The 113,560-nt window shown below is 63.4% G+C and carries 109 protein-coding genes and 1 pseudogene (2 of these 110 cut by a window edge); 60 read left to right on the plus strand and 50 right to left on the minus strand.

Annotated features, from left to right (window positions below; genetic code table 11):
• The 4 genes from XH92_RS15280 to XH92_RS15295 all read right to left on the minus strand — a co-directional run.
• Positions 1-1,540, minus strand: partial view of a thiamine pyrophosphate-requiring protein gene (locus XH92_RS15280; RefSeq protein WP_194459922.1) — the 5' portion only. 248 nt of this gene lie to the left of the window's left edge; only the first 1,540 of its 1,788 coding nucleotides appear in the window; its start codon is at positions 1,538-1,540; its stop codon lies beyond the left edge, outside the window.
• Positions 1,541-1,617: 77 nt separating this feature from the next.
• Positions 1,618-2,820: an MFS transporter gene (locus XH92_RS15285; protein ID WP_246788441.1), complete on the minus strand. Its 1,203-nt coding sequence runs from the start codon at positions 2,818-2,820 to the stop codon at positions 1,618-1,620.
• 105 nt (positions 2,821-2,925) lie between these two features.
• Positions 2,926-3,462: a DUF4142 domain-containing protein gene (locus XH92_RS15290; protein ID WP_194459923.1), complete on the minus strand. Its 537-nt coding sequence runs from the start codon at positions 3,460-3,462 to the stop codon at positions 2,926-2,928.
• An 11-nt stretch (positions 3,463-3,473) separates the two neighbouring features.
• Positions 3,474-3,962, minus strand: coding sequence for a ferritin-like domain-containing protein (locus tag XH92_RS15295; protein ID WP_194459924.1), 489 nt, complete (start codon positions 3,960-3,962; stop codon positions 3,474-3,476).
• Positions 3,963-4,136: 174 nt separating this feature from the next.
• On the opposite strand from XH92_RS15295, the gene XH92_RS15300 reads away from it, so the two are divergent.
• Positions 4,137-4,340: a CsbD family protein gene (locus XH92_RS15300; RefSeq protein WP_050630357.1), complete on the plus strand. Its 204-nt coding sequence runs from the start codon at positions 4,137-4,139 to the stop codon at positions 4,338-4,340.
• Positions 4,341-4,785: 445 nt separating this feature from the next.
• Positions 4,786-5,049 carry an isochorismatase family protein gene (locus tag XH92_RS43870; protein WP_371818030.1) on the plus strand — a complete coding sequence of 88 codons (264 nt, stop codon included), beginning with the start codon at positions 4,786-4,788 and terminating at the stop codon, positions 5,047-5,049.
• 39 nt (positions 5,050-5,088) lie between these two features.
• Here the strand turns inward: XH92_RS43870 and XH92_RS15310 are convergent, their stop codons facing one another.
• The 5 genes from XH92_RS15310 to XH92_RS15330 are packed head-to-tail and all read right to left on the minus strand — an operon-like array spanning position 5,089 to position 8,934.
• On the minus strand, positions 5,089-5,364 hold the full coding sequence (locus XH92_RS15310) for a cytochrome C oxidase subunit IV family protein (RefSeq protein ID WP_194459925.1): 276 nt from the start codon (positions 5,362-5,364) through the stop codon (positions 5,089-5,091).
• A complete protein-coding gene (locus tag XH92_RS15315) occupies positions 5,361-6,005 on the minus strand; it encodes a cytochrome c oxidase subunit 3 (protein ID WP_194459926.1) in 645 nt (214 codons plus the stop codon). The genes XH92_RS15310 and XH92_RS15315 overlap by 4 nt, the downstream gene beginning before the upstream one ends.
• Positions 5,998-7,605, minus strand: coding sequence for a cytochrome c oxidase subunit I (gene ctaD, locus XH92_RS15320; protein WP_194459927.1), 1,608 nt, complete (start codon positions 7,603-7,605; stop codon positions 5,998-6,000). Before ctaD ends, XH92_RS15315 begins: the two co-directional genes overlap by 8 nt.
• Positions 7,602-8,579 (minus strand): cytochrome c oxidase subunit II, encoded by a 978-nt coding sequence (gene coxB, locus XH92_RS15325; protein ID WP_246788443.1) that lies wholly within the window; start codon positions 8,577-8,579, stop codon positions 7,602-7,604. The genes ctaD and coxB overlap by 4 nt, the downstream gene beginning before the upstream one ends.
• A gap of 1 nt (position 8,580) precedes the next feature.
• A complete protein-coding gene (locus XH92_RS15330) occupies positions 8,581-8,934 on the minus strand; it encodes a hypothetical protein (protein WP_194459928.1) in 354 nt (117 codons plus the stop codon).
• Positions 8,935-9,053: 119 nt separating this feature from the next.
• Here XH92_RS15330 and XH92_RS15335 point away from each other — a divergent pair, with 119 nt between their 5' ends.
• From XH92_RS15335 to XH92_RS15360, 6 genes are read left to right on the plus strand one after another with little or no spacing between them, the layout of a single operon-like run.
• Positions 9,054-9,710 (plus strand): cytochrome c3 family protein, encoded by a 657-nt coding sequence (locus XH92_RS15335; RefSeq protein WP_194461279.1) that lies wholly within the window; start codon positions 9,054-9,056, stop codon positions 9,708-9,710.
• Complete coding sequence (locus XH92_RS15340; protein WP_194459929.1) at positions 9,707-12,601, plus strand: TAT-variant-translocated molybdopterin oxidoreductase; 2,895 nt, start codon at positions 9,707-9,709, stop codon at positions 12,599-12,601. Before XH92_RS15335 ends, XH92_RS15340 begins: the two co-directional genes overlap by 4 nt.
• Positions 12,598-13,944, plus strand: a complete 1,347-nt coding sequence (gene nrfD / locus XH92_RS15345) for an NrfD/PsrC family molybdoenzyme membrane anchor subunit (RefSeq protein ID WP_194459930.1) — start codon at positions 12,598-12,600, stop codon at positions 13,942-13,944. The genes XH92_RS15340 and nrfD overlap by 4 nt, the downstream gene beginning before the upstream one ends.
• 1 nt (position 13,945) lies before the next feature.
• Positions 13,946-14,476: a DUF3341 domain-containing protein gene (locus XH92_RS15350; RefSeq protein ID WP_194459931.1), complete on the plus strand. Its 531-nt coding sequence runs from the start codon at positions 13,946-13,948 to the stop codon at positions 14,474-14,476.
• Positions 14,476-15,003, plus strand: coding sequence for a cytochrome c (locus XH92_RS15355; protein ID WP_210345585.1), 528 nt, complete (start codon positions 14,476-14,478; stop codon positions 15,001-15,003). The genes XH92_RS15350 and XH92_RS15355 overlap by 1 nt, the downstream gene beginning before the upstream one ends.
• Positions 15,000-16,097, plus strand: coding sequence for a hypothetical protein (locus tag XH92_RS15360; protein ID WP_194459933.1), 1,098 nt, complete (start codon positions 15,000-15,002; stop codon positions 16,095-16,097). Before XH92_RS15355 ends, XH92_RS15360 begins: the two co-directional genes overlap by 4 nt.
• Here the strand turns inward: XH92_RS15360 and XH92_RS15365 are convergent.
• Positions 16,039-16,863: an SCO family protein gene (locus XH92_RS15365; protein ID WP_194459934.1), complete on the minus strand. Its 825-nt coding sequence runs from the start codon at positions 16,861-16,863 to the stop codon at positions 16,039-16,041. The two genes, XH92_RS15360 and XH92_RS15365, sit on opposite strands and share 59 nt — an antisense overlap.
• 1,728 nt (positions 16,864-18,591) lie before the next feature.
• Here XH92_RS15365 and XH92_RS15370 point away from each other — a divergent pair.
• Together XH92_RS15370 and XH92_RS15375 are read left to right on the plus strand one after the other, a co-directional pair.
• The gene (locus XH92_RS15370; protein ID WP_194459935.1) at positions 18,592-18,750 is read left to right on the plus strand and encodes a hypothetical protein; all 159 of its coding nucleotides are present in this window, start codon (positions 18,592-18,594) and stop codon (positions 18,748-18,750) included.
• Between the two features lie 189 nt (positions 18,751-18,939).
• Positions 18,940-19,137: a hypothetical protein gene (locus tag XH92_RS15375; RefSeq protein ID WP_194459936.1), complete on the plus strand. Its 198-nt coding sequence runs from the start codon at positions 18,940-18,942 to the stop codon at positions 19,135-19,137.
• Between the two features lie 85 nt (positions 19,138-19,222).
• On the opposite strand, the gene XH92_RS43605 is transcribed toward XH92_RS15375, so the two are convergent.
• Entirely contained in the window at positions 19,223-19,354 is a 132-nt protein-coding gene (locus XH92_RS43605) for a hypothetical protein (protein WP_256437660.1), read from the minus strand.
• 1,121 nt (positions 19,355-20,475) lie between these two features.
• On the opposite strand from XH92_RS43605, the gene XH92_RS15380 reads away from it, so the two are divergent.
• Both XH92_RS15380 and XH92_RS15385 read left to right on the plus strand, forming a co-directional pair.
• Positions 20,476-20,706, plus strand: a complete 231-nt coding sequence (locus XH92_RS15380) for a hypothetical protein (RefSeq protein ID WP_194459937.1) — start codon at positions 20,476-20,478, stop codon at positions 20,704-20,706.
• A gap of 462 nt (positions 20,707-21,168) precedes the next feature.
• Positions 21,169-21,660: a hypothetical protein gene (locus tag XH92_RS15385; RefSeq protein WP_246788444.1), complete on the plus strand. Its 492-nt coding sequence runs from the start codon at positions 21,169-21,171 to the stop codon at positions 21,658-21,660.
• 145 nt (positions 21,661-21,805) lie between these two features.
• On the opposite strand, the gene XH92_RS15390 is transcribed toward XH92_RS15385, so the two are convergent.
• Positions 21,806-23,161 (minus strand): styrene monooxygenase/indole monooxygenase family protein, encoded by a 1,356-nt coding sequence (locus XH92_RS15390; RefSeq protein WP_210345556.1) that lies wholly within the window; start codon positions 23,159-23,161, stop codon positions 21,806-21,808.
• A gap of 94 nt (positions 23,162-23,255) precedes the next feature.
• The gene (locus XH92_RS15395; RefSeq protein ID WP_194459939.1) at positions 23,256-24,479 is read right to left on the minus strand and encodes an acyl-CoA dehydrogenase family protein; all 1,224 of its coding nucleotides are present in this window, start codon (positions 24,477-24,479) and stop codon (positions 23,256-23,258) included.
• Between the two features lie 522 nt (positions 24,480-25,001).
• Between XH92_RS15395 and XH92_RS15400 the strand changes: the two genes are divergently transcribed.
• The 16 genes and pseudogenes from XH92_RS15400 to XH92_RS15475 all read left to right on the plus strand — a co-directional run bounded on the left by XH92_RS15400 (position 25,002) and on the right by XH92_RS15475 (position 41,532).
• Entirely contained in the window at positions 25,002-26,423 is a 1,422-nt protein-coding gene (locus tag XH92_RS15400) for an LLM class flavin-dependent oxidoreductase (RefSeq protein WP_194459940.1), read from the plus strand.
• 6 nt (positions 26,424-26,429) lie between these two features.
• Complete coding sequence (locus XH92_RS15405; protein ID WP_194459941.1) at positions 26,430-27,200, plus strand: ABC transporter ATP-binding protein; 771 nt, start codon at positions 26,430-26,432, stop codon at positions 27,198-27,200.
• A gap of 7 nt (positions 27,201-27,207) precedes the next feature.
• Positions 27,208-28,089, plus strand: a complete 882-nt coding sequence (locus tag XH92_RS15410; RefSeq protein WP_194459942.1) for a branched-chain amino acid ABC transporter permease — start codon at positions 27,208-27,210, stop codon at positions 28,087-28,089.
• 3 nt (positions 28,090-28,092) lie between these two features.
• Positions 28,093-29,151, plus strand: a complete 1,059-nt coding sequence (locus tag XH92_RS15415; RefSeq protein WP_194459943.1) for a branched-chain amino acid ABC transporter permease — start codon at positions 28,093-28,095, stop codon at positions 29,149-29,151.
• Between the two features lie 88 nt (positions 29,152-29,239).
• A complete protein-coding gene (locus XH92_RS15420) occupies positions 29,240-30,568 on the plus strand; it encodes an ABC transporter substrate-binding protein (RefSeq protein ID WP_194459944.1) in 1,329 nt (442 codons plus the stop codon).
• Between the two features lie 18 nt (positions 30,569-30,586).
• Entirely contained in the window at positions 30,587-31,381 is a 795-nt protein-coding gene (locus XH92_RS15425) for an ABC transporter ATP-binding protein (RefSeq protein ID WP_194459945.1), read from the plus strand.
• A gap of 15 nt (positions 31,382-31,396) precedes the next feature.
• Complete coding sequence (gene sfnG, locus XH92_RS15430) at positions 31,397-32,482, plus strand: dimethylsulfone monooxygenase SfnG (RefSeq protein WP_194459946.1); 1,086 nt, start codon at positions 31,397-31,399, stop codon at positions 32,480-32,482.
• A gap of 355 nt (positions 32,483-32,837) precedes the next feature.
• Positions 32,838-33,863, plus strand: a complete 1,026-nt coding sequence (locus XH92_RS15435) for an ABC transporter substrate-binding protein (protein ID WP_194459947.1) — start codon at positions 32,838-32,840, stop codon at positions 33,861-33,863.
• Between the two features lie 88 nt (positions 33,864-33,951).
• Positions 33,952-34,869, plus strand: coding sequence for an ABC transporter permease (locus XH92_RS15440; RefSeq protein WP_246788445.1), 918 nt, complete (start codon positions 33,952-33,954; stop codon positions 34,867-34,869).
• Positions 34,869-35,666: an ABC transporter ATP-binding protein gene (locus XH92_RS15445; RefSeq protein WP_194459949.1), complete on the plus strand. Its 798-nt coding sequence runs from the start codon at positions 34,869-34,871 to the stop codon at positions 35,664-35,666. Before XH92_RS15440 ends, XH92_RS15445 begins: the two co-directional genes overlap by 1 nt.
• A 7-nt stretch (positions 35,667-35,673) precedes the next feature.
• Positions 35,674-35,952 (plus strand): hypothetical protein, encoded by a 279-nt coding sequence (locus tag XH92_RS15450; RefSeq protein ID WP_194459950.1) that lies wholly within the window; start codon positions 35,674-35,676, stop codon positions 35,950-35,952.
• A 923-nt stretch (positions 35,953-36,875) separates the two neighbouring features.
• Positions 36,876-37,139: pseudogene (locus XH92_RS43045) on the plus strand (helix-turn-helix domain-containing protein); the annotation flags it as partial.
• Between the two features lie 257 nt (positions 37,140-37,396).
• The gene (locus XH92_RS15460) at positions 37,397-38,647 is read left to right on the plus strand and encodes an acetyl-CoA C-acetyltransferase (protein WP_194459952.1); all 1,251 of its coding nucleotides are present in this window, start codon (positions 37,397-37,399) and stop codon (positions 38,645-38,647) included.
• Between the two features lie 18 nt (positions 38,648-38,665).
• Positions 38,666-39,448, plus strand: coding sequence for an SDR family NAD(P)-dependent oxidoreductase (locus XH92_RS15465; protein ID WP_028340063.1), 783 nt, complete (start codon positions 38,666-38,668; stop codon positions 39,446-39,448).
• Positions 39,449-39,472: 24 nt separating this feature from the next.
• Entirely contained in the window at positions 39,473-40,240 is a 768-nt protein-coding gene (locus tag XH92_RS15470; RefSeq protein ID WP_194459953.1) for a crotonase/enoyl-CoA hydratase family protein, read from the plus strand.
• Positions 40,241-40,371: 131 nt separating this feature from the next.
• Positions 40,372-41,532, plus strand: a complete 1,161-nt coding sequence (locus XH92_RS15475; protein WP_194461280.1) for an acyl-CoA dehydrogenase family protein — start codon at positions 40,372-40,374, stop codon at positions 41,530-41,532.
• 134 nt (positions 41,533-41,666) lie between these two features.
• On the opposite strand, the gene XH92_RS15480 is transcribed toward XH92_RS15475, so the two are convergent.
• A complete protein-coding gene (locus tag XH92_RS15480) occupies positions 41,667-42,344 on the minus strand; it encodes a GntR family transcriptional regulator (RefSeq protein WP_194459954.1) in 678 nt (225 codons plus the stop codon).
• 143 nt (positions 42,345-42,487) lie between these two features.
• On the opposite strand from XH92_RS15480, the gene XH92_RS15485 reads away from it, so the two are divergent.
• The 3 genes from XH92_RS15485 (at position 42,488) to XH92_RS15495 (ending at position 47,997) form a co-directional block, all read left to right on the plus strand.
• Entirely contained in the window at positions 42,488-45,889 is a 3,402-nt protein-coding gene (locus XH92_RS15485; RefSeq protein ID WP_194459955.1) for a molybdopterin-dependent oxidoreductase, read from the plus strand.
• A 50-nt stretch (positions 45,890-45,939) separates the two neighbouring features.
• Complete coding sequence (locus tag XH92_RS15490) at positions 45,940-47,394, plus strand: short-chain fatty acid transporter (protein ID WP_194459956.1); 1,455 nt, start codon at positions 45,940-45,942, stop codon at positions 47,392-47,394.
• 372 nt (positions 47,395-47,766) lie between these two features.
• The gene (locus tag XH92_RS15495; protein WP_194459957.1) at positions 47,767-47,997 is read left to right on the plus strand and encodes a hypothetical protein; all 231 of its coding nucleotides are present in this window, start codon (positions 47,767-47,769) and stop codon (positions 47,995-47,997) included.
• A 118-nt stretch (positions 47,998-48,115) separates the two neighbouring features.
• Here the strand turns inward: XH92_RS15495 and XH92_RS15500 are convergent, their stop codons facing one another.
• The gene (locus XH92_RS15500) at positions 48,116-48,604 is read right to left on the minus strand and encodes a hypothetical protein (protein WP_194459958.1); all 489 of its coding nucleotides are present in this window, start codon (positions 48,602-48,604) and stop codon (positions 48,116-48,118) included.
• Between the two features lie 293 nt (positions 48,605-48,897).
• On the opposite strand from XH92_RS15500, the gene XH92_RS15505 reads away from it, so the two are divergent.
• The gene (locus tag XH92_RS15505) at positions 48,898-51,963 is read left to right on the plus strand and encodes an AAA family ATPase (RefSeq protein ID WP_194459959.1); all 3,066 of its coding nucleotides are present in this window, start codon (positions 48,898-48,900) and stop codon (positions 51,961-51,963) included.
• On the opposite strand, the gene XH92_RS15510 is transcribed toward XH92_RS15505, so the two are convergent.
• From XH92_RS15510 to XH92_RS15525, 4 genes are all read right to left on the minus strand, one after another.
• Positions 51,960-52,685, minus strand: a complete 726-nt coding sequence (locus XH92_RS15510; RefSeq protein ID WP_194461281.1) for a formyltransferase family protein — start codon at positions 52,683-52,685, stop codon at positions 51,960-51,962. The two genes, XH92_RS15505 and XH92_RS15510, sit on opposite strands and share 4 nt — an antisense overlap.
• Positions 52,686-52,723: 38 nt before the next feature.
• The gene (locus XH92_RS15515) at positions 52,724-54,004 is read right to left on the minus strand and encodes a hypothetical protein (RefSeq protein ID WP_371818031.1); all 1,281 of its coding nucleotides are present in this window, start codon (positions 54,002-54,004) and stop codon (positions 52,724-52,726) included.
• Between the two features lie 136 nt (positions 54,005-54,140).
• Positions 54,141-56,486, minus strand: a complete 2,346-nt coding sequence (locus XH92_RS15520) for a hypothetical protein (protein WP_371818032.1) — start codon at positions 56,484-56,486, stop codon at positions 54,141-54,143.
• Positions 56,487-56,666: 180 nt separating this feature from the next.
• Positions 56,667-56,942, minus strand: a complete 276-nt coding sequence (locus tag XH92_RS15525; protein WP_194459962.1) for a hypothetical protein — start codon at positions 56,940-56,942, stop codon at positions 56,667-56,669.
• Between the two features lie 211 nt (positions 56,943-57,153).
• Here XH92_RS15525 and XH92_RS15530 point away from each other — a divergent pair, with 211 nt between their 5' ends.
• The 11 genes from XH92_RS15530 (at position 57,154) to XH92_RS15580 (ending at position 67,321) form a co-directional block, all read left to right on the plus strand.
• Positions 57,154-57,855, plus strand: coding sequence for an RNA polymerase sigma factor (locus tag XH92_RS15530; RefSeq protein ID WP_194459963.1), 702 nt, complete (start codon positions 57,154-57,156; stop codon positions 57,853-57,855).
• 140 nt (positions 57,856-57,995) lie between these two features.
• Positions 57,996-58,820 carry a flagellin gene (locus tag XH92_RS15535; RefSeq protein ID WP_029080085.1) on the plus strand — a complete coding sequence of 275 codons (825 nt, stop codon included), beginning with the start codon at positions 57,996-57,998 and terminating at the stop codon, positions 58,818-58,820.
• Positions 58,821-58,883: 63 nt separating this feature from the next.
• Positions 58,884-60,590: a flagellar filament capping protein FliD gene (gene fliD / locus XH92_RS15540; RefSeq protein ID WP_194459964.1), complete on the plus strand. Its 1,707-nt coding sequence runs from the start codon at positions 58,884-58,886 to the stop codon at positions 60,588-60,590.
• On the plus strand, positions 60,590-61,033 hold the full coding sequence (gene fliS, locus XH92_RS15545; RefSeq protein ID WP_194459965.1) for a flagellar export chaperone FliS: 444 nt from the start codon (positions 60,590-60,592) through the stop codon (positions 61,031-61,033). Before fliD ends, fliS begins: the two co-directional genes overlap by 1 nt.
• Positions 61,034-61,127: 94 nt before the next feature.
• Positions 61,128-61,664, plus strand: coding sequence for a hypothetical protein (locus tag XH92_RS43875; RefSeq protein WP_371818033.1), 537 nt, complete (start codon positions 61,128-61,130; stop codon positions 61,662-61,664).
• Between the two features lie 236 nt (positions 61,665-61,900).
• A complete protein-coding gene (locus tag XH92_RS15555) occupies positions 61,901-62,560 on the plus strand; it encodes a flagellar hook assembly protein FlgD (protein ID WP_194459966.1) in 660 nt (219 codons plus the stop codon).
• Positions 62,561-62,579: 19 nt separating this feature from the next.
• Positions 62,580-63,869, plus strand: coding sequence for a flagellar hook protein FlgE (gene flgE / locus XH92_RS15560; protein WP_194459967.1), 1,290 nt, complete (start codon positions 62,580-62,582; stop codon positions 63,867-63,869).
• The gene (locus XH92_RS15565; protein ID WP_371818034.1) at positions 63,869-64,120 is read left to right on the plus strand and encodes a hypothetical protein; all 252 of its coding nucleotides are present in this window, start codon (positions 63,869-63,871) and stop codon (positions 64,118-64,120) included. Before flgE ends, XH92_RS15565 begins: the two co-directional genes overlap by 1 nt.
• Positions 64,121-64,139: 19 nt before the next feature.
• Complete coding sequence (locus XH92_RS15570) at positions 64,140-64,595, plus strand: flagellar protein FlgN (RefSeq protein ID WP_194459969.1); 456 nt, start codon at positions 64,140-64,142, stop codon at positions 64,593-64,595.
• A gap of 27 nt (positions 64,596-64,622) precedes the next feature.
• A complete protein-coding gene (gene flgK / locus XH92_RS15575; protein ID WP_194459970.1) occupies positions 64,623-66,395 on the plus strand; it encodes a flagellar hook-associated protein FlgK in 1,773 nt (590 codons plus the stop codon).
• A gap of 17 nt (positions 66,396-66,412) precedes the next feature.
• Positions 66,413-67,321 (plus strand): flagellin, encoded by a 909-nt coding sequence (locus tag XH92_RS15580; protein WP_194459971.1) that lies wholly within the window; start codon positions 66,413-66,415, stop codon positions 67,319-67,321.
• 15 nt (positions 67,322-67,336) lie between these two features.
• On the opposite strand, the gene XH92_RS15585 is transcribed toward XH92_RS15580, so the two are convergent.
• The 4 genes from XH92_RS15585 to XH92_RS15600 form a co-directional block, all read right to left on the minus strand.
• Positions 67,337-68,275 carry an ABC transporter substrate-binding protein gene (locus tag XH92_RS15585; protein ID WP_194459972.1) on the minus strand — a complete coding sequence of 313 codons (939 nt, stop codon included), beginning with the start codon at positions 68,273-68,275 and terminating at the stop codon, positions 67,337-67,339.
• On the minus strand, positions 68,272-68,565 hold the full coding sequence (locus tag XH92_RS15590; protein ID WP_246788558.1) for a cytochrome c: 294 nt from the start codon (positions 68,563-68,565) through the stop codon (positions 68,272-68,274). Before XH92_RS15590 ends, XH92_RS15585 begins: the two co-directional genes overlap by 4 nt.
• 70 nt (positions 68,566-68,635) lie before the next feature.
• Entirely contained in the window at positions 68,636-70,300 is a 1,665-nt protein-coding gene (locus XH92_RS15595) for a methanol/ethanol family PQQ-dependent dehydrogenase (RefSeq protein ID WP_194459973.1), read from the minus strand.
• Between the two features lie 227 nt (positions 70,301-70,527).
• The gene (locus XH92_RS15600; RefSeq protein ID WP_246788447.1) at positions 70,528-70,773 is read right to left on the minus strand and encodes a hypothetical protein; all 246 of its coding nucleotides are present in this window, start codon (positions 70,771-70,773) and stop codon (positions 70,528-70,530) included.
• 401 nt (positions 70,774-71,174) lie between these two features.
• Between XH92_RS15600 and XH92_RS15605 the strand changes: the two genes are divergently transcribed.
• The 3 genes from XH92_RS15605 (at position 71,175) to pqqA (ending at position 73,720) form a co-directional block, all read left to right on the plus strand.
• Entirely contained in the window at positions 71,175-72,677 is a 1,503-nt protein-coding gene (locus tag XH92_RS15605; RefSeq protein ID WP_194459974.1) for an MmgE/PrpD family protein, read from the plus strand.
• 221 nt (positions 72,678-72,898) lie between these two features.
• Positions 72,899-73,297: an EF-hand domain-containing protein gene (locus XH92_RS15610; RefSeq protein ID WP_050419331.1), complete on the plus strand. Its 399-nt coding sequence runs from the start codon at positions 72,899-72,901 to the stop codon at positions 73,295-73,297.
• Positions 73,298-73,639: 342 nt separating this feature from the next.
• On the plus strand, positions 73,640-73,720 hold the full coding sequence (pqqA, locus tag XH92_RS15615; RefSeq protein ID WP_009031067.1) for a pyrroloquinoline quinone precursor peptide PqqA: 81 nt from the start codon (positions 73,640-73,642) through the stop codon (positions 73,718-73,720).
• Positions 73,721-73,957: 237 nt separating this feature from the next.
• Here pqqA and XH92_RS15620 read toward each other — a convergent pair whose 3' ends face one another.
• On the minus strand, positions 73,958-77,104 hold the full coding sequence (locus XH92_RS15620; protein ID WP_194459975.1) for an efflux RND transporter permease subunit: 3,147 nt from the start codon (positions 77,102-77,104) through the stop codon (positions 73,958-73,960).
• The gene (locus XH92_RS15625) at positions 77,097-78,164 is read right to left on the minus strand and encodes an efflux RND transporter periplasmic adaptor subunit (protein ID WP_246788448.1); all 1,068 of its coding nucleotides are present in this window, start codon (positions 78,162-78,164) and stop codon (positions 77,097-77,099) included. The genes XH92_RS15620 and XH92_RS15625 overlap by 8 nt, the downstream gene beginning before the upstream one ends.
• Before the next feature lie 211 nt (positions 78,165-78,375).
• Here XH92_RS15625 and XH92_RS15630 point away from each other — a divergent pair, with 211 nt between their 5' ends.
• Positions 78,376-78,612 (plus strand): hypothetical protein, encoded by a 237-nt coding sequence (locus XH92_RS15630; protein WP_194459976.1) that lies wholly within the window; start codon positions 78,376-78,378, stop codon positions 78,610-78,612.
• 3 nt (positions 78,613-78,615) lie between these two features.
• Here XH92_RS15630 and XH92_RS15635 read toward each other — a convergent pair whose 3' ends face one another.
• The 4 genes from XH92_RS15635 to XH92_RS15650 are packed head-to-tail and all read right to left on the minus strand — an operon-like array spanning position 78,616 to position 81,386.
• Positions 78,616-78,972 (minus strand): hypothetical protein, encoded by a 357-nt coding sequence (locus XH92_RS15635; RefSeq protein WP_194459977.1) that lies wholly within the window; start codon positions 78,970-78,972, stop codon positions 78,616-78,618.
• A 41-nt stretch (positions 78,973-79,013) separates the two neighbouring features.
• Complete coding sequence (locus XH92_RS15640) at positions 79,014-79,724, minus strand: ABC transporter ATP-binding protein (protein WP_194459978.1); 711 nt, start codon at positions 79,722-79,724, stop codon at positions 79,014-79,016.
• Entirely contained in the window at positions 79,714-80,451 is a 738-nt protein-coding gene (locus XH92_RS15645; RefSeq protein ID WP_194459979.1) for an ABC transporter permease, read from the minus strand. Before XH92_RS15645 ends, XH92_RS15640 begins: the two co-directional genes overlap by 11 nt.
• Positions 80,452-80,453: 2 nt before the next feature.
• On the minus strand, positions 80,454-81,386 hold the full coding sequence (locus tag XH92_RS15650) for an ABC transporter substrate-binding protein (RefSeq protein ID WP_371818078.1): 933 nt from the start codon (positions 81,384-81,386) through the stop codon (positions 80,454-80,456).
• 149 nt (positions 81,387-81,535) lie between these two features.
• Between XH92_RS15650 and XH92_RS15655 the strand changes: the two genes are divergently transcribed.
• Positions 81,536-81,892, plus strand: a complete 357-nt coding sequence (locus XH92_RS15655; protein WP_371818036.1) for a hypothetical protein — start codon at positions 81,536-81,538, stop codon at positions 81,890-81,892.
• A 25-nt stretch (positions 81,893-81,917) separates the two neighbouring features.
• Here the strand turns inward: XH92_RS15655 and XH92_RS15660 are convergent, their stop codons facing one another.
• Both XH92_RS15660 and XH92_RS15665 read right to left on the minus strand, forming a co-directional pair.
• A complete protein-coding gene (locus XH92_RS15660) occupies positions 81,918-82,742 on the minus strand; it encodes a quinoprotein dehydrogenase-associated SoxYZ-like carrier (protein ID WP_194459982.1) in 825 nt (274 codons plus the stop codon).
• 43 nt (positions 82,743-82,785) lie between these two features.
• The gene (locus XH92_RS15665; protein WP_371818079.1) at positions 82,786-83,676 is read right to left on the minus strand and encodes a quinoprotein relay system zinc metallohydrolase 2; all 891 of its coding nucleotides are present in this window, start codon (positions 83,674-83,676) and stop codon (positions 82,786-82,788) included.
• A gap of 203 nt (positions 83,677-83,879) precedes the next feature.
• Here XH92_RS15665 and XH92_RS15670 point away from each other — a divergent pair, with 203 nt between their 5' ends.
• Both XH92_RS15670 and XH92_RS15675 read left to right on the plus strand, forming a co-directional pair.
• Entirely contained in the window at positions 83,880-84,761 is an 882-nt protein-coding gene (locus tag XH92_RS15670) for a substrate-binding domain-containing protein (protein ID WP_194459984.1), read from the plus strand.
• A complete protein-coding gene (locus tag XH92_RS15675) occupies positions 84,758-85,312 on the plus strand; it encodes a PQQ-dependent catabolism-associated CXXCW motif protein (protein WP_194459985.1) in 555 nt (184 codons plus the stop codon). The genes XH92_RS15670 and XH92_RS15675 overlap by 4 nt, the downstream gene beginning before the upstream one ends.
• A gap of 37 nt (positions 85,313-85,349) precedes the next feature.
• Here the strand turns inward: XH92_RS15675 and XH92_RS15680 are convergent, their stop codons facing one another.
• The 6 genes from XH92_RS15680 to XH92_RS15705 form a co-directional block, all read right to left on the minus strand.
• Complete coding sequence (locus XH92_RS15680; RefSeq protein WP_194459986.1) at positions 85,350-85,646, minus strand: copper-binding protein; 297 nt, start codon at positions 85,644-85,646, stop codon at positions 85,350-85,352.
• Positions 85,647-85,748: 102 nt separating this feature from the next.
• Positions 85,749-86,327, minus strand: a complete 579-nt coding sequence (locus XH92_RS15685; protein ID WP_194461285.1) for a hypothetical protein — start codon at positions 86,325-86,327, stop codon at positions 85,749-85,751.
• A 38-nt stretch (positions 86,328-86,365) separates the two neighbouring features.
• A complete protein-coding gene (locus tag XH92_RS15690) occupies positions 86,366-87,214 on the minus strand; it encodes an ABC transporter permease (protein WP_194459987.1) in 849 nt (282 codons plus the stop codon).
• On the minus strand, positions 87,211-88,026 hold the full coding sequence (locus XH92_RS15695) for an ABC transporter ATP-binding protein (protein WP_194459988.1): 816 nt from the start codon (positions 88,024-88,026) through the stop codon (positions 87,211-87,213). The genes XH92_RS15690 and XH92_RS15695 overlap by 4 nt, the downstream gene beginning before the upstream one ends.
• Positions 88,023-89,000 carry a YVTN family beta-propeller repeat protein gene (locus tag XH92_RS15700; RefSeq protein WP_194459989.1) on the minus strand — a complete coding sequence of 326 codons (978 nt, stop codon included), beginning with the start codon at positions 88,998-89,000 and terminating at the stop codon, positions 88,023-88,025. Before XH92_RS15700 ends, XH92_RS15695 begins: the two co-directional genes overlap by 4 nt.
• 5 nt (positions 89,001-89,005) lie before the next feature.
• Positions 89,006-90,187 (minus strand): ABC transporter substrate-binding protein, encoded by a 1,182-nt coding sequence (locus tag XH92_RS15705; RefSeq protein ID WP_194459990.1) that lies wholly within the window; start codon positions 90,185-90,187, stop codon positions 89,006-89,008.
• Positions 90,188-90,329: 142 nt separating this feature from the next.
• Here XH92_RS15705 and XH92_RS15710 point away from each other — a divergent pair, with 142 nt between their 5' ends.
• Positions 90,330-90,845, plus strand: coding sequence for a DUF3280 domain-containing protein (locus XH92_RS15710; protein ID WP_246788449.1), 516 nt, complete (start codon positions 90,330-90,332; stop codon positions 90,843-90,845).
• Positions 90,846-90,995: 150 nt separating this feature from the next.
• Here XH92_RS15710 and fghA read toward each other — a convergent pair whose 3' ends face one another.
• Together fghA and XH92_RS15720 are read right to left on the minus strand one after the other, a co-directional pair.
• Entirely contained in the window at positions 90,996-91,841 is an 846-nt protein-coding gene (gene fghA, locus XH92_RS15715) for an S-formylglutathione hydrolase (RefSeq protein WP_194459991.1), read from the minus strand.
• A gap of 24 nt (positions 91,842-91,865) precedes the next feature.
• Positions 91,866-92,486, minus strand: a complete 621-nt coding sequence (locus XH92_RS15720; protein ID WP_194459992.1) for a response regulator transcription factor — start codon at positions 92,484-92,486, stop codon at positions 91,866-91,868.
• Positions 92,487-92,667: 181 nt separating this feature from the next.
• On the opposite strand from XH92_RS15720, the gene XH92_RS15725 reads away from it, so the two are divergent.
• A complete protein-coding gene (locus tag XH92_RS15725) occupies positions 92,668-94,032 on the plus strand; it encodes a histidine kinase (RefSeq protein WP_194459993.1) in 1,365 nt (454 codons plus the stop codon).
• Here XH92_RS15725 and XH92_RS15730 read toward each other — a convergent pair.
• Positions 94,029-94,430 (minus strand): YkvA family protein, encoded by a 402-nt coding sequence (locus XH92_RS15730; protein WP_194459994.1) that lies wholly within the window; start codon positions 94,428-94,430, stop codon positions 94,029-94,031. The two genes, XH92_RS15725 and XH92_RS15730, sit on opposite strands and share 4 nt — an antisense overlap.
• A 30-nt stretch (positions 94,431-94,460) precedes the next feature.
• Positions 94,461-95,435 (minus strand): helix-turn-helix domain-containing protein, encoded by a 975-nt coding sequence (locus tag XH92_RS15735; protein ID WP_194459995.1) that lies wholly within the window; start codon positions 95,433-95,435, stop codon positions 94,461-94,463.
• 421 nt (positions 95,436-95,856) lie between these two features.
• On the opposite strand from XH92_RS15735, the gene xoxF5 reads away from it, so the two are divergent.
• The 7 genes from xoxF5 to XH92_RS15770 all read left to right on the plus strand — a co-directional run bounded on the left by xoxF5 (position 95,857) and on the right by XH92_RS15770 (position 104,103).
• The gene (gene xoxF5, locus XH92_RS15740) at positions 95,857-97,659 is read left to right on the plus strand and encodes a lanthanide-dependent methanol dehydrogenase XoxF5 (RefSeq protein WP_194459996.1); all 1,803 of its coding nucleotides are present in this window, start codon (positions 95,857-95,859) and stop codon (positions 97,657-97,659) included.
• 123 nt (positions 97,660-97,782) lie between these two features.
• On the plus strand, positions 97,783-98,265 hold the full coding sequence (locus XH92_RS15745) for a c-type cytochrome, methanol metabolism-related (RefSeq protein ID WP_194461287.1): 483 nt from the start codon (positions 97,783-97,785) through the stop codon (positions 98,263-98,265).
• A 50-nt stretch (positions 98,266-98,315) separates the two neighbouring features.
• Positions 98,316-99,425, plus strand: coding sequence for an S-(hydroxymethyl)glutathione dehydrogenase/class III alcohol dehydrogenase (locus tag XH92_RS15750; protein WP_097674776.1), 1,110 nt, complete (start codon positions 98,316-98,318; stop codon positions 99,423-99,425).
• Between the two features lie 33 nt (positions 99,426-99,458).
• Entirely contained in the window at positions 99,459-100,022 is a 564-nt protein-coding gene (gene gfa, locus XH92_RS15755; RefSeq protein WP_194459997.1) for an S-(hydroxymethyl)glutathione synthase, read from the plus strand.
• Between the two features lie 140 nt (positions 100,023-100,162).
• Positions 100,163-101,116 carry a hypothetical protein gene (locus XH92_RS15760; protein ID WP_194459998.1) on the plus strand — a complete coding sequence of 318 codons (954 nt, stop codon included), beginning with the start codon at positions 100,163-100,165 and terminating at the stop codon, positions 101,114-101,116.
• Positions 101,117-101,191: 75 nt separating this feature from the next.
• Complete coding sequence (locus XH92_RS15765) at positions 101,192-102,334, plus strand: epoxide hydrolase family protein (RefSeq protein WP_194459999.1); 1,143 nt, start codon at positions 101,192-101,194, stop codon at positions 102,332-102,334.
• Positions 102,335-102,384: 50 nt separating this feature from the next.
• Positions 102,385-104,103: a metallophosphoesterase gene (locus XH92_RS15770; protein ID WP_246788450.1), complete on the plus strand. Its 1,719-nt coding sequence runs from the start codon at positions 102,385-102,387 to the stop codon at positions 104,101-104,103.
• Here the strand turns inward: XH92_RS15770 and XH92_RS15775 are convergent.
• Together XH92_RS15775 and XH92_RS15780 are read right to left on the minus strand one after the other, a co-directional pair.
• Positions 104,100-105,134 (minus strand): AI-2E family transporter, encoded by a 1,035-nt coding sequence (locus XH92_RS15775; protein ID WP_194460001.1) that lies wholly within the window; start codon positions 105,132-105,134, stop codon positions 104,100-104,102. The genes XH92_RS15770 and XH92_RS15775 overlap by 4 nt on opposite strands.
• 37 nt (positions 105,135-105,171) lie before the next feature.
• On the minus strand, positions 105,172-105,636 hold the full coding sequence (locus tag XH92_RS15780) for a GNAT family N-acetyltransferase (RefSeq protein WP_194460002.1): 465 nt from the start codon (positions 105,634-105,636) through the stop codon (positions 105,172-105,174).
• Positions 105,637-105,832: 196 nt separating this feature from the next.
• Here XH92_RS15780 and XH92_RS15785 point away from each other — a divergent pair, with 196 nt between their 5' ends.
• Positions 105,833-106,036: a hypothetical protein gene (locus XH92_RS15785; protein ID WP_194460003.1), complete on the plus strand. Its 204-nt coding sequence runs from the start codon at positions 105,833-105,835 to the stop codon at positions 106,034-106,036.
• Between the two features lie 36 nt (positions 106,037-106,072).
• Here the strand turns inward: XH92_RS15785 and XH92_RS15790 are convergent, their stop codons facing one another.
• The 7 genes from XH92_RS15790 to XH92_RS15820 form a co-directional block, all read right to left on the minus strand.
• Positions 106,073-107,110, minus strand: a complete 1,038-nt coding sequence (locus XH92_RS15790; protein ID WP_194460004.1) for an ABC transporter ATP-binding protein — start codon at positions 107,108-107,110, stop codon at positions 106,073-106,075.
• Positions 107,103-108,083, minus strand: a complete 981-nt coding sequence (locus XH92_RS15795; RefSeq protein WP_194460005.1) for an ABC transporter ATP-binding protein — start codon at positions 108,081-108,083, stop codon at positions 107,103-107,105. Before XH92_RS15795 ends, XH92_RS15790 begins: the two co-directional genes overlap by 8 nt.
• Entirely contained in the window at positions 108,080-108,901 is an 822-nt protein-coding gene (locus XH92_RS15800) for an ABC transporter permease (protein ID WP_194460006.1), read from the minus strand. The genes XH92_RS15795 and XH92_RS15800 overlap by 4 nt, the downstream gene beginning before the upstream one ends.
• A 67-nt stretch (positions 108,902-108,968) precedes the next feature.
• On the minus strand, positions 108,969-109,904 hold the full coding sequence (locus tag XH92_RS15805) for an ABC transporter permease (RefSeq protein ID WP_194460007.1): 936 nt from the start codon (positions 109,902-109,904) through the stop codon (positions 108,969-108,971).
• Positions 109,905-109,964: 60 nt separating this feature from the next.
• On the minus strand, positions 109,965-111,554 hold the full coding sequence (locus XH92_RS15810; protein ID WP_194460008.1) for an ABC transporter substrate-binding protein: 1,590 nt from the start codon (positions 111,552-111,554) through the stop codon (positions 109,965-109,967).
• Positions 111,555-111,962: 408 nt separating this feature from the next.
• Complete coding sequence (locus XH92_RS15815; RefSeq protein WP_194460009.1) at positions 111,963-112,901, minus strand: GAF domain-containing protein; 939 nt, start codon at positions 112,899-112,901, stop codon at positions 111,963-111,965.
• Positions 112,902-113,013: 112 nt separating this feature from the next.
• Positions 113,014-113,560: the 3' portion of a class II aldolase/adducin family protein gene (locus tag XH92_RS15820; RefSeq protein WP_021080321.1), read on the minus strand. It continues 248 nt past the right edge of the window; only the last 547 of its 795 coding nucleotides appear in the window; its start codon lies beyond the right edge, outside the window; its stop codon occupies positions 113,014-113,016.

Consider the following 113,560-nt stretch of genomic DNA (forward strand, 5'->3'; position numbering starts at 1 on the left):
GGCCGATCATCTCGGCGAAATGAGAGTAGGAGACATCGGGGATGCGCTGGGAGGCCTCGAACTTCGGATCGGCATTGATGATCCGTTGCTCCCAGGTCACCTGATTGAGGTCCTCGTTGTTGAATACGCATACGATCCAGCGGTGGTCTTTCCACTGTCGCCAGTATTTCGCGACCGTGATCAATTCGGCCATGTTATTCATCTGCATCGCGCCGTCGCCGACCAGCGCGATCACCGGACGGTCGGGCGCGGCATATTTGGCGGCGATCGCGTAGGGGACCGCGGCTCCCATCGAGGCAAGGCCGCCCGACAGCGAGGCGTTGATCCCGCGCCGCATCTTGACATCGCGCGCGAACCAGTTGGCGCAGGAGCCGGAGTCGCTGGTGATGATGGCGCGATCTGGAATCCGGGGCGACAGCTCCCAGGTGACGCGCTGCGGATTGACCGGCTTGGCGGGCTGCCGCGCGCGATCTTCAAGCGTCGTCCACCATTCGCGGACGTTTCCCTCGATCGACTTGCGCCAGCCGTCCGGGTTCTTTTGCTTCAGCCGAGGCAGCAAGGCGCGCATCGTCTCGGCGGCATCGCCGACAAGGCCGACTTCCATCGGAAAACGGATCGATAGCATGCCGGCATCGATGTCGATCTGAACGCCGCGGGCGCTGCCGTCCTTGGGCAGGAATTCGGAGTAGGGAAAGGCGGAGCCGACCATCAGCAGCGTGTCGCATTCCATCATCAGGTCGTAGCTTGGCTCGGTGCCCAAAAGTCCGATCGAGCCGGTGACCCAGGGAAGATCGTCGGGGAGCACAGCCTTGCCAAGCAGCGCCTTGGCGCAACCCGCTTGCAGCCTCTCCGCAACCGCGATGACCTCGTCGGTGGCGCCGAGTGCGCCGGCGCCGACCAGCATCGCAACCTTCTTTCCGGCATTCAGGATATCGGCGGCGCGGTCGAGCTCGGCCTCAAGCGGGACGACGCGGGGCGGGGCGTAACCGATGCCGGAGCGCAGCGTTCCATGTGCCCGCGGCGGGTCCTGGTAGGCCTCCTCCTGAAGATCGTTCGGAAGGATGACTGCGGTCACGGTGCGCCGGGCCAGCGCGATGCGCGCTGCGCGGTCGATCAGATGGCGAACCTGCGCCGGCGAGGAGGCTTGGGCGACATAGGCGCTGGCGACGTCCTTGAACATCGAGACCAGGTCGAGCTCCTGCTGATATTGGCCGCCAAGCGCGTTGCGCGCCTGCTGGCCGACCAGCGCAAGGACGGGCTGATGATCCAGCAGCGCATCATAGAGGCCGGTCGTGAGATGCGAGGCTCCGGGACCAGACGTCGCAATGCAGACGCCGAGGCGTCCGGAGAATTTTGCATAGGCCGAGGCCATGAACGCCGCCATTTCTTCGTGGCGCGCCTGGATGAACTCGATCCGGCCGTCTGCTCGATTGAGCGCGCCGAACACGCCATTGATGCCGTCGCCGGGGTATCCGAAGATGTGCCGGACGCCCCAATCGTGCAGGCGGTGGACGATGAAATCGCTGACGGTCTGGGGCATGCAAGCCTACCTCTGGACTGACCTTCGGAATTGAACGGCTCCGTCGGCCGGCCGTTCCTATCCGAGAAAGCCCGCCCTCAGCGCCGGTAGACCAGGCCGAAGATCAGCGCGACTACTGCGAAGGCCGCGATCACAGCGGAGAATGCCATGTCGGCAATGGTCGTGTTGGTGAGGCTCGACAACACGCCGACGCCAATCACCGGAAGCGCGTTGCCGATGAAGCAGCACACGAAATAGGTCGATACCACCGCGGCGCGCTCGTCCGCGGGCGCGATCTGGTTGACCACCTGAAGGCTGCCGCGATAGCCAAGCCCGGCGGATATCGCCACGACGGCGGTGGCCGCCAGCATCACCCACAGCGATGCGGATACCTGCGCGACCACGATCGCCGCAGACGCGGGGATCATCAGCGCAAGCGACCACAGCATCGAGGTCCGGCTGGCGAGGGCCTGCGTCGCCACGATGACCAGCGCGACAACGAGGGCGAGTTCAAACAGCAACGCTCCGCCGGCCGCGCGATTCTCGATGTGAAGGTCGTGCGACAGGATCGACGGCATCAGCGAGGCATAAAAGCCGACCAGCGCCATCAAGCCGAATCCGGTGATTGCAGGGGCCACGAATTGCGCCTGCACCTTGCGCGGCAACGCCAGTTTCGGCCGAAGCTCGATCTGCCGGGGATCGGGATGTTGCACGGTTTCCCGGGTGATCCAGATCAGCATGGCGACGGCGCATGCGACGAGGAGATAGATGATAAACGATAGCTGCAAAGGCCATGGTGCGTATTGCGCAAGCAGGCCCGATAGCAGTGCCGCGACGCCGAGCCCAAGGAAATTGGTGCTGGTGCCGATGATCGCCGCGCGTCCTTTGTCGGCTTCACCGACGAGCTCGGCGAGCCATGCATTGCCGGTGCCGCTGGCAAGACCGATGCCGAGGCCGCTGAGGATCCGGCCGACGTAAAGCCAGGCGATGCCACGGGCGAACAGGAAGATCAAAGCGGCAAGGATCAGGACCGCGATCGCCGACAATGCCGTCATGCGCCGGCCGGCACGGTCGGAAGCGCGGCCGAACAGCAGTGCGGCGATATTGCCGATCGCATAGGCGGCATAGATCAGGGTCAGGGTGATCTGCGAGAAGCCAAAAGTCTTCTGGTAGATCAGGTACAGTGGCGTGATCAGGGTGCTGAGGCCGAAGGCTGTGGCGAGCAGCATCCCCACTGCGGCGAGCGCCGCCGTATGCTGAAGTTCCACTCGTGGGGTGCGCATGGCGTCAAGCTGCGCCATTCGAATTGCCTCATGAAGCCGGAATAGCAAGGCAATCCGTGATGGCACCGTTCGTTCCAGGCGATGCCGCCGGCAGCCAGATCGGCGGCTGCCGGCGATCGGTGACTACTTCCGGTTCTTTTCCAGGTCCTGCGCCATTGCGAGATGATGCTGCAGGGCCGGCAAGGTCTTCCCGGCCCAATCCTTCAGCTTCGGATCGGCGCCGCCCTTGGCGTAGCGTTCGAACAGCGAGACTGCGTCCTTGTGGGCGCTGACCTGCATCGGATCATATTCGCTGGCGAAATCGTCCGGTTTGGTGTTGCTCAGCACGTTGAGCTTCTTCTGCGAGCTGTCGTCGAGGCCGGTCGGCAACGCGGACTTCATCTCGCCGGTGACCATCCCTTTCAGCTCGGTACTGGTCTTGGTATGGTCCGTCACCATCTGGTCGGCGAACTTCTTCTCGGCGGCATTGCCCTTCTGCTGGGCAATCTTGGCCGCTTCGATCTCCAGCATGTCGCTCAAGGCCACTTCTTTGATGAACTCTTCCGTCTTCGGCGCGACGCCGAGCACAGAGTTGACACCGGTCTTCTCGCCGACCGATTGGGCCATGGCGGGCATCGTCAGCCCGCAACCGATGGCAATTGCCAGGATAGTTCGCTTCATCGCGCGTCTCCTCAGGCCGCTTCGGCGTTGATGGCACTGACGGCGAGCTTGGTGAGCGCCTCGTCGGTCTTCTTTTCCTCGGCCAGGGTCTGGTCGATGAGCTTGACGGCGTCCTTCATGTTGAGCCGGCCCGCCCAGGCCTTCAGGGTGCCGTAGCGGGCGATCTCGTAGTGTTCAACGGCCTGGGCCGCGGAGAGCAGACCGGCATCGAGCGCCGGCGTGTCGGCATACTCCTCCATGATCTCCTTGCCTTCGTCGAGGATGCCCTCGATGGCGTCGCATTTCTTGCCGCGCGCCGGCTTGCCCACCAGGTCGAAGATCTGTTCTAGCCGATCGATCTGTCCTTCGGTCTCGTCATGGTGCTTCTCGAAGGCGGCGCGTAACTGGTCGGACCCGGCGGCCTTGGCCATGCGCGGCAGTGCCTTGAGGATCTGTTTCTCGGCGTAATAGATGTCCTTGAGGGTATCGAGGAAGAGGGCGTTGAGGTCTTTCTCCGGCATGCTGGCTCCGTGAGCGTGGGTTGATCCATTCCCACAACAGGCATCCTGCAGCCTCGTTCCTATCTGCCATGGTTCATCCGCGGACGTACGGTTGTGCACTTTGACGCAAGGCACGCAAGGAACGAAGCGTTGGCACATCCGTTGGACGGTCTCATATTTCAACGGAGAACCGCGATGGACTGGAATCGTGTCGAAGGCAACTGGAAGCAGATGAAGGGCAAGGTCAAGGAGCAGTGGGGCAAGCTGACCGATGACGACCTCGACGTGATCGCCGGCAAGCAGGACCAGCTCGAAGGCCGTCTGCAGCAGCGCTACGGCTATGCCAAGGACCAGGCCACGAAAGAAGTGAACGACTGGTACGGTCGCCAGAAGTGGTGAATGGCACCGCGTTCCAGGCCCCGCTTTGGCGGGGCCCCGTTTTTCTTACGCCGCCCCTAAGCCGGATCGTGAGCCGATGTGCGCCGGATAATGGCGGTTCAAGCAGGTCGGAGTGATGGGACAGCTTCTTAGCGCGCCTGGCCCCTCTGCGGTGCGTCTATGCATCGACATGCAGCGGCTGTTCGAGCCCGGTGGGCCGTGGCCACATATCGTCGCCTTGGCACAACATGCACCAGAACGCACAGTGTTCACCCGCTTCATTCCACCGCTCACCGCTCAAAGCATGACGCGCGCGGGACATGGACATGGCGGGCCTACTACGGGAAATGGGAATGCGTGACGCGCGAGCGGCTTGAGCCGGCGCTAGTGGAGCTCGTGCTGGCGCTCGCCGCCTGTGTGCCGCCAGCAGCCATTGTCGACCGCCAGATTTACAACGCATTCGGCAATGGACGCCTGCAAGCTCATCTGGATGCACATGGGGTGGATACGATCATCGTCTCTGGGGGGCGAGACCGACGTCTGTGTGCTCGCCACTGTGCTCGCGGCGATCGATATCGGCTACCGCGTGATCGTAGCGGAGGACGCGCTGTGCAGCTCGTCGGCTCAAAGCCATCACGCGCTGCTGCAACTTTATGCCGAACGGTTCAGCATCCAGATCGAGGTGACACCCACAGCGGACATCCTGCGCGTCTGGACAGTGCAGGACTGATGATGCCGCTAAGCCTTCCCACGCCGGACCGCATTGACTTCAGGCCCGGGTCAGGAAATCCATCAGGCCGAGCCAGAGCAGGATGCCGAGCCAGAACAGGCCGGCTCCGGCAAACACCAGGGTCAACGCGTCCCGACTCCGCAGCTCCATGAAGATCGCGGCGACCAGCGTCGCCTTGATGATGCCGATCCCTATGGCGATGATGGCGTTCACCGCGCCGAGCGGCACATAGGCCGTCGCCACGGTCAGCGCGAGCAGGCCCATCAGGCCGAGCCAGGCGACGACCAGCGGCAGCGAAGGGCGGTGTTGCGTCATGAACTTGACCTTCCCGGCAGATAGATCAACGCGAACAGGAATATCCAGACAATGTCGACGAAGTGCCAGTACAGCGCTGCGCTGTGCAGCGCCGCACGATGCCGGCTCGAAGGGGCATTGCGGCAGAGCAACGCTAGGGCCGCCAAAAGTCCGATACCGATGATCATGTGCAGCGCGTGGATTGCGGTGGCGATGAAGTAAAAGATGAAGAACAGCTGGACGCCATTAGCGAGGTCGCCCTTGAATTCGAAATCGATGCCCGGCACGAGATGCTCCTCGTACTCGCCGTGATATTCGATGCCCTTCAGCGCAATGAAGGCAAGCCCGAGGCAGATCGCGGCGGCGAGCAGCCAAGCTGTCAATTTTCGCGTTTCCGCCGAGAACATCTCCACGGCCCACGCGACAAGGAAACTGGACGTGAGCAGGATCGCCGTGTTGGCCGTTCCGATCACGATCTCAGTGTGGCGGCTCCCGGTCGCAAAGCCCTGCGGATAAGCGTGCCGGTAGACGAAATAGGCGAGCAGCAGCCCGCCGAACAGCAGCACTTCGGTCGCGATGAAGACCCACATGCCGAGCTCGGCGGTCTCATCGCGGTGGCCGACCGAAGCGAATTGAGGGGCGACAGCGGGGAGGTCACGCATTCTGCGGCTCCGCCTCGAAGTTTCGGGAGTATTGATAGGGCGCGCGTGTCACGACGGGCTGGATGTCGAAATTGTGCTCGGGCGGCGGCGACGATGTCTGCCACTCGAGCCCCGGTGCGTCCCAGGGATTGGCAGACGCACGCGCGCCGAAGAACACGGAATAGCCGAGGTAGAACAGCGGCAGCAGGTAGGCGGCAGCCAGTATGGTGGCCCCGCCGGACGACAGCACGTTCCATAGCTGGAACTCAGGCGGATAGACGTGGTAACGCCGTGGCATGCCCTCGGCGCCGAGGATGAATTGCGGGAAGAAGGTGAGGTTGAAGCCGAAGAAGATCAGGACGGCAGCGGTGCGCGCCCAGTACTCCGAATAGAGCCGGCCCGTGATCTTCGGCCACCAGTAATGCAGCCCGCCGAAATAGGCGGTCACCATGCCGCCCACCATGATGTAGTGGAAATGCGCGACCACGAAGTAGGTGTCGGTGGCGTGCACGTCGAAGGCAAGGCAGGCGAGGAACAGGCCGGTGAGGCCGCCGATCGTGAACAGCCCGATGAAGGCCAGCGCGTACAGCATGGGTGCGTCGAACCGCAATGAACCCTTGTGCAATGTCGCAGTCCAGTTGAACACCTTGATCGCGGAAGGGACGGCCACGACAAAGCTCATGAACGAGAACACCAGACTCGCGACCAGCGATTGCCCAGTGACGAACATGTGGTGGCCCCAGACCAGGAAGCCGAGGGCGGCGATCGCCAAGCTCGCCCAGGCGACGAACTTGTAGCCGAACACCTGCTTGCGCGAAAAGCACGAGATCAGCTCGTTGATCACGCCCATGCCGGGCAGGATCATGATGTAGACTGCCGGATGCGAGTAGAACCAGAATAGGTGCTGAAACAGCAGTGGATCGCCGCCGATCCGCGGATCGAAGAAGCCGACGCCGAAACAGCGTTCGACCGCAATGAGTACGAGCGTGATCGCCAGAACCGGCGTCGCGAGCACGAGGATTACAGAGGTCGCATAGAGCGACCAGAGGAACAGTGGCAGCCGGTACCAGGTCAGACCCGGCGCGCGCAGCCGGTGAATGGTGACGATGAAGTTTAATCCCGTTAGGATCGACGAGAATCCGGCAATGAAGACGCCGGCAGCGGCGACCATGACGTAACTATTCGAATAGAGCGTCGAGAACGGCGTGTAGAAGGTCCAGCCGGTATCAATGCCGCCGGCCAGGATCGCAAACAGCGTCACGCTGCCGCCCAGCATGAAGATGTACCAGCTCAGCAGATTGAGCCGCGGGAAGGCGAGGTCGCGCGCGCCGATCATCAGCGGGGCGATGAAGTTGCCGAGCGTGTTGGGGATCGACGGGATCAGGAAGAACCACACCATGATGATGCCATGCATGGTGAACAGGCGGTTGTAGATGTCGTCGCTGACGAGATCGGCCTGCGGCGTGGCCAGTTCGATCCGCATCGCGGTCGCCCCCGCGCCGCCGATGAAGAAGAACAGCGTGAGGCTTGCGAAATACAGGATCGCGATCCGCTTGTGATCGGTGGTGAAGAACCACGAACGCAGCGTGTAATTGGCAGTGAGGTAATTCAGTTCGGTCATGGCTGTCGACCCAGCGATTTGATGTAGAGCACCAGGCGAAGCAGCTGATCCTCGGTGACTTTGCCCTCGAAGGACGGCATCAGCGGCTCGTAACCCGCTGCGATCTGGCTGCGCGGCAGCAGGATGGAGTCGCGGATGTATTTGTCGTCGGCGATCACGGTGGTGCCGTCGGACAGGGGTACGGGACTGCCGTAGATTCCCTCCAGCTGCGGCGCATGGATCTTGCTGCCTGCGCTGTGACAGCCGCCGCAGCCGAGCTGCCGGAACAACGCGCCACCTTCGTCCGCGAGAGAGCTTGTTGGCGCCTGCTGGGTGAGCCAGTTGGCAAAATCCGCTTGCTCCATCACCACGACCTCGCCGATCATTCCCGAATGCGCCGTGCCGCAATATTCGGCGCAGAAGAGGGCGTAATGACCCGTCTTCTGCGCGGTGAGTTCGAGGTCCTGATAGCGGCCGGGCACCACGTCATGCTTTAGCCGAAGCGCCGGAATGAAGAAGCTGTGAATCACGTCCTGCGAGGCCATCACCAGCCGGATCGGACGGTCGACCGGCATGTGCAGTGCATTGATCTCGGACTGACCGCCGGGATGCTGGACCTTCCACATCCACTGCTTGGCGACCACGAAAGCCGTGAGTTCGTCGGGTAGCCTGCGGTAAAGTTCGAGGTAGACGCTCGCGCCCCAGACGAAGAGGGCGAGAAAGCAGAGCAGGGAGGCCGTCGTCCAGCTCACCTCCCAGTGCCAGCTCTTGGCCTCGTGGTTCTCGCGATCCACCTCGTTGCCGGCGCGATAGCGTACGCAAAACAGCGCCAACAGGAAGAACAACAAGCCCAGCACGAGCGCGCTGGCGAGCAGAAGGCCGGCGAACAGCAGATCGACGTCTCCGCCTTCCGGGGACACGCCCGGGTGCCAGAACGGAATCCACTGGCGCCACATGCTCAGGCCACCGCCGGTAACCTGGCGGGGGAATCGCATATCAAGGGGTAGGCCATCCCGGCAGGCCCTTTCGCAGCAGCATTTCGGTGGCGCGCTTGACCGGCACGCGTACGATTCCACGGTCGCGGTCGACCCAGCCGTAGCTGTTCGTGATTTCCGCGTCGCCGCGCCGCGCGCGCTCAAGCTCGTCCGATGGCGTGACCTCTAGAGGCGGAGCATTTGAGCTCAGCGCGGGCCGCGCGACGGGACTGACGTGGCGCATCGACTGCGGAAAGATCAACGGCATTACGAGCGGAACGACCAGCACGAATGTGCCGAGACCCGCGGCGATCCCGGCAATGGCCTTGGTCGCCATGTCCGACCGTTCGTAGTCGAAGCCGGTCGCTTCAGCCATGTTGCTGGATCCTCGGGTGCCCACGGACAATGCGGTCCGGGCGTTTGCGTTCCTCGATTAGGAACCAACCGCCAGAGGCCAGATTGACGGTAAAGTACCCGCCAGCTGGTCGGCCACGGATGGCTCAGCTCTTTTCACCCGCCGCCGATACGTGGATGCGGTTGTTCCTAGTTGGAAGTCTTTCGCTGATGGCCGGTGGCACGGTTGGCATCATCGGTTTTGCGCGGTCCGCTTACATGACCTCGACCGACGTCCGCCCCCAGCAGCCGGTCCCGTTCAGCCATCGTCACCACGCAGGCGAGCTGGGGATCGATTGCCGCTACTGCCACAGCAATGTCGAACGGGGCCCTCAGGCCGGTCTGCCACCGACGGAAACCTGCATGACCTGCCACTCGCAGATCTGGACCAACGCCTCCGTGTTGGAACCGGTCCGGCAAAGCCTCGCGCACCAGACGCCGGTCGAATGGACGCGCGTCGCGAAGCTGCCGGACTACGTCTATTTCCGCCATGACATCCACATCGCCAAAGGCGTCGGGTGCTCAGACTGTCACGGTCGCATCGATAAGATGGCATTGACCTATCGCGCAAAGCCCTTCACCATGGAGTTCTGCCTGGATTGCCATCGCGATCCGGCACCGAGACTGCGGCCGCCGGAGCACGTCACCGATATGGCGTGGACGCCGCCGGCCGACGCCGGCGCCAAAGGCGAGGCGATCGCGGCGCATGAAAGGATCCGCTTCGGCGAGCTCACCCATTGCACGGTGTGTCACCGATGAGGCGCCACCATCAATTCAAAAAGCCGCCCGGGCCCCTTGAAGGCCGGCAACGCCAGTGGTCGGGCATCGAGGAATTGTCCGGCGATCCAGCGTTCCAAGCCTTCGTCGATGCGGAGTATCCAGCCGTACAGCAGTTCTCGCCGACCGCCCGGCGGCAGTTCCTCAAACTGATGGGCGCGTCCTTCGCGCTGGCGGGACTTGCAGGTTGCGAGAAGAGCCCGTTCGTGGCCGCATTGCCCTATGTCGATCAACCCGACGGCGTGACGATCGGAACGCCACGTGGCTACGCCACTGCGGTCGTGTTCGACGGATATGCGCAGCCGGTGATCGCCACGACCTATTCGGGGCGGCCGACCAAGCTGGACGGCAATCTTGATCACCCCGTCACAGGCGGCCGTAGCGACCTTTTCATGCAGAGCGCGGTGCTCGGGCTCTACGACCCCGATCGTGCCAAGGCTCCGACACGCCGCGGCGAACCCGTGAGCTGGAAGGATGTGGTCGCGGCCATCGGCGTATTGCGCGAGGGATGGGCGAAGGATGGAGGAGAGGGGCTGCGGCTGCTGGTTGGTCCGATTACATCGCCGACATTGCTGCGGCAGCTCGATGCGTTACTGAAGCAGTATCCAAAAGCGCGGGTTCATCTCCATGTTCCGGCAGACATGTCTCCGCTGCAGTTCGCGGCGTATGGAAGGCGCCTGAACCTTCACTACGCGTTGGAACAATGCGACATCATTGTCAGCCTCGATGATGACTTTCTCGGCCCCGGCCTCGATCAGCTCCGCAACGCCCGGGGTTGGGCGGCATCCCGACGCCGGTTTTCCGATCGTCCTGGCAATCGCCTGTTCATGGCTGAGAGCGTGCCATCGGCGACCGGCGCGATGGCGAGCAATCGGCTGATTGCGGATGCGTCGCGCATGCCGCTTCTCGCGGAAGCATTGGCGAATGCGCTCGGTGTTTCCGACGCGGCCACTGGTGAACTCACGGAGCGCGAACGCGATTGGATCAAGCGCGCGGCTGATGCCTGCGGGAAGGCGCGCGGCAAGTCCTTGGTCGTCACCGATCTGGCCGGCGGCGAGGCGGCAGCGATTTGGGCCGCCAGGATCAATGATGCCCTTGGCAATGCCGGCCAGACACTGAAATTCACCGATCCGATTGCCGGCCCGGCAGACGTGGGGACACTGGTGGAACTGATCTCTGACATCGACGCGGACAAAGTCCGTTCGATCATCGTGATCGATTGCAATGCGGCCTACAGCTCCCCTGGCGAGCTGATGGCGGCGGAGGCGTTGCAGCGTGTGCGGACATCGCTTCATGTAGGGCTGCAGCGCGACGAATCTGGCGTGCTCTGCGAGTGGCAGCTTCCGCTCGCACATGCGCTGGAGAGCTGGAGCGACGCGCGTGCGGTCGATGGTACGGCGACCATCATCCAGCCCGTCATCGCGCCGTTCTACGACGTGAGGACCGTTCATCAAGTCCTCGCGATGCTGCTCGGCGAGATCGATCCTGCCTGCGATGCCGCCGTGCATGAGACCTGGCGGGCTGTTTTTGGCGACGCATTTTCGACGCACTGGAAGCAGGCGCTGCGCGATGGCTTCGTTCAGGGGGCGGCGCCCTTTGTCGACGCGAAGCCCGTCAGTAGAGCAGTCAGCGCTCCTTTGGCAAGTGAAGGGATCGACATCGTGTTTCGGCCCGACCCGACCATCTGGGACGGCCAGTTCGCCAATGTCGGCTGGCTGCAGGAACTCCCGAAGCCCCTGACCACGGTAACCTGGAGCAACGTCGTTGGGATCGCGCCCGATCTGGCGAGACGCATCGCCGTCACCAACGGCAATCACGTGGAGGTGCGAATTGGCGACCGCAGCATCACCGGCCCGGCCTGGATCATGCCGGGACAGGCCGGCAACACGGTCGCTCTCTATTTGGGTTATGGCCGGATGCGATCTGGGCGGGTTGGAGACGGGCTTGGTTACGATGCCTACCAGGTGCGCCCGGCCGATCGGCCGTGGCTCGCCAAGGGTACCCTGCGCAAGATCGACCAGACCGAAACGCTTGCGGTGACGCAGCTGCATCACCGCATGGAAGGGTTTGATCTCGTCCGCGCGGTGAATCCGGACGAGGTGACAAAGCCGGCATCGTCCGACCAGGCGAGCTCTTATCCAAAATGGGCGTCGTCGGAGAATGCCTGGGGCATGGTGATCGATCTTGATGCCTGCATCGGCTGCAATGCTTGCGTAGCGGCCTGTACGGCCGAGAACAACGTTCCGGTCGTGGGGGCCGACCAGGTCAAGGTCGGCCGCGAAATGCACTGGCTGCGGATCGCCCGCTATTACGACGGCACCATCGAGGAGCCCAGGAGCCATTTCCAGCCGGTGCCCTGCATGCATTGCGAGGACGCGCCCTGCGAGATGGGATGTCCGGTGCATGCGACCACGCACAGCCCGGAAGGGCTCAACCAGATGGTCTATAATCGCTGCATTGGGACCCGGACCTGCTCGAGCTACTGCCCCTACAAGGTGCGGCGCTTCAACTTCTTCGACTATCGCGCGCCTGCCGAGTCCCCGACGCAAGCTGCGCACAATCCGGACGTCACGGTGCGCTCGCGCGGCGTGATGGAGAAGTGCACTTATTGCGTCCAGCGCATCGAGGCGGCCCACGTCACGGCCGACAAGGAGAGCCGTCCGTTGCGCGACGGGGAGGTCGTGACCGCGTGCCAGCAGGCTTGTCCAACCCAGGCGATCGTATTCGGCGACATCAAGGATCCCAATGCCGAGGTAGCGCGGCTGAAGCGCGACGGCCGGCACTACGTCCTGCTGGAAGAACTCGGGACGCGGCCTCGCACCACCTATCTGGCGCGCTGGCGCGATGACGGCTCGGGGAGCGGGCAAGGATGAGCGATCACTCCGAGATCCTGCCGCGGCGTCAGAGCATGGGCGGCATCGCCGACCAGCTCACCGGCATTCCACTGCATTTTCCGGCGGAACGCCGCTGGGTGATCGCAATGGCCTTTGCGAGCGCCTTGCTCCTCCTGCTGATGGTCTCGGTGACCGAGCTGTTCACGCGGGGCGTCGGAATCTGGGGCATCAATATCCCGGTCAATTGGGCATTCGCGATCCACAATTATGTCTGGTGGCTTGGTATCGGCCACGCCGGCACGCTCATCTCGGCACTGCTGCTACTGACCGGCAGCGAATGGCGCAACTCGCTCAACCGCTTCGCCGAGACCATGACGCTGTTCGCCGTCGTCTGCGCCGGAATCTACCCCATCCTGCATCTTGGCCGGCCCTGGTACGTCTATTGGATGTTTCCGTATCCCGCGACGATGGGCGTCTGGCCGCAATTCCGCAGCCCGCTGGAGTGGGACATCTGGGCGGTAATGACCTATCTCACGGTCTCCCTGGCGTTCTGGTACATCGGGTTGATCCCGGACTTGGCCGCGGCGCGTGACCGCGCAACCGGACGTGGCTGGCAGATCTTTTTCGGCATCACCTCGCTCGGCTGGCGCGGCTCCGCCGTGCACTGGCTGCGCTGGTCGCAGGCCTATCGTATGACCGCGGCGCTCGCCGTGCCATTGGTCGTATCCGTCCACAGCGAGGTGTCGTTGCTGTTCGCAGCCGGGCAGATCCCGGGATGGCATTCGACGATCTTCCCGCCGTATTTCGTGCTGGGTGCAGCATTCTCGGGCTTTGCCATGGTCGCGATCATCGCCGTCGTGCTGCGCTGCTGGTTCGGCCTGGGAAACCTGGTCACCGACGACCATCTCGACGTGCTCGGCAAGGTCCTGCTCGCGACCGGGCTGATGACCGGTTACGGCTATGTTTTCGAGGTCTTCGATGCACTCTATTCGGGCGAAGCGCACGAGATGCGGACGCTGCTGGATCGCGTCGCGGGCGTGTACGCATGGATCTATTGGGGCGCCGTGCTGTTCAACTTCGTCCCGCTGCAGGCCCTGTGGTGGCGGGGCGTGCGGCGCTCCGGCTGGGCGCTCCTCCTGATCTCGATCTCGGTTGCGATCGGGATGTGGCTGGAGCGGGACATGATCCTGGTCACCAGCCTCTATCGCGATTTCCTGGTTTCGTCGTGGAGCAAGTTCACGCCGACGTTCTGGGATTGGTCGACCTATCTCGGCACGATCGGCCTATTCCTGGTGCCGTTCCTGATCGCCGTGCGGCTTATTCCGATGATCTCGATCTTCGAGACCAAGGAGCTCCTCCACGAAGAGAAGGAGGGGGCGTAGCATGGCTGAGCGCGCCTATGGAATGCTCGGCGAGTTTGAAAGCCCTGAGGCACTCTTGGCTGCCGCACGGTACGCGCGCGCCGCCGGCTATCGCGAACTCGACGCGTTCACGCCATTTCCTGTCGAGGGTCTCGCGCAAGTCCTGAAAATTCCACGCCCATGGATCTCCCTGGTCGGCCTGATCGGGACCCTTGCAGGAGCGGGCACGGCGCTCTTGATGCAGATGTTCGTCAGTTACGACTATCCCCTGAATGTTGGCGGCCGGCCAATCTATGCGCTGTCGGCGTTCGCCGTGGTCACATTCGAGCTGACCATCCTGTGCTCGGCACTCGCCATGCTGATCGTCATGCTCTGGCAGAACGGCCTGCCGCGGCTCAACTATCCCGTCTTCGCGGCGCCGCGCTTCCATCTCGCCAGCAAGGATCGCTTCTTCCTCTGCGTCAAAAGCGAAGATCCGATGTTCGATGACCGGGAGATCGCGGCCTTCCTGACCGGCCTGGGTGCCGCGTCGGTGGAGCGCGTACCGTCATGATCAGATTGGCGCTCATCGTCGTACTCGCCTTGTTGCTCGCGGCCTGCGACCAGAACATGGACGTACAGCCGAAATACAGCGAGTACTCCCGCGCGCCGCTGTTCCGCGGCAGCGTGTTGCGGCTTCCGCCGGCCAACACCGTGGCCCGCGACGATCTGGAGTGGGAGAGAGCGGTGACAACCAAGCCTGCACTGTCCGCCGAGCTGCTGGGCCGCGGCCAGCAGCGGTTTGCGATTTTCTGTTTGCCGTGCCACGGCGCAGGCGGCGATGGCGATGGCATCATCGTTCATCGCGGGATGCCGCGTCCGACCAGCTACCATGTCGACCGGTTGGTGACGGCTGACGACCAGCACTTCTTCGATGCAATCACCAACGGCTACGGCGCGATGTATTCCTACGCAGCGCGCATACTCCCCCAGGACCGTTGGGCCATCGTGGCCTACATTCGCGCCTTGCAGCTCAGCCGTCGCGCCTCGATCGAGGACGTGCCGCCGGACGAGCGCGCCAAGCTCAGGGTACAGCCATGAGCAGGCGCCGCGAGATCAAGATCATCGTCCTCCTCGCCGCCGGCCTGGCGCTCGCGGCCGGCTTTATGCTCGATCGCCGTTCCACGGCATCGGCATATCTCGTGGCCTGGGTGACGGCAGCCGCGATCCCGATCGGAGCACTGGCGTTGTGGGCGACGAGCTATCTGGTCCGTCGCGTATGGACCGAGGCGCTGCATGAGCAATTCGTCGCAACAGCGGCAACGTTGCCCGTGATTGCTGTGGCGTCGCTGCCGATCCTATTTTTCACCAAGCAACTCTATCCGGCGGCCGCCGATCCGTCCGCCTTGCCGCCATTTAAGAGCTACTACCTTGCAACCTGGTTCTTCATATTGCGTGGCGGTATCTATTTTGGGCTCTGGATCGGGCTCACCGTTCGGCTACGCCGAGCGTGGCGCAACGATGGCGCCATGGTGCGCGCGGCATCTGCGGGATTGGTCGTCTACGCCTTGACCGTATCGCTGGCCGGTATCGACTGGATGGAATCGCTCGAGCCTGACTTTCATTCCTCGGTCTACGGCCTTCTCTTCCTTAGCTTTACGCTGCTCAGCGGCTTCGCCTTTGTGCTGGGCGTCAGCCTGCTCCCGGGACGTCGGATCGGCCGTAGCGCCGGCTATAGCGGATTGCTGCTTTCGCTGATCCTGCTGTGGGGCTACCTTCATGCGATGCAGTACATCGTGATCTGGTCGGGCAATATCCCCGATGAAGTGACCTGGTATCAGGCACGATCGGAACAGGGGTGGCAGTATCTGCTTGCTGTGCTTTCGCTCGGACAGTTCGTGCTGCCGTTCTTCGCACTGCTGAGCGCGAAGGTTCGATTCGGTCCCCGTGCGCTCCTGATGCTCTGCGGGCTGACCTTGCTGATGCGCTGTTGTGAGGCAGCTCTTTTGATCCTGCCGGCGATCCACCATATCGCGCTGTTGACCACAGCTCTGATGCTCCTTGCCGCCGTGCTATTCTTTGGATCGCTGCTGTGGCTGGCTTTCGACCGGGCGTTGGCCAATGACGGCCGCCTTTTCAGCCTGGCTTGGGGGATGCGCCACTCCGCCGGATCGGAAGCGCCACCAGCGCGATAAGGGCGGCCATCGTGATCACGACAGCACCAGTTAATATTCGCCAGATCGCAAGGGTATAGACGCCTGTTGCCGGATCGAAGCCATAGCAGAACAGGTGGGCCTGATCCGACCATGTGCCGACGTGGCCGCGGCCAGCCTCGACCAATGCGAGCCGCAGGTCACGGGGATCGATGGCGATGCCGGATAGCGCGCGCGAGACGCGGCCCCCTGGCGTGACCACGAATGCCGCGACCGGATGGGCGAACTGGTCGCGCTCGCGGTCATAGCTCGTCCGGATGCCGAACGACGCCAGCAGCTCGTTCACGCTGGCGGAAGTTCCCCGCAAGAATGTCGCGTGATCTGCGACTTCGCCGCGGGTGGTGACCTGCTTGGCTTTCATGGTCTGGGCGTCGCCAGCCGTGTCCTTTGGATCAAGCCCGAGCACCACCAGCCGAAAATCGATTCCAGCCCGCAAACCGGTATCTGCCAGCGCGTTCGAGACGATCGACAGCAGCGGACCGCAAAGCGTCGCGCAGGTGTAATCTGCATTGATCCAAACGGTGGGAGTCGCTTGCAGCCACGCCTGAAGAGGCCGCGTCTGATTCAGCTCATTCGCGAGGGGCACGTCGAGCGGCAATTGCCTGCTCAAGGTGGAGGTCGTCTCGACTCGTTCCAATTGATCCCGTTCGAGCGCGGCATGCGCACAAGGCATTGTGCTCACGAGAGCAACCAGCAGTCCTATCCAGATTGAGAAGACAGAGGGGTTAGTTTGCGGAACGTGCGTCATGGCTGAACCGGTGACATCCGCAAGGCAAGTGCGGTGCGCTGACGATGGTTCCTGAGACATTCGCTTCGTTAATGGTCGCGGTCCGGCGTTCCGCGTCCGCCCGCCGCGTGTCCTCTCGCGATGGCTGCCGTTTTGCACTGTTCCGTTCGTAACTTAGGTTGTGGTTGCAATCCTCGTCACTCCGTGAGCTGCCTTGTGCTGGTGACGCGGACGCTTCCGCTTCCAACCGAAGCACGACATAAAGAAATCTCGATACTGATCCAAGCAAACCACGACGCTTCGACAGCTCTCGGCCTTCAAGGACGATGTCCTTCGGCAAGCATCAAACCTGAAAGGGGGCCGAGCGCGAGGACGCCATGCAAAGAGTTCGCTCTGCTGAACTTGCTGTGAAGATCCGACGACTGGGCTCTGACCCACGGAATGGGGCATGGAGTTGCTCTCTTCCGGCTCCTGAGCCCCTAAGGGCCTCCGCTGGGAAGCGGGGCCCCTTCATCTTACTGGACATCCGGGCCGATCGTGGTCGATCGTTCGGGGCATTCTCTTTGGCGCGTTGCATCTCTTTAGCTACGCCGTCGCAAAGCCTTGCAGGCGGCTTTCGAGCGCCACGGCTCTCCATCGGCGGTCAATCAGCTCGATTCGCAGCGGCTTGTTTCGAACTGGAACTGCAGCAGCAAGTCGGATCAGCAAATATTGCGCTGGCAGCCGCAATGTCGGTTTGCAGACATTCTCCGCGGTCGTTTCTGATTCTTTAGTGTTCAGGTAACGACCGACGACTGAGGCTTCAGTTCTCCCAAATCCTTGCCACGCGGATCGACGTCAGCCCGTTTTCGCCCAGCTCAAGCAGTCGTCGCTCGTGTTCCGCGGTCCACGGCTTTGGCATCGTTCGCTGGTTTTCCTGAAGGCGTCTGATTGTGCCGGTTCGCTGATCGATCCATCGCAATCCACGTGTGCTGATGGCACCGGGGCGATACGGGAAATCATCTCGTCATGGGAATAGACCGATGCGGCCAAATGGATTCATAGAAACGGCCTCAGCACTTCTGGGGGCCGGAGGCCAGTGCTGAAGCCGTTGCCTGAACATCCGGGAGTGAGTCGCTGGAGACAGGCAACAATATGATGTCGACGCCCAAAGTTCCCGCATTTGCATATGTGAATGAGCGCCCCGGCTTACCACAGTCGTGGTTCGGACCAAGCAGATGGCGAGCGGTCCCGCGTTCAGTGCCCGAGCCCTAGCAGGAGCCGAAAGCCAAAATAAGCGCCCGTAACGACAGCCGCGGTGACTACAAATGAGAACAGGATGCGCCAAAGGTCGGCTTGCTTGAGCTTGAAAATGGGTTCGTTGCTCCCAAGCAAAAGTCGCGTCATCCCGGAAGGCAGGATTACCTCTCACGATAGTCTGGGGGAGCTGGCCGCCGCCTTAACATGGGTGAAGCAGAAAGATGATTTCCGGCGAGCCGATATCGGTCGCGGGGTGCTGGTCTTTGCCACTACCGCGGCGGATGCGGTGACTGTGCAAGCAAGGCCCCGAGGGGTTAGACGGGTGTGAGGCCTCGCTCTGGAGAATCTGCAGACCGGCGGATGCATCCGGCGATCTGATCTCCGTCCGATGATGTCGCTTACGGTGCTAATGCGAGGCGGAAGGCCCGGCTTTTCATTTTCATGTCGTTGGCGGTCGCGCCCCGGATACGCTGAGCCTGGGCTGCTGCTCGCATCTTCGGCCGCTTGCATTTGGCCGCCGAGACCATCGAGAAGCTGACACTGCGCGTCGTCGGCTGCCCGGCCGGAGCCGCGACCGAGATTGCGGCCATCGTCTTTTTTGACGCTGCATCTCATCTCGATCGGAGCGCTTATGGTGGTCATTTTCACCGGCGCAAAGGCGCACCCTAGGAGCCAAAAAATTGGCCGTTATGAACTCGGCCCGGTTTGCGTCCCTTGCTCGAGAGGGAGAGCGGAGAGAGCCGCTCATTGTGGACCTCACGAGCTACGCGAGCACGTCTTTGCCGATATCCGCGAACTTGTATTAGGGGCTGCGCAGGAACGATGTCCTGTACGGCGCGTAGCCGTTCATGAGTGCGGATGCTTATCTCGAAATGGCAGAGCATTGTCGGCGAGGCCAAGGAATGGACACGGGATGCTTTCACGCGCCGATACTTGGAGCATATGGAGCGCAGCTACCGCGTCTTAGCCCGCAGCGAGGCCATGCTGGAAGATTCCGAGAAGGCGCAGGCGAAGCTGGACAATAGCAAGCGAGGAAAGGCGCCCGGCGTCATCTGATGCGAAGAGAGGCCGCCAACTGAGACGGCGTCTCTTCGCAGGTCGGGATGCGAGGCCTGTGAGATCGCAATTTGCGTGCGCCAATCTATAGCTCAACAGCCTGCCCGATAGCGAGCTTCCGCGCCTTGTCCTTCGCGGCTTCGTCGTCGCACACCAAGTCCACGCGGTCGATGATATGGCCATCGTCCCCCGGGACATACGCCTTGTAGTTCCGCATTGCCTGGAGCGCTCCCGAAGAACGTAGAATGGTTCCAGGTCTGCGGTCTACGGAATGCGGGAAGTCGACCGAGGCGGCCTTATTTGTCGTCCTCGCGAGGCGGATCGAATTTGTTGCCTAGGAAAATGTTGGGGACAGGGAGACGGAGCATTTCCAGTGTGCGGGCGCAAATCTGTCGCGTCCGTTCGATCTCTTCGGCTATTCGTGCGGTTTCAATGGCAAGGTTCTTCTTGGAATCTGATAGCACAGCGGCGCTCCCTGTTATGCAGGCGGGAGCGCTTTTGGTCTCTCAGCCACCGACGCCTACGGGCAGAGCCTCGGCCGGTGATAGCCGTACTATGCGCCAGCTTCGCAAATGTTGCTATAGGAACTCCGTTCACCGACGGAGGACCATGGAAGCCGCCGAAGCGGCCCCAGCAACCTTTGGGGGCCCTGATGAAGGGGGCTAGTTGCTGGGGCCATCTACCGGCCCGATGCGCCGAGCCAGGTTCGCTTTTCAGGTAAGCAGGGCAAGGGCGACTATCGCGATGGGGCACAGTCCGAACGTGACGACGCCGATCCGGATTAGAAATTCGGCCATGGCACGAACTCCAAACGCTCTACTAAGTTAAGTCCGGAGCTTTCGCGTGCAAAGTGCAGTTTGTGCCTGCCGCGCGCTGACGTTCGGCGGCAGAGAACACATAGCGTCCGATAAAAAATGATGAGGCCAGAACATTTACCAATGCGTCTCGGTAGTCCTGCAACTTCCGTTCACCTCATCAGGGCCTTAGCCTGTATAACGGATAGCGCGGTGGTTCTGTGATGCATGTGCCCGCTGACGACACTCGGCATGGCACGTCATAGTGCAACCTGCCGCCGGAGTTATTGGCTCGCACCTTTGGCATTGTGGGATCAGTTGGCGCGGTAGCGTGCCGCTCAGGCGGCTCTCCAGCGGCGCTGAGGTTGTTCGTGGCGAAAAGGCTCGCCCCCGCGAGAGCCAGCAAAAGAGATTTCGTTATAATGATCCGACGTCCCCGTATGGCCGCGTGACAACAGCATATTAGCAGGAAACCAGGTTAGCGTCTGGACTCTGCGTTCTATATCTGTTCTTGTGATTCACATCAAGCGCAGAACCAAGAGCCATGCCGGACCTCGATACTGTTCGACGAGACATTCAGTACATGCGCGTCCAGGTCGGGCGCCAAAGAAGGGAAATGCTGACGCTCCGGGAGGCAGGTATCTCGACAGGCTCGGCCGAAGCGCTGCTGGGGCGGATGCTCGACAAGGTCGATGGTCTCTGCGCTCAGCGGGACCGGCTCAAGAGGGATCTGCCCCAGGCCAGGCCGAAGGTGTTGGGAGGCCGGAGCTGGTGAGGTACTTCGATGACGAGAAGGAGCTGCCACCGTTTTTGGCGGCGCTCAATGAAAGTTCGGCATCGTGCGACGCGGGAAGGGCTATCCATGATCGCGGCACCGAAAATTGCGCTCGCGTTGGATTTTCGCGACAGACTTGCTTTCGCCCGACCGGTGGCGTCAACATCCCTGCATGAACGTAAAGGTCCGCTCGCCCAAGGCTCGCGAACAGCCTACGCGTAAGATTGGATGCGATATCGTAGGTCTGGCTGGTGTGGGGAAAAGCGGTAGCGCTCCACGGACTCGAATCCCCGCGACGCTTCATCCTTTGGTTCGTTCGGGCGCCCCAATCTGGTATCGCGCGCCAATCTTGCCAAATCAAAACATTCAATCGGCGGATCATAGCCGAAGCGTCTCTCTTGCCGGTCAGCGCGCGCCTCAGCCTTTCGGGCTTGACCCGCTCCGCGAAGGCAATTTGGCCATTTGGAAACGTGGACCATCTCGCGTTCGTTACCGGCGCTGGCGTTGCACGACGAGCTCTATGGTCTGTCCCATCCGGAGGCCGGACTCTCGACATTGTCCTATGATCTCGGCGTCGATCTCTCGCTGTTTCCACAGGATCAGGTCTTGCCGGAGAATCTCAGTGTCCCCGGCGTCGAGGGCCATTATCGCGAGGTCTCCGAGTTGACCCGTCGCTCCGGTCTCAGCCTGGTCGAACTGGGGCAGCGGTACGGCGCGGGTCGTACGACCAGCGGCTTCACCGGGACGCCCGGCGCGGTCGCCGACCGCATGCAGGAGTGGTTCGAAGCCGGCGCCTGCGACGGCTTCATGTTGCAGATCCCCTACCTCCCGGGCCGGATCGAGGACGTAGTACATCAATTGGTGCCGGAGCTGCAGCGCCGCGGTCTCTTCCGAACCGAGTATGAAGGCGCGACTCTACGCGACTCGTTTGGATTGGTCCGACCGCCGAACTGACTGAAGAGCGCGGATCTGACGGCTGCTTGTCGTCATCCCTTCACGATCAGCAGATGTCGGCATCGGTGGTTGCGCCTCCTCGCAACCAAGGTGATGAATAACCCAGCAATCCTGAATGGATTGCTGGGTTATCTTTTGTGCGAAATCAACCGACCCTTCCCGCAGCGCGTGCAAATTGCTCCGGCGCCTTGAACCTTGCCAGGACAGCTTCCGCCGGCTCGGCCGCCAGATCAGCGATCAGCTTGTTTACCTCTTCTCGGCTCTGGATACCCAGCAACGGTTGCGGTTCTGAGAGAAAATCGAAGAACGCGCTTCCGATCTTCGGATTGACCGCCGCAGCCGGAAACAGAAGTTCGGCATGCGCCGCGTACTTTGCGTCGCCGAGAAACAGCCGTGTAACTTCCGTTGCCGCTGCGGCACGATGGTCCCAGTGCTTGCCGAACTGACCCTGCAGCCACTCGTACGTGATCTTGCCTTTGTACTCCCTGAGAGCCCGAATCAGCAGTGCAGACTGAACGACTGCATTTTGCGCGCCCTGGCCGCCGATCGGATCAAAGGAGACCGCGGCGTCGCCAATCGCAGCAACAGGGTGCCCGCTTGTCGTGATGGCGACGGCACGACGAACAGTGGGCGTGACAGCGCCCAGGAACCAGGAATGCGGGTCCTCATGCAGGGGCTCGAGCTGTTCGATCAATGCCAGATCCTCCGGGAAATAGCCCGCAAACAGGCTGACGACGGCGTCGCGAGCGCTCTGCGTATCGATCGCGGATTTGAACAAGTCGATCCACGGGCTACCAGGCTTGGCAAAGCCGATGAACGCCCGTGTGGCGCCGAGATCCTTGTGCAGATAAGGACCAAAGAACGTCTCGCCAAATTCGGCATGAATGGTGAACCAATTATGCCTGGCGCCGTCTGAGCTGCGATAGGCGAATTGCTGATCGGCCCGATCCAACTCCTTGAAGGTCGCAAGCAGCAGGTGCCGCTGCGGCTCTGCGTAGACCGTGCGATCCGGGTCAACCGGGAAAAACGAGGACAAGCCACCCTTGCCCGTCGCGACGAGGGTGAGGTCGACGTCCGCGGCAATCGCGTCCAGGTCTTCTGTCGTGACGGCGCGCACGATAAACTTGCCACCTCGCGCCAGGAAGCAACCGAGGCGATCGTCGGCACGGAGCCGGGTGTCCACCGCCTGTGCTCGATAGTTGAATGGCCGGTCGAATTCGATGACCGGGGTTCGGGCTTCACCGGTACCGGAGACAATCCGGACGCTCATGCCGGTGCTGTTTCCGATCTCGTAGAGATTCTCGATGATCTCGGCATCGTAGTCGAGCGACTTGCCGAAATAGACGGCCGTGCCGGTGGGAGGCACATCGTTGCGCAGCGACCTGCGGTCTCGGTCGCTGTAGATCGTGACGTCAAATCCCGCGTTGACGAGGCCCAACCCTATCGTCGTTCCAGCAAGGCCGGCTCCGACGATGGCGACTCTACGTTTGGTGTTGGTCACCTGACTCTCCTGAAAGAACAATGGGCCGGTCCGAATGAGGGGGCGCAGCGCGGCTGCACCCAAGGCAATACATGAAGCCGCCAAAAAGGCGGTGCTAGCTGCTCTGTTGTCGTGCCGGACGGACGCCTGCGCTCCATGCGTATGGCAGGGCTTCGTCATTCAATTCATGTGCGCCGATGGCGCGAAGCTTGAAGTTCACGGGGTTGTGGGACGCGACGGTGCGCGCGTTGCGCCAATGCCGGTCGATCGCGAGCCTTTCCGAGCTGAGAGAGGCTCCGCCCACCTCGAACAGCTCGGTCGTCGCGTCGAGCACGAGCTTGATGACCACCACTTGCGCCTGTGCTGCCGCGAGCTCGGAGGCATCAAGCTGCTGAGGATCTTGATGGCGACCGTCGAGTGTTCTCGCGAGCTCGTCGACGGCGGCAAGAACGGCCGCCCGGGCACCAAAAGCGGCGGCCGAGAGCCTGCCGATGACCTGCTGCACCAATGGATCGTTCCGCGGCAGGTCTGCAGTCGCGTGGGTGAAAGTACGGGTTCGTTGTCTGATCCAGTCAGCTGTGTCGGCCCCCGCGCGCCGCGCAATGCCAGCGAGGGTTGCAAGCAGGACCAGTTGAACGTGAGCCGTTCCAAACACCCGGCCTTCCGTTCCGTACCCGGGACCGAGAATTCGGTCACCGGGGATCTCCACATTCCGAAACTCTGCTGTGCCGCTCGCGGTGAGTCTCTGGCCGAAGCCATCCCAGTCGTCCCGGACGCTGACGCCGGATTGGTTGGCGTCGATGAGGACGGAAACTCGTTTGCCGTTCTGGTCGGCTGCCACGATCAAGTGATCGGCGTAGAGAGTGCCAGTCGTGTAATATTTCGTGCCATTGAGCCGCAGGTCGGCTCCCTCCGAGGTCACCGCGGTCCGGTAGCGATCGACAGCGCCGACGCCCAACTCTGTAACTGCGACGCCGATCAACGCGCCGTCCGCGATGGCTCTGAGCCAGCGCGATCTGACCGTCTCATCCTTGTTCAGGCGCAGGTCTTCGACAAGGTTGAAATGTGCCCGCAGCGCCTGTGGCAGATTGGAGTCCGCGGCCGCAAGTGCGATGAGCAGGTCGAAGGTCTGGCGGAGCGATGCGCCGAGCCCCCCGAGCTCGACTGGCACGCGCAAAGCTCCAAAGCCGGTCTCTTTCAGCAGTTTGATCTCTTCTAAAGGGAGCGTGCGGTTTCGTTCGCGTTCCACTGCACCGGCCGCGATCTTCTTGAACACCGGGGCGAAGCGCCCTTCGAGTTCTTCGTCGTTGATGGCCCGATTGACGAGGTGAATGGTCATCGCTTTGCTTCTCTTTGTCCAACGCAGTAGATCGAAATCGATCGCGTTCGAAAGAATAGCCAGCCGTCGCTGGAGGGCCAGACTGTATTTCTCGAAGTTCCAAGGCGATCGTTCGGAGCGGCGCGCCGTTCAAAGAAAAATCTGCTGCGTAATGCGATAGCCGAAAGCACCGCGCGGCCGGCGCGCGCGTTGGCCCATCGGCCGGACAATGCGCGACGAGTGCCGGCACATTCATCTCGAGAAAGGCATTCTTCACAATGCCGGGCAGCGCGGAGAGTTATATCGACGTTCGATTGGGACGAAGTGGTTTTCTTGCCATCAGCGTAGAGTGTGCCGCCCAGTTTTGTCGGCGCCGGCATTCGATTGCGGAAACTCGAGAGAGAGTTTCTCTTGTCAGGCAGAGCATTGAAGAAACGTGCGCGTTGAAAAACGCGGATAAAAGCGATGGACCACCGATCGTCTGCTGTGGCGAGATACCAGCGAGAAGACAGAGTGAAGCTGGCGGCGCGGAAGGACACATCGATGGTACGGCAAATTCGTTTCAATGCGTTCGACATGAATTGTGTCGGCCATCAATCGCCTGGCGTTTGGGCGCATCCGCGAGATCGGTCCTATAAGTACAAGGACCTCGATTATTGGCAGGATTTGGGGCGAACGCTCGAGCGCGGAATCTTCGACGGCATCTTCATTGCGGATGTCATCGGCTATTATGACGTCTACAAGAATTCGCTGTTCCATGCGCTCGAGCAGGCAGCGCAAATCCCTGTCAACGATCCGTTGCAGCTCGTGGCTCCGATCGCGCTCGCAACAGAACATCTCGGAATCGGCATTACCGCATCGACGTCGTTCGAGCACCCGTATACGTTCGCGCGCCGGCTCTCGACGGCGGATCACCACACCAAGGGTCGCGTCGGCTGGAACATCGTGACCTCGTACCTCGAAAGCGGGGCGAAGAATATCGGGCAGGGTGGGTTGCGCCGCCATGACAATCGGTACGAGGTGGCGAACGAATATGTCGAGGTGCTTTACAAGTTGTTTGAGGGAAGCTGGGAGGAAGGGGCCGTTCTGCGCGATGCCGACAAGCGGATTTTTACGGATCCCTCGAAGGTTCACGAGATCGCGCATAAGGGAAAATACTTCGATGTGCCCGGCTATCATCTGTGCGAGCCGTCGCCGCAGCGAACGCCGTTGCTCTATCAGGCCGGCGCCTCAGGCGCCGGCAAGGCCTTTGCGGCCGGGCACGCTGAGTGTGTCTTCGTCGCGGCTCCGATCAAGCCGGTTCTGAAATCCTACGTTGCCGAGGTGCGGCGGCAGGCGGCGGAGGCCGGTCGCGATCCCCGAAAGATACTGACCTATAATCTGGTCACGGTGATCGTCGACGAAACCGACGCCGAGGCACAGGCGAAGTTTAGGGAGTATCAGCAGTATGCTTCCTATGACGGCGCTCTGGTGTTCATGTCGGGCTGGAGCGGCATCGACTTCGGACGGTACGCGCCGACCGATCTGGTCAAGAAGGTAGACACCAACGCCATCGTCTCGGTCGTCGAGCACCTCGCCAGCGGCAGCAAGTCCTGGTCGATTGAGGAATTGGCGCGCTGGGGCGGCATTGGCGGGCTCGGCCCGGTGTTCGTCGGCTCGCCGTCGACGGTGGCCGATATCCTGCAGGAGTGGGTGGAGGAGACCGATGTCGACGGGTTCAATCTGGCCTACGCCGTAACTCCGGAAACCTTCGAGGATGTGGTCAATCTGCTCGTCCCCGAACTGCAGCGGCGCGGTGTCTATCCGACCGCCTATCGTCCCGGGACCCTGCGCGAGAAGCTGTTCGGCGAGGGGCCATATTTGCCATCGAGCCATCCGGCCGCGGCCTACCGTGACATCGAGGCGGTGAAGCGGCGCGCCAGCCAGGCGGCCGGTGCGCCGGAGCGGCAGACGGTCGAGGCCTGACGCACGATGTCCGGAGCGATTCTGCAGCTGCGCGACGTGTCCCTGTCGTTCAAGGGAATCAAGGCGCTCAATGCGCTGAGTTTCGAGGTCGCACGGGGCGAGATCTGTGCGCTGATCGGTCCGAACGGGGCCGGCAAGAGCTCGCTGTTGAACATCATCAATGGAGTCTATCGGGCCGACAGCGGCAGCGTTGTCTTCGACGGCCAGCAGTTCGTTCGCATCCGCCCCGCCCGTGCCGCGCACCTGGGCGTTGGCCGGACCTTCCAGCACAACGCGCTGTTCAGGCAACTCAGCGTTCTCGACAACGTGCTGGCGGGGCTCATCCGGCGCAGCCGGACGACGCTCATCGAGCACGCCTTTGGCGTTGGCCGCGACCGCAGCGAGACGCACGAGTTCAGCCGCCGGGCGGACGAGATCATCGATTTTCTGGATCTCACCAGGCACCGGGACACGGTGGCGTCGACCCTTCCTTACGGCGTTCAGAAGCGGGTCGATCTCGCACGAGCGCTGGTCGGCCGTCCGAGCCTGCTGCTGCTCGACGAGCCAATGGCCGGGATGAACCAGGACGAGAAGCATGAGATGAGCCGATTCATCCTGGAGGCCAACCGCACGCTGGGCACCACGATTGTGCTCATCGAGCACGACATGAACGTCGTCATGGGACTCTCGCATCACGTCGTCGTGCTCGACTACGGCCGCAAGGTCGGTGACGGCACCCCTGAGGAGGTACGCAAGAACCCCGACGTGATCGCGGCCTATCTGGGCACGGTGCATTGAGGTCCAGATGAGCTTCTTCATCGAAACGCTGGTCGGCGGCTTGCTTGCGGGCGTCATGTACTCCCTGGTTGCGATCGGATTCGTGCTGGTTTTCAAGGCCTCCGGCGTCTTCAATTTCGCGCAGGGGGCGATGGTGTTGTGCGCCGCGCTCACCTTCGTGACCCTGCGTGACAAGGGGCTCGATTTCTGGCTCGCCGCGCCGATCACGCTTTTGATCATGGTGGCGATCGGTATCGTGGTGGAGCGCGTCGTCTTGCGGCCGCTGGTCAATCGACCGCAGATCACGCTGTTCATGGCAACCCTCGGCGTATCCTTTGTGATCGAGGGACTTGCGCAGATCGCGATGGGGGCGAGCGTGCACGAGCTCGATCTCGGCATCGTCGACACGCCGATCTCGATCGGCGGAGTCCAAATCAGTCAGTTCGACCTTGTTGCCGCCGGCACGGCCGGCGTTCTCGTGGTCGCACTGTCGATCTTCTTCAACACGACCCGGGTCGGAATCGCGCTGCGCGCGATCGCAGACGATCCGCAGGCTGCGCTCTCGATCGGGATCCGGCTGCAGACCCTGTGGCAGATCGTGTGGGGCGTCGCGGGTTTTGTCTCGCTGGTCGCTGGTCTGCTCTGGGGCGCGCGCCAGGGCGTTCAGTTCGCGCTCACCCTCGTCGTGCTCAAGGCGCTTCCGGTGCTGATCATCGGGGGATTCACCTCAATATCCGGTGCGATCGTCGGTGGCCTGATCGTAGGTGCCGGTGACAGCCTCGCAGAGATCTATCTTGGGAACATGTTGGGCGGCAGCGTATCGACCTGGTTCTCCTATGTTCTGGCAGTCGCTTTTCTGTTGGTCCGGCCGGCCGGTCTGTTCGGCGAAGCGCCGATTGAAAGGATCTGAAGCATGTCGGCGATCGGCACGGAAACAATCGAGACATTCAGCCCGCCTGGCGTCACAGCGCACGACCGGTTGCACCTCGCCTCTGCCGTCGCGCTGCTCGCCGTGCTTGCCGGCATTCCGCTCGTGGCGAACGACTACTGGCTCAATGCCGTCTTGATCCCGTTTCTGATCATGTCGCTCGCGGCTTTGGGGCTGAACCTGCTGATGGGCTATGCGGGCCAGGCCTCGCTTGGCAGCGGCGGGTTCATGTCTGTCGGAGCATATGCGACCTACAATCTGCTGCTGCGGCTGCCGGAGCTACCGTTACCCGTCAGTCTGCTGCTCGGAGGGATCGTTGCCGGGCTCGTGGGGGTCATTGCGGGCCTGCCAAGCCTGCGGATCAAGGGATTTTATCTCGTCGCATCGACGCTGGCCGCCCAGTTCCTGCTCGAATGGCTGTTCAATCAATATGGCTGGTTCTCGAACTACTCGACCTCGAGTTCGATCTCGGCGCCGCGGCTCGCGCTTCTTGGTCATGATCTCTCGAGCCCGGCCGGCCGCTATCTGTTGACCCTGGCCACCGTCGCGGCCGTGACGGTGATCTCGATCCGTCTGGTTCGTAGCCAGACCGGCCTGACCTGGATGGCGATCCGCGACATGGACACAGCGGCTTCGGTGATCGGCATTCCCGTGTCGGCCGGAAAGCTGAAGGCCTTCTTCGTCAGCTCGCTGGTGATCGGCATTGCGGGTGCGCTTTGGGGCTTCGCCTATCTCGGCACGGTCGACGCGCGCAGCTTTAACCTCGACCGCTCGTTCGAGGTGATGTTTGCGATCATCATCGGTGGCATGGGCAGCATCAGCGGCGGCTATCTTGGCGCCGCTTTCATGATCTTGCTGCCGATCCTGCTCGATCATGTCGGGGGCCGGCTGTTCGCAGGCGCGGTCGACGCCGGGCAACTCGAGAACTTTCAGAAGGCGCTCTTCGGCGCGCTCATCGTCTGGTTCCTGATCAAGGAGCCGAGGGGGCTCGCGGCGTTGCTGTCGCGGGTATGGACGCAACTGGTTTCGCGGTTGGCCCGCTAGTGTCGCGTACCACGTGCGAGGATCAAACGTAAGTTCTGTAGTCATATGGAGGGGTAAGCAGATGTCTTTGCGAAAACAAGAGATGCGGATGCGGGTCGTGAGCAAGGTGTTGGGGCTGGCGGCACTCGGTCTGTCGGTCGTTGGCACCGCCGCCTCGGCGGAAGATGCGAAAACGCAATATTTCCCGCTCGCGACCTTTCGCGTCGGAGCCTATGCCTCGAGCGGCATTCCGGTCTGGGCCGGCGAGATCGACTATTTCCGCTACATCAACGAGGTGGAGGGCGGCATCAATGGGATCAAGCTGGTCTGGGACGAATGCGAGACCAATTGGGAAGTCGAGAAGGGCGTCGAGTGCTACGAACGGGTAAAGGCGGGTAAGAATGGGTCGGCCGTTCCGATCTTCCTGCCGCATGGCGATCCGATCTCGAAGGCGCTGACCGAGAAATCGGTGGCCGACAAGATTCCGCTGGTGACCATCGCCTACGGTCGCACCGAAGCGATCGATGGGCGGGTCTTTCCTTACAGCTTCCCCGTCGTTTTCAGCTTCTGGAGCGAAGCGTCCTCGGCGGTCAATTTCATCGCGGAAAAGGTCGGCGGCAAGGACAAGCTGAAAGGTCTCAAGATCGCGACCGTCTATCACGACTCGCCGTACGGCAAGGAGACCCAGGTTCCGCTCGCCCACCTTGCCAAGACCTACGGCTTTGAGGACATCCAGATTCCGGTGCCGCATCCGGGCAATGAACAATCGGCGCAGTGGGCCAAGATCCGTCAGCTCAAGCCTGACTGGGTGTTCCTGCGCGGCTGGGGCGTGATGACACCGGTTGCGATTAAGACCGCGGCCAAGGTGGGCTTCCCGGTCGATCATATCATTGGTGGCATCTGGTCGGGCTCGGAAGAAGATGTCCGTCCGGCGGGTACCGTCGCCAAGGGCTACCTTGCAATCACGCCATTTCCGGCTGGCGCCAATTTCGAGATCCACCAGAAGCTCAAGAAGTACGTTCTCGACAAAGGTCTGAGCGATCTCAAGGATCCGAAGAGCTTCGGCTCGGTCTACTACAATTCCGGTGTCGACGAGGCGATCGTTGCGGTCGAGGCAATTCGCACCGCCCAAGCGCATTTCGGCGTGCGGCCGATCAATGGTGAGGAAGCGCAGTGGGGCCTCGAGCACCTTGACCTCTCCGAGAAGCGGCTCGCGGAAATCGGCGCGACCGGCCTCCAGCAGCCCCTGAAGTTGTCGGCCAAGGACCACGAGGGCGGTGGCGCCGGCAAGGTGCTGCAGTGGGATGGCGAGAAGTGGAATGTGGTGTCGGACGGCTGGGTGAAATCCGATCGTGATCTGTTGCTGCCGCTGATCTATGAGCGCGCTGCCGCCTACGCCAAGGAGAAGGGCATCACGCCGCGCGATGCCACCAACTGAGGTGGCCGAGGGATCGCCATGACCACGTCTCAATTTCTCGACGTCGACAACATCGAGGTTCTATACGGTCACGCGATCCTGGCCTTGCGCGGTGTATCGCTCAGGGTCGAACAAGGGTCGATCGTTGCTCTTCTCGGCGCCAATGGCGCCGGGAAGACGACGACGCTGAAGGCGATCTCGAACCTGCTCGCGTCCGAGCGCGGCCACTTGAGCCGTGGCGCGATCACCTGGCGCGGCGAGGTGACCAACCGTCTCGATCCGGCCGATCTTGTGGCCAGGGGCGTCGTCCAGGTTCTCGAAGGCCGCCACGTCTTTCCTCAGCTTACGGTCGAGGAGAATCTGCTCAGTGGCGGCTTTGTGCGCCGGCCGAGCCGTCGTGCGCTCGCCGAGGATCTCGATCGTATCTACGGCTGGTTTCCGCGCCTGAAGCAGCGCCGCAGGGCTCGTTGTGGCCTGACCTCGGGCGGCGAGCAGCAGATGGTCGCGATCGGGCGAGCACTGATGACGCGCCCGACGCTCGTGCTGCTCGATGAGCCCTCGATGGGGCTGGCGCCGATTATCGTGGAAGAGATCTTCCAGATCATCCGCGACCTCAATCGGAACGAGGGCGTCAGCTTCCTCCTGGCTGAGCAGAACGCGCATCTCGTCCTGCGGTTTGCCGACCACGGCTATGTCCTCGAGAACGGACGGGTGGCCGCATCAGGCACGGCGGCCGAACTCGCAGAACGCGACGATGTCGCCGAATTCTATCTGGGTGGTGCGGCAACCGGAATGGTGGCTGCCGCAGAGCCTGTCCAAACGGCAATCAGTTAGTGGGAGCAGCGCGTCATGGCAATTCGCTTCGGATACTGGATGCCGCTCGGCAGTGGCGGCTTTGTCATCAGCAACGTTCCGCAGCGGACTGATTGGACCCTCGACTACAACGCCGGGCTCGCGCGCGAGGCCGAGGATCTCGGCTTCGAATACGGGCTGGCGCCGGCGCGCTTCATTGCGAGCCACGGCTGGGAGCTGCAGCAGGAGGCCATCACCTGCACCGCGGTGCTTTCGGCCCAGACCAGCCGGCTGAAGCTCATCAGCGCGATCCACACCGGCTTCTGGCATCCCGCCATGATCGCGAAGGTGGGAGCCACCATCGATGTCTATTCCAAGGGGCGGTTTGCAATCAACATCCTGACCGGCTGGTTCAAGGACGAATTTCGCGCGTTCGGCGAGCCCTGGCTGGAGCACGACGAACGCTACCGCCGCTCGGAAGAGTTCATCCAGGTGCTCAAGGGCCTGTGGACTCGGGATCGTTTCACCTTCAAGGGCGACTTCTACAGCATCAATGACGCATGGTTGAAGCCGAGGCCGATCTCGCAACCGTATCCGGAGATCTTCCAGGGCGGCAATTCCAAGGCAGCGCGCCGGATGGCGGCGAAATATTCGGATTGGTATTTTCTCAACGGCACCACCGTGGAAGGCGCCAAGCAGCAGATCGACGAGGTCCGTGCGCTCGCCAAGGCGAAGGGCCGCACGGTGAAGTTCGGGCTCAACGGCTTCGTCATCCAGCGGCCGACCGAGCAGGAAGCGCTCGACCAGCTCGAAGCGATCATCGCAGGCGCCGACCCGGAGATCGTTAAGGCCTTCGCGGAGCAGGTGAAGCAGGCGGGCGCATCGACCGCCGACAAGATCGGGATGTGGGCCGATTCGAACCATGCTAACCTGGTGCAGCCCAATGACGGCTTCAAGACCCGTCTCTTCGGTCCTCCCGAGCTGATCGCCGAGCGCATCCGTGCCTATGAAGCTATCGGCGTCGACATGATCCTGTGTGCCTTCCTGAACTTCACCGACGAATTGCCGGCCTCCGGCCGCGAGGTCATCCCGCTGCTGAAACCGGCAAAGGCCGATCGGGCGTATGAGCCCGAGCGTGCTTGATGCAGCGTGTGAGCGGGGTGAACGCAATGCCGCTGCGTCGCGAGCTGATTGGATGATTGGGTGGAGCGGTTCGCTTGGTGCGCAGAGTGAGTTCACCGCGCCAGTCATCGCGCGGAAGAATCGGACTGCAATCAACACCGGCTTGGAAACAAACCAAATGCGGATGAAGCGTGCGGCAGCGTATGCATCGTAATTTCGTTCGACGGCTCGACACTCGCGAAATCGAACAGCATCATTCTCGTACAGAACCGTTCACCCATGAGTGGCCTGCGAAATCGCTGCGTGCTCTTGGGATGTTCGGAATAGCACCCTTCTACCAACCGGCAGCCGGGCACTTTTGGAGCGGAGCTTTGTCATGACGAAATCGAGAGATCGTAATTTTTCTCGCCGAACGGTTCTCAAGGCAGCCGGGGTAACCGGACTGGCGGCATCGAGCGGATTCGTAGCGAGCAACGTCTATTCGCCCGCGGTTGCTGGACCGGCGCCGAAGATACGGCTGGCCTGGACCGAGGTTGCGGCGTGTCATTCACCGCTCGGCTTCGGAGTCGAGAAGGGGATCTACGCCAAGCACAATCTCGACGTCGAGTTGTTCTACCAGGGCGCCAGCGGCCAGACGCTGATCCAGGCGCTTGCGACCGGCAAGGCCGATGCCGGAGCCGGCTTGATCGGCGACTGGCTGAAGCCGCTGGAGCAGGGCTTTGATGTCAAGCTTTTCGTCGGTTCGCATGGTGGGTGTCAGCGCCTGCTGGCGTCACAGAAGTCCGGCATCAAGGATATCGCCGGAATCAAGGGCAAGACGATTGCAAGCTATGATGTGGTGTCGCCGCCGAAGGTGGCCTTCCAGGTCACGCTCGCCAAGGCCGGCATCGATCCAGAGACTGACGTCACTTGGAAGGTCGTGCCGTTCGATCTGGTGGGCGAGGCCGTGAACAGGGGGGAAGCGGATATCGCCGCGCATCTCGATCCCTGGGCATACTCGATCGAGAAGAAGTTCAACTTCGTCAAGCTGGCCGATACCCAGACCGGGGTCTATGAGGGCCACACATGTTGCGTCCTCGGCGCCAACGGCCCGTTTTTCAGCGCCAACAAGGATGCGCTGCGACGCCTCGCGGAAGCGAATATCGAGGTGCATGAATACACCGCCAACCATCCGGACGAGGTGGCGAAGTGGTACTTCGAGACGCTCAAGCCGGCGGGACTTACTCAGGCGGAGTTGGCGGAGATCCTGGGTTCGCTGACCTACCACAATCACCCGATCGGGCAGCCCTTGGTGGACCAGATCCAGAAGACGGCCGAGGACCTCAAACTCGTCAAGGTGCTGGATTCGACCACCGATCCCAAGGCGTTCGCCGAACGTGTCACGGTCAATCTACTGGCGTGAGGCGTTTGCTGTGACCGAGACGACGCACGCGATCGGCGGATCGCTTTCAGGTCAGCTGCCCTCGTTTCGCCGCATCTGGTGGGAAGGTGTGTTCGCCGCGGCATCCTGGGCGACCGCGGCGGCGATCACGGTGGGACTGCCCGATGTCGTTCCTTGGGGCAGCGCGGGTCTTTTCGCCGGGATCACTGGCGCGATTGCGATTGCATTTCTGGTGCTGTCTGCCGTAGCGCATCGTCTTGGACGCATCAGCGAGAGTCTGATCCATTATGGACCGTGGTTTGTCGCCATCGGAGTCTGGCTCGCATTGTGGGAGCTGACCACCGCGAAGTTCGGATGGCTCCCGAAGCCCTTCTTCTCGCCGCCGCACGGGCTTCTGAACGTCTATGTAACCGATGGCCAGCGTCTCCTGATCTGCATCGGCTACACGCTGCGCCTGTGGTCGCTGGGCTTCGTGTCCGGCGTCATCGTCGGCTACGCTGCTGGCGTGGCGCTTGGCTGGTCGAAACGCTTCAGCTACTGGGGCATGCCGTTCCTGAAGCTGATCGGCCCCGTTCCGGCGACGGCCTGGATACCCTGCACGTTCTATTTCTTTCCCACAACCTTCGGCGCCAGCATATTCATCGTGGCGCTGGCCTCCGGCATTCCGGTCGCGATCCTTACCGCATCGGGCGTGGGTGCAGTCAACCGTGCCTTCTATGATGTCGGTCGAATTCTCGGTGCGGACAGCTGGTACCTGATCCGCAGGATCGCGATCCCGGCCTCGACGCCGCATGTGTTCGTCGGGCTCTTCATGGCGCTTTACTACTCGTTCGCCGTTCTGGTCGTCGCGGAAATGCTCGGCGCCAAATATGGGCTTGGTTGGTATATCCAGTTCCAGACAGCATATTCGGGCTATGCGAACGTCTACGCCGCGTTGATCATCATGGCTTTGCTGTGCGCCGGGATCGTCCGCCTGCTGTTCGTCGTGCGCGATCGTCTCCTGAGCTGGCAGGAAGGATTTATCTGATGGCCGATGCAGCGTTTGCGGCGGTCGAGCCGGGGGGCGCACGGCATGGCAGCACGGCCGTCGATGTCCATGCCGTCAGCCATCAGTTCAATCTGTCCGGCGCGAGGTTGCCTGTGATTGAGGCGATCGATTTTGCGATCGGGCGTGGGGAGTTCGTGGCGCTGCTCGGTCCGTCGGGGTGCGGCAAGTCGACGCTGTTACGGTTGATCGCGGGACTTGAGCTGCCGAGCAGTGGCAGCATCCTGGCCGATGGCCGGCCGATCAATCGTCCGGATCCCTCGCGCATCCTGGTTTTTCAGGATCCGACGCTGTTTCCCTGGGCCACCGTCTGGCGCAATGTCGCGACCGGATTGGAAGCACGCAAGGTGCTGAAGGAGTCGCGCGGGCGCGTCGACGCCGCGCTCGACCTTGTCGGACTCGCTGCTTTTGCCGACGCCTATCCCCACCAGCTATCGGGCGGCATGGCGCAGCGCGCCTCGCTGGCACGTGCCCTTGTTAACGATCCGACGCTCTTGTTGCTCGACGAACCGCTGGGAAAGCTCGATTCACTGACGCGACTGACCCTGCAGGCTGAACTCGTGAGGCTGTGGCAGCGCAACGGTTTCACGGCTCTCCTTGTCACGCACGACGTGGAGGAAGCGCTGCTGCTCTCGTCACGCGTCATCGTGCTCAGCGAGCGCCCGGCGCGGATCAAGGCCGAGTTCCGTTTCGAGAAACCGTACCCACGGCACCGGGACGATCCCGAACTCGTGACTCTCCGCCGAAGCATCCTTGCAACGCTAGGGCTTTCGACCTGAGGCGAAGATGGCGCGGGTCTCTACGCATCTCCTGTCGGTCGGCATCCTGATCGTCATGCTCGCCGTCATCTGGTGGTGGGTCACGTACCGCGACGTGATCCTTTATGCCTATCTTTCGACGAAGGAGGCGGGGCTCTGTCTCCTCGGGCGTTCGGACATCTGTGATCTCGCCCGCACGCTGTGCCGAGGTACACCCGCTCTCATCAACTACTGGTGGGGAACGTTCTGGATCGGCGTCGCCCTCGTGTCGGCAAGTCTGGCGATACATGGCCCGCGCCGGGCGTAATTCTTGCTTCGACCGCAGAATTCATCATGCTGCGGGTTTCCGGCGCGCGATATCCTCTCGAATGTTGGAGCAGCAGGAACTCGACCCCACGGTGCCCAGTTTTGCGGCCAACGCAGCTGCGACGTGATGAGCGGGATTGGCTGCCGCTCGAGCCGGGCGACGAATGCCCATCCTCGGCCGGATAGGTCCAGGTGTGCGAAAGGCAAGTCATTGATTTTTCTCAGGCTGTGGCTGACTCTTAATCAGCGGGTCCCAGGTTCGAGCCCTGGTGCGCCCACCAAGCTTTCATAGCTTAGGTTTAGCCCTCGTAACGGCCATCGCAGCCGCCGGTCGCGTCTAGTCAGGCAACCCGGCCGTTGTTGTTCGCGCCTCACGACATTTCCTGATCTGCGATCTCATCGCCCGGCGTGTTGGTCTCGCCGTGTCCGGCCTCACCGTGTGGCTCGCGATTCAGCGACCGCTTTTGCGTCATGCTTCAGGTCCACGCGTTCTCGTGTCGCGCGTACCGTCCGGCTCCGGCCCGAAGCTCGTCATGACAGGCCGCAGCTGCTGTTCCGAAAGATGAGCGATGCGCGAGGTGCTATCGGAGCGCGGGGCGCTCTGCGGCGAGGGCGGTTGACAGGGCGGAGCGCCCACTTTAATCACCTGACTAATTAATCAATTAATTAAGGTCTGAATCCTAGGGAAAGAATCCGCCTGATGCTGGCCGGCCACAGATATCCGAAGCTGCTTGACCCGCTTGGTTGCGGCTTCATTGGGCTGGAAGCGAAGGCGCCCGCCGTCAGATCCTACATGCAGGTCCGCTCGCGCGTGCGCCGCCCGGCGTCGCTCGCCCGTCAGCGATGTCGCGGACCGGCGCGTCCTGCCCGAACCCGGGCGGGCTTCATTCACCCGAACGCAAACTGAGGAGTGAGGCGTAAACGATGGGACGTCGATCTGAAGTACTGATGGCGCAAGACACCGCCGGCACGGACAACCGGCGCGTGATACAGGTGGTATCGCGCGCATTCGACATCGTGCGTTGCTTCGAGGGTCGAAGCATACGCCTCGGCAATCGCGAAATCGCCGATCGCTGCGGTCTTCCGCGATCGACGGTCTCGCGCCTCACGCTCACCCTCACCCAGATCGGCCAACTGATCTACCTGCCGCAAGAGCAGAAATACGCGCTCGGTCCTCACGCCGCCGCGCCCGGCGCACCGTTGTTTGCGCAGAGTCCGGACAAGCCCGCCTGCGCCGACGAGCGCGAGCGCGATACGGCGCAACCGTCCGTGCTGATCAACGCGCGCTATTTCGAAGATCAGCGCAGCCCAATTGCCGCGCCGCTTGCGGTGACGCCACACCGCTGAAGTCTCCGGCCGTTCCGGGGTAAAAGACGCAGCGGAAGCGGCCGGTACCGATCGGCACGAGCCCACAGTCAATAAACATCCAAAGCAGAGGGAAACGCATGTCTGAAGCATACATCATCGACGCGGTCCGCACGCCGCGCGGCATCGGCAAGCCGGGCAAGGGAGCGCTGTCGCACCTGCACCCGCAGCAGCTGGCGGCAACCGTGCTCGGCGCGATCAAGGAGCGCAACAAGCTCGATACCTCGACCGTCGACGACATCATCTGGTCGACCTCGACCCAGGAAGGCAAGCAGGGCGGCGATCTCGGACGCATGTCGGCGCTCGCGGCGGGATACGACATCAACGCCAGCGGCACGACGCTGGATCGCTTCTGCGGCGGCGGCATCACCTCGGTGAACCTCGCGGCAGCATCGGTGATGTCGGGGATGGAAGATTGCGTCATCGCCGGCGGCACCGAGATGATGAGCTATCAGCAGACCCTCGCAGCCGAACGCTCCAAGGCGGGGCAGCCGGCGCGCATGATGGGTTCGGGCAATCCGGCGCTTGACGAAATTCACCCGCAGTCGCACCAGGGCGTGTGCGGCGACGCCATCGCCACGCGTGAGGGCATCAGCCGCGAAGCCTGCGATGCGCTGGCGCTGGTCAGCCAGCAGCGCGCCAAGCGGGCAATAGATGAAGGCCGTTTCGCCAAGTCGGTAATCCCCGTGCTCAACGACGACGGCAGCGTCGCCCTCGGTCGTGAGGAATTCCCGCGCCCCGAGACCACGGCCGAAGGCCTTGCTTCGCTGAAGCCGAGCTTCGAGCAGCTTGCCGATTTCGATCTCGGCAACGGCGTGACCTTCAAGAAGCAGATCCAGCGCCGCTACCCGGGTCTCGAGTGGAAGGGCGTGCATCATGCCGGCAACAGCTCGGGCGTGGTGGACGGCGCCGCCGCGGTGCTGATCACGTCGAAGGAATATGCCGAGAAGCACGGCCTCAAGCCGCGCGGCCGCATCGTGGCCTATGCCAATCAGGGCGATGATCCGACACTGATGCTCAATGCGCCGGTCCCGGCGGCGAAGAAGGTTCTCGCCAAGGCCGGCCTGACCAAGGACGACATCGACGTCTGGGAGATCAACGAGGCCTTCGCGGTGGTCGCCGAGAAGTTCATCCGCGATCTCGAGCTGGATCGCGAGAAGGTCAACATCAATGGCGGCTCGATCGCGCTCGGCCATCCGATCGGCGCCACCGGATCGATCCTGATCGGTACCGCGCTCGACGAGCTCGAGCGGAGCGGCGGACGTTATGGCTTGGTTACCATGTGCGCCGCCGGCGGCATGGCGCCGGCCATCATCATCGAACGCATCTGATCGCGAAAGGATAGTGCCATGAAACTCGATTCATCGGTCGCCGCCGTCGTCACCGGCGGCGCGTCCGGCCTCGGCGCAGCCACCTCGCGGGCGCTCGCCGCACAGGGTGTGAAGGTCGCGATCTTCGACTTCAACGAAGAGAAGGGCGAGGCCATCGCCAAGGAGATCGGCGGCGTGTTCTGCAAAGTCGATGTCACTTCCGACGAGCAGGTCGATGCGGGCTTCGCCAAGGCCCGCGCGGCACACGGCCAGGAGCGCATCCTGGTGAATTGCGCAGGCACCGGCAACGCGGTGAAGACCGCCGGCCGGGACAAGAAGACCGGCGAACCCACGCACTTCCCGATCGACGCCTTCAACCGCATCATCCAGATCAACCTCGTCGGCACCTTCCGCTGCATCGCCAAGTCGGCGCAGGGCATGCTGTCGCTGTCCCCGCTGGAGCACGGCGAGCGCGGCGCGGTCGTCAACACGGCCTCGGTCGCGGCCGAGGACGGCCAGATGGGGCAGGCTGCCTATTCGGCTTCGAAGGCCGGCGTCGTCGGCATGACCCTGCCGATCGCGCGCGACCTGATGGCCGAAGGCATCCGCGTCAACACCATCCTGCCGGGCATCTTCAACACGCCGCTGCTGCAGGGGGCGCCTGAGAACGTCAAGGCCGCGCTCAGCGCGTCGGTGCCGTTCCCAAAGCGTCTCGGCATGCCGGAGGAATACGCGCAGCTGGCGCTGACCATGATCACCAACGGCTACTTCAATGGTGAAGACGTCCGTCTCGACGGCGCGATCCGCATGGCCCCGCGCTAACCCAACCCGCAGGAGACCATAGCGATGTCCGAAGAAACTCCGGTCCTCACTGAAGTCCGCGGACCTATTCTGATCATCACGCTGAACCGGCCGGAAGCCAAGAACGCCGCCAACCTCGCCCTCTCCAAGGGCGTGGCCGCGGCGATCGACCGGCTCGACGCCGACGATGCCCTGAGCGTCGGCATCATCACCGGCGCCGGCGGCACGTTCTGCTCGGGCATGGATCTCAAGGGGTTCCTGAAGGGCGAGCGGCCGTCGATCCCCGGCCGTGGCTTCGCCGGCCTCACCGAGGCGCCGCCGAAGAAGCCGCTGATCGCGGCCGTCGACGGCTACGCGCTCGCCGGCGGGATGGAGATCGCGCTGTCGTGCGACATGATCGTCGCCAACCGCAACGCCAAGTTCGGCATCCCCGAGGTGAAACGCGGGCTGGCAGCCGCAGCCGGCGGGCTGATCCGCATGCCGCGCCAGATGCCGTTCCGCGTGGCGATGGAGTTCGCTTTGACGGGCGAGTTCTTCGGCGCACAGCGCGCCTATGAGCTCGGCATCATCAACCGCGTGACCGATGGGCCGGCGCTCGATGCCGCGCTCGAGCTCGCGGCCGCGATCGGCGCCAATGGCCCGCTCGCGGTCAAGGCATCCAAGCAGGTGATCGTCGAATCCCGGCTCTGGCCGGAAGACCAGATGTGGAAGAAGCAGCAGGAAATCGTCGGTCCTGTCTTCGTCTCCGAGGATGCCCGCGAGGGCGCGGCTGCCTTCGCGGAAAAACGCGCGCCGAACTGGAAGGGCAAGTAAGGCAGCGACTGTCTCGACAACGGAGCGCCGGTTTTGATTGCAGCAGAACCGGCGCTCCGATTTTTTTGTGAAGGCCGTGCCTGCTACACCGGCCGGTTTCCAGATCGATTGAGAGCGCTATTGGGTGAATGATGCGCAGCTTTACCGAAGACCAGGTCATCTTCCGCGACTCCTACCGCAAGTTCCTCGCCAGCGAGATCGCGCCTTACATGGAGGAGTGGCGGGAGGCCGGCATCGTCGACCGCAGCGCGTTCAAGAAGGCCGGCGACCTCGGCTTCCTGATGATCTGGCCAGAAGAGAAATATGGCGGGATGGGCGACGAGGACTTCCGCTATGAGCAGATCATCATCGAGGAGACCGCGCGCTCCGGCTGCAAGGGCTGGTTCAACACGCTGCACAGCCGCCTGGTCGGCTCCTATTTCAAGCGCTTCGGCACCGAGGAGCAGCGCGACCGCTTCCTGCCCAAATGCGTCAGCGGCGAGACGATCCTGGCGATCGCGATGACCGAGCCCGGCGCGGGCTCGGACCTCGCGGGCATGCGGACGACAGCGGAAGACAAGGGCGATCATTTCCTGCTCAACGGCTCGAAGACCTACATCTCCAACGGAATCAATTCCGACGTGGTGATCGTGGCCGCCAGGCTTGCAGGCGCCGAGAAGAAGCACGCCATGGTGCTCTTGATCGTCGAGCGCGGCATGGAGGGCTTCGAGCGCGGCCGCAATCTCAAGAAGATGGGCATGCCGGCGCAGGACACCGCCGAACTGTTCTTCCAGAACGTGAAGGTGCCCAAGGCCAACGTGCTCGGAGAACCGGGCAGGGGCTTCTACTATCTCATGGAGGGCCTTGCCGAGGAGCGGCTGATTTCCGCGGTCGGATCGATCGCCAATGGCCGCAAGGCGTTCGACATCACGCGCGCTTACGTGATGGATCGCAAGCTGTTTGGAAAGCCGCTCGCCGAACAGCAGAACACCCAGTTCCGCATGGCGGAGATGGATGCCGAAATCGACCTCGTGCAGGTCTATGTCGATCACTGCGTGGCCGAGCACAATGCCGGACGCCTGACCAGCAATATGGGCGCCAAGGCCAAGATGATGTCGTCGGAAGTCGAGTGGAAGATGCTCGACCTCGGCGTACAGCTGCACGGCGGCGCGGGCTATATGGATGAATATCCGATCAGCCGGATGTTCACCGACGCGCGCGTCAACCGGATCCTGGCGGGAAGCTCAGAAGTGATGCGGCTGATCATCGGCCGCGATGTCTTCTCGGAGCACTACAAGAGCATTCTGGACTAGAGCGTTTTCGAGCGAAGTGGAGACCGGTTCGCGTGAAGAAAACGCGTCAAACAAGAATCTAGAGCTTGGTTCTGATTTAATCAGAACCAAAGCGCTAGCCGGTCAGAGCGACGAGCTCGCTGCTTCGCTCCGCTTCAGCCGCGCGCCTGCCGCAGCGGCTCGCGCGCATGCTCCTTCGAGCGCATCAACGCGTCGACGAAGATCGGCTCCCAGGAGCGGATGTGACCGCGCAGCAGGGTCGGCAGTGCCTCGGTCTCGCCGGCCAGCGCGAGCTCGATCAGCCGGTAGTGCTCGGGCACCGAGGCCTGCTGCCGTTCGAGGCCGGCGCGTGAGCTGATGCCGTAGAGCCGCATCTTGTCGCGCAGGCCCATCACCATCTCGGTCAAGAGTTCGTTGCCGGCGGCTGCGACGAATTCGCGGTGATAGTTGCGATCGGCTTCCAGATAGAGCTGGACGTCGTCGGTCTCGACGGCCCTGGCGATCTGGTCGGCCCAGTCGCGCACGACGGCTAGATCCTTTGGCGGATTGGCGGCGACCAGTACTGCGGCGTGCAGCTCCAGCACCTCGCGCATGTCGAACAGGTTGCGCAACTCGGTCAGTGACGGCTCCACCACCTTGAAGCCACGGTTGCGCATCGGCTCGACCAGGCCGCCGCGGCTGAGCTCGAGCAGTGCTTCGCGCACCGGCGTCGAGGAGACGCCGAGGCTCGCCGCAAGACTCGGCACCGAATACATCGTGCCGGGAAGGCTCTGCCCGGAAATGATCTCGGCGCGCACCCGCTGCAGCACCTGTTCGCGCAAATTCTGGTCCATGGGTGGTCGCGCCGCCTCTCGTTGGGAACCCCGATTCGTCCCCTGATTATTACTTAGCCTTGACGGGACCGGTAGCGTATGACGTAAATGTGTAACGCATTACATGAACGCGTCACAAGGGCTGACTTGATGGTGAGACGGCGGTGAAACAGCGGCTCCCCGGCTATTGCACGCTTTGTCGCTCGCGCTGCGGTTCTGTCACCGTGGTCGAGGACGGGCGTCTTGTCGGCGTAGAGGTATTGAATAACCACCCGACCGGCGGCGCACTTTGCGCCAAGGGCCGGGCCGCCCCCGAAATCGTCGCGAGCCCGCGCCGTCTGACCGTTCCGTTGAAGCGGACCCGGCCGCGCGATGCCGCCGATCCCGGCTGGGTCGAGGTGTCCTGGGACGAGGCCCTGACCGAGATCGCCGACCGGCTCCGCAGGATCCGCGCCGAGAGCGGCGCCGAGGCGGTGGCGTTCGGCGTCACCACGCCAAGCGGCACGCCGATGGTCGACAGCTTCGAGTGGGTCGAGCGCTTCATCCGCGGCTTCGGCAGTCCCAACCTGATCTACGCGGTCGAGATCTGCGGCTGGCACAAGGACTACGCGCACGCGCTGACCTTCGGCCGCGGTATCGGCTTTCCCGATTACGACAATGCCGATGCGATCATCCTGTGGGGCCACAACCCCGCGCGCACCTGGCTCGCCCAGGCGACGCGGATTGCGGACGCGCGGCGGCGCGGCGCCAAGGTCGTCGTTGTCGATCCCAAGCCGAACGGCTCGGGCCAGCAGGCCGATCTCTGGCTGCGCGTCCGCCCGGGCGCCGATGGCGCACTTGCGATGGGCGCGATCCGTCATCTCATCGCGACCGGCAGCTTCGATGCAGACTTCGTCGACGCATGGACCAATGGATCGCTGCTGGTCGATCGCGCCACCGGGTGCCTCCTGCGCGCCGATGCGTTGTGGCCGGATGGCGCGCCTGAGGCTTTCGTTCGTCTCGATGCGTCGGGCTCGCCCGTGCCTTGCGACACCCGCTACGCGCCGAAGCGCGGCGGCCAGCTTCGCGGCGCGCTCTCGATCCGTGCATGCGACGGCCGGATGATCTCGGCGGCAACCGCGTTCGAATTGCTGGCCGAGCGCGCCGCGCCCTATACGCCGGCGCGCGTCGCGGAGTTGACCTGGCTGCGCATCGAGGACGTCGACGCCTTCAACGCGCTGCTCGCCGCCCGGCCGCGGCTCGCCTATCATTCCTGGACCGGCGTCGGCCAGCACACCAACGCCACTGCGATCGAGCGCGCGATCGCGTCGCTTTATGCGCTGACCGGCGCCTGCGATCGGCCCGGCGGAAACCGCTGGCCGGTGCCGCCGCCGACACGCCCCCTCAACGACTACAATATCCTGCCGCCGGAGCAGCAGGCCAAGGCGCTCGGCATTGCCGAACTGCCGCTCGGCCCGCCGGCGAAGGGCTGGATCACGGCGCGCGATTTCAGCCGGGCCGTGCTCGAGGGCGAGCCTTACCGGGTGCGTGCACTGGTCGCCTTCGGCACCAACTTCGTCGTGTCGCAGGGCCATTCGGCGCGTAACCGCGCGGCGCTGAACGCGCTGGAATTTCAGGTTCATATCGACATGTTCATGAACCCGACCGCGGAGAGCGCCGATTTCGTTCTGCCGGCCAGCACGCCGTGGGAGCGCGACGCGCTGAAGATCGGGTTCGAGATCACGCAGGAGGCTGTCGAGACCGTGCAGTTCCGCCCACGCATGGTCGAGCCGATCGGCGAAGTGAAGGCCGATTACGAGATCGCCGCCGCACTCGCGCTCAAGCTTGGGATGGAGAACTTGTTCTTCGGCGGCGACATCGAGGCCGGCTGGAATTATCAGCTGGCGCCGCTCGGCATCGATGTCGAGGATTTGCGCGACCATCCCGAAGGACGCCGCTTCCCGCAGGTCTTCCGCGATGAAAAATACGCCATGACGCGCGAGGACGGAACGGCGGCGGGCTTTGCGACACCGACACGCCGTGTTGAGATCTATTCGGAGCTGATGCTGGGACACGGGCATGACCCGTTGCCCGATCACGTCGAACCGGTCGGCAGCCCGCTCACGCCGGCGGCGGACGAACGCTTCCCGCTTGTACTCTCTACCGCCAAGAGCGGCTGGTTCGTTCACTCCTCGTGGCGGCATGTCGCCTCGCTACGGCGCAAGTCGCCCGATCCGGCCGTCGAGATCAGCCCGCAACTCGCCGCGCGGCGCGGACTTGTGGAGGGCGACTGGGCCGTGGTGGAAACGCACGGCGGAGCCGTGCGCCTGAAAGTACGCCTCAATGCGGCGCTCGACGACCGCGTCGTCGTCGCCGAATTCGGCTGGTGGGAGGATTGCCCGCCGCTCGGCCGCGAACGTTCGGCGGCGACAGGCGGCCTCACGCGCAACATCAACGCGGTGCTGCACGACGATGCGCGCGATCCGGTCAGCGGCTCAGTCCCGCTGCGCGCGATCGTCTGCAATATCAGGCGGGACGACGTGGCCAGCCGCGGCGTCTGGAGCGGCCGGCGGCGGTTCGTGGTCGGCGAGCGCACCGTCGAGGCGGACAACGTTATCGCCCTCAGCCTGCGGCCGCTTGACGGTGGCCCGCTGCCCGACTTCCTGCCGGGGCAACATGTGATGACCGCGTTGCCTGATGCCGCAGAGGCGCGCGCCTATTCGTTGACCGGATCGGGCGATCAGCCACAAGCGCTATCGATCGCGGTGAAGGGACGTTTCCTGAACGAGGCTCGCAGCGCCGACGCGCCGTTTTTCATGCCGGATCGTCTGCATGGCCTTGCCGTTGGCGACCAGGTTCTGCTGGAGCCGCCGGGCGGCATCTTCACGCCGCCATTGAAGGGGGCCCGGCCGCTGGTCTTCCTCGCCGCCGGCATCGGCATCACGCCGTTCATCAGCCACCTCGAGACGTTGCAACAGGTGGCGCAACAGGATCGCGTTGCCGAAGTCGTGCTGCTGCACGGCTGCCGCAGCAGCCGCGAGCATCCGTTTGCGCGGCGGCTTGCGGAGCTGGAAGTCGGCACGTCGGGGCTAACGCGGATAACGTTCTATTCGGCGCCGCTCGCGCAGGACGCGGTCGCTTCGTCGTCGTTGCGCAAGGGGCGGATCGATCTCGAACAGGTCAAGCCATGGTTGGCGCGCCGCCCGCTGGTCTACATCTGCGGCTCGCCGGATTTCGTTGCGGCGCAGATCGAGGCTGCCGTGGCGCTCGGTATCCCGCGGTTCGACATCTTCGCCGAAAGCTTCGTGTCGCCGCCGCCGGTGCCGAGCGACCTTGCGCCGCGAACCATCCGGCTTGCGGGCAGCAAGCAGAGCTTTGCGTGGGGACCGGAGCAGGGGACGCTGCTCGACGCCGCAAGCGCGGCGGGCATCGCATTGCCGAGCGGCTGCCGTGTCGGGCAGTGCGAAAGCTGCGCCGTCGAGGTGGTCGACGGGGAATTCACCCATCTCGGCCCCGTCGACGGCAGCGACGGGCAGTGCCTCACCTGCCAGGCCGTGCCGCTCACCGATCTCACGCTCGCACTTTGATGACCAACACGATTGAAGGCCAACCGCATCACCGGAAGGGGATCAGATTGATGACGAATGCAACGCACGACCAAACCGTAGACTTACGAAAACCCGTCGCGGATAACATCATGGCGCGCTTTTCGCAGGCCCTGGTGGCGTTCGCCGAGCGCTGGTTTCCGGATGCGTATGTCTTCGTCCTGATCGCCGTGATCGCGGTGGCCGCAGGCGCGATTCTGCATGGCGGCTCGCCGCTCGCCGTCAGCCGCGCATTCGGCGATGGCTTCTGGAACCTGATCCCGTTCACGATGCAGATGGCGTTGGTTGCGATCGGCGGCTACGTTGTAGCGATGTCGCCGCCGGTCGCAGCCGTGCTGGCGCGGCTCGCGAGCGTGCCGAAGACCGGGCGCGGCGCGGTGGTCTTCGTCGGGATGCTGAGCATCTTCCTCTCGCTGCTGAACTGGGGCCTGAGCCTGATCTTCTCCGGCCTGCTGGTACGGGAAATCGCACGGCGTACCGACATCCGGCTCGACTATCGGGCGGCCGGCGCGGCCGGCTATCTCGGGCTCGGTTGCGGCTTCACCCTCGGCATCACGTCCTCCGCCGCACAGCTCCAGGCCAATGCCGGCAGCATTCCGGCATCGCTGCTGCCGATCACCGGCGTGATCGGCTTCTCGGAAACCATCCTGACCTGGCAGAACATGGTCACCGTCGTGATGGTGAGCGTGGTGTCGGCGGCGATCTGCTATTTCACGACACCGGCGGCGGAGCAGGCGAAGACCGCGGAAGACCTCGGCGTTGCGCTCGGCGATGATCGCATCGAGGCGAGGAAGCCGGCCCGTCCGGGCGACTGGCTGGAGTTCAGTCCGCTGCTGACGATCCTGATCGCGCTGCTTGCCGCCGGCTGGCTGTGGCAGACGTTCCAGTCGGGCAACCCGCTGATCACGCTGTCGGGGCTCAACACCTACAATTTCGTCTTCCTCATTCTCGGCATCGTACTGCACTGGCGGCCGCGCAGCCTGATCGAGTCGTTTTCGAAGGCGATGCCGAGCGTCTCCGGCGTGCTGCTGCAGTTTCCGTTCTATGCCGGCATCGCGCAGATCCTGACCAAGGTGCCGAACAGCAGCGGCATCACGCTGTCGGACACGATCGCGCACTGGTTCGTCGGAGCGTCCAGCAATTCCACCGTGTTTTCATTCCTGGTCGGAATCTATTCGGCGCTGCTCGGCTTCTTCGTGCCGTCGGCCGGCGGAAAGTGGATCATCGAGGCGCCCTACATCATGAAGGCGGCCAACGACATCGGCGCGCATCTCGGCTGGACGGTGATGGTCTACAACATCGCCGAGACGCTGCCGAACTTCATCAACCCGTTCTGGATGCTGCCGCTGCTCGGCATCCTCGGCCTGAAGTCGAAAGATCTGATCGGCTACACCTCGGTGCAGTTCTTCATCCACTTCCCGATCGTGATGCTGCTGGCCGCGATCCTGATGGCGACCTTCACCTATCACCCGCCGATCCTGCCCTGAGTGATCGCGGCCGGGCACCAGCACGCACGGTGCCCGGCCAGCGTCCGCCTGGTTGGCGGTCCGTAACCGTGATCGCCAAAACTGTGCTGTTTTCTCTGCCTGCTGCGAATGAGCCATCGCGCCGGGACGTGATCTTTGGTCGGGCATTTCATTGACCGCAGCGCGATTCGGCCGGATATTGATCCGCGCTATCCCGCGTTGTTCAAGGCCGCCGCCATGAGACATGACCACTGCAGCTTGATGTGCGACATGCGAAGCCGCATGCAGCATCGCTGCGTCTCGGCGGCGACCGGCGTCTGTTGTTGATCGCTTCGACGATCCAAAGCACCCGACAATCAGACAGGAGCGCCGTCATCCGGCGATCGAGCACGCATGTCCCAAGCCCAAATGTCACAAGCCTACATCATCGAAGTATCGGATCGCACCGCGGGTATCGTCGTCAGCGACGCCAGAGGCTTCTGCTTTTTCTCGTCGGATCGCGCCTTTGATGGCCTCGATGGTGGTTACTTCGGCTCAGCTCGCGCCGCAGAGCGTGCGGTGAGGGCGCTGTTGCAGCAGCGCCGCCCGGTGCCATCGAGATCGGGGCCGCGCGCCGGCATCTAAGCGAATCGACGTCGCTCATCCCGCCGCACGCGGTCGCGCCAACGTTGTTGCGGCTGCCGCCAGGCAGCCGCGCGGGGTGCAATACCGTCTTGCGGAAAGTACCGCCCGCGATGGGGGATCAGGCGGGGCAGACCATCGTCAGCAGCAGGAGCGTTGGCGGCTGATTGTCGCCGTTGGCGTGTTGCCAGGTCAGCAGAATGTCATGCCGATCGGCATTCGGCGCATTCTTGTCCTTTTCCTTGACATCGATCTGCATCGGGATCGGCGGTTCGGCGTTGAAGCACTTGCGGACGCTGGCATCCAGCAGCGCGCATTTCGTGAGCGGGACAACTCCGGGCTCGTCCTTGGACAGTGGCGCTGTATTCGCCTGGCGGGCGAGGTCAAGGCGCGCCTTGCCCATCTCCTTCTGCCACAACTTGCCGCTTCCACCCGGCCACTGGTTCCTGGGCGACAGGATCGGCTGGTACTGACCATATTCCAGCGTCTCGATGTCGATGAGATCCGACGCTTTGAGTATAGCGACGCTCTTGACCATGTTCTGCAAAGGATAGTAGTGCGCGTTGATATGATCTTTGAACTGCTGATTATTGTATACTCTTCCGCCCATAGGATTTCCCTTTCATTACAACTTTGACTTGCTCTGGCTATACGTAAGTTATGCAACGCGGGGACGTCGAACGAAAATAGGTCGTACGGCTCGGGTTGCGCCGTCTGATTTCTCGCGCCTCGACCTACCACTCAAGACTGTATCTCGTCCAGTTTAGCAACCTCTCGGGTTGGCGCGGATGCAGGCGGACTGCACGTCTGGATTGATAAGCAGTTCCCGATAGGTAATCTCTACCCTAAGCTGCTCACCGGGATGCTGAGCTGGCGAGATCGCAGCAGCCTTTGAGAGCAGGAATGCTTTGCTTTGCATGCCAATCGACGATCGGAGCGGACGACAATTGGTGCGCCCAATGCGGTGCAGCTGTAGCTAAGCGCGTCGATCCCGACAGCGAACAGCGATTTGTGACGATCCTTCGCGCCGACGTGGTCGACTCCACGGGGCTCGTAGCGGACCTGGACCCGGAAGAGGCCGTCTCACGTCTGGAGCCGGCTTTGGCCGCCATGCGGGGCGCGGTGCGCCAGTTTGGCGGTATCGTCAGCAAGGAATTGGGCGACGGGCTCGCAGCGGTATTTGGCGCGCCGATCGCTGACGACAACCATGCGCCGCTTGCCTGCCATGCGGCGATCGAGCTCGTTCGACGTATCGGCGGCTTGGGTGATCCGGCGCTCCAGGTCCGGGTCGGGCTCCATTCGGGACGCGTGGTGACCTACATGGTCGCCAGCGAATATTCCAAGGTCTATGAGATCGGAGGGGCGGCGCAGCATCTTGCGGCGCGCCTCGAAGCGGTCGCCGGGCCGAACCAGATCTACGCATCCGAGGCGTGTCAGAGCCTGGCCGATGGCAATGTCCAATTTGACTATCTGGGTCGCAAACAGCTCAAAGGGTTCAGCGAGCCTTTGCCGATCTATCGCGTGACCGGGGCAACCAATGTCTCCAGTTGGCGGGTACGCAGGGCACGAAGCGTAGCACGGTTCGTCAACCGCGTGGACGAGACCGGGTTGCTCAGGCGGCTGGCGCAAAATGCCGGCCCGAGCCGGCAGACCGCGCTCCTGATTGGCGATCCCGGCATCGGAAAGTCGCGGCTGGTGCACGAGTTTGTCGATGAGCTCAAGCGCGAGGACTGGCGGCTGGTCCACGCGGAGTGCAGCCCGAATCTTCAAGGAGCGCCGTTCAGCGCGCTGAAGGCGCTGATGCTGTCGATGCTCGAGGAAACTGCGGCGGACGCCGATATCCTGACCGAGCCTCCGACTGCTCTGATCGGCACTGCACGTTCCGCCATCAATGCGGTGCTGGATCGCCCGATATCGGATCCCGAGTGGGGCGAACTGGAGCCGCACGCGCGTGGCCGCGCGATCAGCGACGCGAGCTGCGCGGTTCTCGAGATGCTGGTCGCTCGCCAGCGCACGGTGATCCTCGTCGAGGATCTGCACTGGATCGATCGCGCCAGCGAAGCCGTTGTCGCCGCGCTCGCGTCGCTACAGATCCCTGGACTTCTGGTGTTGTTGACCAGCAGACCCAACGGAATTCCGGACTGGATCGCGCGTTGCAATGCCGAGATCACCGCGTTGCGGTCGCTCGCCGAGGATGCCGGACGGGAAATGCTTGACGATATCCTGGGGCGGTCCGCGAACATGGCCGATCTGAAGAGCCGCGTCGTTCTTCATACGGCGAGCGTGCCGCTCTTCATTGAAGAAGTCTGCCGAGGACTCAAGGACAGCGGGATTCTGCGAGGGCATTGGGGTGACCTGGCGCTGGTGCGTCCGGTCGGCGAGCTCGGTATCCCGAGCAGTATCCAGGGAGTCATCGCGGCGCGTCTGGATCGGGTGTCGAGGGAGGAGCGCTCCCTGTTGCAGATCGCGGCAGCGCTAGGCCCACGCTCGACGGAAGTTATCCTGCGCGAGGTGTCCGGCCTCCCCGAGCCGGTGCTGCAGCGCTGCCTGGCGGTTCTCGACCGCTCGGAGTTTCTGGTGAAGATCGATATCGAGCCGGACCGATTGCTCGAGTTTCCGCACGAAATGATCCGCCAGGTCGTCTACGACTCGATGGTCGAAAAAGTGCGTGAAGGCGTCCACGCGCGCATTCTTGCGACGTTGGAGAGCAATGGAAGCTCGCACGATGAGCCCAGCAAGCTCTGCTATCACGCAATGCGAGCCAAGGATTGGCAGAAAGCCTTCGCCTACGGCAGAACTGCCGCGCGGAAGAGCCTGGCACGATCGGCATTTGCCGACGCTGCCAACTACTTCGAGATAGCGATGACCGCGCTCGACAAGACGCCATTCGCTCGCTCGCGCGAAGCGGATGCGGTCGACCTCCGCATCGAGGCGCGCACGGCCTTCATGAGCGCAGGCAAGGTCGCCGAATGGTTCGATCTCGGAAGAGACGCCGAGGGACGCGCCAACGCAATTGACGATATCGGGCGGAAGGTTGCGGCGATGGCGGTCAGGTCGGGCGCGCAGAACTTCTATGGCACGCCGATCGAAGCCATCGAAACCGGCGAGGAGGTTGCTCGCCTGGCGGGAGAGTGGGGCAATCCCGGTTGGCTCAACCTTGCTCAATACAGCCTTGGCCAAGCCTATTTCATTGCCGGGCGCTATCGCGACGCAGAGCAGATGCTGGGACAGGCTTGCCTCCGCCTGTCGGGTCCGGATGCCAGCGCGCCGCCCGGGACGACGCCTAAAACCCTGGAGCTGCTGTGCTGCATGATGAAGAGCGTGACCCACACGACCTTGGGAGAGATTGATACGGGGGCCGAGTTTCATCAACGCGCGTCAGCGATCGCCACCGAGAGCAACAGGCCGTTCGATCGTGTTGGCGCCGGCTATAGCGGCGGTTGTCTGGCGCTCGGTCGGGGCAATCCCGGCGAAGCAGCGGCGATCCTGGAGGACGCTTTTGCCATTACACAAAAGTATGGAATTCGCCTCTTTGTGCCGGTCATCACCTGCCATCTCGGTATTGCCTATCTGGAACAGGGGCGTCTTGCCGACGCGCGGGTGACGCTCGTCGAAGCTCGAGAGGAAGCCAGATCGGTGGGCTATACCTCGATCGTGCTGCGTACCTCGATCTATCTGGCACTGGCTCTCAGTCGGCTCGGTGATGTACAGGCTGCGCAGAACATGCTGCGAGAGGCCCGGAATACCGCCCGTCAGCAAGGATTCTCCGGCCTGGAAGCGGAGGCGTTGTTCGGAGAGGCGGCGGTATCGCCGGCGTCAAATGAGAACGACAGGACTTCCGTTCTCCACCAGTTGCGCGCGGCGATCGCGATTGCGTCGAGCAGTGGCACGAAGCCGCTGCTGCATCGCGCCGAAGCGTTGCTGAACGGAATGCTCGCCGATCCCCAGGGAAGCGTCTGGCGCCACTAGGATGCGGCCGCGAGCGGCGGCGAGACCACCTGCGGCGCCTCGGGGGCCTGCGTGGCGGTCGTTGCCAGCTGGAAGCGGATGCCGTGCACGGAGACGGTCAGCGGGATGGCACGGAAGTCGTCGTGGAAGGCGCGGATCCGGCGGGCCAGTTCGCCGGCGCTGATGCCGGCGGGAAGCTCGCACATCTCGCGGTACATTTGCCGTGTGCTCTTGATACCGCACCAGGCGATTTCCAGCTCCTGCAGCGGCGAGGGATCGCGGGCGAGGTCGCGCGACATCCGCCAAAACAGATGGGCAAGCCGCACATAGGCGATCTGCTCGAGCCCACGCACGCTGATCTTGTCGGGAATGATGAAGGGCTCGACCCCGACGATGGGGCCGGAATCGACGCGCGCGGCCATCACGTGGGCCGTCGCGCCGAACGTGCGGGCGCCGTCATAGAACGCGAAATGGGCCGGCGCCCAGCCGGGATACTGAGGCGGGCCGGGGTGGAAATTGTAGGCGCCATGGCCGAGCGCCGCGAGGATGCTCTCAGGCACGATGACGCTGGTGGTGAACGCTAGCAGCCGCGCCTCGCGCAACACTTCGGGCTCGATCGCCGCGAGGTCCTCGGCCGTCACCGCGCAGCGGAACGACAGCGCCGGATTGTGCGCCTTCAACAGCTCGGTGAGTGCGAATTGCTGGCTGGCGACGCCGGTGAGAAGGATGATGGTCTTCATGATGTCGATGTCCTTCTCTTGGCTGGTCATTACACGGTTGATCAGCCGCGCTGCCCGGCCATGACGACGACGCTGCCGGCGTTGCGGGATTGCCCCACGGTGCGGAACAGATCGGCCGGCAATGCCTGCCAGGGCGCGATCTCGATGATCCGGTTGTTCGCACTCCTGGCTGCCGATTTCGCCGCGCGAATATCGTCCTGCCAGGGGCACAGCGCGAGCTCGAGCCGGCCGAACCCGCCGCAATCGGCGACGAACGCTCCGGTGACTGCCTCGATGCTGGCAGCCATTTCGCGTGCGTCGCTGGTTGCGATATCGCGCATGATCACCGTGATCGCGTCATTCGAGGCCGCTTGCGACCTGATCACGATCATGGCGTCCCGGCCGCCGCTGCGGCTCGCGCGCCGCGCGGCTCGCATCGCGATGCCGAATTCGGCATCGGGTCCCAGGTCGCTGTTGTCGGTCGGCAGATTGTGGACGATCGTGGTGTGGCGGGGCGTGCCGGCATCTTCGGCAGGCGCATGGTACGAGCGCGGCAGCCAGGCCGTGTCGAGCGCCATCTGCGACGAGGTCAAGCTCCAGGCCTGATCGAGCAGGTAGCCCTCCCAGACCGCGGGATAAGCGGTCGCGATGTGATGCCAGTTGCGCAGCAGCGCTTCGGCGGCAGGGGTGCGACCGAAATAGAGCGTGCGTGCCGACATCTCCCACCGGTTCCATTTGTGGAGCGCGACGTCGCATGCGAGCGACGACGGTAGCAGTGGCGGCTCGCTGAGCGTCGCATCGGCCTCGATGAACAGCAGCGGCTCGCGATGCTCCTGCCACATCCGCAGCATGAAGCCAGTCTTCTCGGACGCGCGCATGCGCTCACCGTCAGCGGTGTCGATCGGCACGATGTCGCAGGCGATCTCGAATTCGGCCAGCTTCTCGCGGAGCACGCGGGCATGATCGTCGCCGAAGGCGCGGGGATAGCAGGAGACCACGCGCAGCGCGGTCTCGGATCGGGCGCCTTCCGCGGGCGCGATCGGGCGCCAGTTGAGACCGCCCCACCACATCTCGTGCGGACCATCGAAGCTCGGCCCGATGGTTCCGAAATCGGTCAGCTTGGACTTCAGGAAATCGAACGCGGGATTTTCGCCGAAGGGCACTACCACCGCACAGTCGGTGCGAAGCGACCGGTAGAGGATTTCGGCGGCGGGGCCGCTCGGCGGCTCGACGAGGATGATCACGCCGTGCTCCCGCTCCGGCAAAGAGCCGGCCTGATGAACGGTTGCACGTCCGAGCCGTTCAGACAGCCATGCGACCCGGCGGCGCTGTACAGCGCTCATCCGGATACCGTTCGCCGCCAGTAATTGGTCGAAATTCGTCTGCAAGCCGTCCGCTTGCGCCGTGTCAGCCGAAATCATGCCCGCGCTACCCCTCGTTAACCTTCTACGAGCGGGGCGGCCAGATCAGGCGGACAAATCAGGCGCCGTTGGTTGCCTGCGCAGCATTGGCGCTGCGCCAGGTCAGCGTGGCCGAGGGGGCCCGGTTACCGTCCCGGTCCTCGACGGCAAGGATGCGGTCATGGTCGAGGGCGGTGAGCGCGACGGTGTAGATCGCAACATCGTCGTCGAAGCCGTCGACCGGGATCAGCAGCATGCCGTCCTCGGTCGTGGCGCGGAATTGGCGGCCGCTCCTCTCGAGGCCGGCATCGATCAGGCGTGCCTCGGCGATCGCCGTCACGTTCGAGCTCTCCGCAGCCATCGCTGCGCTCTCGCCGTGCTGGACCGTGACGCCGTGGAGCATCCCGGCGCGGCTGAGCTTTGCCAGCGGCAGCGCGATGGTCGCAACCGCCATGCGGCGCGACACTGGAATCCGCAGGCGGAGGTCGCCGAGCCCGGTATGATAGACGCTGACGGCTTCCAGCGACGCCTGGCCGTCCGGCCCGAACAGGCCGACCTGCAGCGTCCCGCATTGCGCCTCGCCGAACACGTTCGCGGGCAGGCGATTGGCGCCGAACAATGTGTAGAGGTAGGCGTGCGACGGCGACAGCGCGGCAAAGCTGCCGGCCAGCCACATCGGCGGCGCCTGCGCCGTGCAGGCGGTCAAGAGGCCGCGGGCGACGATGCAATCATTGATGAAGCTGGCGTCGAGCAGCGGCGCGAGCGCCTGCGTGCCGAGGTTGACGTCATGCTTGATGCCGCCGAGCAGCACGAGTTCATCATCGTCGGGCAGCAGCAGGAGGCGACCGAGCACGGCGGCGGCCCAGCGTGCCGCAACGATGGGGTCCGCGTCGGGCTGCAATGTATAGCGAGGTGCCAGCTCGCGGGCGCGCGACACATAGGCCAGCGTCCCGGATTGGACCTCGTTAGCCAGCGCGAGCTGAGCGGCGGGGCGCTGGTCGCCCTCGCGCAGCACCTCACCGCCGCGATAATCGCGCGCTGATCCTTCGTCGGAGCAGCACAGTTGCTCCAGCAACGCGACGTTGCGGATCAGCATGCGCTTAACGTGCGGCGTGACGATGCGATCGGAGATCAGGCCTTCCGCGGTGTCGTCATCGGCGATGTCGTCGAACGCATCGTCGAGCGTCAGCAGGTAGGCGCCATGCAGGCGGATGCGGATGCCCTCGCGATCGAAGATCCGCCGCAACGACTTCTGCACGCTTGCGGAATAGCCGAGGTCGACGAGAATGAGGTCGGTGCAGCCGTCGAAATCCGCGACCTTCGCCCGAAGATAGGCGAGCAGGCGCGTACGGACGCCGGCAGCGATGTCGGTGATCTCGCGCGGGTCCATCAGATCGGGCAGGGCGTCGGCGAGTTCACGGCCGCTCGCAATGCCGTCGGGATACTGCGCGAAGAACTTCATCACGGCGGGAGGCTGCACCTTGACGATATCGACAAAGGTCGCCGCGTCGATCTTGACGACCCGGCTCAATAGCTCACTGAGAGGTTCGAGCGTATCGGCGGAGCCGACCAGGCTGACGCGACGGTTGATCTCGACATAGGCACCGGTGTCGCCACGGCTTGCTTGCCAGACGCGATACGGCAGCAGACCGTCGCGGCCGAGGAATCCGATCGCAACCCGCGCGCCCTCGCGAGCCAGCGCAACACGCCGCGCTTCGATGAAGGCGTCGAACGCCGCCATCACCGGGCCGAGCACGGTCGCACCGAGACTGAAAGCGGGAGAATGATCGGCGCTGCGTGCGGTCACCGCGCGCCGCAGCGTGCGGGCACCATAATCGAGCCGCGACGGCTGATCGGGACACAGCAGTTCGAACATCGATGTTTCGCGCTGAAACTTCGATGCCAGTGCCGCGCTGGCCTGCGGATAGTAGCGCGGGCGGATGCCGTGACGGCGGGCACCCTTGATATCGGCGTTGTGATTGTCGCCGACGTGGAACGAGCTTGCCGCATCGATGCCCTGCTCGGCGAGGTACGCCTCGAACAGCGCTTCGCTCTTGCTGCTCGCGTGATCGCAGGATGCGTAGAGGAAATCCCAGGTCAGTCCCGGGCTGCAGGAGCGCAGCAGCTGCGCGAGCTGGTCGGTGCTCCAATAGGTGTCGGAGATGAAGCCAGTGCGAAAGCCGCCGCGCTTCATGTCCAGATATTGCTCGAGCATTTCCGGGTTGGCGCGACACAGCTCGAGCTCGGCTTCGAATTCGATTCGAGCGAGATCATCCAGCGCATCGCGGCTCAGGCCGAACAGCCTGAACGGAAAGAATTTATAGATGTCGGCGATGCGCACTTCGGTGGAGCCGCTCCGCTCCAGCGCCAGCTTGCGCGCACGCGCCTCCGCCTGGATTCGATGCTGAACGAAACCGGTGGACATATCTGGAAATTTTTCAGCAATGCGCGAGAGCTGAAAAACCCTTTCAAATACGCCATCCGGCGTCGTGCAGGCGCGCAACAGAAATGTATCGAAAACATCGAACGAGCATGCAGAAACATTCTGCGCTCGACGCGACGCGTCGACCGTCATGATCGTCATGCGCAAAATTCCCGCCAGTCCTCATGCGTTGAACGCCTGCGTGAGACAAATCAGGCGCGATGATTCAAAAAAGTTGATGCGGGATTCGAAAACGCGCGCTTCGCGACTGACAGATTCAAAAAATCCGATAACGTCGAAATGGTGATTCGGAAAAAATTGCCTAGTCGCATTCGTCGAATGCAAGATGGCGACCAACGGCAATGGATCACTCGCATGCTCTGCGCATGCATGTGTTCGCGTGGCGTTAGTTGAAGTGACAACGGCGTTTTCCGGCGCGACGAACTTTTCCGCAGGCATGCGAGGCAATGCTGAACGACTGCTCCAGACTCCGTAGAATTGCTGGCTGCGCCTTCGCGCGGCGGCAGCTTTTGCCGGGCGGTCGGCAAAAATATCCAGCTAAGCATTTGAAAAATAACGAAAAAAGTTCGCCTGGTTTGCCTGGCCCCTCCGTTCAACGCTCAGAAGCCGCATGGGATGTGTGCGTGCGGCGTTGGTTGGAGAGCGGCGGATGAGTTACGCGCTTGATGTGATGGCAGCGGTCGAGGTGGAGGCCACGGCGACCGCGGCTGCGCCGGTCGAAGCGACTGCTCCGTGGAGCAACGTTCCCACGGTTGCCGATGCGGGCCCGCTCGACACCGTCGAGATCCAGGACGAAGACAAGGAGCTGCTCGACCGCCTCGCTGCCGGCGACGAGGCGGCGTTTCGTGCGCTCGTCGAACGCCACGTCGATCGCGCGTATGCGATCGCGCTGCGTATCGTCGGCAACGCCGCAGATGCCGAAGACGTGGTGCAGGACACGATGCTGAAGGTGTGGACGCATCGCGGCCGCTGGCAGCACGGCCGCGCCAAGTTCTCGACCTGGCTCTATCGCGTCGTCAGCAACCGCTGCATCGATCTGCGCCGCAAGCCGCGCACCGAGAATGTCGATGTCGTGCCCGAGGTCGCCGACACCCAGCTCGACGCCTCGACCGTGATCGAGCGCAGCGAGATCGGTAATCTTCTGGAGCTCGCGATGCAGCGGCTGCCCGAGCAGCAGCGCGTCGCGGTGATCCTCTCCTACCACGAGAACATGAGCAACGGCGAGATCGCCGAGGTGATGGACACGACCGTGGCCGCGGTCGAGTCGCTGCTGAAGCGCGGGCGGCAACAGCTGCGCGAAATGCTCAAGCGTCACGAGCGCGACCTGCGCGGCGCGTTTACCGACTGCTAACCATAAATTCCGGCTTCTGAAGATTTCGCGCCTGACCACCGGCGGCCGACCCGTTTGATCGGGCGGACGGGGGCTGGATCCGCGTCACTTCACTTTTTCACGATGCGGCATGCCATGCCCCATCAGCACAGGAGCTATTCATGCCGGCAATTTCCACCAACACCGCCGCCAACTCCGCGGTCCGCTACCTCAACATCAACTCGCAGCAGGAAACCAGCGCACTGTCGAAGCTGTCGAGCGGCTCGCGCATCACCTCCGCTTCCGACGACGCCGCCGGTCTCGCGATCTCGACCCGCATCTCCTCGGACATCACGACGCTGCAGCAGGCCGCCACCAACGCGGCGCAGGCGACCTCGATCCTGCAGACCGCCGACGGCGGCGCGTCCAACATCTCGGACATCCTGGCCCGCATGAAGTCGCTGGCCTCCGAGTCCGCTTCCGGCACCGTGGCCGACTCCAGCCGCGCCTACATCAACTCGGAATTCACGCAGCTCAAGGGCGAAATCGACTCCATCGCCTCCGGCACCCGCTACAGCAGCCAGAGCTTGCTCGATGGTTCGAGCGTGTTCTCCTCGGGCGTCTCGGTGCTGGTCGGCTCGACCTCGGCCGACACCATCACGATCACCCTGACCAGCCTGACGGCATCCTCGCTCGGCGTAACCTCGCTCGACGTCTCCAGCCTGTCGAGCGCCACCAGCGCAATGTCGGCCCTCGACAGCGCGATCGACACCGTGTCGTCCGCCCGCGCCGAGATCGGTGCCCAGGAATCGCGCTTCAACTTCTCGGCCGACTCGATCTCGACCCAGACCCAGAACCTGCAGTCCGCCAACTCGGCGATCAAGGACGTCGATATCGCTTCCGAACAGGCGACGCTGTCTTCGGCCGAAGTGAAGACCCAGGCCGCGGTGTCGGCGGAAACGGCCGCCAACCAGATGCCGCAGTACCTGCTGAAGCTGCTCGGCTAATTCGAACGACAGATCGGGCCGGCATGATGCCGGCCCGATTCTCATTACGGCGGAAGTGTCGACATGACGGTCAGCAGCGCTACCTCGAGCACATCAGGCACGACGTCGTCCAGTTCCGCCAGTTCTGCCAGCACGGTCACCACGACCGGAACCACCAATTCGACCAGCATCGACTGGAGTGCCCTGATCGACGCCGAGGTCAACGCCAAGCTCGCGGCGGCGACCTCCGTCACGACGACGATCACCGCGAACCAGGCCAAGATCACGGCCTACCAATCCCTGCAGACCGAGCTGTCGACACTGGCCACCGGCCTGTCGTCGCTCAGCACGTCGATCATCAACTCGATCGCCACCAACGCGTTCGCCACGCGCTCGGCGACGATCTCATCCACCGGCGACGTCAGCGCGTCCTCGGCGCTCAACATGAGCGTCAACAGCGGCTCGGCGACCGGCGATCACACGCTCCAGATCACCCAGCTCGCGACCGCGCAGAAGGTGATCGGCGCTTCGCAGCCGAGCACGTCGACGGCGCTCGGCCTCTCCGGCACGTTTTCGCTGGGCCTTGCCGGCGGCAGCAGCACGGCGATCTCGATCACCAGCGGCATGTCGATGCAGGATATCGTCGACACCATCAACGCCCAGACCTCGAGCACCAATGTCCAGGCCTCCATCGTCCAGGTGTCGAGCGGGTCGTTTGAGATGGTGTTGACAGGGACCAAGGACGCCGCCGACATCACCTATTCGTCGACGTCAGGCGACGACATCCTGAGCAAGCTCGGCGTCACCGACACATCGGGGGCTTTCACCGACGTGCTGCAGAAGTCTCAGTCTGCCGAATTCACCCTCGACGGCATCGCACTGACCCGCAACACCAACGACATTTCCGACGTTCTCTCCGGTGTCACATTCGACCTGCTGCAGCCTACCCCGAGCGGCACCAGCCTGAACATCGGCATCTCGACCGACACCAGCCAGATCACGTCAGCGCTGCAAACCTTCGTCACCAACTACAATGCGTTTCGTGACCAGGTCATCGCGCAGTCCGCGCAGAATTCCGACGGCACGGCCGCATCGAGCGCGGTGCTGTTCGGCGACAGCACGATGCGCGATATCATGACCCAGCTCCAGCAGATGCTCAGCGGGTCGGTCGGCGGCATGACGATGGCGGACCTCGGCCTGTCCTTCAACGAGAACAACGAGCTGCAGCTCGATACCGGCACGCTCTCGACCGTGCTGACGCAGAATCTCGCCGGCGTCACCCAGCTGCTCTCGGCGCAGACGACCACCTCGTCCAGCCAGCTCAACGTGGTCAACACCGGCACGTCGCCGCAATCGTTCACGCTCGACGTGACGGTGGATTCGACCGGCACGCTGACCGGCGCCTCCGTCGGCGGCGACAGTTCCCAGTTCTCCGTGGTCGGCAACTCCATCATCGGCAATTCGGGCACGATCTACGCCGGGATGGCTTTCACCTATACCGGGTCGACCTCGCAATCGATCACCGTGACGTCGACGTCGGGGCTCGCGTCGCAACTCTATCAGCTCGCGCACACCAGCTCCGGGACCAGCGGTCAGCTGCAGACCATGATCACCAACCTGCAGTCGCGCGACACCGATCTGCAGTCCCAGGTCAGTGACATCCAGAGCAATGCGGCGACGTTCAAGGCGCAGCTGCAGGTTCAATACGCCAATTATCAGGCCGCCATCGAAAGCGCGAACAACACGCTGGGCTACCTGAGCGCCCTCCTGAACGCATCATCGAGTAAATAATGACCCAGAATGCCACGGCCTACCTCGCCAACAATGCCTATCGATCCGCTGCGGTGGCGGTTCCGCCGTTGAAGGCGGTGGTGATGCTGTGCGACGGCGCCATCACGTTTCTGCAGAAGGCGCTGGATGCGCACGAGGCGAAGCGCTTCGAGGAAGGGCACGTCCACCTGACGCGGGCGACCGCGATCCTGCGTGGGCTGAGCCACCATCTCGACGTCACCCGCGGCGGGGCGATGGCCGATCGTCTTTTCCGAACCTACAACGCCCTGATCATGGCATGCCTGCGCTCCTATGGCCGGCCGCACGCCAGGGAGAATTTCCGGCGCATCATTGCCAGCCTGACCGAGCTCCGCGACGCCTGGAAGTTCGTCGAGGCAACCGCCGGCAAGGCCGCCAAGGCTAAAACGCTCGACAGGACGCTCGAATCAGCCGCCGGCCGTTGAGCGGGCGAATCGGCCGGCGACCTCATTTCGCCGGGAGGGGGCAGGGCGCTCGGGCGGGTGTCCTGTTGGGGAAAAAGGCCGTCCGGTGAGCACCATGCTGGACCTGACGCACCGGCGGCGGAAATTGATTTCCGCCGTCCCGCGTATGCTTTATGACAGCCTTGGCGACGAGGCGGGATCTGCGCGCGGGATGGATGTTGCGACATTCGAGGACCTGATCGACCGGCTGGGGGAGGATCTGTCCCGCTGGCCCGATGATCAACGCCTTGCCGCGATCCAGTTGCTCGCATCCTCGGCCGAGGCGCGGACGCTCTATGAAGAGGCCAGCGCAGTGCGGCGGGCGCTCGTGGCGCCGCCGGTTCGCGCACCCAAGGGGCTGGTCGACCGCATTGTGACCGCGGCGGCGAAACGGCCCCAAGTGGAACTGCCCCAAGAGGAACTGCCTCGAGAGTCGGCCTCGGAGCCGGCCCGGCCCGAGGAGCAGGCGGACGATGCGCAAGCTCCAGGCGATTCCGCGCAGCAAGGCAAGGTGTTGCCTGCGCTGTTGCTGGCCCTCTGCCTGCTGCCCGCGCTGACGCCGCCGGCCTTGATGCTCGGCGAGCCGGATCTGCCGATCAGCCTTTCGCTCTAAGCCTCCCGCACGCCCATTGCTGCACTCCGCGCCGTTCCGCGGCGGGGCGGTCCGTGCGCGCTTGCGTGCGTCTGGCCACGGCCGATCGGCAAATTCTGCCGATTAATCAAGTGATTCCGGGCGGATGAATCCGCGCCTGAAATCGCCGCGTCATCCGTTTTATCTGCGAACGACTTCACGACCCCAATGTTTCACCGCGTTCCGTCGCCTTAGCCCGCGACGAAGAGAGACTTGTCATGACCGTTTCTTCGGCAACCTCTGCTGCAGCCTCCGCCGCCTCGAGCTCGTCGACCAGCGCGTCGATGGGGATGAGCTCGACCGACTTCCTCAACCTGCTCGTCAGCGAGCTGCAGAACCAGGATCCGCTGAACGCCACCAGCACGACCGACTTCATCAATCAGCTCACCTCCTACGCCAACTTCACCGAGCAGCAGTCGACCAACGCCAGCATGACGTCGCTCGCGAGCTCGTTCTCGAGCCTCGTGACGCTCAACTCGGTGAACTACATCGGCCACACCGTCGAGGCGAAGACCAATACGGCAGAACTGACCAACGGCTCGGCGACCTTCGGCTACTCGTTCACCTCGGCCGCTTCCAACGTCGCGATCGCGATCCAGGACTCCTCAGGCAACACGGTGTGGAGCGGCAAGGGGACCGGCAACGCCGGCTCGAACACCTTCACCTGGAACGGCCAGACCACGAACGGCACCCAGCTCAGCAATGGCGGCCAGTACACGATCCAGGTGACTGCGACCGACTCCGCCGGAAACTCGCTGCTCAGCTACACGACGATGACGGGAACGGTGACCGGGATCGACGCCTCCGGCTCGACACCCTCGCTGCTCGTGAACGGCATCCCCGTCAGCGCCGCCAACATCATCGGCGTCACGTCCTGATTGCTTCCGGAGTATCATCATGAGTCTGACTGGTGCACTTTCCTCGGCGATCTCGGCGCTCAATGCGCAGAGCCAGTCGCTGGCAATGATTTCCGACAACATCTCCAACGCCGACACCACGGGTTACAAGACCACGTCGGCGATGTTCGAGGACCTGGTAACGGCGTCGAACAGTGCCACCTCGTACACGTCCGGCGGCGTCAACGTGTCCGGCCGCGCCAACATCAGCCAGCAGGGATTGCTGGCCGCGACCACCAACGCCACTGACGTTGCGATCCAGGGCAGCGGCTTCTTCGTCACCACCAACGCGACGACCGGCGGCACCACCTCCTATACGCGCAACGGCGCATTCACCACCGACAACGCGGGCTACCTCGTCAACAACGGCAATTACCTCGAAGGCTGGCGCACCGACGCGCAAGGCAACATCATCGGCAATGCCTCTGCCGCGAGCCTCGGGCCGATCAACACGCAGGTCGCCTCGACCAGCGGCAGTGCTACCACCAAGACCACCGTCGCGGCGAACCTGCCGGCCGATGCTGCCATCGGCGCGACCTACAACAGCTCGATGACGGTCTACGATTCGCTTGGTACCGCGAGCACGATCCAGATCGACTGGAAAAAGACCGCCGCCAATACCTGGCAGGCGAGCTTCGAGCAGCCCAAGCTCGCGTCGGATTCGACGACGGCCAGCGCCAACGCGATCACCGATACGGTGGATATCACCTTCAATGCCGACGGTTCGCTTGCCTCGACAAGCCCAAGTCCGCCGACCATCTCGATCTCCGGCTGGAAGGACGGCGCGGCCGACAGCTCCGCCGCCAATGGTACCGCCATCACGCTCAACCTCGGCACGGCCGGCAAAACCGACGGCCTCACGCAATATTCGTCGGGGCAGACCACGCCTTCCGTCGACCTCACGAGCATCACGTCGGACGGTCTTCCCTACGGCAAGCTGAGCAGCATCGCGATCGGAAAGGGCGGCGTGGTCGATGCGACCTACTCCAACGGGCAGACGATCGCGATCTACAAGATTGCGGTCGCGACCTTTAGCGACCCCAACGGATTGAGCGCGGCCAGTGACGGCTTGTACTCGGCGACGGCAGCCTCCGGCAACGCCACGCTGCAGACCTCGGGGGCCAACGGCGCCGGCACGATCTACGGCAGCGAGCTGGAATCGAGCACCACTGACACCAGCGGCCAGTTCTCCAACATGATCTCGGCGCAGCAGGCCTATTCGGCGGCGTCGCAGGTGATCACCACCGTCAACAAGATGTTCGATACGCTGATTTCGGCGGTGTCGCGATGATGACCGATAAAAACAATGACCGCCTGCTGGTCAGGCTTCGGCGGCTGAAGGCGAGGGCCGCCTCGGTGCAGCCGAGCGATCGGGCACGGCTCACTGCGTTGCTCGACGACGTCGGAACGCTGCGTGACCTCCTGATGCGCGAATGCGCGCGGCTCGACCAGGAAATCAACCGGGCCTCGGTCCGGGTAACGGCAATTACCGCGTACGGGCGCAGCGCACAATCGGTTCGCACCCTGCGTCGCGGCCACTAGCTTGAACGGGAGCGATGACATGACACCGGAACGCAACATCAAGATCAATCCCGCGGGCAATGACGAGCGCGCCAGGTCGTTGATCGCGCTGATCGACAATTTGATCACGATCGTGAACGAGGAGAACGTCGAGCTCGCCAAGGGCCTGCCGGCCTCGCGGCTGAAGCAGGTCGACGAGAAGAACCGCCTTGCCAACCTGTTCGAGCAGTGTGTGGCGGAGGCCGTCGGCAAGACCGCCAACCTCAACGTCCAGGATCGCGTGCTGCGCGAGCAGCTGATGGATCGGATCCTGAAGCTCCGGGTCGCGATGGACGAGAACGTGATGCGGCTGCGCGCGGCGATCGATGCCAGCAACCGCAGGATTGAGGCGATCATGCAGGCGATCCGCGAGCAAATCGCCAACGTATCGCCTTATGGGGCCGGCGGCCGTCGCCTCACGTCCGCGATGTCCTATGGCACCAACGTGCGGGCCTGATCGGGCCGTCGCCGGAGGGAGTTGGCCGTGTCGTCGCTCGATATCGCACGAAGCATCGCATTCAGCGGCCTGTCAGCCACGCAGGTGCAGATCAGCGTGGCCTCGGCCAATATCTCCAATGCCGACACCAAGGGCTATACCGAGAAGACCGCCAACCAGAGCAGCAGCGTCACCTCTGGCGTCGGCACCGGCGTCACGATCTCGGGGATCACCAGCACGGTCGACAAGCTGCTCCTGAAGTCGCTGGTCGGGGCCGATTCCGATCTCGGCGCCGCCGACACCAACAACAACTATCTGACCGAGCTCCAGCAGCTCTACGGCAGCACCTCGAGCAGCGACAGCTCCACGACGGGCACCTCGCTGGCCAACACGATCGCGGCATTCGAGTCGGCACTGTCCTCGCTCGCCAGCACGCCGAGCAGCGCGTCGCTGCAAGCGAACGCCGTCAGCGCGCTCGCTGCGGTCACCGATCAGCTGCAGCAGACCTCGAGCGGCCTCCAGAAGCTGCGCTCCAACGCCGACCAGGACATCGCCTCGTCGGTCACCGACATCAACACGGATCTGCAGCAGATCTCCGACCTCAACAAGCAGATCAAGCAGGAAGCGGCCGCGGGTCAATCGACCGCCGATCTCGAGGACCAGCGCACCAGCGCGCTGCAGGACCTCGCGTCGATGATGAATGTGAGCTACTTCACCACGTCAAGCGGTGATCTGCAGGTCTATACCGGCTCCGGGCAGGCGCTGGTTGACAGCACGGCGCACCCTCTGAGCTATACGGCGGCGCCCAGCGTCACGGCGTCGACGACCTATACCGCGGGATCGGCGACGAGCGGCTTCAGCGGCATCACCGTCAACGGGATCGATATCACGTCGCAGATCACCTCCGGCAAGGTCAGCGCCCTGATCACACTGCGTGACCAGACCTTGCCGGCCGCGCAGTCGCAGCTCGACGAGTTGGCCCAGCAGCTGACCGCGAGCGTGAACGCCGTGTCCAACCAGGGCACATCGGTACCGCCGCCGGCCAGCCTGACCGGTACGGCGACTGTCGGCAATTCGACGTCGTTCGCGGGCACCGGCACGGTGCGTATCGCAGTCGCCGACAAGAGCGGCAATCTCGTATCGTATCAGGATATCGATCTATCGGCGTATTCCACGGTCGGGGCTCTTGTCGCCAAGATCAACACCATTCCCGGCGTATCGGCATCAGTCGATGCCAACGGACATTTGTCGATCTCGGCGACCGGGTCGGGCAATGGTATTGCCATCAACCAGATGACGAGTTCGGTCGGTGGTGAAGGATTTTCTCAGTATTTCGGGCTCAACGACCTGATCACGGGGACGAGCGCCTCCAACATCGCGGTGCGCAGCGACATCCTCAACGGCACCGCGGCGCTGCCGACGGCGACGCTCGATGCGTCGTCCACATTGACCGTCGGAAAATCGGTGCTGTCGCCGGGCTCGGCGACCGTGGTGAACGCGCTCTCGAGCGCGCTGACGGGGTCGACCAATTTCGCCATGGCGGGCGGGCTCGGCGCCACCACCGGCTCGTTCACCGACTATGCGGCAGCGGTCGTTGCCAACGTCGCCGGCAAGGCGAGCCAGGCCTCGGCAACCTACACCTCCAAGCAAACCGCGCAGTCGACCTATGCGAGCTCGCTGTCGTCGCAGTCCGGCGTCAACCTTGACCAGGAGAGCGCGAACCTGAGCTCGTTGCAGAACAAATACGCTGCCGCGTCCCAGATCATCACGGCCATCAATGCCATGTTCTCGGCGCTGATGACCGCAATGAGCGCAGCCTGAGTGTTGAGGGCGTTGTCATGATGATGCGTGTTGCCACCTTCGCGCAATCGGAGCAGATGATATCAAGCGCGCTGCGGGTGCAGTCGGTGATGGCCAATGAGCAGGTTCAGGAGTCCTCCGGGCTGCAGTCCGAGGATTTCGGCGGCTACGGTTCCGGCGCCGGGCGCGTGATCAATCTGCAGGTCTCGGTGACGCGCGCCCAGTCCTATATCGATGCCAGCAATCTCGCCGACAACAAGGTGCAGGCGATGTATTCGGCGGTCGGCTCGGTGACCGATATCATCACGCAGCTTCGGACCCAGCTCAGCGCCGCCACGACCGGCAGCAGCACGGCAACGGCATCGGTGATCAACTATGCCCAGCAGGCGATCTCGCAGATGCAGGGGCTGCTCAACACCCAGTATGACGGCGAATACGTCTTCAGCGGCGCCCGCACCGATACCGCCCCGGCAGACCTGTCGACATTCGGGACCGGCACCGGCTCGCTGACGACATCGGATACCAGCTACTACAAGGGCGACAGCGAGATCGCGTCGGTGCGCGTTTCGGATAGCCAGTCGGTTTCCTACGGCGTCACCGCCGACAATCCGGCCTTCGAGCAGGTCATGCGGCTGCTGAAGTATGTCGGCAACAGCACGGCGTTGTCGTCCAGCGACATCTCGCAGGCGCTCGACCTCGCCAGCAATGCGCTGGATGCAACGTCCACGGTGCAGGCAAAGCTTTCGACCGCGGCGGCGCAGATCGAGACCGCCAGCACGGACCAGAGCGACTATCAGAACTTTGCCAAGACCCTGTCGACCAACCTGACCAGCGTCGACGTCGCCGCGGTGACGGCGCAGCTCTCGACCTATCAGGCGCAGCTGACGGCATCCTATTCGGCGATCTCCAAGATCCAGAGCATGAACCTGGCGAGCTACCTGCGATAGCAGTTCTCGCCGGCATCAGCGGTTCAGGATCTTCAGCCAGACATCGCCGAGGATGATCGGCTCGCGCGGGGGCAGCCAGGTGAGGCCTGCCGCCTTGCCAAGCTCGGCGATCGCGCCTTTCGCTTGCAGGTCGGACAGCACCTTGTTGACGGCATCCAGCAGCGCCTTGTCGGTATCGAGCGCGACGTAACCGCGATTGGCACCGATCGGATAGTAATAGCCGGAGGCCGTGATCTTGGTGTCCGGATGATCGGTGCGGTAGGCGTCGAATCGGCGCAGGTCGAGCAGCGTCGCGTCGAATTCACCGCGTTCGAGCTCTCCAAGCAGGTCGCTACGGCCGGGAACGAGGTGGGTGATGTCTTCGATCAGCTTTCCCTTGTCGAAGGTCATCAGAATGGCGTCGCCCAGCGTGCCGCTTTCGATCGTCAGGCGAAGGCCGGCGAGATCGCCGATATCGGAGATCTTGTGGTCCTTGAGCTTGTCCTTGGCCTTGGGACCGAGCACGACGGTCATCGGCGAATAGATGTAGGGCTGGCTTGGCGCCAGCACCCCGATCGGGATCCGCCGGCGGCGATCGTCGCGGGTGGCGCCATCGAAGTCCGGCAGCTTGGCCGTCGCCACGCCCGGCGCCTTCAGCGAATCCGTGGTGAGGGCGTAGCCGCCGACCAGCGAGCAGCGCCCGTCCGACAGCAACGCATTGGCTTCCAGCGCCGGGCTCGAATCCTCATCGAGCTTGCTCTCGAACCACTGGATCTTGAGCGGCCGTCCGAGCCGCTCGGCGATCACTTGCGCGAGCGCGACGTCGAAGCCGGCATCCGGCTTGCCGCGGTGATGTGCCGACAACGGCGGAAGATCCTCGTCGAGGCATACTTTGAGCTGCTCGCCGGCGGCATGCGCTGCCGCCGTCATGGCGAGAAGCAAGGCTGTCGCCGCGCCCGCCAGAAGCGCTCTCATTGGGTTCTCCGGCTCGACAGGAAGGCCCAGACGTCGGCGATCTCCTGCTCGCTCAGGATGTCGGCCCAGGGCGGCATCTTGCCGTTCTTGCCTTGCTTCACGGTGGTCACGAAGCGGGTCTTGTCGCCGGGAAACGCGCGCAAATCCGGCGTGATGGTGCCGGAGTTGACCATGTTGGGCCCATGGCAATGCGAGCAGTTCTTGGCGTAGGTGACCTTGCCCTGGTCGGCCTGACCCTCGAGGTCGATTGCACTGGCTTGCTGTGCGGCTGCCGGGATCAACGAGATCAAGGCCGCCGCGACGGCGGCGAAGATCGCCGCCGTCAACAGGGTTACTCTTTCAGTCACGTGTGCTCCGCGCTCAGTTCTTGACCGCGAAAACCCACAGCGAGCCGCCGGGTGGGACCTTGGCAAGCCGCTCGTCGCCCGAGAACAGCGAATAGACGCCGCCATAGCCCGAGGTGACAGCGACATACTGCACGCCGTCCTGCTGCCAGGTCACGGGTTGTCCTTCGATGCCCGAGCCGGTCTGGAACTGCCAGAGCTTCTTGCCGGTGTCGGCGTCGAACGCCTCGAATTCGCCGGTGAGCTGACCGGAGAACACCACGCCGCCCGCGGTGGAGAGCACGCCGGAGAAGCGCGGAATATCGCTCGGCGCTTCCCACTTCGCCTTGCCGGTCATCGGATCGATCGCCTTGAGATGGCCGCGCGGTCCGGTGCCCCATTCCCAGGGATCGGTGAGGTCCATGCCGAGATACCATTCGCCCTGCTTGAACGTCACCGGTTCGGACTTGTACTTGCCGCCGAAGGCGAGCGTGTTGGCGTAGGCGAGGCCGGTCTGCGGATTGAACGACATCGGCTCCCAGTTCTTGCCGCCGAGGATCGACGGGTAGACCGTGACCTTCTTGCCGTCACGTGCATCCTTGGCGACGTCGGTCTCGATCGGCCGTCCGGTCTTCGGGTCCACTCCGGTGGCCCAGTTGACGTTCACATAGGGATTGGCCGCGAGCAGCTTCCCGTTGGTGCGGTCGAGCACGTAGAAGAAGCCGTTGCGGTTGGCATCCATCAGCACCTTGGTCGGCTTGCCCTCGACGTTCATGTCGGCAAGCACCATTTCGGCCACCGAGTCATAGTCGAACGGATTGTTCGGCGAGAACTGGTAGTGCCACTTGATCTTGCCGGTCTTCGGATCGAGCGCGAGCACCGAGCAGGTGTAGAGGTTGTCGCCCGGGCGCACTGCCGAGTTGAACGGTCCGGGATTGCCGATGCCCCAATACACGGTGTTCAGTTCGGCATCGTAGGAGCCGGTGATCCAGGTCGATCCGCCGCCCAGCTTCCAGGTGTCGCCCTTCCAGGTGTCACCACCGGGCTCGTCGGGAGTGGGGATCGAGTAGGTACGCCAGAGGCGCTTGCCGGTCGCTGGATCCCAGCCGTCGATGAAGCCGCGGGTGCCGAATTCCGCGCCGGAGATGCCGGTGATCACGACGCCGTCGGCAACCAGCGGCGCCACCGTCATCGAGTAGCCTTCCTTGATGTCCGCTGCCTTTTCGCGCCACAGCTCCTTGCCGGTCTTGGCATCGAGCGCGATCACATTGGCGTCGAGCGTGGTGCGGAACAGCTTGCCGTCATACAAAGCCGCGCCGCGATTGATGATGCCGCAGCAGACGATGCGCGGCGTCTCGGCGGGATACTCGACCTTGGTCTTCCAGATCTGCTTGCCGGTCTTGGCGTCGATCGCGATCGTGGCGTTGTGCGTGGTGACGTAAAGGACGCCCTGGTAGACGAGCGGCTGCGATTCCTCGCTGCGGTCGTCGTTCAGGCTGTAATTCCAGACCGGGACCAGGTTCTTGACGGTGTCCTTGTTGATCTGGTTCAGCGTCGAGAAGCGCTGAAGGTTGTAGCCCATTCCGTAGTTGAGAACGTTCGATGTATCAGTCGCACCCTTGACCAACTGCTCGTTGGTCTGAGCGCTTGCACCATAAGATGCAAGAATCACGAGGCTTGCGGCCAGCGCAATGCGTCTCATCATATCCTCCCAATGAACCTTTGCTGCACGCCTATTCCTGACGTTGCGAACGGAACCATCCCCCCGAAACCAAAACGGGTCAATACGAAAACGTGAACGAACCCCAGCCAGCCTCCGAAGCTGGCCGGAAGCCTCTGGTTTTCGCTGATGCGTCCGTAGCTTACCGTAGCGTGGAATACACAACGCCACGTGTGATCCGCCGCTATGCCGCAGCGCGAACGGTTCGATCAGCTTGACGGCACATGCGGACAGGCACTCGGGCGCGGCTTGGTGCCGCGCTTGTCCGGCGGCACATTGCAATTGTCGATGCGCTGCTCGTCGGTCCACTTGCGTCCGAGCCGCTCCTTGCCGGTGAGCGTGCGCTGCTGGACAGGCTCAGCCGACCGGGCAGGGGCCATATTCTGCGCGGACACGGGCGCGGCCAGGCCGAGCGCAACGAGGCAGCCCATTGTGGTCCTGCAAATCTCGCTCATCGGTCACCTCGCTCGTCCTGGTGCAATGCCTTCTGCCGAATGCCACAGATGATCCGCTAGGCAGTCCCTTTCCACCCGAAACCTGACAGGCGGCCCGGCAGGCAGTTGGTGTCCATCACCGCGTGAATGTTGCGCGCGAGGCCTCCTCGCGAGCGACCCACGGCTTGGAGATAGTTGTCCGAGATACAGGCTGGTGCGCGGACGAGGCCTTCACAGCCCGTTGCGAACAACCCAAAGCGGCCATCTTGGGCTTTCGAAAACCGGCGCGCTTGACCATACTGCCGTCTTTCTTAGGCGTGAAAGCCGCGCCTCGCTCTGCATTAGTGCCGTCCGGAAGGCTCCAGAGCGACGACTGTCCCATTGCTGATCGCTGTTGCTGCATTTTAGAGGGGGACGCATCGATGAATCGTCGTGCCTTCTTGGGCCGAACCGCAATGGCCTTTCCCGCAAGTCTCGCTTTGGGCAGCTCCTGGTTCGAGGGCTCTTGTTTGGTGAGTCCGGCGCTTGCTGCCGAAGATGGCGGCGACCAAAGAACGCCGCTCGAGCAGGGATTTGCAGAATTTGCGCTGTCCATCAGATACGACGCGCTCCCACAAGATGTGGTCGCCTCGGCCAAGCGCGTGCTTCTTGACACGCTCGGCTGCGCATTTGGCGCCGTGGGATCGGAGCCCGCAAACATCGCCGAGGCAACCATCCGGAAGACCTTCGGCAATGGCAGCGCTGCAACAATCGTCGGCTACCCGCAGCGGGCGACCGTTGAAGGCACCCTGTTCGTCAATGGAGTGCTCGTCCGCTCTCTCGACATGAACGACACCTATATCGGCACCGAACCGCTTCACCCGAGCGAGTTGCTGCCAACGGCGCTTGCGCTCTGCGAAGAGCAAGCGCGTAGCGGACGCGATCTCATTGAGGCGATGGTTGCCGGCTATGAGGCAAGCATGCGCGTCAACGATGCAATTTCGTTCATCGAACGCGGCTTCCACCCACTGTGCGCCGCCTCGTACGGCATCCCTCTGATCGCGGGCAAGATATGGGGCTTGCCGAAGGAGGCGATTGCAAATGCGGTCGGGATTTCCGGCGCACGAGGTTTCACGAGTTTTGTCGTAAACAGCGGCGCGATCAGCATGATGAAAGCCATGGGACTCGCCGCAACCGCGGCCGACGGCGTCTTCGCGACCCGGCTCGCGGCACAGGGCTTTACGGGCCCCTCCGGCACGCTGGAATGGCTGGCGTCGAAAATGAAGCCTGCCAAGGATGGCTTTGCCGTCGACCTCAAGCTTACTCGCTACCGCCTGCCCCGCGTCGCATTCAAGCGCTTCCCCGTTCAGATCGAGTTGCAGGCTGTGGCGGAGGCTGGCGTGTCATTGAGTGGAACGATCAAAGGCCGAACCGACGACATCCGTTCGATCACGGTCGAAACTTATCCCGGGATCATCGAGCGCGTTGCGGATCCACCGAAATTCCGGCCGCAGACAAAGGGCACCGCCGATCACAGCCTTCCAGTTTGCCTTGCCATGGCTCTTCTCGACGGCGATGTGACAGTCTCGCAATTCGAGAAAGACCGCTGGCGAGAACAGGACGTGGTGGCCTTGGTTGAGAAGACGTCGGTGAAGCCCGCACAGCAACTCATCGCGAAACTACCGAAGGGACGCGGCGTCAGCGTCGAGATTGTCCTCGCGGATGGCCGGTCCCTGCGCGAGACTGTCGAGATTGCCGAAGGGGACGCCGAACGCCCGCTCTCGCGCCCGTCGCTCGAGCGGAAATTCCTGAACTTTGCCGTCCCTGTGGTCGGCAAAGCCGGTGCTGAGCGCGTCATGTCACTTGTCGATGGTCTCGAAGACCTGAGTGATGTCAGGGAATTGACCCGCGCCCTTGAGGGGCCGGGAAAGCAGAACCCGATGTGAACCGATTCGGTCCGGTCGGCAGGATTTCCGAAATTCGCCCGTCGCATCATTTCGCTGCGATGCGGAAGTCGGGGTTAGCGGACCTTGGCAGGCCGCCCGTTCGGTCGATTCAAGGGCGCGGAGCCTATCTGTAGGAAGCCTTGTCGAAGCTGCTATGGTGGGCCTTGATCACAGGGCACGCTCCGCGTCTACGGCGGAACGGCACTCAAGGGAGACGAATGATGATTTCGCGCCGATCGCTTGCTTTGACTTTGGCTGCTGCCGTCCTGTCAGGTCCGGCTCTGGCCGCATCGGGTGGCCGCAGCGCGCTCAAGATGCTCGATCCCGACAATGACGGCACGGTCGATCTTGCCGAAGCCAAGAAGGCTGCCGCCGATCTGTTCGCGAAGCTCGATCCTGATCACGACGGCACGCTCGACGTCCGCGAATTGCGCGGACGGCTGACCGCGAAAGAGCTCAAGATGGCGGATCCGGATCACGACGGCACCCTGACGCTCGACGAATACCTCGCGGTCGTCGAGCAGCGCTTCAAGGCCGCCGATCCCGACAATGACGGAACGCTGGATGCGAAGGAATTGAAGTCGCGCGCCGGCCGGGCGCTGCTGCGCCTGCTCAAATAGGTCCGTGCCCTGCGAATTGTGCCGGGCGAACTCCGGTTATTGCCGCCGGATTCCGCGCATGACAAAAAAAGTTGCGATTTCGCTCTTGGGCAAGACTCGGCCGGCATGATCGGGTCTGCTTATCCGTGCGTCGCCGCCCGGCAGCCGGAAAATGCCTGACAGATCAGCGTCGGGATTTCCCAGCCGTCTCAAGGCCGGGTGGACGTCAGCGAGCCGTCGTCCGTTTCGGCATGTCCAGCAGCGAAGTCGGGTCCTTACCCGGTCGGCTTGCGCCCTGGAACAGCCAGCCCTAGCTTGCCGCGCGGCGCGACGCTTGCGCCAACTTATACTTGGGAGAAGGAAATGGCCTGGAAAACACCGAAGATCGTCGAAGTGCCGGTCGGCATGGAAATCAACATGTACGCCTGCGCAGCGCGCAAGTAAGAACCATCTGACGACCTGCCGCGGCTTCGACGGCAACTACCGTCGAGGCCGTGGCAGTGCCGACGCGCCTTTCGATCGCTGGACGCCTGTCGAATAGATCGATCCGGCTTCGTCGCGCAGAGCCGCATCTCAATCGGCTTCGACAACCCGCCCCAAAATCTGAACCATCCGGGATCGTGCTGCGCCAATGCTTGGTCAGCGCTGCTCCCGCTTGTGAGGCGAGCCCGATTGAGATCGTCACGCGCCTTGCGCGTGCTCAGGGCGGTTCTTGAAACGCGCATATCGAAGCGCGAGGGTAGGCAGCACCAGCAGACTCAGCGCCATCGAAGTGATCAGACCCCCAAGGATGACGATCGCCATCGGGCCCTCGATTTCACGTCCCGGTTCTCCTGCGCCGATCGCGAGCGGCAGCAATCCCAGGCCGGTCACGAGGGACGTCATCAGGATCGGGACGAGACGGTCGGCTGCGCCCTCGATCACGGTATCCAGGCCCCACACGCGACCGTCGACCAGGACGAGGTGCTCGTAGTGCGAGATCATGAGGATGGAGTTGCGCAGCGTGATTCCGAACAGCGTCACGAAGCCGACCATCGACCCGAGCGAAAGCAGGCCACCGGTCAACGCCAAGGCGAACACACCGCCGACAAAGGCGAACGGCAAGTTGATCATGACCAGCAACAGATTTCGCCAGTGCCCAGTAACCATCGCAAGCAGGACGACGATCCCTGTCCCGGCCAGCAAGGTGTTGACGATGAGATCGTGCCGCGAGCGGGCTTGGGCCTCGGCCGCTCCGGAAAATTCCACACGAGCACCCGGCGGCAGCGTGACCTCGCGGGCCAGCTTGCGCTTGGCGGCGGCCACGAAGGATTCGAGATCGCGTCCGCTGACATTCGCCGTTACGGTCTGAACGCGCTGCGCATTCAGGTGCTGGATCTGATAGCGGCCCGAGGTCTCGTAGACGTCGGCGATTTGCTTCAGCAGAATGTAAGCGCCGCTCGGCGTGCGCACCGGTAGGTCACCGATCTGAGTGACTCGGGCGCGCGCGTGCGCATCGAGGATCACGATGACGTTGAAGACGGCGTTGCCTTCATATCCCTGGCCGACGACGTCACCCTGATAGGCGGTGCGGATCAGCTCGAGGACTTCGACCGCATCGAGCCCCCAGCGCTGCAGGTCCGTCGGGCGAAGCGTCACATTGACCTGCGGCATCCCCGGTGGGGATCGTTGCTGCACGTCGACGGCGCCCGCGACCTCATCCAGTTCCCGCGCGACGTCGCGCGCAGCGCGCTCGAGCGAATCGAGATCGGGCCCGTAGATGTTGATGACCACCGCCGCGCTGAAGCCGGAGACGGTCTCCTCGACGCGTTCCGTCAGGTAGGTCTTGCTCGAGAAGGAAACCCCTGGGAAGTCGGCAAGAGCGGCCCTGATGCGGGCTTCCGTTACGGATTGTGCCCGACCCGAGAGCCCCGGCTCCAGGTCGACCTCGAACTCGCTGGAATGCGGACCGACCGTGTCGATGCCGGCCTCGGCCCGGCCTGCATGCTGCGCCACCCGCCGCACACCGGGGATTTGTCGGAGCGTATCGGTCATCAGTTTGCCGATACGAAGCGATTCGTCGAGCGAGGTGCCGGGGATCGCGGAGACGTGCAGAATCAGATGGCCTTCCCGCAGATCCGGCAGGAAGGTCCCGCCGAAGAAAGGCAGCATCGCCGCGCCGGCGATCGTCAAAGCCGCGGCTGCCGTCATCACCAGCTTCGGGTAACGGCCGATACGACGCAGCAAGGCCTGGTAGTGGCGACGAGACCACCGCACCGCGGGTGGCTCTTGCAGGCGCTGTCCGCCGGTTCTTCCGACGAGGAGCAGCATGGAGAGCGCCGGCGTCACCGTAAGGGCAACCGCGAGCGAGGCGAGCACGGCGAAGATGTAGGCGATGCCCAGGGGGCCGAAGAGACGGCCGGCAATGCCGGAGAGCGCCAGGATCGGAAAGAACACCAGCAGCACCGCAAACGTCGCATAGGCAACGGCGGTCCGCACCTCGAGGAATGCCTCGAGCACGACGCGTGCCTCGGATCTCGGCGCCGTTGCCAGACGGTTTTCGCGCAATCGGCGTACGACATTCTCGACGCCGATCACGGCGTCATCGACGACTTCGCCAATCGCGATTGCGAGGCCGCCCAGCGTCATCGTGTTGAGCGTTTCCCCCATCCATTGCAGTGCGAGCACGGCCGCGATCAACGACAGGGGGATGGCGGTGCAACTGATGATCGAGGTGCGCCAGTCGAACAGAAACAGAAACAGCACAACGACCACGAGTGCCCCGCCGATCAACAAGGCGTTGAGCACGTTCTCGGTCGCCGCGTCGATGAAATTGGCGGGGCGGAATATGTCGGCATGGAGCCGAACTCCGTCGGCTTCAAGGCCAGGTCGCAGCTCTTGCAGGGCGGCTTCCGCCCGCGTGGTGACCTCTCGCGTGTTCGCGCCGTATTGCTGGCTCACCATGAGCATGATGCCAGGCACGCCGTCGATGAGGGCGGCCCCGATCGGCGGCTCGGGCGCGGTCACGACGGCGGCGACGTCGCCGAGAACCACGCTTGCGCCGCCTTCGTGCAGAAGGACGGTGCGGGCAAGCTGGTCGGGCGTCAATGACTGGCCCTGGGTCTGCAGCGTGATGCGCTGATTGGCGGTATCGACGAAGCCGGCGCCTCGTACGCCGGTGGCCTTGCGCGCAGCGGTCAAGACATCATTCAGGCCGACCCGGAATCGGACCAGGTCGTCCGGGCGGACCTGGACTTGCAGAGACCTGACGTCTTTGCCGTAAATCGATACTTGCGCCACGCCCGGTACGGCCAGAAGCCGCCTTGCCACGGTCCAGTCCGCAACGGTGCGCAAATCCATCAGCGAGCGCTGGTCGGACGTCAGGCCAATGACCAGCACCGTGCCGGCCAGCGGGGTCAATGGTGTCATCGATGGCGGCTGTACGCCTTGTGGCAGCCGCGCGGCGACGACCGCGAGACGCTCGGTCACCAATTGGCGCGCGCGGTAGATGTCGCTGCCTGGCTGGAACACGACCGTCACCACGGAGAGGCCCTGGATCGACGACGAGCGCAGACTTTCGACGCCGGCCAAGCCGTTGATCGACGTTTCGATCGGTTGCGTGACCAGAATCTCGACGTGCTCCGGGCTGAGGCCGGGCGCTTCGGTCTGGATCGTGACCTGTGGCGGTGCGAATTCGGGGAAGACTCCGTATTTGGCCTCGCCGAGCGAGAACAGGCCGTAGCCCAGCAGCGCGAACGAAAGTGCGAGCACGATGCCGCGGAAGCGGATGGCGAACGCGACGAGAGCGGCTTGCGGCCCAGACCTGTTGGAGCCGATGCCGTCAGTCATTGTCATCGCCGCCCCGAAGCTGGCTCTTGGCCTCCTCGGACAGCAAGACCTGTGCGCCCCGGATCACGATTTCGGATCCCGATGGGATGTCTCGGACGACGTAGTCGTCATCCGAAACCGGCTGATCCGTGCTGATCGGGTACCGTCGGAAGCTGTCGGCGCTCACGCGCAGGTAAATCCACGATCGCCCCTGCCATCGCACAATCGCCGTATCCTCGATGAACACGCCTTCGTAAGTGTTGCCGGACGGCACATAGACGGTGGTGTTCATGCCGGGCAGCAGGCCGCTGTCGCCGGGAGCCGAGAAGAAATAGCTCAAGCCCTGAATACGGGGGTCGGTGCGTGTTGCCGGGGAGATGTACTGGAGATCGATATTGGCATTTCGGGTCGGCGCTTGCGCCAGAGCCGCTCCCGGAGTTCCGGTGACGCTCACGCCGGGCGGCAGCGTCACCTGAACCAGAAACTGATCGCGCTCGATCAGCTTGACCACGGTCGGCGAGCGCTCGACGATTCCGCGGCCGATCACCGGCCCCCACTCCTGCTGCGCCGTCGCCGCGAGGGTCCTGAGCTGCGATTCCGCCGCGGCAAGCGCCGCCTTGTCGGTCCGCAACGTTCCTTCCGCGGTTTCGGCTTCCTTTTTCGGGAGCGCGGCGGACTCGACCAGATTCTTGGTCCGGTCGAATGCGCTCTTCGCGACTTCGAGCTTGGCCTGTGCTGTCTGAAGTTGCGCCTGCGCATTGGCGTAGCTGTTGGTGAGCTCCGTAATGCGGGAGATGTCCAGCACTGCTCCGTATGCGCGGAATTGCTCAGGATGCGGGGCGGCTTCGACAACGGCGGTTTCGAGCCCGACCTGTCCCTGCTGGCCGGGCGTCAGCTTGACCACGGCCTGGTCGCTGTTTGCGGTGCGGGAAGGCTCGGTGCGGCTCGAATCCGGTTTGTCCGGCAACGGCTCCGCCGCTGCGCGCCGGACTTGACCCGTGAGAGGCCAAGCGCCCGCGACGAGCGCCAGCAAGCACACAGCGACCGCGACGCCGCGCCAGGAGGTTTCCGTAAGAGCCATCAGCCTGTTAGCAGTTGTGGGGAACCAGCTTATTGACGAAATGAACTGGCGGCAAGGCACCGGTTTCACTGGTGTCGGCTCGGATCAGGTCGGCGTGCTTGCAGGGCCGTGACCGCCAAGTTCCGCTTGATCTCCCGCGGAATTGAAACTCCCGGCTGCTGCGGGCGTACCGCTTATGTTATCTTTTGACGACGCCCGCGAGGTTTCATGCATGAACCCGATTGATCTGATCGTTACCGTATGTGCCGTGCTGTCGCCCGCCACTTGCGAGGAGCAGCACCTGGTGTTCAACTGGAGCGGTTCGCTGCAGCAATGCGCGATGGCCGCGCCGCCCTACATCGCGCAATGGGTCGGCGAACATCCGAAATGGACTGCGGTGCGATGGCGTTGTGAATATCCGCACACCAACGATCGCGCCGGCACGGACGGCAACGCGCCGGCGGGCTAGCTGTTATTTGTTGCAGTCCTTCAAGTCCTTGTCGGACACCGAAAACACCGCATCGGCCTTGATCTCGATGTCGCGGGCGAAGCACTGCTTGCCCCCGCTGTAGCCGACCTTGGCATCGTAACGACCGGGCTCGACGCCGGTGATGCGCAAGCGCTCGTCGTGATCGACTTCCTTGTCCTTGTCGTTGAGCGTCTGGTTCGGGCCCCACTCGTTCTTGCCGGCCGGCGACAGTTCGAAGCTCGAGATCGTGGCGCTGGTCAGATTCCACAGCCGGATGCCTTTGCCTTTGCTCTGGGCGAGCACTGTGGCCGGCAGGATAAGCAACGCAACACCACCAACAGCGATTAACGCACGCGGCATCCAACATCTCCCTTGCGCTTTCGTCCAAGGATGACGGCGTCTCACATATTTGCAAGGTCCAACTGCGAGAGCTGCCGCTTGATTTCGTCGATCTCCGCCTCGCCGCGTGTCGCGCGCGGCGTGGCGATGGTTTCGACGTGAAGGATTCGAGCAGGTCGCGGCGACAGGAAGAACAGGCGATCGCCGAGGCGGACTGCGTCATCGAGATCGTGGGTGACCAGGAGCGTCATCATCTTGCGGCTCGCCACCAGCGTGGCGACCTGGTCGCGCAGCCGCCCTGCAAGCGCATTGTCGAGCGAGGCCAGCGGCTCGTCGAGGACGAGGAAGTCCGGTTCTATGGCGAAGGCGCGGGCGAGCGCGACGCGGCGGGCGAGGCCGAGCGACAGCTCAGCGGGGAAGTGGTTGCGATGCGCGCTCAAGTCGAGCACCTCGAACAGCGCCGACAGCGTGCCGTCGTCGACGTGCGGGGCGGCAAGCCGCACATTCTCCTCCACGGTGCGCCACGGCAATAGCCGCGGCTCCTGGAACACCATGCCAAGGCGCATGCCGGGCGATCGCGTGACATGGCCCTGGTAGTTGCCGTCGAGGCCGGCGAGAATCCTGAGCAGGGTGCTCTTGCCGCAACCCGACGGTCCGAACAGCACGCCGACCTCGCCGGCGTTCAGTGTGAAGGTGATTTTGTCGAGCACGTCGTGCCGCTTTCCGGCGGCGCTCGCAAAGCTCTTGCCGGTGATATTGACCTCAAGCTGCACGGAGCCGCCACCGCGTTAGCCTGGTTTCAAACGGCTGCACCATCAAGGTCTCGATGACGAGCACGACGCCGGCAAAGCTCAGCGAGTAGGCGAGCAGCAACGGGATGTCGAACAGCTGGAAGGCGACCCCGATCTCGAACCCGACGCCGTTGGGGCGGCCGAGATATTCGGCAACCAGCACGATCTTCCAGACCAGCGACAGTCCGGAGCGCGCGGCGGCCGCAATGTAGGGCGCCAGCTGCGGCAGGATCACGTGCCGGAACGCGCGGCCGCGCGGCAAGGCAAACGCCGTTGCCATCTCGTCGAGCGCCGGGTCGAGCGCGCGGGCCCCCTCGCGCAGGGTGACGACGGCGGTCGGCAGCTTGTTGATGGCGATGGCCGCGATCGCGGCGACCTCGGTCAGCCCGGCCCAGATATAGGCCAGCACGATGACGACGAGCGCCGGCAAATTGAGCAGCAGGATCAGCCAGGGGTCGCCAAGGCGATTGGCAAGCGACACGCGGCCCATCAGGTAGCCGATTGCCGAGCCGAGCGCCATGGCGAGGGTGAAGGCCAGTGCAACCCGCGCCAGCGTTGCGCCGAGATTGACGAACAGCGCGCCCGACCGAGCTTCGGCCACGAGCACCGACAGCACCGCCGGCGGCGCCGGCAGCTTCGCATCGCCGATCAACAGCGAGGCAATCCACCAGGTCGCGATGAACAGCCCGAATGACAGGAGGCGCAGCACCGCTAGTCTCCCGGGATCGCTTGATAGAACGTGCCGGGAGCGAGCTCGGTCGCGGTGCCGACCAGATCGCGGCCGCCGAGCTGCGCCAGCACCCGGTAGAGCACGCGCGCATCCGCCTCTTCGTCAGCGATCGGACGGCGCGGAATACCCTCGCGGTAGCGGTCACGATAGGCATGCAGCGTCGCCGCATCCTGCGCACCGGTCAGCGGCGCAATCGCGTCCCATTCAGCATCTGAGTTCGCCAGAACCTCTTTCGCGGCGCGGGTCACGGCGATGAAGCGGGCCACCAGATCCTTGTTGGCGTTGGCCCAGGCCTCGTCGAACACGTAGCCGATCATCGCGATGCGGCCCTTGCTGCCGAGCCTCTGCAGGATCTCTTCCATGCCGGCGAGTCGGCGAAAGCCCTTGGCTTCGAGCGCGGCGCAGAAATTCCAGTAGTTGAGCGTCGCGTCCATCTCGCCGCCGAGGGTCTTGGCCGCGAGCAGCGGCGGCGCGCCATAGACGATGGTCGCCTGCGACTTCAGGTCGACGCCGTCCTGCCTCGATGCGGCCTGCAGCAGCAGCCAGTTCTTGTCGATCGCACCGCCGGCCACGGCAAGCTTGCGCCCCTTGAGGTCGGCGAGCGTCTTGACCGGCGAGGCGGCCGGGACCATCACGGCGCCCAGCGCGCTTGAATAGGGATAGAACTGGAGCCTGGCGCCGAGCGAACGCTCGCGCGACACCCACGGCCAGTCGGACACCATCACGTCGGCCGTACCCGAGCGCAGCGCGATCTTGCCGGCCTCGGGACTGGCGAGCTCGACGACGTCGATCGACAGATTGGCCTTCTTGTCGAGACCATGGGAGCGAATGACGGCCAGTTCCCAGGCCAGCGTTCCGGTCTTCTGCGCTGCAACGCGGATGGTCTCCGCGCTGCACGAGGTGCCGAACTGCATGACCGCCAGAACTGCCGCAGCCAACACCGTGCGTACAGAGATGATCATCGTTTCTTGAGCCACTTCCCCGAATGTTTTCTTTTCTGATCAACACCCATAGCATAGCTTGCGGTAAGAGAAGAGGAAGCACGACCATGGCAGGAGCTGGCATGCTACGACCGATTGTCGCCGTCCCGGCGGTGCTGCTGGCCGTGCTCGCCGGGACTGCCATGGCCGCGCGGGCCCAGGAGGTCAATGACTATCCGACCTCGGCGCGGGCGGAATATGTGTTCGGCTGCATGAAGGCCAATGGCGAAAGCCGGCAGGCGATCGAGCAATGTTCATGCTCGATCGACGTCGTCGCCTCGATCATCCCCTATGATCGCTACGTCACCGCCGAGACCGTGCTGAGCATGGCGCAGGTGCGCGGCAATCTGGGCGGCCAGTTCCGCTCGTCCGAGCAGGCCGCCAACGCCCTCAGCGACCTCAGGCGTGCCCAGGCCGAAGCCGAAGTCAGGTGCTTCTAGCACCTAGCGTGAAATCGCCGGCGGGTTAGGTCCCGGGATTCTCGACCTTCCATTCGTGCTCGAAGATATGCCCTTCGGTGTCCTTGGCTTCGGCGCGGAAGTGCTTCGCGCCATTCGAGACGTAGGTGAATCGGATATTGGGATCCTCGGAAATCGAGATTCCGCCTTCCATCGCCAGCACCGGACTGTCGTCCTGCCAGATGTGCAGCTCGTTGACGAAGAAGGCCGGGATGTAGAGCTGCGTGACCTGATCCATCTGCAGGCCCGAATTGTTCGGGTGCCCGATCATGATCTGGGCTTCACGTGTGCTTGTCGCCGGGCCTTGTTCGGACTTCGCGAACTGACGGTAGCGCATCTGGCCGAGCCGGTTCTTCGCTTCCTCGACGTTCTTGCCGGCCGGGGCCGAGCAGCCGCCGGATGCTTTCACATAGACCTTGCTGACATAGAGCTTGCCGTCGCTGAGCTCCGCGACGGCGTGCACATTGGTGTAGTTGTTGACGCGGACTCGGGTCGAGATCTCGGTGACATTGGCGTTCGGACCGAGCGTGAACTTCGCGGCCATCGGCGCCGGGTTCTCGTCGATCACAAGCGTGATCGCGACGACGCGGCGGCTGTCGCCAGCCTGTAACTTTGTGCGCAGCGTCACCGGAACGATCGCGGCGTCTTCCGCGCGCGCCGGCATCTCGATGCCGATGACGTCGTTGCCGTCATTCATCGGACGATTGCTGAAGATGTCCTGGACGAGACCCGGCCAGGGATCATAGGTCTCGGCCGCGGGCGCAGCCGGCGTACCCAGCGCGATCGCAAGGAAGCTGGCGATGCAAAGCAGGCGGGCGCTATGTCCAGTCATGTTCGCGAAATCCTATGCAGCCCCGTCACTATAGGGCGAACCGCTACTCCCATTCAATTTCGGAGAATGCTGCAGTTGCGTTGCGGGCGTTGTAATCGTCGAACAATTGCCAGCGCGGCCGCTCGGATGCCGCGGCGTGCTCCGCCGCAGCCGTGATCGGCTTGCCGCTTGCGACCAGTGCGCGGACGTCCGCGGCCAGCTTCTCGAGATAACGCCGCTCGTCGGCGAGCGCCGCAGGCCACGCACTCACGGGTCCGTGACCGGGAACCACACGCTCGGCGGGAATTGCCTGGAGGGCGTCGAGCGCGCGCAGCCAGCCCTTGAGGCTGCCGTCGACCACCGGAATATGTTCGAGGAACACCATATCGCCCGCGAACAGCGTGCCGGTGCGTTCGTCAAGGACGGTGAGGTCGTTGTCGCTGTGGGCGGGCGGCCATGCCTTCAAGGTGAGGCTCCGACCGCCGAGGTCGAGCTTCAGCGTGTCCTCGACCAGCACGGTCGGTGGAATGATCCGGACCTCGTCGATCAATGCATCGCCCATGGTCCGGCGAAAGCCGTCGAGATAGAACTGCCCGCGCGCCGCAAGCGCGCGGGGCAGGGCCTTGTGGCCGACGAAGCTGGTCCCGTCAGCCACGAAGGCCGCGTTGCCGAATCCATGATCCGGATGCGCGTGGGTGTTGATCACGTAGCGGATCGGCTTGTCGCTATGGCTGCGGACCGCGGCGAGCAATTGCCGTCCTTCGCGGACGCTGCCGCCGGTGTCGATGACGGCAACCGCGCTGTCGCCGACCACGAAGCCGACATTGGCGATGGCGCCTTCGTTCTCGCGCGTCATCAAGGAGGTCGCCCCGATGTGAACGAATATTCCGGGGGCGACTTCGCTCACAGGCAATTCCGCCTCCTGTGCCCGCGCTATGGTCGGCGCCCAAAGCATCAGGAGCAGCGCAAGCACCGAACCGCCATGAGCCATGTTTCCGCCTCAGTTTCTCCGGGACGCGCGATCGATGTCGTCGTGCTCCCGTTTGCGCTGCAACAAGCAACGCGGCACCGTCGCTATGATTATCCCTGTTGCACGTCATGCTGCGCCGGGCAATTGGTGGATGACGGCAATCCGTCCGATCGAGAGGAGACCGCGTGATGAGAGTTATCGGATGCCGTCCCGTCCTGTTCGCGCTTGTCGGCTTTATCGCCTGCCTCGCCGGCCGCGACATCGCGCGTGCGCAGGTCAACGAGCAGGGCGAACTCTCGATCGAGCTGGTCGATCCCAAGGTGCTGCGCATCTGCGCCGACCCGCGCAACCTGCCGTTCTCGAATGACAAGGGCGAGGGGTTTGAGAACAAGATCGGCGAGCTGTTCGCCGAGAAGCTGCAGAAGAAGCTCGATTACATGTATTTCCCGCAGGCGACCGGCTTCGTGCGGGTCACGCTCGGCTCGCATCGCTGCGACGTGATCATGGGCTTTCCGCAAGGCGACGACCTCGCGCAAGGGACCAATCCGTATTACCGAACGGCCTATGCGATCGTCGCCAGGCCGGGCAGCGGATTGGATGAGGTCACGACGCTCGAGGATGAGCGGCTCAAGGGCAAGCATATCGGCATCGTGGCGGGAACGCCGCCCGCGACCAACATGGCCATCAACGGCCTGATGACCAATGCGAAGCCTTATCCGCTGATGATCGACACGCGCTACGATTCCTCGGCCGAGGCGATGATGAACGACCTCGAAAAGGGCGAGATCGACGCCGGCATCCTGTGGGGACCGATGGCAGGCTTCTATGCCAAGAAGGCGAACCCGCCGCTGCATGTCACGCCGCTGCTCAAGGAGACTACGGGACCGAAGCTGGTCTATCGCATCGGCATGGGCGTGCGGGCGTCCGATCAGAACTGGAAGCGGCAGCTCAATCGCCTGATTCAGGAGAACCAGCCGGCGATCAACAAGATCCTGCTCGACTTCGGCGTTCCGCTACTCGACGAGAACGACCGTCCGATCGGGCCGGAGACCGCGACCAAATCGCCATGATCAGGCTCGCGGCCATGCTGGCGGTGATATTGCTCGCCGCTTCGCCCGTCCGCGCGCAGGACCCGCCTGCAGAGCCCGAGGGCTACCGAACCGAGGATTATCGCGCGCCCGTGCCGATCACGCTTGTCGGCGCACGCGTACTGACGACCACCGAAGCGGAAGCGATCTGGCGCGACAAATCCGGCGGCTTCGTCGACGTGCTGCCGCGGGCGCCGAAGCCAAACCTGCCTGCAGGCACGGTGTGGCGCGAGCGGCCGCATCGCGACATTCCCGGCAGCATCTGGCTGCCCGACACCGGCTACGGCAGGCTGGCGGCGTCGACCGAGGACTATCTGCGACGCGGCCTGGCCCGTGCCTCCGGCGACGACAAGGCCAGATTGCTCGTGATCTACTGCCAGGAAAGCTGCTGGATGTCGTGGAACGCCGCCAAGCGCGTGCTATCGTACGGCTACCGCAACGTGGCGTGGTATCCGGAAGGAACCGACGGGTGGGAACGCGCCAATCTGCCGCTGGCCGACGCGGAGCCCGAGCCGCGCGAGGGCGAGCAGTGAGCCGCCCTCACACGGCTAAGGAAAATGCTCCGGCGAGCTACTTCTGCTTGTCGAGCTTGTTGATGGTCTTGCCGCCGTCGCTGTCCGTGGTGGTGAACGTCACCTTGTCACCGGCGTGAAGCTCCTCCAGTGACTGTCCCTTGGGCACCTTGTATTCCTGAATCGCGCCGCCAGCCGCGCCAACGGTGCCGCTCTGCGTCTGCTGGATCGAGATGGTTCCACTCAGTCGGTCAATCTTGGTGACCATTCCCGACATGGATTGCTGGGCCAAAGCCGCTGTGGTGATCAGGCTCGCGGCGGCGAGGCTGGTCATGACGATCTTGGCTGCTCTCATGGAGGTCTCCCAACTTCAGATATAGTTGGAGACAACGAACGGGCGGCGCGATTTGTTCCGGTGGCACTTTTGTGATCGCCCCGGGGGGATCGGCCGTCGGCCTCAATCCAGTTCCTGCTGGATGGTGCGGCCCAGCGCGAACAGCCGCTGATCGATGATGGTCGGCACCTCGCAGACGTATTTCACCACGCGTCCGCGGTCCTCGAAGATCCGCGTTTCCCAGACCAGCTGATTGCCGAGCTCATCGACCTTGGCCTGGTCCGGCGGCGTGGCGTCCTGCAGCACCTGCAGCTTGATCGTGTCGTCGCGGATCTTTTCCGCGGCCTCGCGCTGCTTGCGCATTACACGCTCCAGCCCGTTCATGACCGAGGCCCGCTGGCCGTTGAGCGTGTCGAACAGGCCCGCGAATAGCAGCTTTCCCGCATTGGCCTTGTCGGCCGCGGCGGCCGACAGGAATTCGGTGATCTCCTTCTGTGCATCCTCGAGCGGAACGCGCCGCGCCGCGAGCTTGGCCGCGAGCGCGCTGATCTTCGGATCGTCCCTCCATTTGGTCTCGGCATCGCCGAGCGGCGGCCCGGCCCACACCGCGGCGAGCGAGATCTCGGGCACCTTGGCCTGTTGGCAGGGCCAGTCCGGATAACGCGGGTCGGCGCCGAGCGCGACCTGGCTCGACAGAACCATCGCGAACAGCGCGCCGAGTGCTGGCCGCCAGCCTGTTGTCATGCCTCGCCTCCGCCGGGTCCGCGGCGCACCAGGCCGCGCGATGGATCGTAAGCCAGGATCGCGCCGATCATGAACACCACCGTGCAGCCGCCGACCACCGCGAGCGAAACCCAGTTCATCTTTCCGTACAACGCAAACCGGATCAACTCCACCGCGTGCGTGAACGGATTGCACTGGCAGACATAATACAGCAGCGGGCTGCCTTCCTGCACGCGCCAGAGCGGATAGAGGGCGGACGATGCGAAGAACATCGGGAAGATGACAAAGTTCATCACGCCGGCGAAGTTTTCCAGTTGCTTGATGCTGGCCGAGATCAGCATGCCCAGCGCGCCGAGCATAAGGCCTGACAGCACCAGCGCCGGAAGCACGGTGAGGTAGCCGATGGTCGGCGGCGCGATGTCCCAGAACCACGCGATCAGCAGGAACGCGTAGACCTGGAGCAGCGACACGGCCGTGCCGGCGAGCAGCTTGCAGAACAGCAAATAGCCGCGCGGCAGCGGGCTGACCAGCAGCGTGCGCATGTTGCCCATCTCGCGGTCGTAGACCATCGACAGCGAGGATTGCATGCCGTTGAACAGCTGGATCATCGCCATCAAGCCCGGCGCGATGTAGACCTCGTAGAGGATGTAGGTCTCATACGGTGGGATGATCGAGATGCCGAGCACCTGACGGAAGCCGGCGGCGAAGATGAACAGCCAGACCAGCGGCCGGACCAGCGCCGAGACGAAGCGCTCGCGCTGATGCAGGAAGCGCAGCGCCTCGCGCCATACGATGCCGTTCAGACAGACGATGTATTCTGACACCGAGAAGCCGCTTCGCTCAGGCGTGACCGTCGTGCTGCTCATGTTGGCGGTTTTCCGGTGAGGGTTGCCGTTCCGGTCAGCCGCATGAACGCGGTGTTGACGTCCTGGGCACCGGCGTCCGCGATGACGCGCGACATCGGGCCGTACGCCAGCATCCGGCCTTGGTGCAGCACCACGAGATCGTCGCCCGGCATGATCTCGTCGAACAGATGCGTCGCCCAGAGCACGCCGATGCCTTGTTCGGTGACCAGCTGGCGGACATGGTCGAGGATGTCGGCGCGCGCCTTCACGTCGAGCCCCACGGTGGCCTCGTCGAGCAGCAAGAGCCGCGGTCGGTGCAGCAGCGCGCGGGCGATCTCGAGCCGCCGCATCTGGCCGCCAGAGAGATCGCGCACCTTGCTGGCGGCGCGGTCGGCAAGCCCGATGCGGCCGAGGACCTCGGCGCTGCGCAGCCGCGCCTCGCGCCGCGAGATGCCGTGCAGCGCGGCGTGATACAGCAGGTTCTGCGTCAGCGAGAGATCGAGATCGAGCGTGCGCGGCTGGAACACGACGCCCATCAGCCGCAGCGCTTCACCGGGCGTCCGGCTGATATCGTGACCGAAGATCTTGATCTGGCCGTTCTGGATCCCGAACAGCCGCGTCACCAGCGAGAACAACGTGCTCTTGCCCGCGCCATTCAGGCCCAGCAATGCGGTGAAGCTCGCGGGCTGAACCGTGAAGTTGACGTCGATCAAGGCGCGCCGCGGACCGTAGCTGTGGCTGACATTGCCGATCGACAGCGCCGGCTGTACGGCCGCTGCAGGGCCTGCATCCGGCGAGGCCTTATTCGCGATATGGGCGTCGGTTGCGGTCATGGCTGCGCGATCGTGATCCCCCAGGGCAGTTCGCCGACCTGAATGGTCTTGATCACCTTCTGGGATGCGACGTCGATCACCGAGACGTCGTTGGAGACGCCATTGGTGACCACCAGGTATTTCTCGTCGGGGGTGAAATCCATGTGCCAGACCCGCTGGCCGACCAGCAGATATTTGAGCACCTTGTGGGTCGCACCGTCGACGACGGCGACGCGGTTGGCGGGGCCGAGCGCAATGAATGCGGTCTTGCCGTCCTTGGTCATGCCGATGCCGACGGGCTGGATCGCCTCGTTGCGCAGGCCGGGTATTTCGAAGGTGATCTTGCCGGTCACCTCGCGCTTGACCGGATCGACGATCGACACCGTGCCGCCGATCTCGGAGGAGACCCACAATTCGGAGCCGTCGCGCTTGAACTGGGCAAAGCGCGGTCGCGAATCGACCAGCACATTGGCGACGATCTGGCGCGTCGTGGTGTCGATGAAATGCGCCATGTTGGTGGTTTCGGAGGTGTTGATCAGGATCTTGCCGTCCGGGCTGATCGTCATGCCCTCGGGTTCGACGCCGACCTGGATGTCGCCGAGCCGGGCGCGCTTCTCGAGATCGATCACGGTGACGGTGTTGTCGTTCTCGTTGGCGACATACATGGTCTTGCCGGCGGCATCCTGGGTGAACAATTCCGGGTCGGGGCCGGAGGGCAGGGTGTCGACGATCTCCTGGGTCTTGGTGTCGATCACCTGGATCGTGTCGTCGTCGCCGACCGCGACCATCACGAACTTGCCGTCGCGCGAGAACTCGATGCCGCGCGGCCGCTGGCCGACCTTGATGGTTTTGGTCACCGTCCAGCTGTTGGTGTCGATGACCGTGACGGTGTTGCCCTTCTCGTTGGAGACGTAGGCCACGAAGGCGGACGCCGGTGTCGCGGCAAGCCAAACGAGCATCCCGGTCAACAGACAGCGGCGCCACATGCGTTTCATCTCCCTCACTGCAGCTTGCACTTCGTTTCAGGCCGGTCAACACCGAGCGTGTCGAGCTCGGAGACCTGATGCAGGAAACCTTCCTGCGGCGAGACCGAAACGACCATACGACCATCGGCCAGCAGGATCGGCTGGCGGAGCTGCAGATTCCAGTCTCGCAGGGTCAATCGCGTGCCCTTGAAGGCGGCGATCGAGAAATCCTTGCCCTTGAGGAAGGCGATGACCTTCTTGGGATCCCCCGAATTGGTGCGGGAGGTGGCTTCCCCGATCATGCGCGCCGCGGTCCAGGCCTGCATGTCGAGCGCCGTCATGCGGCGCATGTTCAGCTTGACGAAGCGGTTCTGGATCTGGACTGCGCCCCATTGGTCATGCGCCGCGTCCCAACTGGTCGGCACCAGCCCCGCCGAGCCCGCCACGGGGCGCGGGTCCCAGGTCCGGTAGGGCAGATAGTTCGCGAACACCTCGCTTTCATCGGCGGCAACCAGCACGTCGTAAGCCGGCGCCTGTTGCGTGAACACCGGCATCTGGCGCTGGATCAGCGTCACGCCGCTATCGGTGCGGCGCGCGCCGCCGGTGTCCTCGAAGGTCCGTTCCTGGACGATCTTGGCGCCGAAACGGGTGGCGGCGCGGCGCAGCGCGTCGGCATAGAGCTTGTCCTGATCATGCGAGCCGGTCACCAGCAGCCAGCGCTTCCACTGCTTCCACACCAGGTACTGTCCGAGCGCATCCGCCAGCATCGAGCGCGTCGGCGCGATGTGGATGACATTGGCGCGGCAGTCCTGCTCGCGCAGCCGGTCGTCGATCGCGCCGGCATTCAGCAGCACGGTGCCGCGGTCGCGCAGCGCGTCGGCGACCTTGAGCAGGGCGTCGGCGGGCAGGTCGGTGATGATATAGTCGTTGTGGCCGGCGAGATCGGTCGCGACCTTGGCGACATCGTCGCTATCCTTGACCTTGACCTCGTCGAGCACAAAGCGCTGGTTGAGGAATTTCCCGGTCGTATTGTTGTCCTCGATTGCGAGGCGGGCACCTGCGATGCCGTCATTGTCGGCCGGTTGCTCGATGAGCGAGAGCGTCGATTTGACGCCGGCATGGCCGAGATAGCCGATATGGATTTCGACGGGATCAGCCGCCAGCGCGCCGGTCGCCACCATGCTGAGCGCGATCGTGCCGATCAGCCATCGCAACATAACTCCTCCCGCAGTCATTGTTCATTCGGCATGGCATTGCGCTTTTCCGACCATGCGTTGACGTGCAAGATGCCGGAATTGGCCTGGCTTGCAACCCCGCTTTTTGTCGTTGCGAGATTACAAATTCGACGGGTTCACAATCATGAGATCAGTGTTTGCCTTCGTCATATCCTTGCTGGTGATGTCTGCGGCGGCGCGCGCCGAACCACCCAAGCTCGCGGTGTTCGACCTCGAGATGATCGACACCAGCTTGCAGGGCGAGGTGAACGGGCCGCGCAACGATGAGCAGGCGCGGCTGCTCCGGACCGGCGATCAGGTGCGCAAGGAGCTCGCGGATTCCGGCAAGTTCCAGGTGCTTGACACCGCGCCCGTCAATGCTGCGGCGCACGGCAGCAATCTGCAGGCCTGCGGCGGATGTGACGTGAAGCTGGCCGGCGAGCTCGGCGCCGATCTTGCGATGACCGGCGTGGTGCAGAAGGTCTCCAACCTGATCCTCAACATCAATCTCTATCTGCGCGACGTGCATACCGGGCAGTTAGTGGCAGCGGCGAGCGCCGACATGCGCGGCAACACCGACGAATCCTGGTCGCGCGCTACCGATTACCTCGTGCGCAACCGCCTGCTCGCGCCGAATTACGGCGCGCCGCAGGCACGATGAGCGACGGGTGCTTGGGCGATTTCTGGATATTAGAAGAGTGCGCCTGAGTTGCCCGACGTGTCAAGTCGTCTGGTCGAACGCCGCCGCCGGCTACTTTGCATGGGGTTGTTTTCGACATTTTGGTGTCGCGCCGCTTTGGCGCGGGAAGTATCACGCCTTCAGCCGCGCGGCGTGCCAGCGCAGGTGATCGGCCATGAAGGTCGAGATGAAGTAATAGCTGTGGTCGTAGCCGGGTTGACGTCGCAAGGTGAGGGGAATGTTGGCCTTCTCGCAGGCTGCCTTCAACAGTTCGGGTCGCAGCTGCTCGGTGAGGAAGCCGTCGGCGTCACCGTAGTCGACCAGCAGGTCGGAGAAGCGCGCGCCGTCCTCGATCAGCGCCACCGCGTCGTGCTTGCGCCAAGCCTGCTTGTTGCTGCCGAGATAGCCGCCGAGCGCCTTGTTGCCCCACGGCACCTGCGACGGCGCCACGATTGGCGCAAACGCGCTCGCCGCGCGATAGCGATCGGGGTAGCGCAGCGCCACCGTCAGCGCGCCGTGGCCGCCCATGGAATGACCGAGAATCGATTGCCGCGCCGGATCGACCGGGAATTGCTCGGTGATCAGCTTCGGCAATTCCTCGGTGACATAGCTCCACATCCGGTAATTGGTCGCGAACGGCTGCTCCGTCGCATCGACATAGAAGCCGGCGCCGAGGCCAAAATCGTAAGAATTGGCGGGATCACCCGGGACGCCTTCGCCGCGCGGGCTGGTGTCGGGCGCGACGAAGATCAGGCCGAGCTCGGCGCAGGCCTGCCGGAATTCGCCCTTCTCGGTGACGTTGGCGTGCGTGCAGGTCAGGCCCGACAGATAGGTGACGACAGGCAGCTTGGCGCCGGCCGCATGGTCGGGGACGAACACCGAGAAGGTCATGTCGGTCTTGGTCTCGCGGCTCGGATGCCGGTAGACGCCTTGCGTGCCGCCATGCGACTTGTTCTGGGAAACCGTCTGCATTGCCATCTTCCTTTGTGTTGGAGTGCTGCGTCAGGCGACGCCACTCTCGATCGCGAGGCGCACCAGCTCTGCCGAAGTGCGCACGCCAAGCTTCTGGCGCATGATCGATGACGTGTTCGCGACCGTCTTGTATGACGAATGCACCAGCCAGGCGATCTCCGACAGGCTCTTGCCGGAACTGAGCAGGCGCAGGATTTCCATCTCGCGCGAGGTGAGCTTGGAGAGCGGGTTTTGCGCAAAGCCCGGCCGCGCAAAGGCGACGTTGCGTGCGATCGCCGGCGGCAGGTAGACGCCGCCATTGCCGACCTCGCGCACCGCCTCCACCAGATCGTTGGGATCGCCGGTCTTCGAGACGTAGCCCTTGGCGCCGATGTCGATGGCGCGGGCGGCGAACACCGGGTCGTCGTTCATGCTGAACATGATGAGGCGCGCCGATGCATCGCGCGTCAGGATACGGCGGGCCAGCTCGAAGCCGGAGACGGTCGGCAGGTTGATGTCGATCACGCAGAGATCGGGCTTCTCCGCGACGAACGCCCGTTCGCCACTTTCGGCATCCGCAGCTTCGAGAAGGATGATCTCGGGATCGTCGGCGAACACGGTGCGACAACCGGAGGCAACGATGGGATGATCATCAACGATCAGAATGCGCATGGCGTCGTTCCGGCGACCTGCTTCGACGAACTCATCGTCACATCGATTTGCACGAAGAACACCTCGGTTCCGACCGGCTGTGCACCCCGCACGGGATTGCGATAGGGTGCGATTAGATAGCCGGGCAAATTTGGCTGTCAACGATCCTCTCGGAGGAGGGGTCTCGGTCGGGGGCGACGTCATGTGGCAAAAGCTATCCTTGCGCGCACGGATCAACCTGCTGCTGGCGCTGATACTGGCGCTCGGGTTGGGCATCAATATTGCGCGCCTTGCGCTGGAAGCTGGGCCGCGCGTTCAGGCCGAGGACCAGAGCGTGATCCGGCTGGCGCGCGAGTTCGTTGCGACGATCGTGGCCGGTCTCGACGAGGCGCCGGACCCGGATGCGCGGCTCGACCAGATCGTCCAGGATCTGAGCCGGCTGCGTCATGTCAGCATCACGCGGCAGGATGACGCGACCGCAAAATCCGCCGAGCGCCCCGATGAGGGCGGCGATCAGCGCGCCCCGCCGGAGTGGTTCGTGGCACTGGTTCATCCCGAGCAGACCTCGGTGCGCGTGCCGATCTCGGTTCACGGCAAGCCGCAATCGCTCGTCATCACCTCGCATCCCGACGACGAAATCGCCGAGATCTGGGATGGCATCGTCACCCAACTCGAGATCGGCTCGGCGATCGCGGTGGCGCTGCTGCTGGTGACGATGCTGGTGGTCGGCCGCGCGCTTGCGCCGCTGGAAGCGCTGTCGCAGGCCATGACGAGTATCGAGGATGGGGATTACGACGCACGCGTCGCGCCCGGTGGATCGCCCGAATTGGCTGCAATCTGTGCCAAACTGAACCATTTGGCGGCGACCCTTGGCGAAGCCGTGGACAGCAAGCGGCAGCTCGCCGAGCGTGCGGTCTCGCTGCAGGATTCCGAACGCAAGGAGATCGCACGCGAATTGCACGATGAGTTCGGGCCCTATCTGTTCGCGCTGCGCGCGCATGCCGGCGCGCTGACCCGGCTGTCGGAGGTCGAAAGGCCGGATCCTGCTGCGCTACGCAAGCACGGCAATGCCATCCTCGAGCAGGTCAACGCGCTTCAGCAGTTCACTCGCCGCATCCTGGAACGGTTGCGGCCGGTGGGATTGGCCGAGCTCGGGCTTACCGAAGCACTCGGCGCGCTGGTGCGGATGTGGAGCGAGACGCACCCGGAGGTGGAGATCGAGAGCAGCATATCGCCTGATCTTGGCGAGACCGGCGAGATGGCCGATCTGACGATCTATCGCATCGTCCAGGAAGCGCTCACCAATGTGTTCCGCCACGCCGGCGCAACCGCGGTCGATATCACGATCGAACCCGCGGAGCGGCAAACCAGCGTGCGCGGCAGCCGCGGCTGCGCGCTGGTGCGGGTCCGCGACAACGGCCGCGGCCTGCTCAGGGATCACCGGCTTGGCCGCGGTTTGACCGGCATGCAGGAGCGAATCCTCGCGCTCGGAGGCACGCTCAGCATCAATTCCACCGATGATGGCGTGACGGTCGAGGCGCTGGTGCCAAAGGCCGCACGCGCCTAGCTCGACCGCGGCCAGTACGCGAGGACGGCCCATGCCAGCGCGAGCGCGCCGGCGATCCAGAGCACGATGATGGCGATCATTCCCGCTCGACTGGTCGGGCGCTGCAATACGGCACCGGCATTGGCACGGCACTCTGCCATCACCTCGTCGGGAACCAGCGAGATCGCAAGCCAGATGCCGAGCGGCAGCAGGATTAGATCGTCGAGATAGCCGATGACCGGGATGAAATCCGGAATCAGGTCGATGGGTGACAGCGCATAGGCCGCGATGGCGATGGCGAGGGCCTTTGCATACCACGGTACGCGCGGATCACGCGCCGCGAGATACAGCGCAACACTGTCGCGCTTGAGGTTGCGCGCCCAGCTTTTGATCGAGGAAAGCCTGATGGCGGAGAGCATGGCGTGATGCCTGCACGCCAAGCGGAAGCGCTATTCCAGTACTACATCGACCGGCATGCCGCCGTGCAGGCCCTTGTGCACGGAGGAGGGCGCGATGCCAAAATACTTCCGGAATACGCGGCTGAAATGCGATGAGCTCGAGAAGCCCCAAGAGAACGCGACGTCGGTGATGGTCTTGCCGTTCTGGGATTCCAGCTCCTGCCGGCAATTCTGCAGCCGGGCTTTCCAGATGTAGTCGCTGACCGTCATGCCGCGATCGCTGAACAGCATGTGCAGATAGCGCTTCGAGCAGCCGAGAGCCGCGGAAATGCGGTCGATGCAGAGGTCGGGATCGCGCAGATGCTCGCGGATGAAGCCCTGGGCCCGCACATAGGTTGCCTCGGCGCTGCCGCGGTCGAACATAGCGCCGGTCTCGCGCAGCGGCAGCAGCAGCAGATCGATCAGCGCATCGGCCACGCCGACGGCGTTGACCGGGGTCAGCGTCGGCGCCTCGCCGAACGCGGCATGCACGAAATCATAGGCGATGCGGCCGGTGCCGTTGCGCGCCGAGAGCTTGCATGGCGCCATCTTGGAGAGCTGGAAGCCGCGCTCCTTGAGCAGGTCCTTCGGGACGATGACGACCTCGTGACGTGTCAGGGACGGGCTGATGATCGTGTGCGGACACGACACATCATAGGCGAAGCAGTCGCCCGGCATGATGTCGAAGTGCAGACCATCCTGCTCGAAATGCGAGACGCCGTGAGTCTGGAAGACGATCTTGATGTAGGGGTGCTCGCTCAGCTTGATGCGCGAGATGGTGTGCGCGATGCGGTGCTGGCTTGCCTCGATCTGGCACAGCTTCAATCGCGATACTGTTGTGAAATTGATCCGGCCCTCGAGCGAGGATCCCTCCAGCGCATCGACGTCGAACTGACCGCAGAGGTCAGTGAGCGCATCCGACCAGCGCTGGATCTGCCGCTTGGGCGTCAATCCGTTCGTGCTGAGTGAATGGACTGTATCGGACATCTTTCCAGCCACCGATTCGATCCCCAACGTGACTGCTCACCGAGCTGAAATCTGGCCCGGGATGATGCGCCTTCTCCCTGATTCTGAACAGCTTAGGGAGGCGGCGGGATTTCTTCCCGGTTAATGTCGGGTGATCCTCCGACTTAGTTTTGGGCGCGTCAAGCGCAACCTTGGGCCGGTTCTATCCGACGCTGGATCAGCGCTGAAGACGTTTGATGCCCTGCAACATGAAGCAGCCTTTCCCGCCAATTCGCGATCCGACCGCAAAAATCTGACAATGCTTCGCTTCTGAGCAAACGGCGCTTCGCTGCTGGGCAAGTCAGCGGGATTCGATCGGACTACCACTGGGGTACCAAAATGGAAGAAGTGGGGCCGTTTCGGCGGAAACCCTTGAGCTCTTGAACCTGGGAGGAAATCCACGATGCGCAAGCTGCTTTACGCGACCAGCCTTGGGGCAATGGCGGTATTCGCCGCCGGAGCTGCCAACGCGAATGACGAACTCCACAAAATGTCGCAGAACCCGAAAGACTGGGTGATGCCGACAGGCGACTACAACAATCAGCGCTATTCAAAGCTGAATCAGATCAACGCCTCGAACGTCGGAAAGTTGCAGGTGGCGTGGACGTTTTCGACCGGCGTGCTGCGCGGTCACGAAGGCGGCCCGCTGATCATCGGCAACATGATGTACGTGCATACGCCGTTCCCGAACAAGGTCTACGCTATTGACCTTTCCAAGGACAACCAGATCGTCTGGAAGTACGAGCCGAAGCAGGATCCGAACGTCATTCCGGTGATGTGCTGCGACACGGTCAACCGTGGCGTCGCCTATGGTGACGGCAAGATCTTCCTGCACCAGGCTGATACCACGCTGGTCGCGCTCGATGCCAAGACCGGCAAGGTCGAATGGAGCGTCAAGAACGGCGATCCGAGCAAGGGATCGACCGGTACCTCCGCGCCGATGGTGATCAAGGACAAGGTCCTGATCGGCATCTCCGGCGGCGAGTTCGGCGTTCAGGCCCACATGAGCGCATATGACATCAAGACCGGCAAGCTGGTCTGGCGTGGCTTCTCGGAAGGTCCGGATGACCAGATCCTGGTCGATGACAAGACCACCGAGCTCGGCAAGCCGATCGGCAAGGACTCGAGCCTGAAGACTTGGCAAGGCGATCAGTGGAAGATCGGCGGCGGCGCGACCTGGGGCTGGATCTCCTACGATCCCGAACTCAACCTCGTCTACTACGGATCGGGCAACCCCTCGACCTGGAATCCGAAGCAGCGCCCCGGCGACAACAAGTGGTCGATGACGGTCTGGGCGCGCAACCCGGATACCGGCGTTGCCAAGTGGGTCTATCAGATGACGCCCCACGACGAGTGGGACTATGACGGCGTCAATGAGATGATCCTCTCGGACCAGAGCATCGACGGTAAGCCGCGCAAGCTGCTGACGCACTTCGATCGCAACGGCCTCGGCTACACGCTCGATCGCGCCACCGGCGAGCTGCTGGTCGCCGACAAGTACGATCCGAAGGTGAACTGGACCTCCGGCGTCGACATGAACAAGAGCTCGCCGACCTATGGTCGTCCGAAGGTTCTTGACGCAGCGTCGACCGACAAGGCCGGCGAAGACCACAACGTCAAGGGCATCTGCCCGGCGGCGCTGGGTTCGAAGGACGAGCAGCCGGCGGCCTACTCGCCGGACACGCAGCTGTTCTACGTGCCGACCAACCACGTCTGCATGGACTACGAGCCGTTCAAGGTGAGCTACACCGCAGGTCAGCCCTATGTCGGCGCGACGCTGTCGATGTATCCGCCTCCCGGTGAGACCAACATGGGCAACTTCATCGCCTGGGACGGCAAGACCGGCAAGATCGTGTGGTCGAACAAGGAGCAGTTCTCGGTCTGGTCGGGTGCACTCGCGACCGCAGGCGGCGTGGTGTTCTACGGCACGCTGGAAGGCTACCTGAAGGCAGTCGACGCCAAGACGGGTAAGGAGCTCTACAAGTTCAAGACCCCGTCCGGCATCATCGGCAACGTCACCACCTATGAGAACGGCGGCAAGCAGTACGTCGCCGTGCTGTCGGGTGTCGGCGGTTGGGCAGGCATCGGCCTCGCGGCTGGTCTGACTGATCCGACGGCCGGCCTCGGTGCAGTCGGCGGCTATGCCGCGCTGAGCAACTACACCGCGCTCGGCGGAACGCTCACCGTGTTCTCGCTGCCGCAGTGAGCTGAGCAACCTCGTTCCGGCGCATGGAGCGATCTCCATGCGCCGGTCCGCCTTCAATCCGCACGCGAGGATATGCTTTTGCGTAAGATCTGGTTTGTGACTGCCGCGATCTTCGTCGTGGCAATGGGAGGTGTCGCCTCCGCCGAGGACGTGGGTGATCCGACCGCTGTCAAGTCCGAGGACGGCAAGTATCTCGACAAGGATGGCAACCCGACATTCAAGGTGACATCTGACGGCACGGTGGACTGGTACACCTACTCCGGATACCGCCGCTATCATTCGGAGTGCCACGTCTGCCACGGACCCGATGGCATGGGCTCGACCTACGCGCCGGCGTTGAAGGACTCGCTGAAGACCATGAGCTATCCGGATTTCATGGGCGTGGTCGCGAGCGGACGCAAGAACGTCTCGACGTCGCAGGAAAACGTGATGCCGGCGTTCGGCGATAACCCGAACGTTGCCTGCTACATGGACGACCTCTATGTCTACCTGCGCGCCCGCGCCAATGATGCGGTTGGGCGTGTTCGGCCGGCCAAGCACGAAGACAAGTCGGAAGCCTACGGCAAGGCGGAAGACGCCTGCATGGGCAACAACGACAAGAAGTGAGCGTGTCCGGCGCGAATGAGAAACCTGTTTGAAGTGTATTGGAGACCAAGATGAAGACCCGCGCCGCAGTCGCATTCGAAGCAAAGAAGCCGCTTGAGATCGTCGAGCTCGACCTGGAAGGCCCCAAGGCCGGCGAGGTCCTTGTCGAGATCAAGGCGACGGGCATCTGCCACACCGATGCCTACACGCTCGACGGCTTCGACAGCGAAGGCATCTTTCCTTCGGTGCTCGGCCACGAAGGCGCCGGCATCGTTCGCGAGGTCGGTGCCGGCGTGACGTCGGTGAAGCCGGGCGATCACGTGATCCCGCTCTACACGCCTGAATGCCGCCAGTGCAAAAGCTGCCTCAGCCAGAAGACCAATCTCTGCACCGCGATCCGCGCCACCCAGGGCAAGGGCGTGATGCCCGACGGCACCTCGCGCTTCAGCCACAAGGGCAAGACGGTTTTCCACTATATGGGCTGCTCGACCTTCTCGAACTTCACCGTGCTGCCTGAGATCGCGGTGGCGAAGATCCGCGAGGACGCGCCGTTCGACAAGAGCTGCTACATCGGCTGCGGCGTTACCACCGGCGTCGGTGCTGTCGTCAACACCGCCAAGGTGACGCCGGGCTCCAACGTCGTCGTGTTCGGCCTCGGCGGTATCGGCCTCAACGTGATCCAGGGCGCCAAGATGGTCGGCGCCGACAAGATCATCGGCGTCGACATCAACGACTCCAAGGACAATTGGGGCCGCCAATTCGGCATGACGCATTTCGTCAACCCGACCAAGGTGAGCGGCGATATCGTCCAGCACCTGGTCGGCCTGACCGACGGCGGCGCCGACTACACCTTCGACTGCACCGGCAACACCAACGTGATGCGCCAGGCGCTGGAAGCCTGTCACCGCGGCTGGGGCGTGTCGGTCGTGATCGGCGTTGCGGAATCCGGCAAGGAGATCGCAACCCGGCCGTTCCAGCTCGTTACCGGACGGGTCTGGAAGGGCACCGCGTTCGGCGGCGCGCGCGGCCGCACCGACGTGCCGAAGATCGTCGACTGGTACATGAACGGAAAGATCCAGATCGATCCGATGATCACCCACGTGCTGAAGCTCGACGAGATCAACAAGGGCTTCGACTTGATGCACGAGGGCAAATCGATCCGTTCGGTCGTCGTGTTCTAAAATCAAAACACCAAGCACTAGGAGGATAGGTCAATGACTGTTCATATCCACCCGTCAGTCGACAATGGCGTCAAGCAAGGCACCGGCAGCTTTGCCGGCGGCACGCTGGTCTGCAAATGCGCGGACAAGAAGGTCAAGGTCGGGGTCAAGGGCGACGTCGCCCATAACCACGCCTGCGGCTGCACCAAATGCTGGAAGCCTTCGGGCGCCACCTTCTCGGTCGTCGCAGTGGTGCCGCGCGAGAACGTCACCGTGCTGGAGAACGGCGACAAGCTGAAGATCGTAGATAGCGCCGCGGTGATCCAGCGACATGCCTGCACCGGATGCGGCACCCACATGTACGGTCGGATCGAGAACAAGGGCCATCCGTTCTATGGCCTCGATTTCATCCATCCCGAGCTGTTCCAAGAGTCCGGCTCGGCAGCGCCCGGGTTCGCCGCCTTCGTGTCGTCGGTCATCGAGTCCGGCGTCAAGCCGGCCGACATGGCCGGGATCAGGTCGCGGCTGAAGGAGCTTGGGCTCGAGCCCTATGACTGCCTGTCGCCGGCGCTGATGGACGCCATTGCCACCCACGTGGCGAAGTCCAAGGCAGCCTGACCTAAGGCCGCCTGACCTAAGGCAGCCTGACAAGGGGCGGCCCTGACGAGATCCTGCGCCGGCAGGGGCCTGTCGGCGACGGATATGCTGGTAGTACCCGTGACCTTGAACCTTGCATGCCCTGCGGGCGACCACAGGGCATGCATTTTATTTTCCGCCTCGCCCTCGTCCTATCCCCGATCCTGATCCTTTCGCCGGCCCGCGCCGCGTCGCCGGAGGACCGCTACATTGCCGCGCGCGACGCGGCGATCGCCAGATTCGCCAAGCAGGAGAAGGACGGAAAGATCGACGAGGCTGCCGACAAGGCGGAGGCGGCCGCGCGCGACGAGCTGAAGGGGCAGCTGATCGCGATCCTGTCACAGCCCGCCCGGCCGGGCTTCGCGCCCGCCCAGCTCAATCTCGACACCCTATATAAAGGCGACATGGGGTTCGGCATGCTGGATGGCCTGCGCTTCGATGCCGATACCGGCAGGAACGGCGCCAAGATCGGCGAGAAACGCGCCGACGGGAGCTTTGTCGAACCGAAGGCCCATATCATCGTCACCTCCGAAGCCCTGTTCATGCGCTGGCTGCACGAGCACAAGACTTGGTGGGACAAGGGCACGAAGAACGTGCCGCAGCAGATCGAACCGGCCCTGAAGTTCGAGGGCCTCTACACCCAAGCGATTTCGACCGATGCCGCGGTCATCAATTTCGACGAGCTGCCGGTCGTCAAACCGTCGTCGGCCAGCCTGACTTACGGTTTCCTGGCCGGCCGCACCCAGGACACAACCCCTGATGCCGCCGACGAGGTGTTCGTCGCGGCGCTTGCCAACGGCAAGTTCTACGTCGCCTATGGCGAGATCGAGCCGACAGTGCAGGTGCCGGCCTGTACGGCGATCCGCACCGACTACAACAAGAAGGCCGACGAAGCGGCGGAGAGGCTCGAGCGCAAGCAGATCACCAGGGCGGCCTATGACAAGCTCGGCGACCTGCGCCAGCAGGGCGACGATGCATTCAAGCGCTGCTTCGTTCAGCACGCTCCGGAGCAGCCGGCATTTGCCGAAGCCACCAAGCAGGCCCAGGCGTTGCTGGAAATGGCGATCGGCAAATAGGGGCACCTGACGGTTTGATCGGCTGACGGTCCGACCCTATGTTCCCCAGGCAGCTTTCGAGCCCGGGGAGACGCCATGAATACCGCCATCAGCCCGTTTCGCGTCGCCGTCAGCGATGATGTCCTCGATGATCTCCGCACCCGGCTGCGCCGGACCCGCTGGCCGGAAGCCGAGCTGGTCGACGACTGGAGCCAGGGCGTGCCGCTGCAATGGATCAAGGACGTCTGCCACTATTGGGCCGAGACCTATGACTGGCGGCAGCGCGAGGCGCGGCTCAATCGCTTCAGCCAGTTCACCACCGAGATCGACGGGCTCGATATCCACTTCATCCATGTCCGCTCGAAGCATCCGGAGGCGCGGCCGCTGATCATCACCCATGGCTGGCCGGGATCAGTGGTGGAATTCCACAAGGTGATCGAACCGCTGACCGATCCGACCGCGCATGGCGGCCGCGCCGCCGATGCCTTCCATGTGGTGTGCCCGTCACTCCCCGGCTTCGGTTTCTCGGCCAAGCCGGCCGCGACAGGTTGGGGCGTCGACCGGATCGCCGGCGTCTGGGCCGTCCTGATGGAGCGGCTGGGCTACAGCAGCTATTTCGCGCAAGGCGGCGATTGGGGTTCCGCGGTCACCACCGCGATCGGCGGACAGGACGCGGCGCACTGCGCCGGCATCCACATCACGCTTGCGATGTCGACGCGGCCCAATGTCGAGGGGCAGCCGACGCCGGAGGAGACGCGGGCGCTCAACGGCATCAAATACTACGCCGATTGGGATTCCGGCTATTCCAAGCAGCAATCCACCCGGCCGCAGACGCTCGGCTATGGCCTGACGGATTCCCCGAGCGGGCAGGCCGCCTGGATCCTGGAGAAGTTCTGGGCCTGGACCGACTGCGACGGGCATCCGGAAAATATCCTTGGCCGCGACGAGATGCTCGACAACGTCATGCTGTACTGGGTCACCGCGACGGCGGCCTCGTCGGCGCGGCTCTACTGGGAGAGCTTTGGGCCGGGCAAGCGAACGCCTCACAAGGTCGGCGTGCCGACCGGCGTTGCCGTGTTCCCCAAGGAGATCGTCACGCCGGTCCGCAAATGGATGGCGACCAACTTCACCAACATCCAGCACTGGCGCGAGATGCCGAAGGGCGGCCACTTCTCGGCGTTCGAGCAGCCCGAGTTGTTCGTCCGCGAGGTGCGCGAGTTCTTCGGGACGCTGCGCTAGCCGTGTAGAATGGGGTGGAGCGAAGCGAAACCCATCGGAGGGACGTCGCTGTGCTGCTGGATCCCCGCGACGGTGACTTTGAGGACGATGCCGCCAGCCCGGAACAGCGTTCCTTGTTCGCGATCGTGGGCAGCCTTCTGGTCGAGATAAGCCCGGCGAAGCTGCTGTTCGCCTGGACGGTTTCGCTTCTGCTTCCGGGCGTGCTGCTCGGCCTTGCGCCACTGGTCGCATCCGCCTGGATTTCGAGCCTTTCGCAGCACGTTCTTGCCCTGTCCGAAGTGGGCGCCTTGCTGGCGCTGGTCGTGATCGCGGCGTTGGGATGGCTCGGCGGGCGACCGCTGTTTCAAATCGCGGAAACAAACTTCTGGTCACTGAACGCACTCGCAGTCCAGCCGAGCTACGCCTTTACGCGGGAGGCGCTGGGCCATCTGGCGGAGCTGCTCTGGCGCAGCGGTGCAACTCCCGCGTCTCGCACGAGGCTGCGGCGCATTTGCTCGGTCGGCGCCGGTATGCTGCTTTCTGCGGGCGCGGCATTGATCGCGGCCCTGGCTTGGCCTGCTTCGCAATGGACTGCGACCATCAATGACCTTGTTCTGATTCATCGTCTTGTGGTGCCGACGTTCGCGAACGCCGTGGTGCTGGTGTCCTGCTATCTTGCGGTTGCATCACTGGCCTGGAGCGTGGCCGACGCCAGTATGGATCAACCGGCCGACCTCGCCGGATACGACGCGCCGCCGTCCGGAGGCCGCTGCTGGCGCCTTGCGCATCTGTCCGATCTCCATGTGGTCGGCGAGCGATACGGGTTCCGCATCGAAAGCGGGACAGCCGGTCCGCGGGGAAACCAACGCTTCAATCGCGTGCTGGCTCGCCTTGCCGAAATTCACGCCGTTGATCCGCTCGACCACGTGCTGATCAGCGGCGACATGACGGACGCCGGCCGGCCCGGCGAATGGGCGGAATTTCTCGATGCATTGGCAGGTTATCCGGACCTTGCAGCTCGCACCATCATGCTTCCGGGCAATCATGACGTTAACGTCGTGGATCGTGCCAATCCCGCACGCCTCGACCTGCCGTTCAGTCCGGGCAAGCGGCTAAGGCAGATGCGTACCCTGTCGGCGATCGCCGCCGTCCAGGGCGATCGCGTGCGCGTCATCGACGGCTTCGGCAAGCCGTCGGCTACGCTGAACCAAGCGCTGGCCCCTCATCATGATCGGATAACACAATTTGCGCAGCACGGGGGCATACGCCGCGCAGCGGCGCTCCGCGGCCTGTTCGATGATCAGTTCCCAATGATCCTGGCGCCGGACCAGGAGGGTGGCCTCGGGATCGCGATTCTCAACTCCAACGCCGAAACCCACTTCTCCTTCACCAACGCGCTCGGTTTGGTTTCGGAAGCGCAAACGCGGCGGTTGGAGGCTGCGATCCGTCATTTCCCGACGGCATGCTGGACCATCGCGCTACATCATCACCTGATGGAATATCCCATGCCGGTAAAGACGTTTGCCGAGCGTATCGGGACAGCCTTGATCAACGGCAGTTGGTTCGTCCGCAGATTGCAACGGTTCTCCGATCGTTCGGTGGTGATGCACGGTCACCGGCATATCGACTGGATCGGTACATGTGGTGCGTCGAGGATCGTCTCGGCTCCGTCGCCGGTGATGGGGACCGACGATGCGGTCGGCTATTTCTACATCCACAGAATGATGGTCGGCCCGGACCGCAAGCTCTGCCTCGCCGAGCCCGAGCGGGTGGAGATTGGAACAAGCTAGGACGCTTCCGGCTGATCTTGGTGCGATCCGCCGAACAGATCGGCGACCCACGCGGCCGACGGGCTCTCGGCACAGAAGGTCAGAATGGCGAGGGTGATCGGCACGCCGATGAAGGTTCCGAACAGGCCCCAAAGCGCGCTCCAGAAGAATATCGCAAACAGCACCAAAAACGGCGAGATCGACAGCGTCGAGCCGGCGACCCGAGGTTCGATATAGCTGCCTACCACGAACTGGATGACGTTGAGGCAAGCGAACACACCGAACACGGCGGGCCAGCTCGCGAACTGCGTCATGGCCAGCAGCGTGGGGAACAGCGTCGCGATGAAAGGGCCGATGAAAGGAATGTAGTTGAGCACAAAAGCGATCACGCCCCATTCGAATGCGAATGGCAGTCCGGTCACGGCGGCGAACAGGCCGACCAGGAGACCCGTGACCGCGCTCATCTGTGTCCGCACCAGCATATATTTGCGGAACTTGGCGGCCGTCGCCTTGCTGCCCTCGAGCAGGACGCGCGCAGCTGTGCGATTCTCCAGCCGCTGGATTCGTCGACCGGCGTCTTCGACCTCGAGAAGTCCCAGCACGACATAGACCAGCGCGATGAGCCAGAAGCTCAGCGTGGTGTTGATGCGGCCCGTGACGTATTGCGTGGTGCGCAGCAGCCAGCCGACATTGAAATGTTCCGCCCAAACGCCGGCGAACGAGACGCCATGGCCGTCGAGCCAGATCACCGCGGCGTCGTACAAGGCCTGATAGCGCGCCGCGTCCGCAATCAAATAGCGCCCGACACGGCCGAACCCCCACGCTGCCAGCGAGGCAAACGCGACGCAGGTGGCAACCGTAACAACTATGGTAACGGCGAGCGCGAGGAGTTTCGGCAGCCACGACTGAAGCCGTTGTTGAACGGGCCAGACGATCGCGATGATGAACAGGGCGGCCGCAAGCGGGGCGAGCACACTGCGTGCCTGAGCCACTGCCGCAGTGACCAGCACCGCGGCGATGATGCCGGTCGTGATCTTCAACCCGCCAGCCATCCTTGGGTTATCCGACCTCCGTGAACTCGCGGTGCAGCTACAGCAGTCCCCGATAAATCCCGGGCGCGGAGCCTTCGATGGCCACTGCGCCGACGGCCTTCGCATAGAATTCCGCCGGTCCGACGCCGCCAATGATGGCGTAGCCGAAGCCCTGGTGCTTCATGTCCTCGAGACAGGCGAACAGCAGCGCCTTGCCGATGCCGCCCTGCTGTGCCTTCGGCGCGACGCCGGTCGGACCGAAGAAGTTGCGACAGGCCGCGTCGTAGCAGGCGAATCCCACGATCTTCTTTTGCTGGATCGCGATGAAGCAGGAGGCCGGTTGGCGGCTGAACGCGACCTCGGTTTCGCTGGCCCATGCCTCGCTGAATGTCTCCCGCACCCAAGAGACAACCTTGTGCTTTTCGGGGGCGAGCGCCCGGCGCATGACAATTCCAGCCTTGAGCAATCGATCATAGGCAGGCCTGGAATCAGGCAGAGCATAGAGCTTGACGAGCATGTCCATCCGGCGACCTTAGTTGAAAACGCGTCGTCGGCAAATCACGGGAGTGAGGTAGAGGCGGGGCAGCTGCGCAGTGGCTGGTTAATCCGCCCATGACCGCCGCGTCATTCCGGGCGTGGGAAGCACGAGCCAGGAAATCCATCGGGCCGCGGGTTTGTGAATCAATGGATTCCGGGTTCTTCGCCTCGCGAGCCCCGGAATGACGGATTTGTCGCGATGGATAGGGCGGGTCGTCGGGCGGACCGCGGTCCTTCGCGACCTCGGTGCCGGTGATGTTCTGGCGGTGCTGGGCAGGGGCGTGTCGGCCAGTCGCCGTGAATCGTTCGCGCTGTTCGGCGGGGGTGATCCCGCAATTGCGACGGGCGCCGATCAATTGATCGAGCCGGTCACAGCCGTGCCTTGATGGAGCGGCGGCTGGGGCCGAGAAGCCATCGATACGTCAGGGATGTCTGCCTTCGGCCGCTGGCAATGTTGCCTGAGCGGCAATCTCGTCAGCCCGCCAGCACCGGACCGCATGCCCGTCCGGACGCGTTTCAAGCGAAGGCCCGGGCTCGCGCTGACACACCGCTTCGGCGTAGCGACAGCGTGGACTGAACGCACATCCGTCCGGCGGATTGAGCGGATTGGGAAGCTCGCCCCTTGTCGTGGCGAGCGGTGCGCGGCGCAGCGGATCCGGAATGGCGGCGATCAGGGTTTGCGTATACGGGTGTGCCGGCCGCTCGAAGATCTCGCGCCAGCCGCCGGTCTCGACGATGCGGCCGAGATACATGACCGCCACCCTGTCACTCATGTGCTCGACCACGCCGAGGTCGTGGCTGATCATGATGTAGGAGAGGCCGAGACTCTCCTTCAATTCCAGCAGCAGATTGATGATCTGGGCCCGGATCGAGACATCGAGCGCCGACACCGGTTCGTCGCAGATCACGATCTTGGGGTTGAGAATCAGCGCGCGGGCGATGCCGATGCGCTGGCGCTGGCCACCGGAGAATTCATGCGGGTAGCGGCCGGCCTGTTCGGGCCGCAGGCCGACATGTTTGAGCATCGCCGCAACGCGTCCGTCGATCTCGCTCTGGGCCGTCACGCCATGCAGGCGCAGCGGGTCTTCAAGCGTGCGGCGAACGGTCTGGCGCGGATTGAGCGAGGCGTAGGGATCCTGAAACACCATCTGGGCGGTGCGCGCCAGCAGCTTTCGATCGAGCGATCGCTGTCCCGTTACGACGTGGCCGTCGAGCACGATCCGGCCTCGCGTCGGCGTCAGCAGCCCGAGCAGCGAAAGCGCGACGGTCGACTTGCCGCAACCGGATTCGCCGACGAGACCAAGGCACTCACCGCGTTTCAGTTCGAGATCGACGCCGTCGACCGCGCGCAGCAGCCGCTGGCTTCCGCCGAGGAAGCCGCCGCCGAGCGGAAAATGCACCGCGAGATCCTCAACGCTGAGGATGACATCGTCGACGGGCCTTGCCGCGGGTTCATGCATGGTGGTGGCACCTGACGAGGCCGCCCGCAGCGAGCCATGTCGTCTCCGGTGCGGTGGTCCGGCAGATCTCGGTCGCCTGTGCGCAACGCGGATTGAAGCGGCAGCCGGTCGGAAAGTCCGCGATCGCCGGGACGACGCCGGCGATTTCCCTGAGCCGCGACCGGCCGAGTGCTGCGCGGCTCCCCAGCCGCGGCAACGAGTCGACCAGGCCCTGTGTGTAGGGATGCGCGCAGGCGCGGAAGATGTCGTCCGAGCTGCGTTCCTCGACAATGCGGCCGGCATACATGACACCGACGCGGCGGCACACGTTGGCGACGAGACCCAGATCGTGGCTGATCATCAGGATCGCCGTGCCTCGCTCGGCGCACAGATTGCGCATCAGCTCGATGATCTCCGCCTGTACGGTCACATCGAGCGCCGTGGTCGGCTCGTCGGCGATCAGAAGATCCGGATCGCATGCCAGCGCGATAGCGATCATCACGCGCTGGCGCATGCCGCCCGAGAGCTGGTGCGGATAATCCTTCACCCGCCGCTCCGGTGCGGGGACGCGCACGTTCGCCAGCGCCTCGACGGCGAGCTGGCTTGCCTCGCGCCAGCTCTTGCCCTTGTGCAGCACGAACATCTCCGCGATCTGCCGGCCGACCGGCGAGACCGGATTGAGCGCCGTCATCGGCTCCTGGAAGATCATGGCGATGCGGTTGCCACGCAGCGCCCGCTGCTCGGCGGCGGAAAGCCCCTGAATCTCGCGGCCCTCGAAACGTATCGAGCCGGCGGCGACCGAGAGCGGCCGGCGCAGCAGGCCGATCAAGGCGAGCGCCGTGATGCTCTTGCCACAGCCGGACTCGCCGACAAGACCGAATGTCTCGCCACGATCGATGCGGAATGAAACGCCCTCGACCGCGGCAACATGCCTCGCGCCGTCGTCGAGATCGATGCGCAAGTCCTCGACTTCGATCAGCGGAGCGGTCGTCATGCGCGCCGGCTCCGCGACTGCGGATCGAGCACGTCACGCAAGCCGTCGCCCAGCAGATTGAGGCCGAGCACCGTCAGGAATATCGCAAGGCCCGGGAACACCGACAGCCATGGCGCCGTGGTGATCTGGTCGCGCGCCTCCGACAGCATGCTGCCCCAGCTTGGATAGGGTGGACGGATGCCGAGGCCGAGGAACGAAAGCGAAGCCTCGGCCAGGACCGCGCCGCCCATGCCGAGCGTGCCGATGACAATGATGGGGCCGACCATGTTCGGCAGCAGCTGCGTGATCATGATGCGCAGATCTCCATAGCCGAGCACGCGTGCAGCCTGCACATAGCCCTGGCTCTTGAGCGACAGCGTCGAGGCGCGTGCGATCCGGCAGGTGAACGACCAGTTGGTCAATCCGAGCGCGATCAGGAGGCTGGTCAGGCCGGGCCCGAGCACCGCCATGATGGCGAGCGCGAAGATCAGCGAGGGGATGGCGAGCATTAGATTGGTCAGCCCGTTGACGAAATCGTCCCACCAGCCGCCCCAATAGCCTGCCGTCAACCCCAGCGTCACGCCGATGACGCTGTTGACGAGCTGCGAGACGATGCCGACCGTCAGCGAGATGCGCGCGCCATGCACGACACGGGAATAGATATCGCGGCCTTGCGCATCGGTGCCGAACCACCAGGTCCAGCTCGGCGGTTCTTCCGCATTCATGAGGTTGGCACCCATGACCGGATCGGTATGGGCCAGCCAGGGCGCGAACAGGCCGACGAAGATCGCAAGTGCGAATAGCATCCCGCCGATGATCGCGCTGGTCCCAAGCTTCATCGCGGTCGCTCCGCCAGGGCAGGCTGCACGATCGATCGTACGCAGGCGTGATGAGACCGGCCGCCGCTCATGCGTATCTGATCCTGGGGTCGATCACGCCGTAGAGCAGGTCAACCAATGTATTGACGGTGAGGAAGAACAGCACCACCACGAGGATGGTGCCCTGGACGGCGGGAATGTCGCGCTGCAGGACGCTGTCGACCAGCAGCGAGCCGATGCCCGGCCAGGAAAACAATTTCTCGACCACGACGGCTTGGCCCATCACGACGCCGAATTGCAGGCCGATCGCGGTCAGAATGATGACGAGGGCATTGCGCATCACGTGCCATGTCACGACCCGCGTCTCGCTCATGCCCTTCGAGCGAGCCGTGCGGACAAAATCCGCGGTCATGATCTCGAGCACCGCCGCCCGCGTCGTCCGCGCCAGCAGCGCCATCGGCGAGACGCCGAGGGTCACGGCAGGCAGGAGTAGATATTTGAGGCTGCCGTCGCCATAGCCGAAACTCGGCAGCCAGCCGAGCTTCAGTGCAAACAGGTACATTAGCAGCAGCCCGAGCCAGAATTTGGCCATCGAGAGGCCTGACACCGCCAGCACCATCGAGAGCGTGTCGACGATGCTGCCCGGCCTCAGCGCGGCGATGAAGCCGAGCGGTACGCCCACTGCGATCGCAAACGCCAGGGCCACGAAGATCAGCTGCAGCGTTGGCCACATCCGTTTGGCGACCATGGTCGTGACCGGCTCGCGGGTCCGGAACGAGGTCCCGAAATCACCCGTCGTGAGCTTGGCGATGTAGGAGCCGAAACGCACGTAAACGGGATCGTCGAGGCCGAGCTGCTTTTTCATGCGCTCCACGACCTGCGGGTCCGTCGGACCCCGGCCGTCATCGCCCATGCTTGACACGATGCTGCCTGGAACGACGCTGAACAACACGAAGATCACCAGCACGACGGCCAGCACGGTCGGAACGGTTTGCAGGACTCGACGGATCGTAAAGGAGAGCATTGGACGTTTTCCTCGTCCCCTCCATCATTTGTCACGATGGAGGGTGAGCGATGGCACCTGTCACTTCGCGGGCGAGGTGTCGTCGACCCAGAGGTCTTCGACGTTTTGATGGGTCAGCTCCGTCGCGTCCAGCTGGATTCCCTTGAGCCAGGGTTGCACCGCCATGACAGCCTTGTTGTAGTTGAAGAACCAGATCGGCGCTTCCTCCTGCAGCAGCGCATTGGCCTTCTGCAGCAGCTGGACGCGCTTGGCGGCTTCGTCGGTCTGGCCGGCTGCATCGATCAGCTTGTCGAACTCCGCGTTCTTGAAGGTCGTGTAGTTGCAGGCCGATTGCGGCGTCGCCGAATGGAAGCATTTGAGCGCCGCCTGCGGATCCGGGCCGGTCGCCTGGGAATAGATGAAGGCCTGGAAGTCGCCTTTGCGGATGACCTCCGCCAGCACCGCGGTTTCGACCTGTTTGACCTTCACCTTGATGCCCACCTTGTCCAGCATCGGGATCGCGGCTTCGACGATCGGCAGGCCCCAGCTTTCGTTCTGGCTGGTGGTCCATTCGAATTCAAAGCCGTTGGGATAGCCCGCGTCCGCAAGCAATTGCTTCGCTTTCGCTGGATCGTAAGGATAGGGCTTCATGGCCTTGTCGTATGCCGGCGAGGTCAGAGGCAGCCAACTCGTGGCGCGATAGGCCTTGCCCTTGACCAGCTTGTTGATGATCAGATCGGCATCGATCGCATAGTTGACGGCCTGTCGAACCCGCTTGTCGGAGAACGGCTTGAACGTGGGATTCATCCCCATATAGCGGGTGAAGACCTCGGCGACCTCGACGATGGTGCCCTTGAGGTTGGGATCGGCTTGATAAGCGACATACTGCGCCGGCCCAAGCACCGAGGTGTCGATCTCCTTGTTGCGAAAGGCGACATCGCGTGCCGCGGCTTCGCCCATCAGCGATATCACGACCTTGTCGGCATATGGCTTGCCGGGCTTGTAGAACCGGTCCCACCGTTCCAGAACGATGCGCGATCCCGGCACGTGCTCGACAAACTTGAACGGACCAAGGCCGATTGGCTTCTGCAGGAAGCTCTCCTTCCCGCCCTCGTCGGCGGGATAGATCGAGGTCAACGCGGTGAAGAAGTAGAAGGCGGGATCGACTTTCTCGGTCAGCTTCATTTCGAGGGTGAAGTCGTCGATCTTCTTCAGGCCGGAGATTTCCTTGGCCTGGCCCTTCTCGACTTCGGCGGCGCCCTCGATCAAGCGGACAAATCGCGCGCCGGGATAGGCCTTGGTGCCGTCCATGATGCGGTTGTAGGACCAGATGATGTCGTCGGCCGTCATCTTGCGGCCGTTGTGGAAATAGGCGTCGTCGCGCAGCTTGAAGGTATGAACGAGGCCGCCGCCCGAGACCGTGACCTCCTTGGCAAGTTCCGGCACCGGTTTGCCTTCGGCCGAGTCCCAGATGTAGAGCGACCGGTGGAGGGCCTTGGCGTAGATTTCGTCCTGGGCACGCGGTGTGGTGTGGATGTCCATGCTGGTGAAGCTGGAGCCATAGGGCGCCGTCATGCGAATGGTCCCGCCCTTGCGCGGCGTCTTGGCCTCCGCCGTGGCGGCAAGTGCGAGCCCGAGGCCAGCCACGATCGCAATCATCCTGAACATCATGTTTTCCCCAACGATGCAGACGCGTTCCGATCAGCGAGTTGACCATTGGCAGCACGTCAAGCGCAAGGTCCTCATGTCGTGTCGAGGGCGACCGGCACCAAAATATTGGTATCGTCGCGATGCGAACGCCTACCGCATATGATTTGACTGCGCTGACACCGCGGCTGCAACTTGCGCGAGTAAGTAAGCAATTGCGATGAAACGGATTTCAGCTTCAGGCCTGAACATGCGAAGCAAGCCCAGCGTCGTCCCGGGCAAGCGAAGCGCGACCCGGGACCCATAACCACAGGGTTGAGTTGTTGAAGGGAACTGTGGCCCAACGTCGCGCGACAATCACCTTCGCTGGTGATGGGTCACGGCTTTCGACGGGACGACAAATGTTGGGAGGCGACATTCGCAACACGACAATTACAAATACCAGGCCAGCACCGCCTTGAGCCGGGCGTTCTCGATCACCGGCAGCGCGACCACCTGGTTCATGCCGGAGTTGCGCGCCAGTGCAGCCGCGATCGATTCATCCTGCTTCAGATGTTCGGTGAGCGCGGGCATGCCGGTGGCCCATGCGCCGCCGATAGAGCCTTCGCCCCGGCTGATCCTCCTTTCCGCATAGAGCGCGGCGAGATCGGACTGCTCGCTGCAATCGCCGGAGCGGAACAGCAGCGCTGACCGCGCTTCGTTCGGCACCCAGATCTCGAACCGGCGTGCGATCGGCGTCGCCTGGGCCGACAGGAACGTCACCACCCAGGTCTGGTCGCCGGTCGTGTAGGGGATACCGACGCCGCAATTGATGCCGATCTCGGATGCGTCCTCCCAACGCAGGAATCCCTTGGAGTTGTGCAGATCCTTGATGATCAGCGGCATGCCGGCCTTCCAGGTCCGGCCTGGCAGGCCGAAGCCGCGCGGGAATCTGGTGTGGCGCGAGTTGAACTCGAACATGTCGGCAGTGCCGTAGTAGCCGTCGACCAGCGCCATCTCGTGGGATTTCTCGGGATCGTTGTGCCAAAGCTCGATCGCGCCGACATGCTTCCTGTCGTCGCCGCAGAGCAGCACCATCACGGCCATCAGGAATTCGCCGGCGAACACCGGAAGCGCGACGCCGCAGGTCAGGCCGGCCTCGCGCGCCTCATCAGTTCGCTTGAAATACGAGTTGGCGAATTCGGTCAGGATGACCGGATGGCCGGTCGCCCAGGCCTTGCCGGGAAGGCCCTCGTCATAGGCGAACAGCGCGTGCTCGCTGACCGCCTGGAATTCGGCGAACTCGGCGCTGTGGAGGCTGCCGCCGAATGCCAGCCGCGTCCGCGTTGCATCGGGCACCCACAGTTCAACCACGCGAATGAAGGTTTTCATCGCACGCACCTGCCGTCTCGCCGACTTCTAGCATCGGCGATGTCACGGCAAAACGTGCGCTCAAATAGCGGGCAAGCTGCGCCCAAAGTTGATGCGAAGGCGCGATTTTGCCTCAGTCCCGGTACGACGGATCGGCCCGGTCGAGCTTGCGCAGCAGCGCGGGCCAGGCGAGCTCGCCGTTGCGGGCGGCGCGGCCGGGCTTCGGCAGCATCCGCTCATAGGTGTCTTCAAGGATGTTTTGCGGCGGGTAGATCAGCTTGGTGTTACAGGACAACGCCATCACCTGAGTCTGGCAGGCCCGCTCGAGGCGGAACAACACATTGAAGGCGGCGGGCACGGTGCGGCCGACGACGAGGAGGCCATGGTTGCGCAGGATCATCGCCTCGTTGTCGCCGAGGTCGCGCACCAGGCGCTCGCGCTCGTCGACATTGTCGGCAATGCCCTCGAAGTCGTGATAGGCGATGTGCAGGAAGCGCATCGAGGTCTGCGCCAGCGGCAGTAGGCCGCATTCCATCGCGGACACCGCCATGCCGGCCGGGGTATGGGTGTGCGCGACGCAATCCATGTCGTGCTTGGCCATGTGGATGGCGCTGTGAATGACGAAGCCCGCGACGTTGACGTCGTAGTCGGTCGCGTTGAGCAGCGTGTTGCCTTCGACG

Source organism: Bradyrhizobium sp. CCBAU 53421 (assembly GCF_015291625.1).
Lineage (GTDB): Bacteria > Pseudomonadota > Alphaproteobacteria > Rhizobiales > Xanthobacteraceae > Bradyrhizobium.

Excerpts from the sequence above, each read along its gene's own strand:
- XH92_RS15285 (WP_246788441.1), bottom strand. The coding sequence starts at position 2,820 with ATGGCGCAGCTTGACGCCATGCGCACCCCACGAGTGGAACTTCAGCAT.
- XH92_RS15290 (WP_194459923.1), bottom strand. The coding sequence starts at position 3,462 with ATGAAGCGAACTATCCTGGCAATTGCCATCGGTTGCGGGCTGACGATG.
- XH92_RS15295 (WP_194459924.1), bottom strand. The coding sequence starts at position 3,962 with ATGCCGGAGAAAGACCTCAACGCCCTCTTCCTCGATACCCTCAAGGAC.
- XH92_RS15300 (WP_050630357.1), top strand. The coding sequence starts at position 4,137 with ATGGACTGGAATCGTGTCGAAGGCAACTGGAAGCAGATGAAGGGCAAG.
- XH92_RS43870 (WP_371818030.1), top strand. The coding sequence starts at position 4,786 with ATGGACGCCTGCAAGCTCATCTGGATGCACATGGGGTGGATACGATCA.
- XH92_RS15310 (WP_194459925.1), bottom strand. The coding sequence starts at position 5,364 with ATGACGCAACACCGCCCTTCGCTGCCGCTGGTCGTCGCCTGGCTCGGC.
- XH92_RS15315 (WP_194459926.1), bottom strand. The coding sequence starts at position 6,005 with ATGCGTGACCTCCCCGCTGTCGCCCCTCAATTCGCTTCGGTCGGCCAC.
- ctaD (WP_194459927.1), bottom strand. The coding sequence starts at position 7,605 with ATGACCGAACTGAATTACCTCACTGCCAATTACACGCTGCGTTCGTGG.
- coxB (WP_246788443.1), bottom strand. The coding sequence starts at position 8,579 with ATGCGATTCCCCCGCCAGGTTACCGGCGGTGGCCTGAGCATGTGGCGC.
- XH92_RS15330 (WP_194459928.1), bottom strand. The coding sequence starts at position 8,934 with ATGGCTGAAGCGACCGGCTTCGACTACGAACGGTCGGACATGGCGACC.
- XH92_RS15335 (WP_194461279.1), top strand. The coding sequence starts at position 9,054 with ATGGCTCAGCTCTTTTCACCCGCCGCCGATACGTGGATGCGGTTGTTC.
- XH92_RS15340 (WP_194459929.1), top strand. The coding sequence starts at position 9,707 with ATGAGGCGCCACCATCAATTCAAAAAGCCGCCCGGGCCCCTTGAAGGC.
- nrfD (WP_194459930.1), top strand. The coding sequence starts at position 12,598 with ATGAGCGATCACTCCGAGATCCTGCCGCGGCGTCAGAGCATGGGCGGC.
- XH92_RS15350 (WP_194459931.1), top strand. The coding sequence starts at position 13,946 with ATGGCTGAGCGCGCCTATGGAATGCTCGGCGAGTTTGAAAGCCCTGAG.
- XH92_RS15360 (WP_194459933.1), top strand. The coding sequence starts at position 15,000 with ATGAGCAGGCGCCGCGAGATCAAGATCATCGTCCTCCTCGCCGCCGGC.
- XH92_RS15365 (WP_194459934.1), bottom strand. The coding sequence starts at position 16,863 with ATGACGCACGTTCCGCAAACTAACCCCTCTGTCTTCTCAATCTGGATA.
- XH92_RS15375 (WP_194459936.1), top strand. The coding sequence starts at position 18,940 with ATGCTTATCTCGAAATGGCAGAGCATTGTCGGCGAGGCCAAGGAATGG.
- XH92_RS43605 (WP_256437660.1), bottom strand. The coding sequence starts at position 19,354 with ATGCGGAACTACAAGGCGTATGTCCCGGGGGACGATGGCCATATCATC.
- XH92_RS15380 (WP_194459937.1), top strand. The coding sequence starts at position 20,476 with ATGCCGGACCTCGATACTGTTCGACGAGACATTCAGTACATGCGCGTC.
- XH92_RS15395 (WP_194459939.1), bottom strand. The coding sequence starts at position 24,479 with ATGACCATTCACCTCGTCAATCGGGCCATCAACGACGAAGAACTCGAA.
- XH92_RS15400 (WP_194459940.1), top strand. The coding sequence starts at position 25,002 with ATGGTACGGCAAATTCGTTTCAATGCGTTCGACATGAATTGTGTCGGC.
- XH92_RS15405 (WP_194459941.1), top strand. The coding sequence starts at position 26,430 with ATGTCCGGAGCGATTCTGCAGCTGCGCGACGTGTCCCTGTCGTTCAAG.
- XH92_RS15410 (WP_194459942.1), top strand. The coding sequence starts at position 27,208 with ATGAGCTTCTTCATCGAAACGCTGGTCGGCGGCTTGCTTGCGGGCGTC.
- XH92_RS15415 (WP_194459943.1), top strand. The coding sequence starts at position 28,093 with ATGTCGGCGATCGGCACGGAAACAATCGAGACATTCAGCCCGCCTGGC.
- XH92_RS15420 (WP_194459944.1), top strand. The coding sequence starts at position 29,240 with ATGCGGGTCGTGAGCAAGGTGTTGGGGCTGGCGGCACTCGGTCTGTCG.
- XH92_RS15425 (WP_194459945.1), top strand. The coding sequence starts at position 30,587 with ATGACCACGTCTCAATTTCTCGACGTCGACAACATCGAGGTTCTATAC.
- sfnG (WP_194459946.1), top strand. The coding sequence starts at position 31,397 with ATGGCAATTCGCTTCGGATACTGGATGCCGCTCGGCAGTGGCGGCTTT.
- XH92_RS15435 (WP_194459947.1), top strand. The coding sequence starts at position 32,838 with ATGACGAAATCGAGAGATCGTAATTTTTCTCGCCGAACGGTTCTCAAG.
- XH92_RS15445 (WP_194459949.1), top strand. The coding sequence starts at position 34,869 with ATGGCCGATGCAGCGTTTGCGGCGGTCGAGCCGGGGGGCGCACGGCAT.
- XH92_RS15450 (WP_194459950.1), top strand. The coding sequence starts at position 35,674 with ATGGCGCGGGTCTCTACGCATCTCCTGTCGGTCGGCATCCTGATCGTC.
- XH92_RS15460 (WP_194459952.1), top strand. The coding sequence starts at position 37,397 with ATGTCTGAAGCATACATCATCGACGCGGTCCGCACGCCGCGCGGCATC.
- XH92_RS15465 (WP_028340063.1), top strand. The coding sequence starts at position 38,666 with ATGAAACTCGATTCATCGGTCGCCGCCGTCGTCACCGGCGGCGCGTCC.
- XH92_RS15470 (WP_194459953.1), top strand. The coding sequence starts at position 39,473 with ATGTCCGAAGAAACTCCGGTCCTCACTGAAGTCCGCGGACCTATTCTG.
- XH92_RS15475 (WP_194461280.1), top strand. The coding sequence starts at position 40,372 with ATGCGCAGCTTTACCGAAGACCAGGTCATCTTCCGCGACTCCTACCGC.
- XH92_RS15480 (WP_194459954.1), bottom strand. The coding sequence starts at position 42,344 with ATGGACCAGAATTTGCGCGAACAGGTGCTGCAGCGGGTGCGCGCCGAG.
- XH92_RS15490 (WP_194459956.1), top strand. The coding sequence starts at position 45,940 with ATGACGAATGCAACGCACGACCAAACCGTAGACTTACGAAAACCCGTC.
- XH92_RS15495 (WP_194459957.1), top strand. The coding sequence starts at position 47,767 with ATGTCCCAAGCCCAAATGTCACAAGCCTACATCATCGAAGTATCGGAT.
- XH92_RS15500 (WP_194459958.1), bottom strand. The coding sequence starts at position 48,604 with ATGGGCGGAAGAGTATACAATAATCAGCAGTTCAAAGATCATATCAAC.
- XH92_RS15505 (WP_194459959.1), top strand. The coding sequence starts at position 48,898 with ATGCTTTGCTTTGCATGCCAATCGACGATCGGAGCGGACGACAATTGG.
- XH92_RS15515 (WP_371818031.1), bottom strand. The coding sequence starts at position 54,004 with ATGAGCGCTGTACAGCGCCGCCGGGTCGCATGGCTGTCTGAACGGCTC.
- XH92_RS15520 (WP_371818032.1), bottom strand. The coding sequence starts at position 56,486 with ATGTCCACCGGTTTCGTTCAGCATCGAATCCAGGCGGAGGCGCGTGCG.
- XH92_RS15525 (WP_194459962.1), bottom strand. The coding sequence starts at position 56,942 with ATGCCTGCGGAAAAGTTCGTCGCGCCGGAAAACGCCGTTGTCACTTCA.
- XH92_RS15530 (WP_194459963.1), top strand. The coding sequence starts at position 57,154 with ATGAGTTACGCGCTTGATGTGATGGCAGCGGTCGAGGTGGAGGCCACG.
- XH92_RS15535 (WP_029080085.1), top strand. The coding sequence starts at position 57,996 with ATGCCGGCAATTTCCACCAACACCGCCGCCAACTCCGCGGTCCGCTAC.
- fliD (WP_194459964.1), top strand. The coding sequence starts at position 58,884 with ATGACGGTCAGCAGCGCTACCTCGAGCACATCAGGCACGACGTCGTCC.
- fliS (WP_194459965.1), top strand. The coding sequence starts at position 60,590 with ATGACCCAGAATGCCACGGCCTACCTCGCCAACAATGCCTATCGATCC.
- XH92_RS43875 (WP_371818033.1), top strand. The coding sequence starts at position 61,128 with ATGCTGGACCTGACGCACCGGCGGCGGAAATTGATTTCCGCCGTCCCG.
- XH92_RS15555 (WP_194459966.1), top strand. The coding sequence starts at position 61,901 with ATGACCGTTTCTTCGGCAACCTCTGCTGCAGCCTCCGCCGCCTCGAGC.
- flgE (WP_194459967.1), top strand. The coding sequence starts at position 62,580 with ATGAGTCTGACTGGTGCACTTTCCTCGGCGATCTCGGCGCTCAATGCG.
- XH92_RS15565 (WP_371818034.1), top strand. The coding sequence starts at position 63,869 with ATGACCGATAAAAACAATGACCGCCTGCTGGTCAGGCTTCGGCGGCTG.
- XH92_RS15570 (WP_194459969.1), top strand. The coding sequence starts at position 64,140 with ATGACACCGGAACGCAACATCAAGATCAATCCCGCGGGCAATGACGAG.
- XH92_RS15580 (WP_194459971.1), top strand. The coding sequence starts at position 66,413 with ATGATGATGCGTGTTGCCACCTTCGCGCAATCGGAGCAGATGATATCA.
- XH92_RS15585 (WP_194459972.1), bottom strand. The coding sequence starts at position 68,275 with ATGAGAGCGCTTCTGGCGGGCGCGGCGACAGCCTTGCTTCTCGCCATG.
- XH92_RS15595 (WP_194459973.1), bottom strand. The coding sequence starts at position 70,300 with ATGAGACGCATTGCGCTGGCCGCAAGCCTCGTGATTCTTGCATCTTAT.
- XH92_RS15600 (WP_246788447.1), bottom strand. The coding sequence starts at position 70,773 with ATGAGCGAGATTTGCAGGACCACAATGGGCTGCCTCGTTGCGCTCGGC.
- XH92_RS15605 (WP_194459974.1), top strand. The coding sequence starts at position 71,175 with ATGAATCGTCGTGCCTTCTTGGGCCGAACCGCAATGGCCTTTCCCGCA.
- XH92_RS15610 (WP_050419331.1), top strand. The coding sequence starts at position 72,899 with ATGATTTCGCGCCGATCGCTTGCTTTGACTTTGGCTGCTGCCGTCCTG.
- pqqA (WP_009031067.1), top strand. The coding sequence starts at position 73,640 with ATGGCCTGGAAAACACCGAAGATCGTCGAAGTGCCGGTCGGCATGGAA.
- XH92_RS15620 (WP_194459975.1), bottom strand. The coding sequence starts at position 77,104 with ATGACTGACGGCATCGGCTCCAACAGGTCTGGGCCGCAAGCCGCTCTC.
- XH92_RS15625 (WP_246788448.1), bottom strand. The coding sequence starts at position 78,164 with ATGGCTCTTACGGAAACCTCCTGGCGCGGCGTCGCGGTCGCTGTGTGC.
- XH92_RS15630 (WP_194459976.1), top strand. The coding sequence starts at position 78,376 with ATGAACCCGATTGATCTGATCGTTACCGTATGTGCCGTGCTGTCGCCC.
- XH92_RS15635 (WP_194459977.1), bottom strand. The coding sequence starts at position 78,972 with ATGCCGCGTGCGTTAATCGCTGTTGGTGGTGTTGCGTTGCTTATCCTG.
- XH92_RS15650 (WP_371818078.1), bottom strand. The coding sequence starts at position 81,386 with ATGCAGTTCGGCACCTCGTGCAGCGCGGAGACCATCCGCGTTGCAGCG.
- XH92_RS15655 (WP_371818036.1), top strand. The coding sequence starts at position 81,536 with ATGCTACGACCGATTGTCGCCGTCCCGGCGGTGCTGCTGGCCGTGCTC.
- XH92_RS15660 (WP_194459982.1), bottom strand. The coding sequence starts at position 82,742 with ATGACTGGACATAGCGCCCGCCTGCTTTGCATCGCCAGCTTCCTTGCG.
- XH92_RS15665 (WP_371818079.1), bottom strand. The coding sequence starts at position 83,676 with ATGCTTTGGGCGCCGACCATAGCGCGGGCACAGGAGGCGGAATTGCCT.
- XH92_RS15670 (WP_194459984.1), top strand. The coding sequence starts at position 83,880 with ATGAGAGTTATCGGATGCCGTCCCGTCCTGTTCGCGCTTGTCGGCTTT.
- XH92_RS15675 (WP_194459985.1), top strand. The coding sequence starts at position 84,758 with ATGATCAGGCTCGCGGCCATGCTGGCGGTGATATTGCTCGCCGCTTCG.
- XH92_RS15680 (WP_194459986.1), bottom strand. The coding sequence starts at position 85,646 with ATGAGAGCAGCCAAGATCGTCATGACCAGCCTCGCCGCCGCGAGCCTG.
- XH92_RS15685 (WP_194461285.1), bottom strand. The coding sequence starts at position 86,327 with ATGGTTCTGTCGAGCCAGGTCGCGCTCGGCGCCGACCCGCGTTATCCG.
- XH92_RS15690 (WP_194459987.1), bottom strand. The coding sequence starts at position 87,214 with ATGAGCAGCACGACGGTCACGCCTGAGCGAAGCGGCTTCTCGGTGTCA.
- XH92_RS15695 (WP_194459988.1), bottom strand. The coding sequence starts at position 88,026 with ATGACCGCAACCGACGCCCATATCGCGAATAAGGCCTCGCCGGATGCA.
- XH92_RS15700 (WP_194459989.1), bottom strand. The coding sequence starts at position 89,000 with ATGAAACGCATGTGGCGCCGCTGTCTGTTGACCGGGATGCTCGTTTGG.
- XH92_RS15705 (WP_194459990.1), bottom strand. The coding sequence starts at position 90,187 with ATGTTGCGATGGCTGATCGGCACGATCGCGCTCAGCATGGTGGCGACC.
- XH92_RS15710 (WP_246788449.1), top strand. The coding sequence starts at position 90,330 with ATGAGATCAGTGTTTGCCTTCGTCATATCCTTGCTGGTGATGTCTGCG.
- fghA (WP_194459991.1), bottom strand. The coding sequence starts at position 91,841 with ATGGCAATGCAGACGGTTTCCCAGAACAAGTCGCATGGCGGCACGCAA.
- XH92_RS15720 (WP_194459992.1), bottom strand. The coding sequence starts at position 92,486 with ATGCGCATTCTGATCGTTGATGATCATCCCATCGTTGCCTCCGGTTGT.
- XH92_RS15725 (WP_194459993.1), top strand. The coding sequence starts at position 92,668 with ATGTGGCAAAAGCTATCCTTGCGCGCACGGATCAACCTGCTGCTGGCG.
- XH92_RS15730 (WP_194459994.1), bottom strand. The coding sequence starts at position 94,430 with ATGCTCTCCGCCATCAGGCTTTCCTCGATCAAAAGCTGGGCGCGCAAC.
- XH92_RS15735 (WP_194459995.1), bottom strand. The coding sequence starts at position 95,435 with ATGTCCGATACAGTCCATTCACTCAGCACGAACGGATTGACGCCCAAG.
- xoxF5 (WP_194459996.1), top strand. The coding sequence starts at position 95,857 with ATGCGCAAGCTGCTTTACGCGACCAGCCTTGGGGCAATGGCGGTATTC.
- XH92_RS15745 (WP_194461287.1), top strand. The coding sequence starts at position 97,783 with ATGGGAGGTGTCGCCTCCGCCGAGGACGTGGGTGATCCGACCGCTGTC.
- XH92_RS15750 (WP_097674776.1), top strand. The coding sequence starts at position 98,316 with ATGAAGACCCGCGCCGCAGTCGCATTCGAAGCAAAGAAGCCGCTTGAG.
- gfa (WP_194459997.1), top strand. The coding sequence starts at position 99,459 with ATGACTGTTCATATCCACCCGTCAGTCGACAATGGCGTCAAGCAAGGC.
- XH92_RS15760 (WP_194459998.1), top strand. The coding sequence starts at position 100,163 with ATGCATTTTATTTTCCGCCTCGCCCTCGTCCTATCCCCGATCCTGATC.
- XH92_RS15765 (WP_194459999.1), top strand. The coding sequence starts at position 101,192 with ATGAATACCGCCATCAGCCCGTTTCGCGTCGCCGTCAGCGATGATGTC.
- XH92_RS15775 (WP_194460001.1), bottom strand. The coding sequence starts at position 105,134 with ATGGCTGGCGGGTTGAAGATCACGACCGGCATCATCGCCGCGGTGCTG.
- XH92_RS15780 (WP_194460002.1), bottom strand. The coding sequence starts at position 105,636 with ATGGACATGCTCGTCAAGCTCTATGCTCTGCCTGATTCCAGGCCTGCC.
- XH92_RS15785 (WP_194460003.1), top strand. The coding sequence starts at position 105,833 with ATGACGGATTTGTCGCGATGGATAGGGCGGGTCGTCGGGCGGACCGCG.
- XH92_RS15790 (WP_194460004.1), bottom strand. The coding sequence starts at position 107,110 with ATGCATGAACCCGCGGCAAGGCCCGTCGACGATGTCATCCTCAGCGTT.
- XH92_RS15795 (WP_194460005.1), bottom strand. The coding sequence starts at position 108,083 with ATGACGACCGCTCCGCTGATCGAAGTCGAGGACTTGCGCATCGATCTC.
- XH92_RS15800 (WP_194460006.1), bottom strand. The coding sequence starts at position 108,901 with ATGAAGCTTGGGACCAGCGCGATCATCGGCGGGATGCTATTCGCACTT.
- XH92_RS15805 (WP_194460007.1), bottom strand. The coding sequence starts at position 109,904 with ATGCTCTCCTTTACGATCCGTCGAGTCCTGCAAACCGTTCCGACCGTG.
- XH92_RS15810 (WP_194460008.1), bottom strand. The coding sequence starts at position 111,554 with ATGATGTTCAGGATGATTGCGATCGTGGCTGGCCTCGGGCTCGCACTT.
- XH92_RS15815 (WP_194460009.1), bottom strand. The coding sequence starts at position 112,901 with ATGAAAACCTTCATTCGCGTGGTTGAACTGTGGGTGCCCGATGCAACG.